The sequence below is a fragment of the Pseudomonas sp. NPDC079367 genome (assembly GCF_044542195.1).
Taxonomy (GTDB): domain Bacteria; phylum Pseudomonadota; class Gammaproteobacteria; order Pseudomonadales; family Pseudomonadaceae; genus Aquipseudomonas.
This window is the reverse complement of record NZ_JBITTW010000001.1, coordinates 57672-173014: the sequence shown is the minus strand read 5'-3', so window position 1 is coordinate 173014 and position 115343 is coordinate 57672. Positions and strand designations below refer to the sequence as shown.

Sequence of the window (115343 nt, the reverse complement as noted above, 5' to 3'; positions counted from 1 at the left end):
CGAGATTGGCCCGTGCGTCATAGATGTCCTGCATTTCGCTCAGCGACATAGGAGCGACGCGGTAGCCACGCTGACTGATAGCTACTACCAGATTTTCCGCAATCAGATGCGATAGCGCTTCACGCAGAGGGCCTACGCCTAGGTCGTAGCGCTCCTTAAGCGCAGTCATTCGCAGTTTTTCTCCGGGCTTGAACATGCCCTGAATTATGTCCCGCTTGAGCCACTCATAGCCGCTGACTGCTGAGTTTTGGCGGGGGGCGAGCGTATCCATAAACCATGCTCCTCAACGGGTTTTATCCATCATACGCAACTGCAGAAATATTTACTAAGTGGAGATGCAGTTGCCGAGTGTCGCTATTTTATAAAAGCGTAGACATTTTTATAAAATAGCTATATTTTTAGTCCGGCTGTTCTGGTAAATCTCGGGGCGGCGTACAGACAATTTTTTCGTCAGGACTCTGCCATGAATGCCTTTACCCAGCTCAAAGATCTTGTGATGCCGCTACCGACCGCCGTTAAGGGGTTTTCTCTTTCACCCTCCGCTCAGTCGCCCCGTTTGTTCGAGCTGACCTTCACTAAGGCGACGATAGAGGCTTTCTGTGTAGCAGTGGCCGAGTGGCCGGTGCAGGCGCTGGAATACAAGTCCTTCTTGCGATTTCGCTTCGCCAAAATTCTTGACGATCTCTGCGGTAACAGCCTGCGCCCGGTGCTACTCAACGCCCTAATGGATCGTGCCACCGGAGGGCTGTTAATCAAGCAGGAGGCCCTGAATGATGTGGCACAAGCTGATGATATGGTCAAATTCTCGACTGCTGTGGCCCACCTGCTGGGGCGGTCGAACTTTGATGCGATGAGCGGCCAGTTCTACGCACGCTTCGTGGTCGAGAACGTCGATAATTCGGACAGCTACCTGCGCCAACCTCACCGGGTAATGGAGTTGCACAACGATGGTACTTTCGTCGATCAGATCACCGACTACGTGCTGATGATGAAGATCGATGAGCAGAATATCGAAGGTGGCAACTCGCTGATCCTGCATCTGGACGACTGGGAGGATCGCCATGCTTTCTTCCATCATCCGCTAGCACGGCGCGTCATGCGCTGGACCGCGCCGCCGAGTAAAAGGGTCGATACGGACGTGTTCCATTCGATCTTTGATGTCGACGCCGAAGGGCGGCCGACTATTCGCTATATCGATCAATTTGTTCAGCCCAAAGACTTCGACGAGGGCAACTGGCTGACCGACCTGTCTATCTCCCTGGAGGGCAGTAAACAGAAGCTTTCCGTGCCGGTGCCAGTTGGCTGCTTCCTGCTGATTAATAACCTGTATTGGCTGCATGGCCGCGATCGTTTCACCCCTCACCCTGGGCTGCGCCGTGAACTGATGCGCCAGCGCGGTTACTTCAGTTACCCCAAACTCGGCCATCAGCAAGGCCAATAATTGCCATTAATTGAACAGGGGCTGCGCGGTTTAGCCCTTGTCGTTTGTCCACGGGGCAAAACAGATCGAGTAGAGGTGATAGCGGTGTACGATTTTGTGATCATCGGGGGCGGCATTATCGGCATGTCGACTGCCATGCAATTAATCAAGGCCTACCCAGAGTCGAAAATCTTGTTGCTCGAGAAAGAGTCCGGGCCAGCTAAGCATCAGACGGGGCACAATAGCGGGGTCATCCACGCCGGCGTCTACTACACGCCGGGTAGCTTGAAGGCGAAGTTCTGCCTGGAAGGCAACCGTGCTACCAAATCGTTCTGTAACGAGCACGGCATTATCTACGATGAGTGCGGTAAGTTGCTGGTCGCCACCAATGAGGTGGAAATGCAGCGCATGCGCGCGCTTTGGGAGCGCACTGCAGCCAATGGTCTGGAGCGCGAGTGGCTGTCTGCGGAGCAACTGAAGGAACGCGAACCGAACATCACCGGAATCGGCGGGATCTTCGTGCCCTCCAGTGGTATCGTTAACTATGCCGAGGTCACCGCTGCCATGGCTCGCGAGTTCCAGAGGCACGGTGGCGAGATTCGCTACGACAGCGAAGTCATCGGCCTGGAAGAGCGCGCCACGGAGATGCGGGTTAAAACCCAGCATGAAGAAGTCATTGCACGCTTTTTGGTGACCTGCTCGGGTCTGATGGCCGACCGCATTGTATGTCTACTGGGCTTAGATCCTGGCTTTAGCATTTGCCCGTTCCGTGGCGAATACTATTTGCTGCCTGAGCAGCACAACCGGATCGTCAATCACCTGATCTACCCGATTCCCGATCCCTCCATGCCGTTCCTCGGCGTGCACCTGACGCGAATGATCGACGGCAGTGTGACAGTCGGTCCCAATGCTGTGCTGGCACTCAAGCGTGAGGGCTATCGCAAGCGTGACATATCTTTGTCCGACACGTTCGCAATGCTCACCAATCCGGGCATTCTTAAAGTGCTCAAGGACAATCTGCGGCCCGGCCTGATCGAGATGAAAAACTCGCTGTTCAAGCGTGGTTATCTACAGCAAGTACGCAAGTACTGCCCCAGCTTAACGCTGCAGGATCTCAAGCCTTACCCGGCCGGCGTCCGCGCCCAAGCGGTTTCAGCGGACGGCAAGTTGATCGAGGACTTCCTGTTCCGCAATACCCGCCGTAGCGTCAACGTCTGCAATGCACCATCGCCGGCGGCTACCTCTGCAATTCCCATAGGCGCCTACATCATCAAGCAGATTGATGCACAGCTGCAGGGGCTACCCAGGTTTGTAAAAAACCAACATCCCGCATGAGGCAGTGCGGGGCGAATTCGGCAGTGCACTGGAACGAACAAGACTGTGCGCAAGACGACAAGCCCCGCACCGGCTCAGTCTAATAGGCTATCGGCTAGTGCACTTAACGTCCCCGAGCCAAGTCATCGTTACTGAACTCGTTACCGAATTGAAGTGTGTGATTGTGATCAAAAGCCGGATGCCTACTTATAAGGCTACTCCCAGAAACCATGCTTGTTAGTCATATTGAGAGCGCCCCATGAACCAGTCAGTATCCTCGCTGCCAGAAAAAGACATTCAGTATCAACTGCACCCCTACACCAATGCTCGCCTTCATCAGGAGCTTGGCCCGCTGATCATCGAGCGCGGGGAGGGTATCTATGTTTATGACGATCAGGGCAAGGGTTATATCGAGGCGATGGCTGGGTTGTGGAGCGCCGCGCTTGGCTTTAGCAATCAACGTCTGATCAAGGCAGCTGAGCAGCAATTCAACACCCTGCCGTTTTATCACCTGTTCAGTCACAAATCGCATCGCCCGAGTATCGAGTTAGCCGAAAAGCTGATCGAGATGGCGCCGGTGCCTATGAGTAAGGTGTTCTTCACCAACTCCGGTTCCGAGGCTAACGATACTGTAGTGAAGATGGTCTGGTACCTCAATAACGCTCTAGGCAAACCAGCCAAGAAGAAGTTCATCAGTCGGGTCAACGGCTACCACGGCATCACCGTCGCCAGCGCAAGCTTGACTGGCCTTCCAGGCAACCAGCGCGGTTTCGACCTGCCGCTTCCAGGCTTCCTGCATGTCGGCTGCCCGCACCATTATCGTTTCGCCCTTGCCGGTGAAAGTGAAGAGCATTTCGCTGACCGCCTTGCCGTCGAGCTCGAGCAGAAGATTCTCGCCGAAGGCCCGGAGACTATCGCAGCGTTCATTGGCGAGCCATTGATGGGCGCTGGCGGTGTCATAGTGCCGCCTCGTACCTACTGGGAGAAGATCCAGAAAGTTTGCCGTAAGTACGACATCCTGGTTATCGCCGATGAGGTAATCTGTGGATTTGGGCGTACCGGGCAGATGTTTGGCAGCCAGACCTTTGGTATCCAGCCGGACATCATGGTGTTATCCAAGCAACTGTCATCTTCTTATCAGCCGATAGCGGCGATTCTGATCAATGCCCCAGTATTTGAGGGCATCGCTGATCAGAGCCAAGCGCTTGGCGCGCTTGGGCATGGGTTCACCGGCAGCGGTCATCCGGTAGCTACTGCCGTGGCCTTGGAGAACCTGAAGATTATTGAAGAGGAGAGCCTGGTCGAGCATGCGGCGCAAATGGGCCAGTTGTTGCGCAGCGGCCTACAGCATTTCATCGATCATCCCTTGGTGGGCGAAATTCGCGGTTGTGGACTGATCGCTGCGGTAGAACTAGTTGGCGATCGCGTGAGCAAGGCGCCGTATCAGGCGCTAGGCACCCTCGGACGCTACATGGCCGGCAGAGCCCAGGAACACGGCATGATTACTCGCGCCATGGGTGATGCCGTGGCCTTCTGCCCGCCGTTAATCGTCAACGAACAGGAAGTCGGAATGATTGTAGAGCGCTTTGCCAGGGCGCTGGACGACACCACTCAGTGGGTTGGTTAGATCAATCCGGGGGAGGAGAGAATTGCTTTTATGTGGCTCTCCTCGGCTTAAATTCATAGCTTGGAAAATAGCTGAGCAGCACTGAATGCAGTCTGCGAAGGAGCACGCCATGCAACTCAAAGATACCCAATTGTTCCGCCAACAGGCTTATATCGACGGAACCTGGTTGGACGCGGACAGCGGCCAGACCATTCAGGTCACCAATCCGGCCACCAACGAAGTTATGGGTAGTGTGCCGAAGATGGGGGCAGCGGAAACCCGTCGAGCCATCGAAGCAGCAGATCATGCCCTGCCAGCCTGGCGTGCACTGACAGCTAAAGACCGCGCCAACAAACTGCGCCGCTGGTTTGAACTGATGATTGAAAACCAGGACGACCTGGGTCGTCTCATGACCATGGAGCAAGGTAAGCCACTTGCCGAAGCCAAGGGCGAAATTGCTTTCGCGGCGTCCTTCCTTGAGTGGTTCGCCGAAGAAGCCAAGCGCGTGTATGGCGACGTAATTCCCGGCCACCAACCGGACAAACGCCTGATCGTGATCAAACAGCCCATCGGCGTAACGGCAGCGATTACACCCTGGAACTTCCCGGCAGCCATGATCACCCGTAAAGCCGGCCCGGCCCTGGCCGCCGGTTGTACCATGGTGCTCAAGCCAGCGTCGCAAACGCCTTATTCGGCGCTGGCGTTGGCAGTGCTGGCCGAGCGTGCCGGGATCCCCAAAGGCGTGTTCAGTGTAATCACTGGCAGTGCTGGCGAAGTCGGCAGCGAACTGACTAGCAACCCGATCGTGCGCAAGTTGAGCTTTACTGGCTCCACCGAAATTGGTCGCCAGCTAATGGCCGAATGTGCCAAGGACATTAAAAAGGTGTCGCTAGAACTGGGCGGAAACGCGCCGTTCATCGTATTCGATGATGCCGACCTTGATAAGGCAGTGGAAGGCGCACTGATCTCCAAATACCGCAACAATGGCCAGACCTGCGTGTGCGCCAACCGCCTGTATATCCAAGACGGCGTATACGATGCCTTCGCCGAGAAGCTGAAAATCGCGGTAGCTAAGTTGCAGATTGGTAACGGTTTGGACGAAGGTATCACCACCGGCCCTCTGATCGATGCCAAGGCGGTGGCCAAGGTCCAGGAGCACATTGCCGACGCCATTAGCAAGGGTGCCAAGCTACTCGCTGGTGGTAAGCCGCACGCCCTCGGTGGCACTTTCTTCGAGCCGAGCATCCTCATTGACGTACCGAATAACGCCGCCGTAGCCAAGGAAGAAACCTTCGGTCCGCTGGCGCCGCTGTTCCGTTTTAAGGACGAGGCCGACGTGATCGCGATGTCCAATGACACCGAGTTCGGCCTGGCCTCGTACTTCTATGCCCGCGATATGGGGCGCGTGTTCCGTGTGGCCGAAGCCCTAGAATACGGTATGGTCGGCGTCAATACTGGGCTGATCTCCAATGAAGTTGCGCCTTTCGGTGGTATCAAGGCATCCGGCCTGGGTCGCGAAGGATCCAAGTACGGCATTGAGGATTACCTGGAGATCAAGTACCTCTGCCTGGGTGGTATCTAAGAGCCCGGCGAATAGGCACGTGATTCTCGCTCAGGCCCCACTTGGCGAGCATCATTAATCTTGGCCCGGTCTATAAAACCCGGGCATGCTACATCGGTTGTGGCGCAGACAAAGATTGACGCGGGCTATTTCTACGTCACCGTCTACTTCTCACGGCTGTTGCCGCGCAACCAGAGTCTGGAGGCCTGTATCCGCGTCGACAGCGCCCCCTGTTCGAGCTAGGTGCCTAACATTTCTAACGATTGAGCGTTGCGCGGAGTCCTACACCTAGGCTCTGCGCCTTTTTAATCCCGCCGCGCTAGATTAGGCGAAGTAATGCTGCCTTCACAGCCAGTCCTGCTGGTATGGATAAAGGTGATATCCATCACCTATGCCATGTTAGGGGCGACGGTGAACTCTCTCTAAGATGGTTTGGTGCGATGATTTAAGGCGCCCCAGCGACCGTTGATTGCATCCAATGTGCTCATTAGCTTTTCTGTTCGAGCTGGCTGTTCCTGTGCGAATAGATCCTGTGTGTACTCATCACGCTTACACAGGTCTAGCAGCAACACTTGGGCTTTGGCATAGCTGAAACCCTCTCGTTACAGCCTTTTGATTCCCTCCTGTGCCGCTGCAATGATCAAACGCGTGTCATCGGTCGGGTAGGGCAGTTGGCAAAGCAGGCCGTTGGCGTACTTACCATCATTGAATTCGCTCGGTCGCAATCAGGCGAGCATTCGGGGCTTGGATCACGATCCCTCCAGTCGTAATAGCCACTGGCAGAAATCTTCAAGCAGAGGCACATAAGGTCGTAAGAACTGCGTAGCTGGTGACCCCGTCTTCCGTGCCATGAAAGTTGACCTGACCAACCGCTATCCGTCAGTCGGTGAGGCGAAGCAACTTCCTTTATGGCATGGTGCCACAGTCCCTTATTACGGAACGTGTAGTACCCGCATTGATTTCGTAGGGCGAGCAGCAGTGCCGCGTGATGAAGTGAAAGGCTTGGTCGCTTGCCCGACCTTCTACACGTAGGATCGCTATGGCATGTCCATGTCCTGTCAGCAACAGCAACAGCAACAGCAACAGCAATTGCTTATGGCTTGGGATCGACAGTATCCTTCCACCTGCAGCAACTGACCCACATCATGATTCTCGCCCTGGTCGCTCTCAGCCTCGACCTGTTGGTGGGCGTGACCGGCATGGTCAGCCTGGCCCAGGCGGCCTTCTTCGGCATCGCCGGCTACAGCCTGGTGTTGTTCGCCCCGGAGTTCGAGGCGGTGAACTTCTGGCTGGCGCTGCTGCTGTGCCTGGGCGTCAGCGCCGCAGCTGCGCTGCTGATGGGCCTGCTGATCATCCGCACCTCGGGCATCTTCTTCATCATGGCGACCATCGCCTTCTCGCAGATGCTCTATTACCTGTTCCACGACTCGGCCTTCGCCGGCGGCTCGGACGGCATCTACCTGTTCCTCAAGCCCGAGGTGGCCATCGCCGGGGTGCATCTGCTCGACCTGGAGAACCCGCGCAGCCTGTTCTACCTGGTGCTCGGCTCCCTGGTGCTGGTCTATCTGCTGCTGCGCACCTTCCTGCGCGCGCCGTTCGGCCGGGTGCTGCTGGGCATCAAGCACAACGAGGAACGGGTCCGTTCCATGGGCTACAACCCGCTGTTCTACAAGCTGGCGGCCTTCGTCATTGCCGGCACCATCGCCGGCTACGCCGGCATGCTCTCGGCCACCCAATACGGTTTCGTCAGCCCCGACCAGGTCGGCTGGCAGCTCTCGGCCCACGCCCTGGTGATGGTCATCCTCGGTGGCATGGGCAGCCTGTTCGGCGCCATCTTCGGCGCCTTCGCCTTCGAGGGCCTGCACCATCTGTTCGCCGGCCTGACCCCGCACTGGGAGCTGCCCATGGGGCTGGTGGTCATCGCCATGGTTCTGTTGCTGCCGCGCGGTCTCGCCGGGTTGCTGCTGCAGCTCTGCGACCGGCGCACAGCCACGGCCTGCGACGCAAGTACGGTATCCACCCCCGACGCGATGAAGAAGGAGGCCGGCGTATGACCGCCCATGTTCTAGAAACCCGCGGACTGAGCAAGGCCTTCGGCGGCCTGCGTGCGGTCAACGACATTTCCCTGAGCGTGGCGCCCTGCGAGGTACACGCGATCATCGGCCCCAACGGCGCCGGCAAGAGCACCATGGTCAATCTGCTGTCCGGCCATCTTCAGCCCAGCGCCGGGCAGATCCTCTTTCACGGCCGCGACATCACCGGCTTGGCGCCCAACCGGGTGTCGCACCTGGGCATCGGCCGCAGCTTCCAGCGCACCAACATCTTTCCCAGCTTCACCTGCCTGGAAAACTGCTGGCTGGCGGCGCAGTCGCGGCTGAAGAACTCCTTTCGTTTCTTCCGCCGCTGCGAGGCCTATGTCGAGGTACGCGAGCGCGCCGAACGGGCGCTGGAGCTTTGCGGCCTGGCCGCCCACCGCGACACCCTGGCCGATGCCCTGAGTTATGGCGAGCAACGCCAACTGGAGATCGGCATGGTACTGGCCACCGAGCCGAGCTTCCTGCTGCTCGACGAACCCATGGCCGGCATGGGCAAGGACGAATCGGCGCGGGTGGTCGAACTGCTCGCCAGACTGTCGCAGCAGTACGCCATGGTCCTGGTCGAGCACGACATGGATGCGGTGTTCAGCATCGCCCACCGTCTCACCGTGATGGTCAACGGCGAGCTGCTGGCCAGTGGCCCGCTGGACCAGGTGCGCAACGATCCGGCGGTACAGCAGGCCTATCTGGGCGACGGCGAGGAGCAATTCTGATGAGCGCACAAGCCCTGGTGCAGGCCACCGGCCTGCACACCTATTACGGCAACAGTCATGTGCTGCATGGCGTCGACCTGCAGATCCAGCCGGGCGAGACCCTGGCGCTGATGGGCCGCAACGGCATGGGCAAGAGCACCACCATTCGCTCGTTGCTCGGCCTGACGCCGGCGCGCCGCGGCGAGGTGCTGATCCGCGGCGAGCGCTGCAGCGGCCGCGCCACCCACCAGATCATCCGCCGCGGTATCGGCTATGTGCCAGAGGGCCGCGGCATGTTCCCCAACCTGAGCGTGCGCGAGAGCCTGATCATGGCCGCCCGCCCGGGCCTGGACGGGCGCCGCGACTGGAACCTGGAGCGGGTGCTGGCGACCTTCCCGCGCCTGGCCGAGCGCTTCTCCCACCTGAGCGGCAACCTTTCCGGCGGCGAGCAGCAGATGGTCGCCATCGGCCGCGCGTTGCTGACCAACCCCGAACTGATGATCCTCGACGAGGCCACCGAGGGCCTGGCGCCCTTGATCCGCAAGGAGATCTGGGACGTGATCCGCCTGATCAAGGCCAGCGGTATCGCCACTCTGGTGGTGGACAAGAACGTCAACGTGCTGCTCGACCTGACCGACCGCAGCATGATCATGGTCAAGGGACGGGTGGTGTTCGACGGGCCCAGCGTCGAGCTGAAGTGCCAGCCGCAGATCCTCCAGGAACATATTGGCCTGTGACGCCGGGGAGACTGACGATGAACGAGAAGACCGACGCCCCTGCCCGAAACTGGCAGAAGCCGCTGGCGGCGTTGCTGCAAGCGACGGCGGCGCTGGCCGCAGCCGGCCTGCTGCTGTTGGACAGCGGCCTGCACGGCCCACTGGCGGCCCTGGCGCTGGCCGGCGTCGCCCTGGCCGGCCTGCTCTACCACAGGTTGCCGCCGATCCTGGTCGAGTTGCCGCCACCAGCGCCAGCGCCAGCGCCGCCACCGGCGCCTGAGCCTGAACCGCCGGTGCTGCTGGCGGCGCCTGCTCCCGAGCCGCCTTCCGACCCTGGCCTGCCGCTACGCGCACCCCTGGCGAAGTTGCTCGAGAGCATCCTGCGCACCGAGCAGGACATGCTCTTCGCCACTGAACTGGCGCGCGCGGGCGGAGAAAAGGTGCAGTTCAGCGCCGCCAGCATCCAGGCCTGCGAGGCGGCGATCCGCGAGCTGGCCGGCTACATGGGCACCATCGATCAGGTATTCGACGAACTGTCGCAACAGTCGATGCGCATCGGCGCCATCGTCGGCAGCATCCAGGACATCGCCAAGCAGACCAACCTGCTGGCGCTCAACGCGGCCATCGAGGCGGCCCGCGCCGGTGAGCATGGCCGCGGCTTCGCCGTAGTCGCCGACGAAGTGCGTCACCTGGCCCAGCGCGCCAACGAGTCCAGCGGCGAGATCCAGCAGATCGCCGGCAGCCTGCAGAAGTCGGCGCAGGAGGCGCGGACGGGAGTCGAACACATCGGCCAGTCCACCAGCACCGGCCTGGAGAAGTCCGCCGCGGCCCTGGGCGCCATGGCAGAGATGCGTGCCGGCGCCGCGGTGCGGCTGGAGACGGTCGAGCGCATCGTTCGGCGCCTGAATGAGCAGCGCACCTTGACCCAGGACATGGTCGAGCTGCTGGGTTAGCGGGCTATCGCTGAAGTGGGCACCTTGCGACCCCATCGTTGTGACGCAGTCTTCGTCAGCCGATTCGACTGGCTGTGGAATCACGATCTGCAGCAAGACCTGAACTTGGCCTACAGCCGTTTAGGCTGGAAAGCGGCCCTGGCCGCATGACTCCGCCATTGCCGTGGACGTGATGCCTTCTCGCCTGGAGTTGGCTCGCAGGGTGGGCACAACGCCCATCTTCAATAGCCGGGTAGCAGATCCGGCTACGCGTAGTCGCGCAATCACTGACGCAGCTGCGCAGCGCAGTCCCATTCTGCGTATGCCCGGAGCTGCCGACTGAATGCGGTCGCGTCACACAATTTTCCTACTGTCTAAAAGGTCTAGAAATGAGTGCACAACTGGTAATCGACAATATCAAGCTGGACGCTACCGGAGGCAAGACGATCCAACGGCTTGACCCTGTGTCCGCCAAACTGGTCAGCACTGCGGCTGCCTGCACCCTGGAAGACGCAAAACGGCTCGCGGCCTCATCCGAGCGAGCATTCCGCAAATGGTCCAAGACCGGACCGACCGAGCGGCGTCGTCTCCTGCTCGCAGCAGCGGATGTCCTCGAGGCCAAGATGTCGGAATTCTGCCGGATCATGGCTGAGGAAATTGGCGCATCGCAGCTCTGGGCGCAGTTCAACGTAGGTGCATCGGCGAATCTGCTGCGCGAGGCTGCAGCGCTCACTACTCAAATCAAGGGTGAGACGATTCCAACCGATAAGCTTGGCGCTTTCTCGTTGACGCTTCGCCAGCCGGTGGGCACCGTGCTGAGCATTGTGCCGTGGAATGGGCCGGTGATCCTGGGGGCTCGCGCTATCGCGTATCCGCTGGCGTGCGGCAATACCGTGATCTTCAAAGGCTCGGAAAACAGTCCTCGCACTCATGCCCTTGTGGCCGATGCCTTCATTGAGGCAGGCCTGCCGGCGGGTGTGCTCAATTTCCTGATTACCGCGCCCGAAGACGCATCGGCTGTCACCGAAGCGTTGGTGGCCCACGATACCGTGCGCCGGGTCAACTTCACGGGCTCCACCAAGGTCGGCCGCATGATCGCCGAAACCTGTGCGTCCCATCTCAAGCGCTGTTTGTTGGAGTTGGGTGGCAAGGCTCCTTTCGTAGTGCTGGAGGATGCCGATATCGACGGCGCAGTGAATGCCGCAGTATTCGGCTCGTTCCTGTATCAAGGGCAAATCTGCATGTCGACCGAGCGTTTCGTGGTCGATCAGCGTGTTGCCGACGAATTCGTGAGTAAGTTTTCCGAGCGAATCGGCAAACTGGAGCTTGGCGACCCCACCGCATCTCCGACCTGCGTAGTCGGACCGGTCATCGCCCAGGGCTCGGTAAAGCGGATCAACCATCTGATCGAAGATGCGCTCGGCAAAGGGGCTGTCATCGCCGCGGGCGGTATCGCCGACAGTGCCTTGATGCAGCCCACGCTAGTCGACCGCGTGACCAAGGACATGGAAATCTACGACGAGGAAACCTTTGGTCCTATTACCACGATCGTTCGTGTCGACGGGGCAGAGGAGGCGTTGGAAGTGGCCAATGACACGGCTTATGGCCTCTCATCTGCAATTTTCAGCGCCAATGTCTCCAAAGCGCTTGAGCTGGCAAGTCGGTTGGATGCAGGTTGTGTCCACATCAACGGCGCCACCGTACAAAACGAAGCGCAGGCCCCCTATGGTGGTATGAAGCAGAGTGGATACGGCCGTTTCGATGGAAGCGCTGTGATTGACGAGTTCACAGAAATCAAGTGGGTCACTGTTGAGCCATCTGATCAGCCTTATCCCTTCTGATGTTTCGGGGCCGGCGGAGCAAGTGGATTCGCCGGTTCACGCGCGTTCGCATCATTTCTCCCAGATGATCGTAAAACGCTCGGATCCACGGCCAAGCGCGTCTTGCCGCGAAAGTGTTGCACGCGTGATAACAAATTGTAGCGGTGCGCGGTCGCCGGCTTTGTGTACGAGCAGGAAAAACGCGCGCTGATCTGACAATCGCCGTGGCCGCAGCTGTTGGCTTCAATGGCTGCTGTGGCGAGTAGTGACAAAGCGGTTGAGCAAGCGGTGCACCATGAACACGACGAACAGGGTCAACAGCACCGAGACACACACCGAACTCAGCCGGTAGAGGGTCGCAAATATGATGTCGTGGCTGGGCGTAAGCGACTGGCCGAACAGGATGGCCAGGGTGGTCAAAGCGCCGAAGCCGACGCCGGGCACCCCCTTTTCCAGCATGTGCCAGCGCGCGCAGACCATGGCGGCGATCCATAGCAGCAGGGCGACCAGCGGCAGTAGGTCGTGGTGATCATAGAGCAGCAGCATGATCAGCAGGGCAATCACGCAGCCGAGCAGGGTGCCATGCGCACGGGTACGGCCGGCGAAGCGTGAGCCGTTCCAGTGCATGGGAAACAACAGCAGGATGCTGGCGACCTGAGCCGACAGCGAGTCCTGCAGATCCAGGCACTGGAATACGCTGAACGACAGCGTCGCCACCGTTGCCCCGAGCAGTGCCTCGTGGCGCCGACTGGCGCGGTCTTTGGGCGGCGGCGTGCGTGCGGGGCGCGGCTCGCAGTCGGGAAACAGGTAGAACATCAGCACGGCGATCGCTGCGGCCAGCACGATGGCCAGGCCATTGCTCCCAAGCATGGCGATGACGTCGGTGTGCGGGTAGCTGGCGAAGTTCAGCTGGATCGACAGAAATACTGCGCCGAGGGCGCCGAACAGGAAGTTCGGGCCGCTGGCCATCAGCGCGAAACGGTAGAGAAACAGCAAGAACACCAGCGGAATCATCAGCAGCGGTCGGCCGCCGAACAGACCGTAGAGCAACGCGACCTCCAGGCTGACGACCAGTCCCTGGGTGAAGAACTGGCGCATCAGGTGGGCAGTCAGGCGCGGCACCAGGCCGAGCAGTAGCATCGGATAGACGCAGAAGAAGGCACCGTACTGCAGGTCGAACAGCTTGCACAGGACAAAGGCCAGACTGCCGCCAGTGGCGATGCGCAGACACTGGCGCAGGTCGTTCTTGCCCAGTGACAAACGGGGCGCTGTGGCCCTTTCGGCAAGTGTGTGTGCCGCCGCGGAGGGTTCAGTAGACATAGTGCAACCAACTGATCAGGCGGATCTGCAGCGTAGCGGCGAGGTTCACCAGCGGGTTGTCGAAGGGCTTCAGCTGAACCGTGGCCTTAGCCCCGGTGGGCAGCAGGAACGGCAGCTCTTCATCGAGTGCCAGGTGCACGCGTTGTCGTTGCGCGTCGCGAACCCAGCGCTCGGATTGCGCGGGCGTTGCCAGCTCGCCGTTGGCATCGATCTGGCCTTCCCGGACTCCGGCGTCGAAATGACTGACCCGGGCGCTGAACAGCTCGCCTGGACGGGCGTCGAATACGACCACGGCTGGGGTGTCGACGCCGATGTAGCGCAGGGACTTCTCGCGGAAGTCGGCGATGATGTCCAGGCGGTCCTCGACCAGAGCGGCCACCGGCGTTCCTGCCGCGACGAAGGTGCCGGGGGTGAGCTGCAGGTTGCTGAGCACGCCGCCACGTTCGGCGCGAACCTCGCTGTAGTCCCGCTGCAGGTGCGCCCGGAGCAGTGCATTGCGGGCTTGGCGTAGCCGTAGATTGGCACCGTCGGCGCCGCCGCGACGGGCCTGCAGTTCACGGACTCTGGCCTGCGCCGTACGCAGTTGGGCCTGGGCCATCAGATGCTGCGCTTCGGCCGCATCGTAGGCCTGGCGCGAGACATGCTGGCGTTCGAGCAGGCGCGACAGGCGTAGGGCCTGAGCGCCCGACTCGTTCGACTTGGCTTGGGCCGCGCTGACCTCGGCACGGGCGGCGGCCAGCAGGGCATCGAGTTCAGTGTTGTCCTGGTGTGCCTGTTCGAGCGCCAACTCGGCCCGCTGCACCTCCAGCTCGAATGGCTGCGGATCGAGGCGAAACAGTAACTGGCCAGGTTGTACGTACTGGTTATTGCTCACCGCCAGCTCACTGACCTGGCCTGCGACCCGCGGCGCGACCTTCAGTACCGGTCGGGTCAACTGCGCCTGTGGTGTCAACGGCATGCTCAGGTCGGCGGTTAGGAAGTAGATGAAGCAACAGGCTAGGGCCGAGATAGCGATTTGAACCCAGCGGGCAAATCGTTGATCGGGAGTCATGAATACCTCGGTTAAGCAAAGCGTCGGGGGACGGGCGCACGCTGGAAAGTCCGGGCCGGCCCGCGAAGGCGGCAGTATATTTCCCATGCTTTCATGCAAAAATAGCCGTCTTATGCAAAGAACACTTACTAAATAGGTAACAGTCAGATGGATGTTTTTCAGGCAATGCGGGTGTTTACTCGCGTGGTGGACGCGGGCACCTTCACGGCTGCTGCACAGACGCTGGGCTTGTCCACCGCGCAGGTGTCGCGGCAGGTGTCCGAACTCGAAAGTCATCTGCAGGCACGCCTACTGCAACGTACCACCCGCCGGCTGGGGCTGACCGAGGTAGGCAGCCGTTACCTGGAGCGCTGTCGGCATATTCTCAGCGAGCTGGAAGACGCTGGCGCCGAGGCCGGTGGTGCCTACCTGATGCCCAGGGGGCGCCTGCGGGTGCACGCGATCACCGGTTTGGGCACCCATCTACTTGCACCCTTGGCCGCCCGCTATAGCGAGCTCTACCCGGAAGTGAACCTTGAGCTGACGCTCTCCCAGCGCCACCCTGACCTGCTCGAGGAGGGGCAGGATGTGGTCATTACTCTGGCCCGGGAGTTGCCCGACTCCGAACTGGTCGCTCAACTGCTCGGCACTACCTACAGCGTGGTCTGTGCGGCGCCGAGCTACCTGGGGCAGCACGGTATTCCGATGACTCTCGACGAGCTGAGCCAGCATCGCTGCCTGCGCCTGCTCGACCCGGTTTTTGGCGACAGCTGGACCTTTACCGACAACGGCGTCGAGCGGGCGATCCGTCTGGGAGAAACATTTCAGGTCAACGTCGCCGAGGCGATGGCCCAGGCGGCAGGAGAGGGTATGGGTATTTGCGTACTGCCGGACCTGATAGCGGCCAAGGCCTTCGCACAGGGCCGACTGGTACGCCTGCTGGCCGAACATCGCCTGCACGAGCGGGGTATCTATGCGCTGTACCCGTCGCGGCGCTTTCTCGATGCCAAGGTGAGAACCTGGGTGGAGTTCCTCAAGGAGCAATTACCCCTGGTATTCCGCGGTAATCGAACCCTGGTGGAAAACCCCACCTATTGGGCGTGACCCTGGGAGCAAACCGGTGTGGCCAGGGTTGATGCCCTGTCGCTTAGCGCTCTTCGATTATTACGCTAAAGGCAAAACTACCTTGCCTGGAGTTCGCTGTTTCTTGCCGGAACCACTCCTTAAGCTGATGCTCATCGAGTCATTACGAGGTGCAGCATGAAAGCAAGATACTGGATGATCGGCGTGACACTTGTCGCTCAGTGGGCAGTCGCCGACGATGCGCAGCCATACCATTATGGCCAGGCCATGGATGTCGCCAGGGTCATTTCGATCGAGATGCCTCAGGGCTGTGAGGTGGGCGAGGCGACCATGGTCTATGAGGATTCACACGGCGAGATCCATACCCTGGTGTATCTGCGCCAGGGCGAGAGCTGCGTGTATTGAGTCCGTCGCAGGACTCGGCAGTCAGCCCGATCCCTCATGGCAGGCAATGGGCTGTCAGGCACTTCGGGCGCCGTCAGTCCGCAAATAGCTCGAACATCAGTTGCCTGAGCCAGCGGTTGGCGGAGTCTCGGTGATACTTGGCGTGCCAGAACAGGTTGATATCGATTTCCGGTAGCTGCACGGGGTGGGGCAGGGCCACCAAACCGAAGGGCTGGACGCAGCACTCGGCAAAGCGCTCGGGTACCGTGGCCAGCAGATCGGTGCGCTGGAGAATATGGCCCACAGCGACGAAGTGCGGCACTTCGAGACGGATGTCCCGCTCTATCCCCAGACGCGCCATGTGTGCGTCCACTTCGCCGTGGCCGGTGGTGGCGGCGATGACCCGCACATGACCGTGAGCGCAGAAGCGCTCCAGCGTGAGCGGCTCGCTGGTGACGGGGTGGTCCTTGCGACACATGCATACGTAACGATGATGGAACAGACGGCGAGTGAAGAAGCCTGCCTGCAGGTGTGGCAGCAGGCCTACGGCGAGGTCGACGGTGCCGCTCTGCAGCGCCTCGATCAGGGATACGGAGGTGTTGCGCACGGTACTGATGCGGCAGCCTGGTGCCAGGCGGGAGAGGGCATCCATCAGGCGCGGGGTGAAGTAGATTTCACCGATATCGGTCATCGCGATGGTGAAGGTGCGTTCGCTGGTTAGCGGGTCGAAACTGTCTTGGCGACTCAGCGCCTCGCGCAGGGTATGGATGGCCAGCGACACTGGCTCAGCAAGTTGCTGGGCGTAGGGGGTAGGCTCCATACCCTGATAGGTACGCACGAACAGGTCGTCCTGCAGGGCTGTACGCAGGCGCCTGAGGGCGTTGCTCACGGTGGGCTGGGTCAGACCCAGGCTTTCCGCGGCGGTGGAGACGCGGCGGTCGATCAGCAACTGGTTGAACACCACTAGCAGGTTCAGATCCAGGTCGCGCAGGTCCATGGTCTGCCTCATAGGTTGGTAGGAATATTCAGGTTTGAAATAGTTTGTATGCAGGCTGCGGTATTTATCAATATTTCTCGTGCGCCCATGATGACTTCACTCCAACAACAACATCATGGGTACAAACATGATCACCAAGCCTGCCCTGCGTATCGGCATCATCGGCGGCGGTATTTCCGGCGTCGCCCTGGCACTGGATCTGTGCCGCCATTCCCATCTCGACGTCCAGCTCTTCGAATCCGCACCGGCCTTCGGTGAGGTGGGAGCGGGCGTTTCCTTCGGTGCTAACGCGGTGCGAGCCATTGCCGGTCTCGGCATTGCAGAGCCTTACGCCCAGGTTGCCGATCGCACCCCCGAGCCCTGGCAGGACGTGTGGTTCGAATGGCGCCGCAGCGTCGACGCCGGTTACATTGGCGCGAGCGTGGCTCCTGGCGTGGGGCAGTCTTCGGTGCACCGGGCGGATTTCCTCGACGTGCTCGCCAGCCGACTGCCGGAGGGCATTGCCCGATTCAATAAGCGCGCCGTGGGCGTGGAGCAGCACGGCGATGAGGCCTGTGTGCGCTTTACCGACGGTAGTGAATATCGCGGTGACTTGCTGATCGCCGCCGATGGCATCAAATCGGCTATTCGTGGCCATGTCCTCGAGGGTATCGGGGCCCCGCCCGCCGTGCCGCGCTTCAGTGGTACCTGCGCCTACCGTGGCATGATCGATAGCCTGCACCTGCGCGAGGCCTACCGTGCCGCTGGCGTTGACGAGCACTTGGTGGACGTGCCGCAGATGTACCTGGGCCTGGATGGCCACATCCTTACCTTTCCGGTTAAGCGGGGGCGCATCATCAACGTGGTGGCCTTCGTATCTGACCGCAGTCAGCCCGCGCCCACCTGGCCCGAGAATTCGCCCTGGGTTCGTCAGGCCAGCCAGCGTGAGATGCTCGACGCCTTCGTCGGCTGGGGCGATGCTGCGCGAATCCTGCTGGAGTGCATTCCCTCGCCAACCTACTGGGCTCTGCACGACCTCGCCGAGCTACCTGGTTATGTCCACGGCCGTGTGGCGCTGATCGGCGATGCCGCCCACGCGATGCTGCCGCACCAGGGCGCCGGGGCAGGGCAGGGGCTCGAGGACGCCTACTTCCTCGCCCGCCTGCTGGGAGATGTTCAGGTGAGTCGCGGCAACCTCGATGAGTTGCTGGCTGCCTACGACGCCTTGCGCCGCCCGCGTGCCTGCCGCGTGCAGCGTACCTCCTGGGAAGCCGGTGAACTTTACGAACTGCGTGACCCGGCAGTGGGTGATGACAAACAGGCGCTGGGAGCTACCTTGGCTAGCCGCTTCGACTGGTTGTGGAACCACGACCTCGACGCTGACGTGCGAGATGCCCGCGCTCGACTAGGTTGGACAGCCCTGAGCCACTGCGCCTAGTTGCGCGTCGTTCTACCGGAATCGGCCTCGATGCCGGTTCCGGCTCTATAACAATGACAAGAAGAGCTATGCCATGCGTGATATCGACGTTTCCGCCCTGCTTGACGGGGCCCGCTTCAATACCTTTCACGGGCGCGTGCTGTTCTGGTGCGCGCTGATCATTATCTTCGATGGCTATGATCTGGTTATCTACGGCGTGGTGCTGCCGTCGCTGATGCAAGCCTGGAACCTCTCTGCGCTGCAGGCCGGTCTGCTAGGCAGCTGCGCATTGGTGGGCATGATGCTCGGTGCACTGTTCTTCGGCCCACTGTCGGACCGGATCGGGCGCCGCAAGACCATCATGACCTGTGTGGTCCTGTTCAGCGGTTTTACCGTGATCAACGGATTCGCGCGCACTCCCGAGGAGTTTGCCATTTGCCGCTTTTTCGCCGGGCTTGGTATCGGTGGGGTGATGCCCAATGTGGTGGCGCTGATGAACGAGTACGCGCCGAAGAAAATCCGCAGCACCCTGGTGGCGATCATGTTCAGCGGTTACTCGGTGGGGGGCATGCTCTCTGCGGGTCTGGGCATGGCGTTGATGCCCAGCTGGGGCTGGCAATCGGTGTTCTTCGTGGCGGTTGTACCGCTGCTGGTGCTGCCGTTGCTGGTGCGCCAGCTGCCGGAGTCGTTGAACTTCCTGCTGCGCCAGGGGGAGGTCGAACGCGCCAAAGAGCTGCTGGCCAGGGCAGAGCCCGACTACGTGCCCAAAATGCACGACCGGCTCAATCTGGCAAAGGGGCAGGCGGGCAAGGTGGCCATCTCCCAGTTGTTCCAGGATGGTCGCGCACTGAAAACGCTGATGCTCTGGGTGGCCTTCTTCTGCTGCCTGCTGATGGTCTACGCCCTGAGTTCCTGGCTGCCGAAGCTTATGAACGCTGCCGGCTACGGCCTCAACTCCAGCCTGGCGTTCCTGCTGGTGCTGAACTTCGGCGCCATCTTCGGGGCAATCGGCGGCGGCTGGCTGGGAGATCGCATAGGCCTGGGTCGGGTACTCCTGGCGTTCTTCGCCACCGGTGCGCTGTCGCTGAGTCTATTGGCGCTGAAGTCACCGCTGCCGGTGCTCTACCTGCTGATCGGCGTGGCCGGGGCCTGCACTATCGGTACGCAGATCCTCGCCAATGCCTGCGCCGTGCAATTTTACCCCGCGCATATCCGCTCCACTGGTCTGGGCTGGGCGATGGGAATTGGCCGTATTGGCGCCATCATCGGCCCGTTGCTGGGCGGAGCTTTGCACGCCGCGCAACTGCCGTTGCAGGCGAGCTTTCTGGCGTTCGCGCTGCCGGGGCTGGTGGGCGCCGCCGCCATTATGGGTTTTCTCTGGCACCGGCCGGGTCAGGTCTGCACGCTGATGGAGAAACCTCTGGAATCGACTGCCGGCTGATCCACTGCTATCAGGAACTGAGCACCGCACCCATGTCGGGTGTGGTGCTCTGGTTGACCGCTCGCAACCGGCATATGGAACCACCATGGTCTCGGCTGCTATAGATGCCGATCCGCTGTGCGTAGTCGGATCCTAGGCTAGGCGTTGGATCATGAGAAAGCCTTGAGACTCGAAGCGGCTGCCAACTCGATGGTTAGCAGGTGCTGAGGCGCCGGTCATCACATCCATACTTTTCAATGAACGTGACGGTTGCGCTGCACGTAGCCGTACTGACAGATCTTGAGCAGATTAGCCGGATCATAATCAGGACGCCCCGTACGATGAGACCGGGCCTTGTCGAACCCCAACGCCTGAAGATCGCAGCCTGCGAAATGGGTGGGTGAAGTCCTGCACGGGATTATCAAAGCACAGAGAGTCATCGCTGCCGGCCACCAGTTCTTCACTGCCGCGAACATCGAGAGGCTGGTACATCTCGGAGCCAAGTACAGCACGAAGGCTGCAATGATCGACGATCTTCGAGACGGTCGCTGAAGACCAGTAAGACCAAGACCTCAGCGATTTCGGACGCATCTCCCGTGATGACTTTTTCAATGACGACGGAAGCGCGACCTCCTGATTTCTTGCTGGCGCAGAAACGCGCCAGCAAGCAGATGGCATGTCCGCGAGTCGAGGTCGAGCATGCGCTGGTTGCATAACTCACCCATCACCTGAGCCAAGGAAAATTTTCTCGTTCTCAAGCTATGCGCGATGGCTAAACAAGTGTGTGTTTAATGGGCGTCTAACGTCTGATTGGAAGGCTTTTCACCGAGTGTGCCCGTTGTTCGTCCAGCGAGTTGTAGTACGTATTTTGGGTAGTGCTGAGACTATTGTGACGAAGGTCAGCCTGGAGGTCCTTCATCTCTCGATATGGTGCATCAAAGGTTGCGGAGGTGTGGCGTAACCAATGCAGTGAAGCTGAACGCAACTGGTCTATTTCGTCATCGCTCCAGCCTTCCTCAGCCATACGCCCCATAGCGCGATCAAATAGCCCTTGGAGCAGCAGGCGAATATGTCGATCAGATAGCCCACCACGCCCCTTCAGGGAACTGATCAACGGTGTTTTCTCGTGGGCAGATGGCTGGGGGGAGAGCTGTAAATGCTGGCGATAGCGTATCAGGTAGTTCTGGATGTATTCGTCGCGGATGCTGATCTTGGCGGCCTTGTTGCCTTTGCCCACCACATGAAACCACCAGTTGCCCATGCTATCGCGGCGGATGTCGCCCATGGTAGGCGTCCAGTTGTCACGCCCGACCAGATCGGAGACTCGCAGGTACATGGAGAACAGAGTCGCAACGATGAACAGAGTGCGTTCGTGTGTCGGGTCGGTCGCGGCCATCTGCTCGGCAGTCTCGATCACGTAGCTCCACTGCAGCGGAGTCAGGGAACGTGACGCCACATCCAAGGTGTTGCGTTGCTTGTAGATGGATTTCTGTTTTACCGCCCGGAAGGGGTTCACCTCGGTGAGACCCTCATCAATCGCGTGTTGGAAGAAGCTGCCGCAGACTGCGAATACCTGAGCCACCGATCCCTGGGACAAGCGGTAGGGACGGGAGGGAAGGGCGGCAACGGCCTCTTCGGCAATCTTGCGTTCGCGCTTGGCCACAGTGTGACTGAAAGGTCGCCATTGCAAATTGACGATGTAGGTGTCCGTGTCGAGCTTCTTGCGACCACCCACGCGCAGGAAGCGGGACTTTACGACCGGACCTATCCAGTCGGCGGGCGGGTTGAGGCAGAACTCCATGAAGGCCTCGGCGTCCCGGCGACGCAGTTCAACAAGGGGCTTGACAGCCACCAGTAGGGACCAGAGCAGCAGCCGCTCGACGTGGGTTCGATAGGAGTTGAACGTGGCTTCGTTGCCGGCGTAGGACTTCAGAAATCCCCGAACGGCGCGATAGCCCTCGACGGCCTGGAGCTCATCGGCACAACCATGGAGGAAGTCCCGAACCGCTGGAAGCTCGCCATTGAGGTGAAGAAAGTTGAGTTCGTGGAAGCGATCAAAGGTCTCGAAAAGCGGCTGGGGATGCTGCGACATGAAGTGGTTCAACCTGGGCGAATGCGTCTATATCGGTCTTTCAGCGTAGTATAGAGCAATATCCGGGTCTGGTGATTATCGGATATTGCTTAGATTTCTCCGATCAATCCTCGCTGTCCTTCTTAAAATCTGTAACCCCATGATCCTTACAAATAATACGTTTAATAACATGCAGTTACGATTGGAGTCGGATTTTTAAATGGGAGAAATGAGTCTGCCGGGCGTCCCGCCAGAGAAGCTTATAGGCCAGGAATTTAAGCTAGCGGGGAACGCTCTATCAACCATAATACCTTCCATAGGTATAAGCCAAGCTGAAAATGCCTAGATATTTCTGCAACTCGGCAGGGCGGAAGCTTTGCGCACGAATCTTTGCGCCGCTTTCTTTCAAAAAACGCATACTGCCACCAAGCAGGATATTCCAGTGCTCACCGCCTTTGTCTGTAGAAGTAATGCTTGCATGAGCTTTCATAAGCGCTTCTTTAACAATGCTTCGTATTTGTCGCACGGAAAGACCGGGGCGCCCGTGACTAGCCTCCAAGATAGGGATTTCTTCGTTCTGCTCTGGGAACGGGGGTAGTCCTCGGCTTTTTCGATAGCGTCTCAAGTAGGGCAGGAACTCTGGAGTGACTTCAACTTTCCTTAGCAGCCGACCTGGCGCCTCTAGTATCAACCACCATCTGGCATCGTCTAGAACAAAGCAATTCATGCATGGGCAGTAGTTATCAGCATTTGCAAGGTCTGCAGCATGCAAACACATAAGAGTCGTTGCTGCTATTATAAAAAGAGCACGCTCACCAGCAGGATCACCCAGCGCATGAAATTCTAGCGCTTGCAGAACCTGACCTAATTGCTCGGAAGTTAAATATCGTTCCACAGGGTAAGTAGCGCGCATTCCTCTTCCATAGAAAGTTCGTGATGATATAGCTGGATTTATCGCTATCACATCTTCCTCGCAGAGAAAACCATAAAATGAACTACAAACGCTACGAATGAAACGCAAGGTTTCCACTTTAGGGCTGCGCGCCCCTACATCTTTAGATGCTCGAATATTGAAAGGCCGCCATGATTCATTGAAAACCGAATTACCATCGACTTGAGCGAATCTAGCGGTTGTAGAAAATCCAACCCAATTTGAAGGTGGCATCTTGCAAAAAGTAATAAAATTCGTAAACGTCTCTTTATCTAGTGTCAGTACAGTTTTTTCGGCGACAATCCAGCTCCATAGGAGCAAACGTTCAACGAATGTTCGGTAATTATTAAAGGTTCCAAGCGGGTGACTATGATATGCAAGAAAGCGGATAGCGCATTTTAAGTCCGTTTCTACATCAAGATTAGCGGAGAGACTACTGAGGAAGGCTTCGATGCAGGGGTAGCGAGCGTAGTACAGCCCGAGATCGAGAGACATACTTTCGGGACCAGCAAGGACAGGCCGAGGGTCTATGACTTTTGACATTGACGATCCCATTGGTCTAAAAGGAAGTCACGAGTACTCTTGAAAAATAGCACAGTATTTAGTCTTCTTTTTAGGCTTTTTAAACAGGCAAAAGCCTCATCAGGATTCTCCTTTTTTAACCGTTAACGAGGGGGGGCAAGGGAAACCTTGACAGCGGAGAATGCTGCATCTCACTGATATCTTGGTATTTTTTTTAATCAGTCATTTTCTACTTTTTCATCAGGCGTCACATTTATCACCAGTTCGAAGGTTGGTAGTGATCGGCCATGAACAGCCATGATTTAACATAATATACATTACACGTAACAATATATTACTGAATCAACGTGGCTACCCAAGATGTTCACATCTGGATCGTCATCTCAAAACGGCTTCCTATACAAACCACGTTTTACCCGATCCGTTCTTCTCATCACGTGCCTGCTTTTTAATGAGCTCTTCGTGCTGCGGAAATTTGCGCCGTCAATTTTGCACGATCGCCGATTTCCATATCAGCGAAATCAAACCCTGGCGAAACTGCTTCGCTGATCAAACCAAAGCCATTTGATCCTGCGAGCAATCGCGAGGCTTTCCAGGTGCCACCCGGTACATGCAATAGCAGTTGCTGGCCTGCGGAAAGATCGCTGCCCATTACCAGCGTTTGCAGTAAGCCGTGAGCGTGGATCAGGTTGTATTCGATTGCATCGCCAAGGTGCAAATGCTGCGTTTGGAGGCAGTCGCGATGATCGGCCTGATAAGTTCTGCGGTAATAGCCGCCTTCGACATGAGACTCAAGATTCAACGCAGCAATCGCATCGGTTGCGTTCGGCTGACGCTGAATCATGGCCTTCCCCGTCATATTGCCTGTGTTTTTGTTTAGCTCAACTAAACGGTCATTTAGTGTAGTTAATGTATTATCGACGATGATCGATGCATTTACCCTGCTCCATCAGAAATCTATCGTCGCCGAGAGCAGATAAGTTCTCGGCGTCGACAGGGTCAATCCCGGCTCGCTATCATCCGAGGCACCCGCCGAGCTCCAGTAGCGTTTATCCAACACATTTTCGACATTCGCCCGCAACGTAACGGTCTTTTCGTCCAATCTGAAAGCATAGCGTGTGCCTACGTCGAACCGCTCCCAAGAGTCGATTTCCTTGTCGTTCGACTGATCCAGATACTGCGAACTCGAGTAAATCCCGCGACTGGTCAGTGTCAGCCCCTGCACGTTTGGCACATCCCACTCCGCGCCAAGGTTGACGTTGTATTTGGGGGTCGCCGGTGCGCGATTGCCGTCGAATGTACCGTTGGTGGTCTGGGTCAGTTCGCTGTCGATGTACATCACACCACCGAGTAATCGCACGCCCTTGAGCGGTTCGCCAAACACGCTCAGTTCCACACCGTTGTTCTCGCGCTTGCCATTCGGGCCGAAGACTCGCGTGGTAGCGTTGGTTTCGTAGGCAGGTTGTTTGATGCGGAACACTGCTGCCGTCAGCGCATAGGCGCCCGCGTCATACTTGGCGCCGACTTCGACTTGGCGACTGATGAATGGCGGAAAGATTTCGTCTTCGTTGATCGAGGTCGATGGCGCGATCTTGCCTTGGCTCAGACCTTCCATGTAATTGGCGTAGAGCGACAGTTTGTCTGTCGCCTTGAACAGAACACCGCCCGATGGCGAGACCTTTTCCTCATCGTAGGCCGTATCGCCCTTGACGCCGTCGCTCCAGTCATCGACTTTGACCCGCTGCCAACGCGCACCCAGGGTCAGCAACAAGCGATCGTCGAAGAAGCCGAGCGTGTCGGACAAGGCCACACCGCTGAAGCGATTTTCCGTGTAGACCTTAGCGTCATTGCGGGTCGGTGTGCCGGGTCTGGCGATTTCCACCGGGTCGTAGAGATTGCTGCGCCCGGACGCGTAACGAGCGCCACCGTTTTCGAAGTCCATATAAAAGTAGTTGGCCGCCAGGTTGACTTCATGACTGACCGCACCGGTATGGAACCAGTTGCGCACTCCGGCCGTGGCCGTGCGGACGTTTTCGTCGCGGGTGAAATCTCGCGGCTGTACGCTGAAGTCACCGGCGTCGTTGCTCACCGACACCGCGTGGCGCAAAAAATCGTGATTGCTTTTACGTGCGCCGACGCCGCCATACAGCATGACCGAATCGCTGACATCAAACTCGCCGTTGACCGTGCCGAACGTGTCCCTGGTGCGCGCCTGACTCCAGGGTTGCGCATAGTTATCGCGCACATTATTGGCGTTCGGCACCTTGGCATTGGCCGCGACCTGCACGCGTTCCTGCGGTGCGTCGGTGTCGCGTTCGGTGTGGCCGATATCGGTGGAAAGTCGCAAGCGTTCACCACGAAAATCCAGGCCAAGGACTGCCATGTCGCGATCGACACTCTGATGATCCCATTCGGTATCACCGGACTGTTTAACGCCGTTGAAACGCAGACCGAATTGATTGTCTTCGCCAAAGCGCCGTCCGACATCCACTGCGCCACCGATTTGGTTGTTGGAGGCGTAATTGGTCGTCAGCGAGGTGATCGGCTTGTCGGTCGCGCGTTTCGGCACGACGTTGATCCCCCCTCCTACACTGCCCCGTGGCGAAATCCCGTTGATCAATTGGCTCGGGCCTTTGAGGATGTCGACGCGATCAGCCATTTCCATGTCGATGGTGTACGTCGGCAACACACCGTAGAGACCGTTATAGGAAACGTCACTGTTGAACAGGCTGAAGCCACGGATGGTGAATTGCTCATAGCGCCCACCGGCCGGGTTGGTTGCGCGTACCGAAGGATCGCTGCCGATCAGCTCGCCGAGCGTGCGCGCCTGCTGATTTTTCACTGTTTGGCTGGTGTAGGTGGTCATGCTGAACGGGGTTTCCATGAAATCCCTGGAGCCCAACAGCCCTTGCGAGCCACGCCGCGCCACCTGGCCTCCGGCAAACACGTCGGCATCCGCCGGGTCGTTCGCGCCAAGAATGGAGGTAGGCGCAAGTTGCAAGGTGCTGCCTTCTGCTGCGGGCACCAGCGTATAAGCCTGATCGGCAACCGGTTGCAGCTGCAAACCGGAGCCCAGCAACAACCGGCTGAACCCCTCCTCTACACCGAATTCACCGGACAACCCGTTGCTGTTGCGGCCGCTGACCAGCGCCGGATCCACCGAAAGATTGACTCCGGCGAGACCGGCGAACCGCGTCAGCGCCGCACTCAGGCTACCGGCCGGCACCTGATAACTGCGCCGGCTGCCATCGTAAGCCCAGCTCGATTGAATCAATAAGGGGCTGGCACTCAGGCTCAGCAAAAGGCTCAACTGCAACAACGGACGCAAACGACCTGGGAATACTGCGGGCATTGGAAGAAGCTCTCGATTTTGTTCACTTGCCTGGAATGACCAGCGAGGCGAAAAAAAGGGACAGGCTTCAGCCAGTTTTTTCTGCACGCGGCACCAGCGACACCCAAAATCGCGTCTGCGTGTGCACATCGACGGGCAAGCTTGCGGCCAGCAGTGACAGCACCTGGTCGGTGTCGTCGAGGCGGAAACTGCCCGTGATGCGCAGCGATTCCAGCGCCGGATCCCAGCGCAGCACGCCCGAGCGATAGCGACTCAGTTCGCGCAGGAACTCACCGAGCGGCTGGTTCTGCGCCATCAACACCCCGTCGCGCCAGCCGGGCATCAACGTGTCGAACGCCGTCACCGCCCCGGCGCCGGACGCTTGCAGGCTGACTTGCTGGCCCTGCTTCAATACCAGCGCCGGGCCGCGCAGCGGCTGCAATTGCACCGAACCGCGCAACACGCAGACCTGGCAACTGCGGGTGCTGAGGCGCACCGAGATGTCGCTGTGACTGACGATCATTCGGCCAAAAGGCGCGTTGACGATAAAGGCTGATTCGCCCGCCACATTGAGCGCCATCTCGCCACGGATCAGCGTTAACTGGCGTGCAGGCAGATCGACGTTCACTGCGCTGTCGGTGTTGAGTTGCAATGAAGAGTCCTGCGCCAACTGCACTGTTCGTCGCTCACCGGTGCTGGTGTGCAAATCGGCGCGCCAGACATCCAGCGGCAACTCACGGCCGATCAACCACGCCGCCGGCACCAGCGCCGCCACGCCCAAGGCACGCTTGAGAGCCGCGCGCCGCGCTGGGTCCGGCCGATCCAGCGTGGCCATGGTCAGCGCCGGCGGCAACCCTGCGAAACGCTGACGCAGCTGCTGGATTTTCTGCCACGCATTTTCGTGGCGACTGTTGCTGCTGCGCCAATGCTGCAACCGGGCGTGATCTTCATCGCTGGCACCGCCGGACTCGAGCAATGCCAGCCATTGCGCCGCCGCCCGCGCCACTTCGCGCGTTTCATCGCTTGGAGTAACGCGCATCACAGCTCCACCAGCAGGCAATGCTCGTAGGCCTGAGCCATGTAACGTTTGACGGTACGTTCAGAAACCTGCAAGCGCTCGGCAATCTCGCGGTAACCGAGGCCTTCGAGTTGGCTCCACAAAAACGCCCGGCGCACCGCGCGCGGCAAGCCATCGAGCAACTCATCCAGTGCCTGCAGGGTTTCCAGCAGCAGCCAGCGCTGTTCCGGCGACGGCGCGCAGTCTTCAGGCATCAGCGCCAAGGCATCAAGGTAGGCTTTTTCCAGATGGCGCCGCGTGTAGAAATTGCTCAGCAGACGTTTGCCGACGGTGAGCAAATACGCGCGCGGCTCGCGCAACTCGGCCAATGGCGGTGCGTTGCACAAGACGCGAAGAAAGGTGTCCTGGCTCAGGTCAGCCGCATCCCACGCATTGCCCATGCGCCGGCGCAACCAAGTTTCCAGCCAGCCGCGATGCTCGCGGTACAACTGCTGCAGGCTCTGCTCCGCCGGTGACGTGGATTCAATCATCTCAAGAGACCCTGCGCGAAGGTAGATTCAAATGAGACTGATTCTATTTAACTTCACCTAGGACACAAAGCCTTTTTCTGCTCAGCGCCTGAGCGTCTCGCTCGGAAGCTCTTTGAACAGCGCTCGGTAACTGCTGGAAAACCGCCCCAGATGCCAGAACGACCAGCGCATCGCCACCTCGGCAACCGTGGTTTGCGTGGGTCGCCGCCTGAGCAATTCCCGGTGCGCACTGTTCAACCGGCGCAAGCGTAACCAGTGACTTGGGGTCATTCCGGTGTAGGCCTTGAACGCCTGTTGCAACTGGCGCAGCGGTACCCCTGCGACGTGAGAAAGTTCGAGCAGATTGACCGTGTCCTCCGACGAATCAGCCGCCCACTCCCCTACTCGCTGCATGATCTTGCGTTCGTCGTTGCGCCGCAGCAATCCGCCACGGTCGAGCGTGGTTTGAGCGTTGTCAAGGATGAACAGGCAGTCCTCAAGCAGCTGCTGCGTCAGGCAACTTTTATCAAGCGGATCAATTGCTTGCGACAATTTTGTGAGAATCGAGCTTAACCAGCCGCTGAACAAAGCGTTCTGGCCGCAATTCAGCGGCGCCATGAACAAGCCTTCGAGTTTCGCCACATCCAGACCGTGGTCGCGGACGAAATCCGCTCCGAACACCACCGCGATTTCGCGGTAGTTCTCTGGAGTGATCCAGATGTTGCGGCTCTCTTCATTGAGCAGATACAGCGCGTTGTCGCTGCGATCGAAACAAAATGCCAGCGCACCCGATGGCGCACTGAAATTCTGCTCCACCCGGGTGTTCATCTGCTCTTCGTAGACCTCGACGCCCTGCAGATCGAGATAGCGAATCTGTCCGGCGAAATGCCCCGGCGACATCTGCTGGTAATGCTGAATCCAACCCGGCGTGGCGCGCACTTGTTCGGCCACATCGGCGGTGTTGAACGCTTGAACCTGGAGCGGATTGCACGTTGTCATGGGTGGACCTTGCGCACTCTTTTGGTGCGCTTGGGTGCTGCTGAAAGTGGATAGATGGAATCACAAGCCGCGCCCAAGATAGTCGCCAACGCGCCACAGGGGAAGGGGCGGAAGATGAAACCCGCCCTCCCCGGCGTCTACAAAACCAATAACGAGGTCTTTATGAACGCCCCTTTCGATCAGCTGTTCACCTGGCTGAAAGATCACAAGATTACCGAAGTCGAATGCGTGGTCAGCGACTTGACCGGCATCGCCCGCGGCAAGATTGCACCGACCAACAAGTTCCTGCATGAGCGCGGCATGCGCCTGCCGGAGAGCGTGCTGCTGCAAACGGTAACCGGGGATTTTGTCGACGACGACATCTACTACGACCTGCTCGACCCGGCTGATATCGACATGGTCTGCAAACCGGTTTCCGATGCCGTCTACGTCATACCGTGGGCGATCGAGCCGACCGCCATCGTCATCCACGACACCTTCGACAAGTTCGGCAACCCGATCGAACTGTCGCCGCGCAATGTGCTGAAGAAAGTCCTGCAGCTTTACACCGACAAGGGCTGGAAGCCGATTGTCGCGCCGGAAATGGAGTTCTACCTGACCCAGCGCTGTGAAGATCCGGACCTGCCGCTCAAAGCGCCGCTGGGTCGTTCTGGGCGTGCGGAAAGCGGTCGCCAGTCGTTCTCGATCGATGCCGCCAACGAATTCGATCCACTCTTCGAAGACGTCTACGACTGGTGCGAACTGCAAGGCCTGGACCTCGACACGCTGATCCACGAAGACGGCCCGGCGCAGATGGAAATCAACTTCCGCCATGGCGATGCACTGGACCTGGCTGACCAGATCACCGTGTTCAAACGTACCCTGCGCGAAGCGGCGCTCAAGCACAACGTCACCGCGACGTTCATGGCCAAGCCGATCGGCGACGAGCCCGGCAGTGCCATGCACCTGCACCAGAGCGTGGTCGAGATCGCCACCGGCAAGCCGATCTTTGCTGATGCCGAAGGCAACATGAGCGAGTTGTTCCGGCATCACATCGGTGGGCTGCAGAAATACATCCCGAAAGTCCTGCCGATGTTCGCGCCGAACGTCAATTCGTTCCGCCGCTTCCTGCCGGACACTTCAGCGCCGGTCAATGTCGAGTGGGGCGAAGAGAACCGCACGGTGGGCCTGCGTGTGCCGACTTCCGGGCCGGAGTCGATGCGCGTGGAGAACCGCTTGCCCGGCGCCGACGCCAATCCGTATCTGGCCATCGCCGCAAGCCTGCTGTGCGGCTACATCGGCATGGTCGAACAGATCGAACCGAGCGCGGCGGTCGAAGGCCGCGCCTACGAACGCCGCAACCTGCGTTTGCCAATCACCATCGAAGAAGCCCTGACGCAAATGGAAGAGTGCCCGAAAGTAGCCGAATACCTGGGCAGCAAATTCGTTCGCGGTTACGTCGCGGTGAAACGCGCTGAGCACGAAAACTTCAAACGCGTGATCAGCTCGTGGGAGCGTGAGTTCCTGCTGCTAAGCGTCTGACGGCCTTCTCAGAAGAAAATGGCGAAGGTGTGAGTTATTGATCGTTCCCACGCTCCTGCGTGGGAATGCATCCCGGGACGCTCTGCGTCCCATCCAGAGCCGAACGCGGAGCGTCCGTTGAGGCATCCCGACGCAGAGCGTGGGAACGATCATTACAAGAAGAGGTGTCGATATGCGTCTGTTGAAATCCGTACTCCCGGTCGCGCTGAGTGTGCTGTTCAGCGCCACAGCCCACGCCGAGCCACGGGTCAGTGTCTACAACTGGACCGACTACATTGGCGAAACCACCCTCGCCGACTTCCAGAGCAAAACCGGGATCAAGGTGATCTACGACGTCTTCGACTCCAACGAAACGCTGGAAGGCAAACTCCTCGCCGGTCGTACCGGATATGACGTGGTGGTGCCGTCCAACCACTTTCTCGCCCGTCAGGTGACGGCCGGGGCGTTTATGAAGCTCGATCGTTCGCAGTTGCCAAACTGGCAGAACTTAGACCCCAAACTGCTTGAATTACTTGAGAAAAATGATCCAGGCAATGAGCACTCGGTGCCCTATCTGTGGGGTACCAACGGCATCGGTTACAACGTCGACAAAGTCAAGCAAGTGCTCGGCATCGACCACATCGATTCCTGGGCCGTGCTGTTCGAACCCGAGAATCTGAAGAAGCTCAGCCAGTGCGGCGTGTCGATGATGGATTCGGCCGACGAGGTGTTTCCGGCCATTCTCAATTACATGGGCATGGACCCGCGCAGCGAAAACCCTGAGGACTATAAAAAGGCTGAAGCCAAGCTGCTGAGCATCCGTCCTTACATCACCTATTTCCATTCTTCCAAGTACGTGTCGGACCTGGCCAATGGCGACATTTGCGTCGCGTTCGGTTACTCCGGCGATGTTTTCCAGGCCGCCAACCGCGCCCGGGAAGCCAAAAACGGTGTGAATATCGCTTATGCGATTCCCAAGGAGGGCGCCAACCTGTGGTTCGATCTGCTGGCGATTCCCGCCGACGCCAGCAACGCCAAAGAGGCCCATGCCTTCATCAATTACCTGCTCGACCCGCAAGTGATCGCCAAGGTCAGCGCCACCGTCGGCTACGCCAACCCGAACCCTGCGGCCAAGCCATTTATGGACCAGGCACTGGTCAACAATCCTGAGGTTTATCCGCCGCAATCGGTGCTCGATAAACTCTACATTTCCTCGACTCCGCCCCAGACGATCATGCGCCTGATGACCCGGTCGTGGAGCAAAGTGAAGTCAAACAAATGAATCAGCACAGCGCACAACACGCCCGCTCCTGGTACGCCGCCTCCGCGAGGGCGAGCACGCCCTACCCTGTGCTGGACGACGATCTGATTGTCGATGTCTGTGTGATCGGCGGCGGCTTCACTGGCGTCAACACCGCCATTGAACTGGCGCAGCGCGGTTTGTCGGTGGTGCTGCTTGAGGCGCGGCGTATTGGCTGGGGCGCCAGCGGGCGTAATGGCGGTCAGCTGATTCGCGGCATTGGCCATGACGTCGAGGGTTTCGCCCGCTACGTTGGGCGCGACGGCGTGCGGTATCTGCAGCGCGCCGGCATCGATTCGGTGGACCTGGTGCGCCAGCGCATTACGGACAACGCCATCGACTGTGATCTGCGTTGGGGCTTTTGCGAACTGGCCAACACCGCCGCGCAATTCGCCGCGTTCAAGCAGGAACAGGACAGCCTCGGCGAACTCGGCTACGCCCACGCCACGTCGCTGGTAGGCCCTGAGCACATCCGTCAGCAAGTGGTCGATGCCGGTGGATACGCCGGTGGGTTGATCGACATGGGGTCGGGTCACCTCCATCCGCTGGATCTGGTGCAAGGTGAAGCGCGGCTTGCGGCTTCGCTGGGCGTGCGCGTTTTCGAGCAGAGTCCGGTGCTGGAAATTCTCCATGGCGCTACCGTCGAGGTGCGCTGCGCCACCGGTTCAGTGCGGGCCGGTAGCCTGGTGCTCGGCTGCAACGCGCATCTGGACGAACTCGAACCGAAGCTCAGTGGCAAAGTCCTGCCCGCCGGCAGTTACATCATCGCCACCGAGCCGCTGGACGAACTCCGTGCCGCACAGTTGATTCCACAGAACCTGGCGCTGTGCGATCAAAAGGTCGGGCTCGATTATTACCGGCTCTCGGCTGATCGACGTTTGCTGTTCGGCGGCGCTTGTCATTATTCCGGGCGTGATCCGGCGGACATCGCCGCCTATATGCGACCGAAGATGCTCAAAGTGTTTCCGCAACTGGCCGACGTGGGCATCGATTATCAGTGGGGCGGCAGGATCGGCATCACCGCGAACCGCTTTCCACAGGTCGGACGGCTCAAACAGCACCCGAACGTGTTCTACGCACAGGGTTACTCCGGCCATGGCCTGAATGTCACCCACTGGTGTGCAAAGTTGTTGGGCGAAGCCATCCAGGCCGGGCACAGCCAAGGCATGGATGTGTTCAGCGGCGTGCCGCACATGACCTTCCCTGGCGGCCCGGCTCTGCGTTCGCCGCTGCTGGCGCTGGGCATGTTCTGGTATCGCTTGCGCGAAATGCTCGGTTAACAGGCGCTTACACATTCCCTAAGTTAAAGCGGCTGTTGATTTGCTCTATCGCCAAGCACTTCTATATTGATGAAGTGCTTTTGCGTTCCTGACGCTCAGTGCCCGATTAATTGAGGAGGACATGGATGAAGTCGTCAGCCAGCGACGAACCGCGAGCACCCGGTCAGGCGCCGATCAAAACCCGCCGTTTCGGCATTTCGCTGGTATGGATCGTGCCGATTGTGGCGGTGCTGGTGGGCATTTCGCTGGTGATACACAACATCCTGCAGGAAGGCCCGACGATCACCGTCACCTTCAAGACCGGCGATGGCCTGACCGCCAACAAGACTGAAGTCAGGTACCGCAACGTGGTCATCGGCCATGTCTCAGAGGTCGAACTGGCCGACGATCATAAAAATGTGAACGCCACGATCAAACTGGCCAAACAGGCCGAAGCCTTCACTCGCGAGGATTCCCAGTTCTGGGTGGTGCGTCCACGCATCGGCGCTGGCGGCGTCTCGGGCATCGATACGCTGCTGTCGGGTGACTACATTGGCGCCGACATCGGTCAGGCCAGCAATCGGGCAAAAAACTTCAAAGGCCTCGAGAACCCCCCGCCGATCACCTACGGCGAACCGGGCAAGCGCTTCACTCTGCACACTGCCGACCTCGGCTCGCTGGACATCGGTTCCCCCGTCTATTACCGCAAGATTCCCGTTGGCCAGGTGGTCTCCTACGCGCTCGACCCGGACGGCAAAGGCGTCAACATCGAAGTCTTCGTGCATTCGCCCAATGATGCCTACGTCACCGAAAATACCCGGTTCTGGAACGCCAGCGGCATCGACATCAATGTTGGCGCCAACGGTTTTGCGGTAAAAACCGAGTCGCTGTCGACCTTGCTGGTGGGCGGCATCGCTTTCCGAGCGCCGGACTACAGCCCCAACGACACGCTGGCCAGCGAAGACAGGAATTTCGAACTGTTCGCCAACCAGACCGCTGCCCTCGCCCCGCCCGACGGAAAGGCGCAGTATCTGGCCCTGCGTTTTGATCAGGCCTTGCGCGGGCTCAAGGTCGATGCGCCGGTTGAGTTCCTCGGCATCGAAATCGGTCGAGTGGTGGCAGTCAACCTCGACTTCGACGAGGTCAAACGCACCTTTCCAGTCAATGTCGGCATCGTTATTTATCCGCAGCGACTCGGCCGCGCCCACGCAAAAATCCTCAAGACCTACCATGGCGACGAAAACGACGAGGCCACCGGCGCGCGCCTGATCGGCACATTCATTGAAAACGGTCTGCGCGCCCAGGCGCGCAATGGCAACCTGCTCACCGGGCAGTTGTATATCTCGCTGGATTTCTACCCCAAAGCGCCGAAGGTCGCGTTCGACCCTACCGCACGACCGGTCACTATTCCGACCGTCCCAGGGAGCCTCGAACAGTTGCAGGAAAAACTCGAAGCCATGGTCAACAAGATCAACGCACTGCCGGTGGAGCGCATCGCCAACAACCTCGACGGCAATCTGGTCGAGTTGCGCAAGGGGCTGAAGCAGTTCAACGCCAGAACCCTGCCGGGTGTACAGAGCACTCTCGCCGACGTCAGCAAGACGTTGCAGTCCGCCAATTCGACTCTCGCCGAGGATTCACCGCAACGCGAGCAACTGACCGAGACCCTCGACGAGCTCGGGCGCATGTCGCGATCGTTGCGTGAGCTGTCGGATTACCTTGGTCGCCATCCTGAGTCGCTGATTCGCGGGCGTCCCGATAACGCCGCACCGCTGGACCTCAAAGGACCGCCACGCAATTGAGCACAGGAGCTGCCTCCATGGCTTTACCGTTGAAGATCACCGTGCTCGCTGCGTTCGTGCTACTGACGTCGTGCCGCAGCGACCCGATCAGCTTTCACACGCTGACCCCGGCGCAACCGGGCGCCAGTCGCAATGGCGCCGACATCGCTATCGAAAGCATCAGCGTGCCGCCGCAGGTCGATCGCGCGCAGATTGTGATTCGCCAAGGCAACAGCGGCGTGGCCATTCTTGATACCGATTGGTGGAGCGCCACGCTTGCCGATGAATTACGCGGCGCGCTGGCCGATCAATTGAGCGGCGGCGTCGGCCAGCATCGAGCCTCCGTGCGCGTCGATGTGCAGCGTTTCGATTCGATTCCCGGCCAGTACGCCTTGATCGACGTGAAATGGCGAGTTCGCCCGCTGGGGGCGGCGGACGCGGCGATGCTTACCTGCCGTTCGGTCCTGCAGACGTCTTCAGGGCCGAGCATCGAAGACCTGGTGACTGCGCAACAGAACAACGTCAAACGTCTCGCTGCGCACATCGCGCAGACTGCCACCGGCTCGCGCTGCCCGCCGCAAAGCTGACACCGTCTATAAATCGAAGCGATCCACCGCCCGCCGCCGCTCATTGTCATCGCGCACGTCGTAGTTGGCGGTCGTCTGGATATTGCTGTGATGGGCAAGCTTCTGCGCGATCGACAGGTCGTGCTCTTCGATCACCCGGGTGATGAATGAACGACGGAAATCATGGGGCATGATCTTCACCCCGACCTGAGTACCACGCTGGCGGGCGATGTAGTAAATCGCGTGTTTGGTGATGCGCTCGCGGGTGATGTGGCTGCCCCGGCGAATGCGGTTGAACAGAAACGCATCGTCGCTCTCGCCTTCCTTGAGCTGGGAACGACGCAGCTGCAGCCAGGCGTCGAGTTTGGCAAATGCCCAGGCCGGCGCGTACTTGATCAACTGCTTGTTGCCTTTGCCGGTGACCGTCAGACTGCGTTCGCGAAAGTCGACCTGACTCAGATCCAGATCCACCGATTCCGACTTGCGCATGCCGGTGCCGTACAGCAACGCAATCACTGCTGCGTCACGCAAGCCCTGCGGGCGCGGGTCGGCAGCGCAGACTTCCATCAGTTCGTGAATCAGCGTGCGCTTGAGGTTTCGCCCCTGAGACAAGCGTGTACCGGCAATGCCTTTGACCGAACGCATCTTCAGCAGGTGATCCTGCGTGATGAGGCTCATGCGCCAGGCTTCGTTCATCACGCCGCGCACCGCGTTCACGTACAGCGACGACGTATTCGGCGCGTAACCGTCGGCACGCAAAGCGGCGACCAGCGCCACCACATCTTCCGGTTGCAGGCCGTGCCAGGGGATTTCTTCGATATCGACATCTTCGAAACCGAGGCGGTCGGCGGCGTCTTGCAGCACATAGCGCATGGTCAACTGGCTGGAAGGCGCCAGTCGAGCCAGGTAAACGGTCAGCGGATTGCTGGTGGACGGTGCGGGCTGGGTACTCGACAAATCACTCAAACGAAACGGCCTTGAAATAAAAAACGATTCAACAAAAACAATAAATGTATGAAATGGAACGCAAAAAAACGGCCTGACTCAATGACAGGGGTTGCCGCCAAAGGGCGACAACCTGACGTTCGAGGTCGTAAAAGTCAATCGGGCATTCCCCGAACGGTCGGAATGCTGCCTCCTCGGCGGTAGGCGAACTGAAACATCGCGCTCTTATCTTCAATGCAGGGAACTGCAAGCAGGAGTGCGGCATGAAGATCACGGTGTTTGGCAGTGGTTATGTCGGTCTGGTGCAGGCGGCGGTGCTGGCTGAGGTCGGTCACGAGGTCGTGTGCATGGATGTCGATGCGCAGAAGATCGAGCAGTTACGCGAGGGCCACGTCAGTATTTTCGAGCCAGGGCTGGCGAGCCTGGTACGCGAGGGCCTGGATTCGAAACGCCTGTTATTCACCACTGATGAGCGGTTCGCGGTGTTGCATGGGCGCGTGGCGTTTATCGCAGTGGGCACGCCGTCACGCGAGGACGGTTCGGCAGATCTGCGCTTTGTGCTGTCAGTCGGCGACGCTATTGCTCAACATCGTGAGCAGCCATTGATCGTGGTGGAAAAATCCACGGTGCCGGTGGGCACGGGCGATGCCTTGCGCAATTACATCGAAAAGGCCCTGATCAAGGTCGGCCGACTGCTGCAGTTCGATATCGTCTCCAACCCGGAATTCCTCAAGGAAGGCTCTGCCGTTGCCGATTGCCGGCGCCCGGACCGTATCGTCATTGGTTGCGAAGGCGCGGAAGTGCGCGAGGTGATGCGCGATCTGTACGCACCGTTCAACCGCAACCATGAGCGCATCCTGTTCATGGACCTGCGCAGCGCCGAGCTGACCAAATACGCCGCCAACTGCATGCTGGCGACCAAAATCAGCTTCATCAACCAGATCGCCGAACTTGCCGAGCACCTCGGTGCGGACATTGAAGCGGTGCGTCATGGCATCGGCGCCGATTTGCGGATCGGCTATCACTTCATCTATCCGGGTTGCGGCTACGGCGGTTCGTGTTTTCCCAAGGACATGCGCGCGCTGATTCACAGTGCCGAGCAGGCGCATTGTTCCAGTGATCTGCTGCAAGCGGTCGAGGCGATCAATCAGCGGCAGAAGCACAAGCTGTTCGAGCGCATCAAGGCGTTCTACCACGGCGACTTGCGCGGCAAGGCCTTTGCTCTGTGGGGCCTCGCGTTCAAGCCCAACACCGACGACATGCGTGACGCGCCGAGCCGGGTACTGCTCGAGGCTTTATGGGCTGCTGGCGCCAGCGTGCGTGCGTTCGATCCCGAAGCCATGCAGCAAACCCAGAGGCTTTATCCAAACGAGCCAAAACTGATGTTGATGGGGACGCCTGAATCAGTATTGGCCGGTGCCGACGCGCTGATCATCTGCACCGAATGGCAACAGTTCAAGGCGCCGGATTTCGAGCTGATCAAACAGCGTCTGAACAGCCCGGTGATTTTTGATGGCCGCAATCTGTATGACGCTGAACGCCTGGCGCGTAACGGTTTTCAGTATTTCCCGATGGGCCGCGGTGAATCGTGCAAGTTACCGATTACGTTGCGGCAGAGGCCGGCGGCTTCGGACGTGGCTTGAGCTGGCCCTGTGGTGTCCAGCTGAAGTTGTGTGTGGTGCCATGGAGGTTGACCGGTGGCGCCTGCACAGAGAGGATGGCGTTCGCCCAAGGCTTCCCGAATAAGGACATTCCCCTTCCGTGGCCATCTATTCTCCGTTCATTCGCCGATTGATGATCAGCTCGCTGACCGTGGTCATCAGTCGCGCACTGATCAGTCCGCTGCTGACCTTGTTTCTCAGCAACAAACTGGGGCTCAATCCGCAGGATGTCGGCTTGCTATTGGGCATCGCCGTGTTCAGCGCCACGTTGCTGTCGCTGTACGGCGGCTACATCATCGACAGGCTCGACAAGCGCCAGTTGCTGATCCTGACCATGCTCTCCAGCGGTATAGGCCTGTTCCTGCTAACCGTCGCGCAGAATCTGTATCTGGTCACCGTGGTGCTGATCATCAGCGAGACCGCGTCGGCGCTGTTTCTGATCGGCAGCAAGGCGATCCTCAGTGAACACCTGCCGGTGGGCCAGAGGGTCAAGGCGTTTTCGCTCAATTACACGCTGACCAATATCGGCTACGCCGTCGGCCCGATGCTCGGCGTGGTGATTGCCGGGGTGCAGCCATCCGCGCCGTTCATCGTTGCCGGCGCAATTGCCATTGGCAGTATTTTTCTGCTGTTCGGCGGGGCCAGGGATGCCCGCCCATTATCTGTCGGCAGCGCGCCGCAGAGTTTCCTCAACACCCTGGTGATCCTCAAAAACGACCGGACGATGGTGTTGTTCACCCTTGGCTGCCTGCTCAGCACATTGGTGCACGGGCGTTTCACCCTGTACCTGTCGCAATACCTGCTGGTCGCCCACACCCAGCAACAAATGCTCGACACGATGGCCGCCCTGCTGGCCTGCAACGCAATCACGGTCATCGTGCTGCAGTACCAGGTCGGGCGCTGGCTGAGTCGCGAACACCTGCGTCACTGGATTGCCGGCGGCACCGCGCTATTCATTATCGGCCTCATCGGTTTCAGCGTGGCCGACAGCCTGCTCGGCTGGTGCGTGGCCATGTTCATTTTCACTTTGGGCGAGATGATCATCTACCCGGCCGACTTCCTCTTCGTCGACACCCTCGCCCCGGAGGCACTGCGCGGCAGCTACTACGGCGCGCAAAACCTCGCGGCACTCGGCGGCGGGGCGAGCCCGGTCATCTGCGGGTTTCTGCTGATGCATACGCCTGCGCCGAGTATGTTCTTCGCCCTGAGCGCGCTGGCAGCGCTAGGCGGCTATCTTTGTTTTGTCAGCGCGCGCCGCGCTGCTTCAATTCAAAAATAGTGCACTAAAACTGCACTTATATGAATTTGTCAGCATCCACTTTGATCGGCAAACTACGCGCGTTCCTCCCCCAATGTTGGAACGCTTCGAGGGCTTTCCGGATATGCCGGACAAGTCCTTTTTTTTGCCTCGAATTTTGCAAAGGATCAGTTCTACATGCTTGCTCGCTGGTTGCCCGCCGCCATCAATACCCGCCCTACTGAATGGAGCCGTGCCGCGATCGGCATGGGCCTGGGCACGCTGTTCAGCGTGTGGATGTGCGCGCAGGTGTTCGGGCACGACGTTGCGTTTCACCTGATCGGCCCGCTCGGTGCTTCGGCGGTGCTGCTGTTCGCCGTGTCCTCCGGCGCCCTCGCCCAACCGTGGTCGATTCTCGGCGGGTACTTGTGCGCTGGAGTGGTTGCCTTGCTGGTAGCCCATGTGCTCGGTCGAACGCTGGGTAGTGCCTGCCTCGCCGCTGGCATGGCGGTGATCCTGATGTGCTGGCTGCGTTGTCTGCACCCACCGGCCGGCGCCTTGGCGCTGACACTGGTGCTGGCCGATCCGGCCACCATCGCCATGGACTGGAAAGCCATGGAACCGGTGATGCTCGGCGCCCTGTGCATGCTTGCCAGCGCGCTGGCCTACAACAACCTCACCCGCATCCGCTATCCGAAACGCGCTGCTGAACCTGCACCGCCAGTGGTCCCGGTCGACCGCCAGGCGATCACCGCCGAAGACCTGAAACTGGCGCTGGCCGACATGGAGGCTTTCATCGACGTCACCCCCGAAGACCTTGAGCGCCTGATCCACGCCAGCGAATTGCACGCCAAACGCCGCAGCATTACTGAAACCTTCCGATGATCGCCTTGTAGGAGCTGACGAGTGCAATGAGGCTGCGATCTTTTGATCTTGTTTCTTGAAATCAAAAGATCGCAGCCTCGTTGCACTCGTCAGCTCCTACGCGCACAGAAAGCAGCCCTGAGAGAAAAACGCAGATTCCCCCTGCACATATCCCCGTTGTACACGGCAAATTTGCACTGTTACGATCCGCTAACGCCCGCGCGCGGGCTTTTCGAATAAAGATAATAAAAGCAGGGAGTTACTGATGACAGCTCAGGCTTCATCCCGGCGGACCCCGTCCATGGATGCGATGCAAAACGACGTGCTGGCCGAGGTGCGCAACCATATCGGCCACCTGACCCTCAACCGCCCTGCGGGCCTCAATGCGATCACCCTCGACATGGTGCGTCTGCTGCAACAGCAGCTTGATGCCTGGGCGTCCGACGCCAATGTTCACGCCGTGGTATTGCGCGGTGCGGGTGAAAAGGCATTCTGCGCCGGCGGCGACATTCGCTCGCTGTACGACAGTTTCAAAAGCGGCGACACGCTGCACGAAGATTTCTTCGTCGAGGAATACGCCCTCGACCTGACCATTCATCACTACCGCAAACCGGTGCTGGCGTTGATGGACGGGTTCGTTCTCGGCGGCGGCATGGGTCTGGTGCAAGGCGCCGATCTGCGCGTGGTCACCGAGAAGAGCCGTCTGGCGATGCCGGAAGTGGCCATCGGTTATTTCCCCGATGTTGGCGGCAGTTACTTCCTGCCGCGCATTCCCGGCGAGCTGGGGATTTATCTGGGCGTCAGCGGCGTGCAGATCCGCGCTGCCGATGCACTGTATTGCGGCCTCGCCGACTGGTATCTGGACAGCAGCAAACTGGCCCTGCTCGACGAAAAATTCGACAACATGGAGTGGCAGGACACGCCGCTCAAGTCGCTGCAGAACCTGCTGGCCAAGCATGCCGTACAAACTTTGCCGGATGCGCCGCTCCAGGCTCTACGCCCGGCCATCGATCACTTCTTCGCCCTGCCCGACGTGCCGAGCATGATCGAGCAATTGCGCGCCGTCACCGTCGCCGACAGCCACGAATGGGCGGTCTCCACGGCGGATCTGCTGCAAACCCGCTCGCCGCTGGCCATGGCTGTGACCCTGGAAATGCTCCGTCGCGGCAGGCATTTGAGTCTGGAGCACTGCTTTGCTCTGGAGCTGCATCTGGACCGCCAGTGGTTTGCCCGTGGCGACCTGATCGAAGGCGTGCGCGCCCTGCTGATCGACAAGGACAAGTCACCGCGCTGGAACCCGCCGACCGTCGCTGAGCTGGACGCTGCGCAGGTCGCGAGTTTCTTCCATGGTTTTGATGAGAGCGGGAGCTGAGCCATGCACGATCTCGAACTGACTGAAGAACAAGTGATGATCCGCGACATGGCCCGGGACTTTGCCCGTGGCGAAATCGCGCCCCACGCACAAGCCTGGGAAAAGGCTGGCTGGATCGACGACGCCCTCGTGGCGAAGATGGGTGAGCTGGGTTTGCTCGGTATGGTCGTGCCTGAGGAATGGGGCGGTACTTATGTCGATTACGTCGCCTATGCGCTGGCCGTCGAGGAAATCTCTGCCGGCGATGGGGCCACCGGCGCGTTCATGAGCATCCACAACTCGGTCGGCTGCGGCCCGGTGCTCAACTACGGCAGCGACGAACAGAAACAGACCTGGCTGGCCGATCTGGCCAGTGGGCAAACCATTGGTTGCTTTTGCCTGACCGAACCCCAGGCCGGCTCCGAAGCGCACAACCTGCGCACCCGCGCCGAACTGCGCGAAGGCCAGTGGGTGATCAACGGCGCCAAGCAATTTGTCAGCAATGGCAAACGGGCGAAACTGGCGATCGTCTTCGCCGTGACCGACCCGGACCTGGGCAAGAAAGGGCTTTCCGCATTTCTGGTGCCGACCGATACGCCGGGCTTCATCGTCGATCGCACCGAACACAAAATGGGCATCCGTGCTTCCGACACCTGCGCGGTGACGCTGAACAACTGCAGCATCCCCGAGGCCAATCTGCTCGGCGAACGCGGCAAGGGCCTGGCGATTGCCCTGTCCAACCTTGAAGGCGGACGCATCGGCATCGCGGCGCAGGCATTAGGCATCGCGCGAGCGGCGTTTGAGGCGGCGCTGGCCTATGCGAAGGATCGCGTGCAATTCGACAAGCCGATCATCGAGCACCAGAGCATCGCCAATCTGCTGGCTGACATGCACATGCAGATCAACGCCGCGCGGTTGCTGATTCTGCATGCGGCGCGGCTGCGCACCGCTGGCAAACCGTGTTTGTCCGAGGCTTCACAAGCCAAGCTGTTCGCTTCGGAAATGGCCGAGAAGGTCTGTTCGTCGGCAATCCAGATCCATGGCGGCTATGGCTATCTGGAGGATTACCCGGTCGAGAAGTACTACCGCGATGCGCGGATTACCCAGATTTATGAAGGATCGAGCGAGATACAGCGGATGGTGATTGCGCGGGATTTGAAGAACTATCAGCTCTAAAAGCTTCACGAGCAGGCCCGCTCCCATATTGGGCGGTGGAGATCCCTGTGGGGGCGAGCCTGCTCACGAAGGCGTCAGCTTAGGCACCGCATCTATTTGCCTTGGAATACAGCCTCACGCTTGTCAATAAACGCCGCCATCCCTTCCTTCTGGTCTTGCGTCGCAAACGCGGCGTGAAACACCCGGCGCTCAAAACGCACACCCTCGGTCAGGTTGACCTCGAACGCACGATTCACACTTTCCTTGATCATCATCGCAATCGGCAGTGACTTGCCAGCGATCACCGCAGCGACCTTCAGCGCTTCATCAAGCAGCTCGTCACTCGGCACGATCCGCGCGACGATGCCGCAGCGCTCGGCTTCCACCGCGTCGATCATGCGTCCGCTCAGGCACATTTCCATGGCTTTGGCCTTGCCCACGGCGCGGGTCAGACGTTGGGTGCCGCCCATGCCCGGCAACACGCCGAGGTTGATTTCCGGCTGGCCGAATTTGGCATTGTCGCCAGCCAGAATAAAGTCGCACATCAGCGCCAGCTCACAACCGCCCCCGAGGGCGAAACCGTTGACCGCTGCGATGATCGGTTTGCGTCGGTTGGCCACGCGATCGCTGTCGCTGAACAGGTCGTCCATGTAGATCTGCGGATAGGTCAGCTCGGCCATTTCCTTGATGTCGGCGCCGGCGGCGAAGGCTTTTTTTGAACCGGTGAGGACGATGCAACCAATGTGTGCGTCCGCTTCCAGCGTATCCAGCGCGTGGTTCACTTCGCTGACCAGTTGCGCATTGAGGGCGTTCAGCGCCTGGGGCCGGTTGAGCGTGATCAGGCCGACGCGGTCACGGGTTTCCAGGAGGATGGTTTCGTAAGTCATGAATAAAATTCCTTGTCAGAGATTGCGCGAAATCACCATGCGCTGAATGTCGCTGGTGCCTTCGTAGATCTGGCAGACACGCACGTCACGGTAGATGCGCTCCAGCGGGAAGTCGTTGAGGTAACCGTAACCGCCGAGGGTTTGCAAGGCCATGGAGCAGACCTTCTCGGCCATTTCCGAGGCAAACAGCTTGGCCATCGACGCCTCGACCAGCGCCGGCTGGCCGCTGTCGCGCAAGGCGGCTGCGTAGTGCACCATCTGCCGGGCGACGGCGATTTGCGTGGCCATGTCCGCCAGGCGAAACGCCACGGCCTGGTGCTCGATGATCGGCTTGCCGAAGGTGTCACGCTCACGGGCGTAGTCACGGGCAGCTTCGAACGCAGCGCGCGCCATGCCCACAGCCTGCGCGGCGATACCGACGCGGCCACCTTCGAGGTTGGCCAAAGCGATCTTGTAGCCCTCACCCTCCTCGCCGAGGCGATTGGCGACCGGCACTTTCACGTCTTCAAAGAGGATCTGGCAGGTGTCGGAGGCGTGCTGGCCGAGTTTGTCTTCGACCCGTGCGACTTTGTAGCCGGGTGAGTCGGTCGGCACGATAAACGCGCTGATCCCGCGCTTGCCTGCGCTCGGGTCAGTCACAGCGAACACGATCACGACGCCGGCGTTCTGCCCGGAGGTGATGAATTGTTTGCAGCCGTTCAATACGTAGTGATCGCCTTCCCGTCGGGCGCGCGTCTTCAGGCTGCTGGCATCGGAACCGGCCTGCGGTTCGGTCAGGGCAAAGGCCCCGAGCATGGTGCCGCTGGCCAGCGGTTTGAGGAAGCGCTCGCGCTGATCGTCATTACCGAATTTGAGAATCGGCACGCAGCCCACTGAGTTGTGCACGCTCATGATCGTCGAGCACGCTCCGTCACCGGCGGCGATTTCTTCCAGCGCCATGGCATAAGCCAGGTAGCCAGTGTCACAACCGCCCCACTGTTCCGGCACGAGCATGCCGAAAAAGCCCAATTCGGCCATCTCGGCGATGGCGTTCTTGGGGAAACGGTGCTCACGGTCCCACTCAGCGGCGAACGGCTTGAGCCGCTCTTCGGCAAACTGCCGGGCCATGTCGCGGATCTGGGTTTGGTCATCGTTGAGGATCATGGTGAGTCCTTGAGTGTAGGAGCTGTCGAGTGCAACGAGGCTGCGATCTTTTGACCTTGATCTTGAAATTGAAATACAAGATCAAGAGATCGCAGCCTCGTTGCACTCGTCGGCTCCTACAGGGATTTGTGTGGGTCAGTAGAGGCATTCCACCGCCATGGCCGTGGCTTCGCCGCCGCCAATGCAGATAGCAGCAATCCCGTGCTGGAGCTGTTTGTGTCGCAGCGCTGCCAGCAACGTCACCAGAATACGCGCGCCCGAGGCGCCGATCGGGTGTCCGAGGGCGCAGGCGCCGCCATGCACATTGAGCTTGTCGTGAGGAATTTCAAGGTGCGCCATCGCCGCCATGCCGACCACCGCAAACGCCTCGTTCACCTCAAACAGATCAACCTGGTCCAGCGCCCAACCGGTCTTCTTCAGCAGTTTCTTGATCGCGCCAATCGGTGCGGTGGGAAACAGGCCCGGGGTGTCGGCGAACGCAGCGTGTCCGTGAATCACCGCCAGCGGTCTGAGGCCCAGTTGCTGCGCATGGGATTGGCGCATCAGCACCAGCGCCGCCGCGCCATCGGAGATTGAGCTCGAGTTGGCGGCAGTGACCGTGCCGCCCTCACGGAACGCCGGTTTCAGCGACGCGACTTTGTCGAGTTTGGCTTTAGGCGGCTGTTCATCGTGACTGATCACCACCTGCTCTTTGCCGACGGTGATGGTCAGCGGGACGATTTCGTCCTGGAAGCTGCCATCCTTGATCGCCTGCTGTGCGCGGGTGGTCGAGGCGATGGCGAACGCATCCTGCGCTTCGCGGCTGAAGTCGTTGGCCTCGGCGCAATCTTCAGCGAAGGTGCCCATCAGACGGCCCTTGTCGTAGGCGTCTTCGAGCCCGTCGAGGAACATCGAATCAAGCACGCGGCCATGGCCCATGCGATAGCCGGCGCGGGCGCGATCGAGCAGGTACGGCGAGTTGGACATGCTTTCCATGCCGCCGGCAATCACCACGTCGGCGCTGCCGGCCAACAGCATGTCGTGGGCCATGATCGTGCTCTGCATGCCCGAGCCGCACATCTTGTTGACCGTGGTGCAACGCGTTGATTTATCCAGCCCGGCACCCAGCGCAGCCTGGCGAGCCGGCGCCTGGCCGAGGCCGGCGGGCAGTACGCAACCGAACAGCACTTCATCAACTGCGTCGCTGGCGACACCGGCGCGTTCTACCGCAGCCTTGATCGCCGCCGCGCCGAGTTGCGGTGCGGTGAGACTTTTCAGTTCACCCTGAAAACCGCCCATCGGAGTGCGGACGGCGCTGACGATAACAATCGGATCGTTGGACAGAGTCATGACGGATTCCCCTTTACCTGGCTGCCATGCGCAAGGCGCCGTCGAGACGGATCACCTCGCCATTGAGCATGCTGTTTTCGATGATGTGGCGCACCAGCGCAGCGTATTCGGCGGGCTTGCCCAGGCGTGGCGGGAACGGCACGCCGGCGGCCAGCGAGTCGCGGACTTCCGGGGTCATGCCGGCCATCATCGGCGTTTCGAAGATGCCCGGTGCGATGGTCATCACGCGGATGCCGAAGCGCGCCAGCTCGCGCGCGGCCGGCAGGGTCAGGCTGGCGATCGCGCCTTTCGATGCCGAGTACGCCGCCTGGCCGATCTGGCCGTCAAATGCAGCGACCGATGCGGTGTTGATGATCACCCCACGCTCGCCGTCAGCGTTGGCTTCACTCTCGGCAATGGCCGCAGCGGCCAGGCGCAGCATGTTGAAACTGCCGATCAGGTTGACGTTGACCACCTGAGCAAAACTGCTCAGGGCGTGCGGACCGTTCTTGCCGAGAATTTTTTCGCCACGGACGATGCCCGCGCAGTTGATCAAGCCATTGAGGCTGCCAAATGCGGCGACGGTCGCCTGCACTGCGGCTTCGGCGGCGGCTTCGTTGCTGATGTCGGCGACCACGCTTTGCGCGCCGAGGCGCTGAGCCTGCGCGGCGACGGCTTCGGCGTTCATGTCGACCAGCATCACTTTGGCGCCGGCACTGACCAGCAATTCAGCGCTGGCCGCACCGAGGCCGGACGCGCCGCCGGTGACGATAAAAACCTTGTTCTCGATCTGCATGACGGTGTTTCCTTGGATTCAAGCTGAAACGTTAGGCGCCGCGGCCTCTTGAGCCTTGGCGATTTCCTGGTTGCGCAAGATAAAGCGCTGCAATTTGCCACTCGGGGTCTTGGGCAATTCGCTGACAAATTCGATTTCACGCGGGTACGAATGCGCGGCCAGACGCTTGCGCACGTGTTGGCGCAGTTCTTCGGCCAACTCCGGCGCGGCGCGGTACTGCGCGCTCAGTACGACAAAGGCTTTGACCAGTTCGGTACGTTCCGGGTCGGGCTTACCGACGACCGCCGCTTCGACCACGGCCGGGTGTTCGATCAGGGCGCTTTCCACGTCGAACGGGCCGACGCGGTAGCCGGAGGTGGTGATCACATCATCACTGCGGCCAACGAAACTGATGCTGCCGTCCGGGTTCCACTCCACGGTGTCGCCGCTCAGGTAGTAGTTGCCGACGAAGGCTTTCGTGGGCGCGCCTTCGTAGCCGCCGAACCAGCACATCGGCGACTGCGGGCGGTCGATGGCGAGGATGCCCGGCTGACCGACGCCGAGTTCGTTGAACTGCTCATCGAGCACGACGATGCGATGCCCCGGTGAAGCGAAACCAGCGGCGCCGACGTGCACCGGATGCTCGAGGCCGTGGTGGTTGCACAAGACCATGCCCAATTCGGTCTGGCCGTAATGATCGTGGATGACCACGTCAAGCTTGTCGGCGAACCAGCGAATCACTTCCGGGTTCAGCGGCTCACCGGCACTGCTGACAATGCGCAGTCTGCCTTTGATCGATGTGGCGAATGCTTCGCCACCGGCAATCAGCAGTCGGTAGGCAGTGGGCGACCCGGTGAGATTTGTAATGCCGTATTTGTTGATCACCCGGCAGGTGCTTTCGAGGGTAAACGGGCCATCGTAGAAGGTGATCGGGTGCCCCAGCGCCAACGGCCCGGTCACGCCGAAATAAATGCCATAGGCCCAACCCGGATCGGCGACGTTCCAGAAGGCATCTTCGGGGCGCAGGTCTACCGCATCGCGCGTGTAGTTTTGGAAAGCGACGATGGCTTTAAGCGGCACCGACAGCGCTTTTGCCGGGCCGGTGGTACCCGAGGTGAACATCAGCAGGAACGGGTCTTCGCCAGTCAGCAACAGCGGTTCGCAAACGTTGGAATAGTGGGCCAGCTCGGCCCAGAAACTGTAGTCACCGCGAACGATACCCTGCCCTTTGTCGCCGCCAACGGTGACGATGATCGGGCATGCGCTGACTTCATTGAGCTTGGGCCGGTTGACCGCGTCGGCCACCACGACTTTCGCCCCGGAGCTGTTCAGTCGATGTTCGAGGGCCTTGGGGCCGAACGCGGTAAACAGCGGCTGATACACCGCGCCGATACGCCAGGTGGCGAGCACGGTGATGAGTAACTCGACGTTGCGCGGCAGCAGTCCGGCAACCTTGTCGCCCTTCTGCACGCCTTGGGCGAGGAGGAAATTGGCGAACCGCGCGGCTTTGTCCTGCAAATCAGTGAAGGTGTAAGTCGCACTCGAGCCGTCGCGACCTTCCCAGAACAACGCAATGCGACCTGGCAAGGCATGGCGGTCGCAGCACTCGATGCAGGCATTGAGTGCCGCGAGCGTGCCGCTGAGCGACGTGTCGACGGTGTGCTGATAATCGAACTGTTCGGTGGCGGACAAGTAATCACGCATTGCCAGAATCCCTCGGTGTTTTTATTAGGCTGGGAACCGTAAACAACGCAGAGATAGTCGCGCTCTGCGGGGCCTGGGGCAATGGTCAAAGCCATCAAGCCGGTTGACTGGTTTGGCCAAAACCTTCAACTCAAATCGCGCTGACTTACAAGTTGTTAACTATGTGCGCTGGCGATTGACGGGGTGTATCGGTAGTTTCGTCGACCTTTCAACCCGCCATTGTTTTTATTCACTCGAGATGTATTTCATGTCGCCTTCTCCAACAATCCTTGAGACAGAGGATTTCATCTTTGAACAATCGTTATTGGCGCAGTTCAAGGATCAGCCGACGTTACGCAAAACAGCCAGAGAGCTGCTTGAAAACTATCTGCAATATTGTCTGGCATCGTCATCTTTGTCGCTGGATGTACTTTTCTATGATGATCTGCGGTCGCCTCCGGGCTCCGACCCGGTCACGTTGCTTGAGGCATTCCTTCAAGCTTTCGCCGCAGGGCGATGCCTGTTGATAAGCGCAGAAACTCTAATTGTTCCAGTCAACTCAGCCGATCGGGACAAGATCAACCTGGTCGATTTCCAATCCGCCATTGAGGATATTTGTCATACGTTGGTTGATACATTGCAAGCGCAACTGCTGAATTACTGGCAGCAACCGGCTGATAACCAAATGAGTCGTTGGCAATGGTTGTCGGAAGCATTGAAAGACGCCTGCGCGTCCAATATCAATGAAGCACTTCATCAGAAAGATGAAGCCTTTTATTTTTCATTGACGGGTTTGATCGTCACGCCGGAAAAACAACACAGAGCATTGTTCAATGAGCACTTACGGTCCTCGGCGTGTTTATTGAAATTCGACATGAAGGATGGCGAGGATGTCAGTTCGCTGATTTATCCGGCGCTGATGGTTACCGACACGTCTGGCACTGTGTTGATTCAACCCTCTGGTGCCTGGGAAAGATTCAGCACCGAGTCGGCGTGCCTGCAACACGTAGCTGAGCGCCTGCAACTGCGCTGGGAGGTTGCGTCTCTGAGCGTTCGGCGATACGAGCCGGATGCCAATATCTTTGACGAACTGGCGCGTGTTTTGATCGACCGGCAACTGCTGGACCTTCAAAGCATCCAGTTTCCGCTCGATGAAATGTTCGCCAGCGCCGAGCAACAGTTCAACAGGATCACCGACCCGCTTCGTCTGTTTGCGGGTACGAGGCATACGATCACCCACGCAGCAAGCGTGGAAAAGCATTTGCCGTCGTGGCTTGCACACGCGAATGCCGACGACCGTCGTACCTATCGACGCTTCATTTCGGCGATGGCGGCCACGCATTGGCAGTACGACGGCGCAACGTTTTTTACCCATTTGCAGTCCATCCGCGACTTCACTTATCAGGCACTCATCAAGCAGATGAGTCGCGACGGCCATGAACCGGTCAATCCCGATCACATCGAACTGCACATCAAAGTCTCTGAAGGTGTTCCTGGCGGCTGGGGAATTCAGGAAACGACGCGGCTGGGCGTTATCGATTTCGCTCTGGAGAATCTTGCCGGCCTGCCCTGGGGGCAGATGAGCGTCAAAGGCTTGCAGCAGCAAAGCGTGCCGGATTGGCTGACCCCGCAGTACGCCAAGGCGCTGATCCAGGCAGTGGACATCGGCCGCACCTACCCTGCGTATCTGAAGCAACATCTGCTCGATAACCCGAGCGAAGCGGCGTCGCGACAAAACCTGTTCAAGGTGCAGTTGCGTAACCAACTACCCCTGCAAGCCTTACAGGCAAAACTCAACGGCGAGCACGGTTTTGACGTTCATGGCGCAAACCTGATCATCGCACTGGCTGATGACCGGCAAACGGCAAACCATCTGCGAGTCAGCCCGTTGCACCAGCGCCTGGGTCCGGTGTTGAACATGTTTGTTATTGAGGGCACCGAACGCAATGCGCCGGTCGTGCTCTATCGCCCCTTCTACTCGCCTTCGTTGATTCAGTTTCCCTCGAAGAGCCATCTGCAACGCGCGATCGAATCCGACGCTGCGCTGCAAAAAAGTATTCATGACTGGTACAAAGCCTCGGTTCGTCACACTGGATTGCTGGGCGCCAACGAAATTCGCCTGCGCTGGGAAATGACCGTTTCGCCCGCCATGCATGGCGATATATTTCAGCCGCTGTATGAAGCCAACAGTCAGGCGCTGGTGGAACTGGCGGATCGGCAATCGGTGTCCAACGCTGAAAGCCGCTGGGCCAACTTCAAGACGCTGGGCTGGTTGATATTCGAATCGCTGCTGCCACTGGTCACCGGGCCTGCCGCCACTGCAGGATGGTTGCTGCAATTGGCGGTCAGCCTCAAGGATGACCTTCAAGCGCTATCGACAGCGGACGGCCAGGACAAATCATTTGCCGTTGCTAACCTGCTGCTCAATCTCGCAGCCGTCCTCATGCACGCCGGACGTATCGCCAACGGGGCTCGAAACACCGGAAATGCTCCACACCTTGACCCTGAGGTTTTCGAATTCGCCGTAGACAATTCCGGGCCCGCAGCGCCAGATATTCCGGTCGAAGAAAACCCGATGCTGCCCAGTGAGCAGCACCCGCAGGCAGACCGGGCGAGCACCGAAAACGCATGGGCCACGCCGCGGGCTTACACCGAGGGGCAGCAGGCACTGCTCGATAGCTTCGCACTGGCAAAGCCGACCGATCTGGGAGCACCAGTCGCACAAGGGCGTAACAAGGGCCTGTATCGCTACAACGACAGGTGGCACGCGCTGGTTGGCGAGCAATTCTTCCGCGTATCGATTGAAGAAGGTCCGGTACTGATCATTGATCCCGTCGACAATCTTCGACCGGGCCCATTCCTGACCACCGACGGTCAGGGGCGCTGGACGATCGATAACCGGCTGCATTTGAAGGGCGGTGCGCCTAACAAACGCGCACACGACGGATCCAATAACGAGGCGCCGGGCCCGTCGCGACGGGCGATTGCTGACAGCAGTGGATTCCCGGCCGTCATCGAAACCGAAATCGAGACCCTGCCCGAGCGTCTGTATCACTACGTCAACAAGGAAAAACTGGCGACGATCAAAGCGCTGAGCAGCTCCTTCATCAATAACTCGTCCAACGATGCTTACGGCAGGCCGCAGCGCAGTGTCGTCGGATTGTACGTGACCGACCTGGCCCCTGATTCGATGCCACGGCAGCAGCTGTCTGAAACCCTGTTTGGCAAGAACCGCCACAACGCGTCCTCTCGCGCCAACAAAATCCATGCAGTGCTGGAGCTTGATCCCACGCGGTATCCAAAGGGCAGTGTGAAACTCTACAAACTCGAGAGCCCGAAACTGTCGGATCATATCTATGTGTTGCGTGGTGCAAAGGATGAACTGAGCTTGCGCATCAAAACCACCGCATTTGGCACCGGCACAACGTCGCTGGTCAGCGTAAAGGAGCTTTGATTATTCCTCAGCCGGGCTGGATCCCGTTGGCTGGCTGAGGATCAGGCTACGGTAGTGGCCGGGGTTCGACCCCGACCACTTGCGAAACGCCTTGTAGAACGAGCTGACATCGGCGAAACCGAGGCGCGCGGCGATCTCGATGAAGCTGATCGAAGGCTCGGCGAGCCAGGTAATCGCCAGTTCCTTTCGCACACTGTCTTTCAGCCCCTGATAGGTCTGCCCTTCCTCAGCGAGACGGCGGCGCAGGGTCGAGGCGGACATGCACAATTGCCGGGCCAGCGCTTCGGTTTCCGGCCACTGCTCGGCAGGCAGGTGCCGCAGATCCTGCTTGATTCGGCTGGCCAGACTATCGGGGTCGCGATACTTGACCAGAATGTTCGCCGGCGCCTGGGCAAGGAAACGCTTCAACTCTTCGGCACTGCGCTTGATCGGCAGATCGAGGCAATCGGCGGCGAAAATCATTCGCGTGCGGGGACGTTCGAAACGCAGGTTCTGCGAAAACATCACCTGATAGTCGTCGGTGAAATCCGGTTCGGCGCAGCGCAGTTCAATCGCGAGAATCGGAATCCGCCGCCCGGCCAGCCAGCACGCCACGCCGTGAACAATCATCCAGTAAGTGAAATAAGTGAAGGCGCGGCGCGGTTCGGTGTCGTCTTCGAGCAAGACAATTTCGGCGAGGCTCTGCTGATGCACCAGTTGCGCCGGCAGTTTTTCGAGCATCAGCGAAAGAAAGCTCAGACCGGTATCCAGCGCTGCCGCCAGCGTCGGTTGCGCCATCGCGCTGCGACACAGAAACGCCAGGCTGCCGGACTTGAGCTTGCGTGGGTCCATGCCGAAGAACTCATCATCGCCGCGCCGGGCCAGCAGGCGCCAGAGCTTGGCATATTGCGAAGCCGGCACTCTGCCCGCGTCGGCTGTCAATAACGCCGGATCGATGCCGACCTTGCTCAACGCCTCATCCGTGGTTGCGCCCGGAGCACAACTCTGCAGCAGCGCTTCGCGCACCAGTTGGATGGCAATGGTGTCTTTTTCCGCCATGGACCGGGATGAACCTTGTTGTTTTTCGGTGGAGGGCATCTTACCTCAGCTGCTAGAGCCACTGCAGGACCAAAGTGGCAGTGGGCTTGCTCACGAAAACGGTGGTTCAGCTTGCTTCTTTATTGCTGACCCGACGCATTCGCGAGCAAGCCCGCTCCCACCGGGGATTTGTTGCCCAGAAGGATTTGTGATCAGAGCGAAGAACCTGTGGGAGTGGGCTTGCTCACGAAAGCGGTGATTCAGCTTGAACATTTATTGACTGACATGACGCCTTCGCGAGCCCGCTCCCACCTGGGATCGGTGTTGCCCAGAGAGACGCGCGGCACCTGTGGTAGCGGGCTTGCCAAAAAGAAGGCTTGTTCAGCTCACGTTCAGCTAAATGTCAATGAATGCCATTTGGGAATGAGTGTCATTATGTTACAACTTAGCCTCCTATCTAAATCGCCGTGGCCGTCCAATGCTCGTTCCTTTTTTGATCATGTTGCGTGAAGGCATCGAGGCCGCGCTTATCGTCGGCATCATCGCCAGTTATCTGCAGCAGACCGGCCGCGGCCAATGGATGCCAGCCGTATGGATCGGCGTCTTCCTCGCAGCCGCCCTCGCCCTGCTGGTCGGCGGTGGCCTGGAACTGGTCAGCGCCGAATTCCCGCAAAAGCAGCAGGAGCTCTTCGAAGGCGTCGTCGGTCTGGTCGCGGTGGGCATTCTCAGTTCGATGGTCTTCTGGATGCGCAAGGTCGCGCGGTCGATCAAGCATTCACTGCAAGCTTCGCTGGATCAGGCGCTGGCAGCGTCCAGGCATCAAGTAATTGCGTTGATCGCCATGGTCTTCTTCGCCGTCGCTCGCGAAGGCCTGGAAACCGTATTTTTCTTGCTCGCGGTGTTCCAGCAGAGCGAAGGCCCGGGCGCGCCGATTGGCGCCCTGCTCGGTCTGATCCTGGCGGTCATCGTCGGTTTCCTGATCTACAGCGGCAGCATGCGCCTCAATCTCTCGGCGTTCTTCAAGTGGACCGGCTTGTTCATCCTCGTGGTCGCCGCCGGCATTCTCGCCAACTCGGTGCAAGCGCTGCATGAAGCCGGGCTGTGGAATCACCTGCAGACCGTGCTGTTCGACTTCAGCGCCACGTTGCCGATGGATGGCCCGTTGGGCTCGGTGCTGGCCGGCATGTTCGGTTATCAGGATGCGCCGACCGTCAGCACCCTCGGCGCATATCTGATTTATCTGCTGCTGGCGCTGGTGATGTTCTTCATGCCCGCGCCACGCCAGGCAACGCCAACGACTTCCGTTTCCAGCCAATAAGGCCCCCCATGTCTACTACTCAAACCCCACCGGCCTTGCGTTGGGCGCTGGCCGGCTCGGTGCTGCTGATGATCGGCGCCGGCGGACTGTTCTGGTACGCCTCGAACATGGCCGCCGCCAAGCGTCAGCACAACCATGACGAAATCGTCGTCAATATCCATCCGCACAGTTGCGAGCCGAATGCCCTGACAGTGCCGGCCGGCCGTGCCAGTTTCCGCATCGTCAATCGCTCCGAGCGTGCGGTCGAGTGGGAAATTCTCGACGGCGTGCTGGTGGTCGAAGAACGGGAAAACATTGCGCCGGGCCTGAGCCAGGTGATCAACGCCAACCTGCAACCGGGCGACTACACAATCACCTGCGGTTTGCTGAGCAACCCGCGCGGGATCCTGCACGTCACACCGACGGCCGCTTCAGATGCAGCCGCCAAAGCCAAGCCGTCGATGGTGGCTTTCGTTGGGCCGCTGTCGGAATTTCGCGTGTATCTGGCCGTTCAGGGCAGCGCTTTGATCAAAGCGGTGACAGCGCTGAATCAGGCGATCGCCAGGGGCGACCTGAGTCAGGCGCAAGCGCTGTACCTGCCGGCGCGTGCCGCTTATCAGCGTCTGGCGCCGGCCGCGCAGCGCCTGGCCGAGCTGGACAATCAGATCAATGCCCGCGCCGACTATTTTGAAAAGCGTGAGCAGGATCCAGCGTTTGTCGGTTTCCACCGCCTCGAATACGCCCTTTTCCAGCAGCGCAATCTCGACGCTACCGCACCGATTGGTCAACGCCTGCTCGCTGACGTCACCACCCTCAAGCAGCAGTTGCTCGCACAGTCGCTGCCGCCAGAGCAACTGGTGAGCATCGTCGTGCGCAACCTCAACAGCCTCGCCGAGGTGCGCGCTGTCAGCGGCGAAGAAGAGCGCTACAGCCATAGCGATCTCAACGGTTTCGCCGCCAACGCGCAAACCGCGCACAAAATCGTCGACCTGTTGCGGCCGATGCTGAGCAAATCCGCCGCCGAGGTGCTGGCCACGGTCGACCAGTCGTTGAGCGACTTTGACAGCCAGCTCGACGCGCTCAAATCCGCCGACGGCTACGTCAGTTATGACGCCGTGACCGCCGTGCAACGCCAGCAGATCGCCGCCAAAGCCAAGGCTCTGGCCACGGCGCTGAATGGCATCGACCCCGCCCTCGGCCTCTCCGGCCTGTAAACAGAAGACGACCCGATGAACGATTCAGAACCCCTCAACCTGCAACGGCGCCGCGTGCTGATGGGCATGGGCGCCGCCGGTGTCGCCCTCGCCGGATCAGCCCTGAGCTGCCCGGCCATGGCCGCCGCGCCCGCGCAAGTCACCGAAGCGCCGAGCAGCGACAAGACCCAAGACCGCCACGATTTCCACGGATTGCACCAGACCGGAATCGTCACCCCCCGCCCGGCTTCCGGGATGCTGGTGGCGTTTGATGTGCTGGCCAGCGATCGCGAAGACCTCAAGCGGCTGTTCCGCACGCTGAATGAACGCATCGCATTTTTGATGAAGGGCGGCCCGGTCGCGCAAATCGATCCGAAACTGCCGCCGCCGGATTCCGGCATCCTCGGCCCGGTGGTCACCCCGGATAACCTGACCATCACTGTGTCTGTCGGCGAGTCGCTGTTTGACGAGCGCTTCGGTCTGGCAGCGGCAAAACCCAAACGCCTGCAACGCATGGTCGGCTTCCCCAACGATGCGCTCGATGCCGATTGCTGCCATGGCGACCTGAGCCTGCAGTTCTGCGCCAACACCGCCGACACCACCATTCACGCGCTGCGCGATATCGTCAAAAACCTCCCCGACCTGCTGCTGGTGCGCTGGAAACAGGAAGGCAGCGTACCGCCCCAAGCCCCGGCCAAACCCGGTGAACCTGCACAGTCGGCGCGAAATTTTCTCGGTTTTCGCGATGGCTCGGCCAACCCGGATTCCAACGACGCCAAGGCCATGGACCGTATCGTCTGGGTGCAACCGGGAAGCGACGAGCCAGCGTGGGCTGCCCATGGCAGTTATCAAGCGGTGCGCATCATCCGCAACTTCGTCGAACGCTGGGATCGCACACCGTTGCAGGAACAGGAAAGCATTTTCGGCCGGGTCAAAAGCAGCGGCGCGCCCATCGGCGGCCACAGCGAAAGTGAAGTGCCCGACTACAGCCAAGACCCGGCCGGCAAGCTGACCAAGCTCGATGCGCATATTCGCCTGGCCAACCCGCGTACCGCCGCGAGCCAAGCCAACTTGATCCTGCGCCGGCCGTTCAACTATTCAAACGGCGTCAACAAGAATGGCCAGCTCGATATGGGCCTGCTGTTCATCTGCTACCAGGCAGACCTGGAAAAAGGCTTTATCACCGTGCAGACCCGCCTCAACGGCGAGCCGCTTGAGGAATACCTCAAACCGGTCGGCGGCGGCTACTTCTTCACCCTGCCCGGCGTGACCGGCGATGACGATTTCATCGGTCGCTCGTTGTTGGCGGCCACCTCTCACAACAAAACCGCATGACACCCCACCGACACTGGAGCCGCCCCATGAAAAAAACGCCACTCGCGTTATTGCTGACCCTTGGTTTGCTCAACACCCCGCTGTCGGCGTTCGCCGCGACCGCGCCGCTGGATCTGGTGGGGCCGGTGTCGGACTACAAGATCTACGTGACCGAAAAGCTCGATGAACTGGCCAGCCACACCCAGCAGTTCACCGACGCGGTGAAAAAAGGCGACTTGGCCACCGCGCAAAAACTCTACGCGCCGACGCGGGTGTATTACGAATCGATCGAGCCGATTGCCGAGCTGTTCAGCGATCTCGATGCGTCCATCGACTCGCGCGTCGACGATCACGAGAAAGGCGTGAAGGCTGAAGATTTCACCGGGTTCCACCGGCTCGAATATTCCTTGTTCGCCGAGAAATCCACCCAGGGTCTGGAGGCATTGGCCGACGGTTTGAACAAGGACGTGCAGGATCTGCAAACGCGTGTTGCCGGCCTGACATTCCCGCCGGAGAAAGTCGTCGGCGGCGCTGCTGCGCTATTGGAAGAAGTCGCGGCGACGAAGATTTCCGGCGAGGAAGACCGCTACAGCCACACTGATCTGTACGACTTCCAGGGCAATATCGACGGCGCGAAGAAGATCGTCGACCTGTTTCGCCCCCAGATCGAGCAGCAGGACAAGGCATTCGTAGCAAAAGTCGACAAGAACTTCGCCACGGTGGACAGGATTCTGGCCAAGTACAAAACAGCGGATGGCGGCTTTGAAACCTACGACAAAGTGAAGGGCAACGACCGCAAGGCGCTGGTCGGGCCGGTGAATACGCTGGCGGAGGATTTGTCGATGATGCGGGGGAAGTTGGGGCTGAATTGACAGAACTGATTCGTCAGTAGAAAAGATCGCAGCCTTCGGCAGCTCCTGCATTGGCCGGTGTAAATCCTGTAGGAGCTGCCGAAGGCTGCGATCTTTTGCTTTTAGCGATCAAAGAATTCGATAGAGCAACCGCTCAATCCTCACCCGGCTTACGCGCTTGAGAAACTTCGCCACGCCGGCCGGATAATCCGGCAGTGTCTCCAGGGTCTGGAAACTGTCGATCCGCGTGGTATGACGAAAGATGTTTTCCAGCTCTTTCGCCCGAGGCTCCAGCCACTCGCCTTTCGGGTCTTCGATCAGCAGCGCATTTTCCAGGTCGAGGCGGAACGCCCGCGGATTGAGGTTATTGCCGGTCAGCAAGGTGTAGCGCTGATCGATCCACATGCCCTTGAGGTGATAAGTGTTGTCGCCGTCGCGCCACAGGTGCAGGTTCAACTGGCCGCTGTCGATGCTGTGTTGATGGCGTTTGGCGAATCGGCGCAGGCTGATCTCGTACAGATACGGCAGCGCGGCGATCACCTTGAACGGCTCGCTCGGCGGAATGTAGAAATCATTGGCGGTCTTGTCGCCGACCACGATGTCGATCTTCACGCCACGGGCCAGCGCACGGTTTATTTCACGAATCACGCCCAGCGGCAGGTTGAAGTAAGGCGTGCAGATGGTCAGCTGCTTTTGCGCGCTGGCAATGAGTTCGAGAATCGCCCGATTCAGCGGGTTGTTCTTGCCAACCCCGAGCAGCGGCGTGACCGACAGCCCTTCTTTGCTGGTGCTGCCGGCGCCGGTGTCGTAGGTCGCGTATTTGAGACGGCTGCGCAGGTCACCGATGTCATTGCGCAAACTGCGCGTGCTCGGCAGGTTCGGCAGGTCGAGGCGATGCACGGCTTTCGATTCGATCAGGCCATGCTTGACCAAATGATGCATCGAATCCGCCAGCTCGCGACTGCGCAGCACGTGGTAACGATCGAAGCGGTATTTGTCGAGCTTGTGCAGGTAGACGTTGTTCAGGCTGGCGCCGCTGTAGACCACCTTGTCATCGATGACGAAGCCTTTGAGGTGCAGCACGCCAAACAGCTCGCGGGTCTGCACCGGCACACCGTAGATCGGCACTTCGCTCTGATGCGAGCGGGTCATGTCCTGATACCAGGCGGCATTGCCCGGTTGTTTGCCGGCGCCGATCAGACCGCGCTGGGCACGCAACCAGTCGACCACCACGGCGATTTCCAGCTCGGGACGCTTGAGCTTGGCGGCGTGCAGGGCGTCGAGGATTTCCTGGCCGGCTTCGTCTTGCTGCAGATACAGCGCGACGATGTAGATGCGTTGCGTCGCTGCGGCGATTTGCTCGAGCAGGCAGCGTCGGAATTCGGCAGCGCTGGACAGAATGCTCACCGCCTCGGCGGTCAGCGCGAAGCTGCGCAGTTTAGGCAGCAGAGAACGTTTGAAAAGCAACGGCATAAGGCTCGCAAGGTTCGATTCCGAAGAGTTTGAGAGCTTACACCATCGTCTGCGCCGGGTCTCGTCGGTGTCCATAATGGCCCTTTCGCGGCTGTGCCTTCATCAACGCCAGCGGCGAAACCGGCGCTCCACAGAATCCGGTGCGGTGGGTGGCCAAAGAACACAAACACAAGCTGCTCGACTACCTGAGCGGGCTGTGTATCGAATATGGTGCCGAGGATCCGCAGCGGCTGGCCAGACAGTTGCTGATTCTGATTGAAGGCGCCATAACCGTAGGGCTTGTGATGGGTGATCACAGTGCCGCCGATGATGCGCAATGCATGGCGCAAAAATCATTTGGCCTGTAACGCTTAATAAGCCGGACTCGTTGTTCATACATTTAATGAATCAGGAGATTGAACATGTCGACCGCAGCTCAGGTACGTCCGCCATTGCCCCCTTTCAACCATGCGTCAGCCATCGAGAAAGTACGCCTCGCCGAAGATGGCTGGAACACCCGTGATCCGGAAAAGGTCTCGCTGGCCTACACCCTCGATACCCGATGGCGCAATCGCGCCGAGTTCGCCAACAACCGCGAAGAAGCCAAGGCGTTCCTCACGCGCAAATGGGCGAAGGAACTCGATTATCGTTTGATCAAAGAACTGTGGGCCTACTCTGATACGCGTATTGCGGTGCGTTATGCCTATGAATGGCACGACGATTCGGGCAACTGGTTCCGCTCCTACGGCAACGAGAATTGGGAGTTCGATGACAATGGCCTGATGTTCCAGCGCTATGCCTGCATCAACGACATGCCGATCAAGGAAAGCGAACGCAAGTTTCACTGGCCGCTGGGCCGCCGTCCGGATGATCATCCGGGGCTGAGCGAACTCGGCCTCTAAAGGCTACTCACCCCTGTGTAGGAGCTGCCGAAGGCTGCGATCTTTGCGCTTCCCACGCGCAGCAGCCGGAACGCTCTGCGTCCTAGAAGATCGCAGCCTTCGGCAGCTCCTGCACAGGAACGTGTCCAGACCATAATTGACGACGGCATGCTCTGGCTCGCCGCAACAGTTGGATACAGGTAACATAACCGCCCTCCCGCAGCTCCCGTTCTGCGCCCTGCCGAATAAGCCGACTCCATGCCTTTCGAACTCAGCGTTGACCTCACCACCCTGGCCATTCTGGCCGCCGTTGCCTTCCTTGCCGGTTTCATTGATGCCATTGCTGGCGGTGGTGGGCTGTTGACCACGCCGGCGCTGCTGACAGCGGGCCTGCCGCCGCATCTGGTACTGGGCACCAACAAACTGAGTTCGACCTTCGGCTCGGCGACCGCCAGTTTCACCTTCTACAAGCGCAAACTGTTTCACCCGCGCCAGTGGACCCACGCGATTGTCGGCACTTTGGTCGGCGCGCTGACCGGTGCGGTCGTTGCGCACTACCTGCCTGCCGAGTGGCTGAACAAGATGCTGCCGGTGATCGTCTTCGCTTGTGGTGTGTATCTGCTGTTTGGCGGCACGCCCAAAGCGCCGCTGGACAGCGACGCACCGATCAAGAAGAAATGGCAGTCGACCCAGGGTTTCAGCCTCGGCTTCTACGATGGCGTGGCGGGTCCAGGGACGGGCGCGTTCTGGACAGTAAGCAGTCTGCTGCTGTACCCGATCGATCTGGTCAAGGCCAGCGGCGTGGCGCGCAGCATGAACTTTGTCAGCAACATCGCGGCGCTGTCGGTGTTCATTTTCTCCGGTCAGGTCGACTGGATCATCGGCCTGTGCATGGGCCTGTCGGTGATGGTCGGGGCCTTCTTCGGCGCACGCACGGCAATCAGCGGCGGCGCCAAATTCATTCGTCCGGTGTTCATCACCGTAGTGCTTGGCCTGACCGTGCGCCTAGCCTGGCAGCACTGGTTCAGCGTGGACTAAGCGCCGGGCCACGTAGACATCGATCAGGTAACGGGCAATCGAACGCGACGCTGGCAACGGCGGCAAGTCATGTACGTTGAACCACTGGGCGTCCTCGATTTCATCTTCCTGACAGACAATTTCGCCACCGGCGTATTCAGCATGGAAGCCGAGCATCATCGAATGCGGGAACGGCCAGCACTGGCTGCCGATGTACTGGATGTTCTTCACTTCGATCTGCACCTCCTCGCGTACTTCACGAATCAGGCACTCCTCGGCCGACTCCCCCGGCTCGGCGAAACCGGCCAGCGTGCTGTAGACCCCGGTAACGAAACGCGGCGAACGCGCCAGAAGGATCTCGTCGCCACGCGTGATCAGCACGATCATGCTCGGTGAGATGCGCGGATAGTTGCGTAGATCGCACGGCTGGCAATACATCGCCCGCTCACGCGGCACTTGCGTCATGGGCTGGCCGCAGTTGCCGCAGAAGCGATGTTCGCGTGCCCAAGTACCAATCTGTGCGGCATAACCGAGCACTTTGTACACCGTGTGATCGCCCTCGAGCATGAACGCTCGCAGGCCTTTCCAACCGCAACCGGGCACCTCGCTGACACTGCGCAACTCCAGCAGGTACACCGGTTCGCCGTCGAGATGACCTATGCCATGCTCGGCGAGGACTGAGAGGTCCTGGCGCTTGAGCCATTCGCGCGGGAACAGCGCGCCGTTGTCATCGAACAGAAAGCCTTCCGGGCTGCGCGCTACGGCCCAGCCGCCGGGTTGATCGGTGTCGAGTACTGCAGTGGTCCAGCGAGAGGTCATGGTTTGGTCAATCCAGAAATTCGGGTTTCTGTTTGCTCATGTGGGCGGCCATGGCCACGCGCAAATCGGTGGATTGCAGCATGGCGGCGTTCCAGGTGGCAACGTATTCGAGACCATCGTCGATGCGGTGGTCACGCATGTAGCTGATCATTTCCTTGGTGCCGGTCACGGCAATCGGCGACTTCGCCGCGATGGCACGGGCGATGTCGAACACGCCTTCGAGCAGCGTGTCCTTGTCGCTGTAGACGCGATTGACCAGCCCCATGCTGCGCGCTTCATCGGCCCCAAAGGCGCGACCGGTGTAAGCCAGTTCACGCAGCATGCCGTCTCCGATGATCCGCGGCAACCGCTGCAACGTGCCGACGTCAGCGGCCATGCCGATATCGATTTCCTTGATCGAGAACTGCGCGTCCTCGGCGGCGTAGCGCATATCACACGCTGCGATCAGATCGATCGCTCCGCCCAGGCAATAACCCTGAATGGCAGCGAGCACCGGTTTGCGGCAATTATCCACGGCATTGAAGGACGCTTGCAGATTGAGGATCTTGCGCCGCAGCAGACGTGCATTGCGGCCTACGTCCTTGCCCAGTTCATTGGCAACGCCGGCGAGCATCATCAGATCGATACCGGAAGAGAAATGTTTGCCGTTACCGCTGAGCACCACTACGCGGACTTCATCGGTATCGTCGATCCATTGGAAAATCTCGACGATCTCGCTCCAGAACGCCGTGTTCATCGCGTTGATCTTTTCCGGGCGATTGATCTGCACATGCGCGATGTTGTCAGCCAGTTCGACGCTGAAGGCGGAGTATTGAGTCATGGCAGAAATCCTTTACCGGGGCTGAAAAATAAGGCCCGAACTATAACAAGGCAAGGGGGCGGCGGTTCGGCCAAATACGGGACTGACCGTCATGATTCCGTAGGAGCTGCCGCAGGCTCCGATCTTTCGGAACGTTGCGCTTCACAAGACCACAAGATCGCAGCCTTCGGCAGCTCCTGCACAGGTATGCCTCAGATCGAGGGTTTCAGCCCCAGCCTGTACAACGAGCCATTCTCTTCATCCGTCAGCACATACAGATATCCATCCGGGCCCTGCCGGACATCGCGGATACGCTGATTCAGCTCACCCAGCAAACGCTCCTCATGCACGACCTTGTCGCCATCGAACTGCAGGCGAATCAGCTCTTGCGTCACCAGCGCACCGATGAATGCATTGTGCTGCCAGGGTTTGAAGCGATCGGCGTCGTAGAACGCCATGCCGGTAACGCCGGGCGATTTTTCCCAGACATGATGCGGGGTCACGGTGCCTTCAGCAGTTTTACCCTGCGCTTCCGGAATCGGCTGCATCGAGTAATTGATGCCATGGGTCGCTAACGGCCAGCCATAGTTCTTGCCGCGCTCGATGATGTTCACTTCATCGCCGCCACGCGGCCCGTGCTCGTTCTCCCACAACGTGCCGGTCCACGGATTGAGCGCCGCGCCCTGCGGGTTACGCAGGCCGCAGGCCCAGATTTCCGGCCGAACGCCGGATTGGCCAACGAAAGGGTTATCGTCCGGCACCTTGCCATCGGGGAAGAGGCGTACGACCTTGCCTTGCAACTTGTCGAGATCCTGCGCAGTCGGCCGGTCGTTGTTCTCTCCCAGGGTGACAAACAGATACCCGTCGCGATCGAACACCAGACGAGAACCGAAATGGTTGCTTACCGACAGTTTCGGTTCCTGACGGAAGATCACGTTGAAGTCCTTCAGCGTCTTCAGGTCTTCGGAAAGTCGCCCGCGCCCGACCGCTGTGCCTGCCTTGCCGCCTTCTCCGCCGCCCTCGGCATAGGACAGATAAACCATGCGGTCCTGCTTGAAGTCCGGCGACAGCACCACGTCTAGCAAGCCGCCCTGCCCCTTTGCCCAGACTTGTGGCACGCCACTGATCGGCTCCGACAATTTGCCGTCCTTGCTCACCACGCGCAGATGGCCCGGGCGCTCGGTCACCAAGATGCCCGCCTGATCAGGCAGAAACGCCAGCGCCCACGGATGTTCCAGGCCTTGGGCAATGGTGGTGACTTCAAGAATGCCCTGCTCGCTTTTCAGCTCTTTGGGCGCGGCGGCGAACGCCGAAGCATTGATCAGCGCGGCGGCGCAGCAGGTGGCTAGAAGGGTTTTACGCAACATGCACGATTCCTTTTGTTCGTGTGAAGGGCCGACAGAACCGCAGTCCTGCCGTTCAACGGTTGCTGCCGGTGCTCCGGGAGGGCGGGTTGGGAATGAAGGTCGGCGGATGGCTCGGTACCGAGCGAATGGGCTGGCCATTGCCGATGCCGCGATTGTCGACGGTTGGCTGACGAGGCACGGGAACGGTATTGGGCCCGCGCAGGGGCGGATTGCTGGGCTGGGTGCCCTGCATGCTGTTGGGATTGGCCCGGCGGATCGGGCTGTTGTAGGGATTGTTGCTGTTGCCGGTGGGGCTTTGCGCCAGCACGATGTCGGCATGAACGAGACCGCCACTGAGGGCCAGGACGGCGATGCCAATCAGAAACCGGTTCATGAGCGATGCCTCTCAACGTACGTGGACTAGAGCCTTGGAGCCCACGCTACGCCGTGGGTTCGGATTTGTTAACCCTCGTGTCTCAAACAACATGTAACACGGCTTGACCGTACCGCTGAAAGCCCCGCAATGACTGGAAACTTTCTCGCCGCGCCACGGGTCACCTGATCATCACTCGGAGGACAGGTCATGGCTCGGGCAATCTGGAAAGGCGCAATCAGTTTTGGACTGGTACACATCCCCGTGGCGCTGGTTTCAGCGACGTCGTCGCAAGGCGTGGACTTCGATTGGCTCGACAGCCGCAGCATGGATCCGGTGGGCTATAAACGCATCAACAAGGTCACCGGCAAGGAAGTCACCAAAGAAAACATCGTCAAAGGTGTAGCCTACGAAAAAGGCCGGTACGTGGTGCTCAGCGAGGAGGAGATCCGCTCGGCGCACCCCGTTTCGACGCAAACCATCGACATTTTCTCTTTCGTCGACGCTGAGCAGATTCCGCTGCAGAACATCGACACGCCGTACTATCTGGCGCCGGACAAACGCGGCGGCAAGGTCTACGCATTGCTGCGCGAAACCTTGAGCAAAACCAACAAGGTCGCCCTAGCCCGCGTCGTCCTGCACACCCGGCAATATCTGGCGGCGCTGATGCCGCTCGAGTCGGCGCTGGTGCTGGTGAAACTGCGCTGGCCACAGGAGGTGCGCAGCCTTGATGAGCTGGCGCTGGGCAGCGAAGTGACCAAGCCGCAACTGGCCAAAGGCGAACTGGACATGGCCAAACGTCTGGTTGAAGACATGACGTCGGAGTGGACGCCTGAAGACTACAAGGACGAGTTCGAAGACAAGATCATGGCGCTGGTTGAGAAAAAGGCCCACGAAGGCAAGATCGAGGACGTCGAGACCGCCACTGGCGAGGAAGAACGCAAGACTGCCGATGTTATCGACTTGACGGAGCTGCTCAAGCGCAGCCTCGGCGGCAAGGCACCGGCCAAGCCCAAGGCCAAATCGACCAGTAAGGCGGCGCCGGCGAAGAAGCCCCGCAAAGCGTCTGGGGAATAAGGGTGGAGTCAGGCCGAGACGTGTTGAATGTGAACCAGCATTCGCGAGCAAGCCCCCTCCCACAGGGTTCGGAGTCGAATGCAATATTTGCATTCACCCAAATCAAGCGTGGGAGCGGGCTTGCTCGCGAAGAGGCCAGCAATGACACGGTAAACCTTCAGATCAGAATAAAGGTTGCCAGGTGGAGCCAGAACCAAACGTGTTGGATGTGAACCAGCATTCGCGAGCAAGCCCCCTCCCACAGGGTTCGGAGTCGAATGCAATATTTGCATTCACCCAAATCAAGCGTGGGAGCGGGCTTGCTCGCGAAGAGGCCAGCAATGACACGGTAAACCTTCAGATCAGAATAAAGATTGCCAACAACGCGGCAAAAATCGCCCATTTCTCCAGGTAATACCGCGTACGGTTGCGCTTCTTCAGCTCTTTGCCACGCAAACGAACTTTGTAGATTCTGGTAAACAAGCGGTTGATGGCACCGGTCTTGTCTCCTGCATCATTTGGTGCGCCCGCCGCTGACATCACCGTGCGGCTGAACCAGCGGTTGAAGGCGGCGGCCCAGCGATATTTCAGCGGTCGCTCGATATCGCAGAACAGAATGATGCGGTTCTGGTCGGTAGTGTTTTCTGCGTAATGAATAAACGTCTCGTCGAACATTACCGCTTCACCATCGCGCCAGTGATAGTTCTCACCGTCGACATTGATGTAGCAGCCAGGATCGTTTGGCGTATCCAGACCCAGGTGATAGCGATAGGAACCGGCATAGGGATCACGGTGGCGCACCAGTTTCGAGCCCGGTGGCAGTTCGGCAAACATCGCTGCTTTGATCGAGCCGATACTTTGCACCAGTTCGGTGGTGCGCGGGCACAGTTTCATCGCCGATGGGTGACTGTCGCCGTACCATTTGAGGTAGAAGCGCTTCCAGCCAGTCTTGAAGAAAGAGTTGAAACCGACATCGTCATATTGGTTCGAGCGCTTGATCTCGCCGGCACGCAGCAGGTTCTGGCCTTCCTCGCGGATCTCTTGCCAGTGCGCCTGCAACGGGCTCAGGTCGGGAAAATCAGCCGGATTCAGATACGGCTTGTTGGGCATCTTCGAAAACAGATAGAGGAAGCAGTTGATCGGCGCGAGAAACGTCGAGTGGTCACTCAATTGCCGCCCCAGCTTGTGGCGCACGCGTCCACGTAAATGGACGTAGGCAATAGAGATGACATAAACAGCGGCGATGATGAGTTTCACGGAAAAGGGTCACACGTCAAAAGTGAACAAACTGCGCGCGTGGCGGCCTGGGGCCCAGCGTCTTCTGCAGCGGTCTTGATGCACAGGGCGCGTCCTTGGCCCGCGCCGTTTCGGGCGCTCGGTGAATGGGTGGCATTTTAGCCACACTTTGTAACCGGTAGTGAACTCTCAACTGTGAAAAACTGTCTCGCGCATCTATCGTGCAATACCGGCGCCGGGGTAAAAGCAGGCGCAACGCCCGTTGCTCATTTCGAGGGAACCACCCTTCGCAGACGCTCCTCTATCGCTTATCAACAACGGGAGGAACCCCCATGATCGCCCCACAAACCGGTATGAAACCAGGTCAGCGCTATCGCATTGAAAGCGTCGAACGCGCGCCGCAATTCTCTGGCTTTTTCCTCGACGGGAAGTATTACCTGGGCCCTGAATTGCAGACCGCCGTCGGCTGGCTTGAAGGGCAGACTTTTTTTTACGATCAACTTGATCCGACCGGTGAACCGGTTTATCCGGACAGGATTGCCGGGACTATCGAGGGGCTGACGCTGGTGATGCCGGACGGTTTGCGGCTGGAGATTGAAGAAGCGCCCTATCAGGCTGAACCCGCGGCACCCGTGCGCGCGTCTCTCGCCGGACGCCTCGAGCGTCTCTCGCGCCAGCCCATACGCCCTTCGCCGCTGCTGGTCGCCGGAGCTGCGATGCTAGTGGGGGTTTGTCTGCTGACGATTTCGCGCATCAGAAATCGATAAGGACCACCGCGCGAGCAGTGGCCCAACCGTCGGTCACTGCTCGCGGGTTACCGTCAGCGCGACCACAGCGATGCGTTCGGCGCGTTCATATTCAGGCTTGAGCAATTCTTCACTGAACACGTCCGGGTCGAGTTCGCGATACGTCCATCCGAAACGCTCGCCCTTAAGCAGCGGCGCCACCGCGTCGCGGAACGGATCCTGGCCGGCCACAATCGCCACGCCGGTATACACCAGCAAAGTGCCGCCGATTTCCAGACGCGGCAAAGCTTCACGCACGATACGCACCGACAAGCCCTCGCCCAGCGCCCCGCCGCCGTGGCGATAAGCGCGTAGTTGCTCGTCGTTCATGTACGGCGGATTGGCGATGATCAGATCGAACTGGCCTTCGACGCTGGCCAGCAGATCGCTGTGATACACCGACACGTTGCTGGCCCCGGCCAACTCTGCGTTGACCGCGCTCAAGCGCAAAGCCTGAGGATTGATGTCCACCGCCAACACCTCGGCGTCCGGGCGCGATCTGGCGATGAGCACCGCCCCGGCGCCACTGCCGCAACCGATATCCACCGCGCGCCGGATCGGCGAAAAACGTTGCTGCAATTGCGCTTCGATGGCCTGGGCGAAACGGTAAGTATCCGGCCCGAAAAACACCGCATCGCTTGCCGTGGTCGGGAACGCCGAGTGGGCGAACAGGCGTTCATTAAGCGTCGACCAACGAACATGACTGCGCCACACCGCTCCATCGCGTTCGACTACGCCGGCCTGCTCCAGACTGGCCAACTCGCCTGCCCTGAACAACTCTGAGGGAAACGGCATCGACCAGCCGAATACGTCGCGCAGATCCTTCGCCAACGGCGTGGCAAAGCGCTGAAGCACGCGCTCATGGGTCAATGGTGTTGGAGTAATGAAGTGATAACCACTGGCGAGCAGGCGCTTGCCCAGCTCGAACAGCGCTCTGTCCGATGTTTCTTGTGCCGACATGAAGCCTCCTTGTTTCAACGCAAGCGAGCGCGTAATTGCATGAAGCGACGCGTCGCGAAAAGTCCGGCCGGACGCCAGTGCCGCTGCGGTTGCAACCACGGCAGCAAAATCTCCATTTGCTCGGCGGCAGGCTTGTCAGCGAGTGCGGCTTCGAGGTTCAAAAGATCGGCGTCATCGTCGAAGGCCTCTTCGACGGGGGCATCTCGGCGCACGTAGGGCCGAGGTCGGGATGCAGGGCAATCCTGGGTGATCCAGTCGCGTAACAGCTGCTTTTCATAGCCATTGAACACGCCGAACATTGCCGCATCGCTGCCGTCGATCAACCGCCAGAAACGACTTTCTTCTACAGCCTCGCCGCGCTTGATCCAGCTTTTGCGCTCCAGCGCCGAGAGAAATTCACCCATTTGCCCCGGCGTGGCCAGCCATTGGTTGATCGTGCGGTTTTCGATGCGGCAGTAATCGGAATGCATGTGCCGGCCAAAGACCGCTTTGCGCTCAAGCATGGCGATGACTTCCTGCTGCAGGTCGAATTCCTTGATCACGGCGGTGGTGCCTTTGCCCACATCATTGAGGCGGTAACCGACGGCCATGCGCCGATAGAACTCGTCGCGCCCGGCGCCCAGCGGCATCAGTCCAAGCATCGATTGCACAGCCTTGCGCGCATGGCCGGTGCTGGCGTTGTCAATGGTTACATGCAGGCGGAAATAGTGAGGGTCGATGCCCAGCTCCGCCAGCTCATAGGCACTGATCAACAAGTGCAGCGGCAGTTGCTCGTAGCCGAGGTTGAAGCCAATGACTTCAGGCAGAAACTGGCTGCCGAAGCGCCCCAGCGCCAGTTGCACTGCCCCCTGCAGGAAATATTCATCGGCGAGTCCGCTCAAATCGGAGCAATCATGCTCGGCCAGCAATTTGCGATAGATCACCACATGGTTCTGCCGTGGCACGCCCTCGCCGAGTTCTTCCAGGTAAGTGTCGAGAAGATCGTCGAGACGCGGATCCTGCCACTGCGGCAGCAGCCCGGCCAGCCAGGCGCCATCAACCTCTTTGGTCGGTGCCACATGCAAGATGAAGTACAACGCGTGGGATTTGTTGCGGAAATAGCGGCGCGGCGCGCCCTGCTGGCGTTGCTCAAGATAATCGGCGAATTCGCCCGCCACCTTGGCGCTGCGGGTTTCCGACCACTGCAGCAGCGCTTCGGCACTGCCCGGCAAGTCGTCAGGCAGCGCAGCCGCTTTGCTCAATTGCCGGCGCAGAAAATCCAGCGCGACGCGGTCAACTGTGGAGTCTTCCGCCAACAATCGGTCATAGAGCCGGCGCTCGGTATCCGCCGGCGTGGATGTTTTACCCGAAGACTTCCTGGTCGGGATTTCGATCAGCGACATGACTCATTCCCCTGCGTTATTGGCATTGCCTATAAACGAAAGAGTGATTGGTGCTGATAAAAATTCCTTTTTTGTGTGAGGCGATCGCTCAGTGGCGTGCGTAATTTTCTAACCCAATGCAGTGTCAAGAAACATCATCACACCGAAACCGAGCATCAGCCCGAGCGTCGCAGGCGTCTCATGGCCGTTGCGGTGAGTTTCCGGAATCACTTCATGGGACACCACGAAGATCATCGCGCCCGCAGCCAGGCCCATCGCCACCGGAAAGCCCAACGCGAAACTGTTGGTGATACCCAGGCCAATAATCGCGCCCAACGGCTCCATCAATCCCGAAGCGGCGGCAATCAACGCTGCACGCCCGGCCGAAATGCCGGTGACCCGCAGCGCCAACGCCACAGCCAGGCCTTCGGGAATGTCCTGAATAGCGATGGCAGTGGTCAGCGGCAGACCGATCTTCATGTCGCCGGTGGCGAAGCTGACGCCGATCGCCATGCCTTCCGGCAGGTTGTGCAGGGTAATGGCAAGCACAAACAGCCAGACCCGGTTGAAACGCTTTGCCTCCGGCCCGCGCCGCCCGCTCTGTTCATGTTCGTGAGGGACGAAACGGTCAAGGCCGACCATCAGCGCCACGCCCAGGGCCATGCCGGCAACAACGACAGCAGCGGCAAGCATGGGGCTGCTCAGCGCCTCTTTCGCCGCCGCGATGCCCGGCAGGATCAGGGAAAAGGAACTGGCCGCCAACATCATCCCCGCCGCAAACCCGAGCATGCTGTCCTGGGTTCGCGAAGTGATCGCGCGCAAAGCCAGTGCCAATAAGGCACCGACTGCCGTAGCGGCGAAACCCGACAGCCCGCCGAGCGTCGCGAGGCGCAAGGTGTCGCGCCCCGTACTCACCAGGCCGGTGTAGCCGCTGATCAGCAACAACACGGTTACACCGACCAGGGTCAGCCAGAAAATGCGCCCTCCCCAGCCCGTGCGCGACAGGTTCACAAACCATGCTCGCACGGGAGCTGCGAACGAAGATGACGGTAGCGCCATGAAAACTCCTCAGGTTCAAGTGGCCGGTGCGAACGGCGTGGTTTCATCCAGCTGTGCCAGCGGCACATCGCTGCCACCCGGCGTGAGAATCACCTTGCGGCATTCTTCCTGTTTTTTATTGAAGATCTTGTAACCTTCGGCGGCCTGCTCCAGCGACAGCCTGTGAGTGATGATCGCTTCGGGCTGCAACTTGCCGGTCTCGATGTAACCGAGCAACTCCGGCAGAAAGCGCTGCACATGAGTCTGGCCCATTTTGAAGGTGAGCCCCTTGTCAAAGGCATCACCGAACATGAAGCCATGGATGAAGCCGGCATAAACGCCCGGAACGCTGACCACACCGCCGCGCCGTACGGCCGCAATGCACTGGCGCAAGGCTTTACCGCTGCTGCCTTCGAGCTTGAGTGTAGCCATCACCGTTTCGGTGGTGCTGCCCTTGGCTTCAAGGCCCACGGCATCGACCACCGCATCGACGCCACGATGGCCCGCGGTCTGGCTGACGATGGTGTCGGCCGGGTCATCGTCCTCATCGAAGTTGATTGGAATCACCCCGTAAGTGCGCTGGGCATAATCGAGACGGTACTGGTGATGATCGACCATAAAGATCTGCTCGGCGCCGAGCATTCGGGCGCAGGCAGCGGTCAGCAAACCGACCGGCCCGGCGCCATAGATCGCCAGACTCGAACCCTGGACGACGCCAGCGTTGATCACAGCTTGCCAGGCGGTGGGCAGGATGTCGGAGAGAAACAACACTTTTTCGTCCGAGAGCGTGCCCGGCACCTTGAACGGGCCGGTGTTGGCTTTCGGCACGCGTACCAGTTCCGCCTGGCCGCCGGGAATCCCGCCGTAGAGACGGCTATAGCCGAACAGCGCTGCCGGTGGCGGAATCATTTTCTTGTTCAGCGCCGCGCCGGGGCCTTCGTTGGTCGTCTCGCAAGCGGCGTAAAGCTCTTGCTGACAGAAGAAGCAATCGCCACAGGCGATCACGAAGGGAATCACCACACGGTCGCCGCGCTGCACGGCGGTGACGGCGGGTCCGGTTTCTTCGACGATGCCCATGAACTCATGGCCGAAAATATCGCCGTGTTCGACGGTGGGTATTTTGCCCCGATACAGGTGCAAGTCCGACCCGCAAATGGCGGTGGCGGTGACCCGCAGGATGATATCGTCGGCGGCTTCAAGTTTCGGGTCCGGTACGGTTTCAACACGCACATCATGGACGCCGTGGTAGGTCATTGCTCGCATGGCTTGATCCTCACTCGATTGAACGAAATGGCTGCTGCTCCACTTTCCGAAGTGAAAAGGGCCGAGTGAGTTCATTCGGGTTTTCAAGATTTTGATCAGCGGATACTCCGCGTCCGTCTGAGCAGCCGAGGCAGCTGCCTGTTTGCCTGCCATATAACTGCCGTCTGAGTTATGCGACAATGCGCGCCAATGTCCAACAAGAACCCCGTACTCGTCGCTCAGCAGCTTGCCTTCAACGGCCCCAGTTGCGGTCGGCTTATGCGCGTTGGCTCAACTCAAGCACAGACTGGGGGGAGCTGGAAAAGCTCCGGATTGGTACTCAAATCTGTACCAGGCACCAAAGACCAGCTCTAACCCATTGATAGGTAAGGTAATTGATCTCCACAGCTAACATCACGATGCAGTTTGGCGCCAAGCCGCTGTTCGAAAACGTTTCGGTCAAATTCGGCGCAGGCAATCGCTACGGCCTGATCGGTGCCAACGGTTGCGGCAAGTCGACCTTCATGAAAATCCTCGGCGGCGATCTCGATCCGTCCGGCGGTCAGGTCATGCTCGAGCCGAACGTGCGTCTGGGTAAGCTGCGCCAGGATCAGTTCGCCTACGAAGAATTCACCGTGATCGACACCGTGATCATGGGTCACGAAGAGCTGTGGAAGGTCAAGGCCGAGCGCGATCGCATCTACTCGCTGGCAGAAATGTCCGAAGAAGACGGCATGGCTGTTGCGGAGCTGGAAACCGAATTCGCCGAGATGGACGGTTACACCGCCGAATCCCGTGCCGGCGAGCTGTTGCTGGGTCTGGGCATTCCGCTGGAGCAGCATTTCGGCCCGATGAGCGAAGTCTCGCCAGGCTGGAAACTGCGCGTGTTGCTGGCGCAGGCACTGTTCTCCGATCCGGAAGTGTTGTTGCTCGACGAACCGACCAACCACCTGGACATCAACACCATTCGCTGGCTGGAAAACATCCTGACTCAGCGTAACAGCCTGATGATCATCATCTCCCACGACCGTCACTTCCTGAACAGCGTGTGCACGCACATGGCTGACCTGGATTACGGCGAGCTGCGTCTGTTCCCGGGCAACTACGACGAATACATGACCGTGGCGACCCAGTCCCGCGAGCAACTGCTGTCGGACAACGCCAAGAAGAAAGCGCAGATTTCCGAGCTGCAATCGTTCGTCAGCCGCTTCTCGGCCAACGCCTCGAAAGCCAAGCAGGCCACCTCCCGCGCCAAGGCGATCGACAAGATCCAGCTGGCCGAGGTCAAGCCTTCGAGCCGCGTCAGCCCGTTCATTCGTTTCGAGCAGAACAAAAAGCTGCACCGTCAGGCAGTCATGGTCGAGAAAATGGCCAAGGGTTTCGACGGCAAGCCACTGTTCAAGGATTTCAGCTTCCAGGTTGAAGCAGGCGAGCGCGTCGCGATCATCGGCCCGAACGGTATCGGCAAAACCACCTTGCTGCGCACTCTGGTGAACGAACTGACCCCGGACGCCGGTAGCGTGAAATGGACCGATGCCGCTGAGCTGGGCTACTACGCTCAGGACCACGCCCACGACTTCGAAGACGACGTCACCCTGTTCGACTGGATGGGTCAGTGGACTCAGGGCGAGCAGATGATTCGTGGCACCCTGGGCCGCATGCTGTTCTCCAACGACGAGATCCTCAAGTCGGTCAAGGTCATCTCCGGTGGTGAGCAAGGTCGCATGCTGTTCGGCAAGCTGATTCTGCAAAAGCCGAACGTGCTGATCATGGACGAGCCGACCAACCACCTGGACATGGAATCGATCGAAGCGCTGAACCTGGCGCTGGAAAACTACCCGGGCACGTTGATCTTCGTCAGCCACGACCGTGAGTTCGTATCGTCCCTGGCCACCCGCATCATCGAGCTGAGCCCGAACGGCGTGACCGACTTCAGCGGCACTTATGACGACTACCTGCGTAGCCAGGGCGTCGTTTTCTAAGAGCAGCCGCGAGTTTCAAGCGGCAAGCTGCAAGTTGAAAGCCCTGTCCATGTGACGGGGCTTTTTGCATTCGGCGTTTGGGAATTGTGGGTGCGCAGATATTCGCGAGCAGGCTCGCACGTTGATCGTTCCCACGCTCCGCGTGGGAATGCAGCCCGGGACGCTCCGCGTCCCAACCACAGACGCGGAGCGTCCATGGCGGCGTTACCACGCAGAGCGTGGGAACGATCATTAAGGTGAAGTAGTTAGCCTGCTTTCATTTATCTCAGCCCCGCGCCATGATGTCGGCAACTCTCCCACCGCCGCCCGCGAACGAGTGCTCATGTCTGCGCAGCCACTGCCACCACAAAGCTCCCTGGCGATCACCCTGCAGATCGTCTCCATCGTTTTCTACACTTTCATCGCCTTCCTCTGCATCGGTTTGCCGATCGCCGTGTTGCCCGGTTATGTCCACGAGCAACTGGGTTTCAGCGCGATCATTGCCGGCCTGGTCATCGGTTCGCAGTATCTGGCCACCCTGCTCAGCCGGCCAATGGCCGGGCGCATGTCGGACACGCTTGGGACCAAACGGGCGATCATTTATGGCTTGTGGGGGATTGTGCTCAGTGGCGCGCTGACGTTGTTGTCGACCTTGCTGCAAAGCTTTGCGCTGACCAGCCTGTTGATCCTGATCGCCGGGCGCCTGCTGCTCGGTATAGCCCAAGGCTTGATCGGCGTCGGCACCATCAGTTGGTGCATGGGCCAGGTCGGTGTCGAGCACACGGCCAAATCCATCGGCTGGAACGGTATCGCCTCCTACGGCGCGATTGCCATTGGCGCGCCGCTGGGCGTGGTGATGGTCGCTGAATACGGCTTTGTCAGTCTTGGCATCGTGCTGTCGGCGTTGGCGGCAGGTGCGTTGTGGTTAATCCGCAACAAGCCCTCGGTGCCCGTGATCCGTGGCGAGCGCCTGTCGTTCTGGGCGGTGTTCGGCAAGATTGCGCCGTACGGCACCAGCCTGACACTCGCCTCGATCGGCTACGGCACGCTGACCACGTTCATCACCCTTTATTACCTCAACCGAGGCTGGACTGGCGCGGCGTACTGCCTGACGGTATTTGGCGTGTGCTTCATTCTGTCGCGGCTGCTGTTTATTTCGGCGATTGCCCGCTTTGGCGGGTTTGCCTCGGCTATCGTCTGCATGACGGTGGAAACCGTCGGCCTTGTGCTGCTGTGGCTGGCGCCTTCCACCGCGTATGCGTTGATTGGTGCAGGGCTGGCGGGTTTCGGGCTGTCGTTGGTTTACCCGGCGCTGGGGGTTGAAGCAATCAAGCAAGTGCCGAGTTCGAGTCGCGGGTCAGGCTTGGGGGCATATGCCGTATTCTTCGATCTGGCCCTGGCGATTGCCGGGCCGTTGATGGGCGCGGTGGCATTGAATCTGGGCTATTCGTGGATTTTTTTCAGCGCAGCACTGTTATCCGTGACCGGACTGGGCCTGACCTTGCTGCTCAAGCGCCGGGCGATGCCCTGACTCTGGACACCGCTAACTGAGCACATCGACCCAATCCTTTTTGTTCGCAGCAACCGATCATCAGCGCCATCCCAATTGCCGCCGGCTCTGACCATGATCAACTGCGCCCCCTCGCGCCTCACCCTGCTTGCACTGTTCTGCAGCCTCAGCGCTAGCGCCTGCGCCGATGGTTTTTTCGACGATGCGAAAAGCGATGTGCTGCTGCGCAACTTTTACCTGAACAACGATTACCGTTCGCCAACGCCTGCCGGGGAAAATTACAAACAGGAGTGGGCCCAGGGTTTTATCGGCAATTTCTCATCCGGTTTCACAAAAGGCACGGTCGGCTTTGGCATCGACGCCCACGCCTTCGTCGGTTTGAAACTCGACGGCGGCAAGGGCCACTCAGGTACCGGCCTGCTACCGGTCGACAGCGATGGCCGCAGCGAAGATGACTATTCCAGCGCAGGCGGCGCCTTCAAGCTGAAAGTCTCGCGCACTACCCTGACCTTCGGCGAAATGACTGTGGAGACCCCGGTCTTCGACACGTCCGACAAACGCCTGCAACCGGAATACGCTACAGGCTTTCTGCTCAACAGCACCGAGTTCGAAAACGTCAATCTGGTTGGCGGGCACTTTACTGCGTTCAAGAATCAGGACAGTTCCTCCGGTAAAGACGATTTCTACGGTTACGGCGCCAGCACCGAAGCGGGCGGGATCAGCTTCGTCGGCGCCGACCTGTTCAGCAGCAACCCGGTCGGCGGCGCGCTCTACGCCTCCGAGTTGAGCGACACCTGGCACCAGTACTACGGCAACCTGCACTTCAAACAGTCCGGCGTGCTGCTCGACGCTAACCTCTACCACACCCGCGACACCGGCCGCGCATTGGCTGGCGAGATCGATAACACTGCCTTCAGCCTCTCCGGTAAATACAGCTTCGGCGCCCACGCGGTGATGCTTGGCTGGCAACGCATCAATGGCGACACGCCGTTCGATTTCGTCGGTGGCGACTCGATCTACCTGGCCAACTCAATCAAATACGCCGACTTCAACGGCGCCAACGAACGCTCATGGCAGGCCCGCTACGACCTCGACCTCGGCGCCTTCGGCCTTCCCGGGCTGAACTTCATGACCCGCTACGTCCGTGGCAGCCACATCGACGGCAGCCATGCGCCCAGGGGCGGTGCGTACAACCCGTTCGACGCCGACAGCGGCGGCTATCAACCGCAACAGGGTGATGGCGGCAAGCATTGGGAACGCGACATCGACTTGAAATACGTCGTCCAGTCCGGCGCCGCAAAAGACTTGTCGGTGCAACTCTCCCACGTCACCCACCGCGCCAACGAAGCCCAGGCCGGCGATGACATTGACCGGATTTACGTGGTCATCCAGTACCCGCTGGGTTTCTGAATGACCCGCTCAGCCGTTACTGAAAACAGGATGTCAACTGTGGGAGCGGGCTTGCTCGCGAAGGCTGTGCGTCAGCCTACATCTGAGTCGCTGACCCGACACTTTCGCGAGCAAGGCCGCTCCCGCACTTGACCTGGGCCAGACACAAATTCTGCGACCTCTGCCAGATACCTGTGGGAGCGGGCTTGCTCGCGAAGGCTGTGCGTCAGCCTACATCTGAGTCGCTGACCCGACACTTTCGCGAGCAAGGCCGCTCCCACATTTGATCTGGGCCGGACACAAATTCTGCGACCTCTGCCAGATCCATGTGGAATCGGAGAGCGCCGGAGGAAAAAACTGGCGGAAGACAGCCGGAGTCGAACCTGCCCGGGAACGGATGCCGTCCCCAACCGGGTTTGAAGCCCGGCCGCGCCACCGGGCGCGATTGTCTTCCTCAATTCAGGGCGCGTCGGCATTGGCCAGCGCGTTGTCGGGGCGGATCTGGCGAGATTCGCCGATGCGGCGGGTCAGGCCGAGTCGGTCGAAGTACTCCAGATACTGAATGCAACGTTTGCGTCCCAAGCCTAGCGCATCACGGAAGGTTGTCACCTCGATCGCTGGATTTTCTTCAGCGAGTTTCAGCAGCAGCGCTGCCATTTGCCGCAGGACGATGTCGCTGATGAACAGGTCGCGCACCACTTGGTGCACCAGGCCCAACCGCGCGAGCTTGCGCAGCAGAAGGCGGACGCTCGCGTCATCTTCACCGAGCATTTTCGCGGCGTCGCGCACCCACGGGGGGTCGAAACCGGCCTGGTCGAACAATGGCTGTAAAGCCTGCCAGAGGGTTTCATCGTCGACGTTCAGGCGCACCTGATGATCGGGCAGGTGCAGCCAGGGCCCGCTGGCCAGGATCGAACCGGCGTCGAGCAGCTCGTCGAGCAGACTGATGAAGGTCGAGCGTTCTAGTGCCAGCGCGCTGAAGCGCCGTAGCCGGTCGCGGTCCGGGCCCATCTGGTCGGGTTCCTGCTCGTGGAATCGCGCCAGTTGCTCGAGCAAGTTGAATTTCAACTGGCCCCAGCGCTGAACATTAAACAGCAGCGGGCCTTGGCGGGTGTCGATCAGGCGGATATTTGCTGCCAGTGCCCACTGCGCACGTGGGCGGTTGAACTGGCGTTCGAGACGTTGCGGGGCGAGGCCGCCGGGGCTGTGGTTGAGCAGCGCTGGCAGGGCCTGTTCGAGGCTGACGCTGAGGGCGAGGGTTTGCAATTGCGCGAGGCGTTCCGGGCTGCGGCGCTGGCGGGCCGGGGCGAACGGGTCGAGAACGACGCCGCCGCCAAGGGTGCGTTGGGCGCTGGAGTCTCGCAGGATCAGCCGATCGCCTTTTACCGCGTGCACCGGTGCGTTGGTCAGCAGTTGCGCGAACATGCGCTCGCCGGGACTCAGACGCGAACCTTGCAGTAAAGCGACGCGAGCGATGACGTCTTGTGTGCCGAGGTGCAGGTGGACCGGGTGAAAATGTTCGAAGGTGCGTTCGCCGGGCAATAGCTGAAAGTCGATGTCAACGCGCTGCGCCGGTGCGTGCAGCCAGTCCGCCAGCAGCCAGTGGCCTCGATGGATCTGCGCCAGTTCCAGGCGCTCCGCGCTGAGGTTCAACGCCACGCGCTGGCCGGCGCAGGCCTGTTGTGCAGCCTGGTTCTGCGCGTGCAGTCCACGAATGCGCACCGTTCTGCCGGCAGGCGCCAAAACCAGCTTGTCACCGACCGCAACCGTGCCCGAAAGCGCCGTGCCGGTGACCACAATCCCCGTCCCGGCCACACTGAACGCCCGATCAATTGCCAGACGAAACCCACCTTCGCAACTGCGCGCCTGCACCTCGTTTTGCGCCTGCAGCAAGGCCGCGCGCAACTCATCAACGCCCCGCCCGTTCACGCTCGAAACGGTGAAAATCAGCGCATCAGCAAACGGCCCGGGCGCAAGCAGATCCAGCACCTGACGCTGCACCTCTTCCACCCTGCCCGCTGCGGCCCGGTCGCATTTGGTGATCGCCACCAACGCGCGGGGAATGCCAAGCAATTGGACGATTGCCAGGTGCTCGCGGGTCTGCGGCATGACGCCGTCGTCGGCCGCAACCACCAGCAACACCAGATCGATGCCCTGCGCGCCGGCGAGCATATTGTGGGTGAATTTCTCGTGACCGGGTACGTCGATGAAGCCGGTCAGCCCGGCACCCGCTGCCAGTTCGGCGTAGAGGTAACCGAGGTCGATGGTCATGCCGCGTTCGCGTTCCTGCGGCCGGCGGTCGCCAGTTTGCCCGGTCAGCGCCTGCAGCAGCGAGGTCTTGCCGTGGTCGATGTGCCCCGCCGTGCCAACGATCACGGGTCGACCTGCAATTGCGGCAACTGCGCCAGCCACGCCGGCTCATCGTCGAGCTGACGCAGATCCAGCCACAGCGCGTCGTCGGCGATTCGCCCGAGCACCGGAACCGGCAGACCGCGCAACGCCTTTTCGAGATTGAGCAGATGGCGCCCGCGCCAACGCTTGGACACCTGCGGTCGACAGCACAGCGCTGCACTCGGCAGACGCGCCACCGGTTGGCTGCCGCTACCGATCATGCCCAGGGCCTCGACTGCGCTGACCTGCCAGACCTCCCCCACCACGTCGGCAAGCAAAGGGGACAAACGCACAGCCTGAGCATGAATCTCGGTTTGCGAACGGGTCAGCAGGCGCAGGCTCGGCAGACGCTCGGCGAGGCGGTCCGGATCACGGTACAAACCAAGAACCGCTTCCAGCGCGGCCAGGGTCAACTTGTCGACGCGCAGCGCGCGTTTCAACGGATTCTTCTTGATCTTCGCGATCAATTCTTTGCGCCCGACAATCAACCCGGCCTGCGGCCCTCCAAGCAATTTGTCGCCGCTGAAGGTGACAATATCGGCGCCATCAAGCAATGCCTGGCGCACCGTCGGTTCCGCCGGCAGCCCCCATCGGGTCAGGTCGAGCAGGCTGCCGCTGCCCAGATCCTCCAGTAACGGCAAGCCATGGGTGTGCGCCAACTCGGCCAGTGCAGCGGTCGGCACTCGTGCGGTGAAGCCCTCGATGCTGTAGTTGCTGGCATGCACGCGCATGATCAAACCGCTACGCGGGCCGATCGCCGCCTCGTAATCGCGGGCATGGGTGCGGTTGGTGGTGCCGACTTCGTGCAAGCGCACGCCGGCACGCGCCATGATGTCGGGGATGCGGAACGCGCCGCCGATCTCGATCAGCTCACCGCGCGAGATGATGCCTTCCTTGCGTGCGCCCAGGCTGTTGAGGGTCAGCAGCACGGCAGCGGCATTGTTGTTGACCACGGTCACGGCTTCGGCGCCGGTCAGTTCGCGGATCATGCCCTCGATGAGGTCGTCGCGATCACCGCGCTTGCCGCTGGCCAGATCGAATTCCAGATTCAGCGGATAACGTGCAGCCATTTGCACCGCTTCGATGGCTTCTTCGGGCAACAACGCGCGGCCGAGATTGGTGTGCAGCACCGTGCCGGTCAGATTGAATACCCGGCGCACCTGGCTGCGTTGCTGTTGCGCCAAGCGCTCGCCGACGCGCCCGGCGAGCACTTCAGCGCCGATTTCAATGGCCGACAACTGCCCGTTCAACACGCCAGGCCTCAGCTCATCGAGCAACTGGCGCAGTCCCGTCAGCAACGAATCCCGACCGTAACGCTCGGCCAACGGCGCGCACGCCGGATGACGCAACAACCCATCAATAGACGGTAACCGCAGGGCAACGCTGGAAGACATCAAACACTCCTGTTTTGACCGGAAAGGCCCCTTCGGGAGCAAGCCCCCTCCCACAGGTATTCAGCAGTGTAGACGCACTGTGGGAGCGAGCCTGCTCGCGAAAGTGGCAAGTCAGTCAAAGATGATGGCCTGAAACGGCCGCTTCGGGAGCAAGCCCCCTCCCACATTTTTCGGCAGTGATGAAGTCCGGTGGGAGCGGGCTTGCTCGCGAAAGTGGCAGGTCAGTCAAAGATGATGGCCTGGAACGGCCACTTCGGGAGCAAGCCCCCTCCCACATTTTTCGGCAGTGATGAAGTCCGGTGGGAGCGGGCTTGCTCGCGAAGGCGGTGGGTCAGCCACTGAAGATGTGTCTGGAAAGGCCCCTTCGGGAGCAAGCCCCTTCCCACGGGTGCTCCAGCAGTGTAGACGTTGTGCTCATTCGTCTCCCGGCGCCAGCAACAGATTCGGTGCCAGACGCTGATAACCATCCTGAGCCAGACGCATGTCCAGCAGCAAACTGCCGAGGTCCGCCGACAGCGCCTCGGCCTCGGCATCGTTCTCCAGATACAGCAATTTCAAGTAGCTGTTACAGCTCGGGCAGACTTCGGCGCGCAGCGGCGCCTGTTCGGCGCTGTGCCGATCATCTTCCTGGCTGAGATACTCAAGGCCTTTGCTCTGCTCGCAATACACGCACTTGACCCGCACCACATGCCATTCGCAGGCACACAGTGAGCACACCAGATAACGCAATCCGTTGTGCTTGCCGCGATGGCGGATCACCCCGGCCATGGCCGGCGAACCACAGGCCGGGCATTGGCTGAGGCTGTCGCCGGGTTTGAGTTGCAACTGCGGCACGCTGAGCAGCCAGTGGCTCCAGGCGGTTTGCAGCGCCGCGCCGAGAAACGGCACCAGCGCCGCCGGCACCAGCGAATACTGACCGCTGACCAGCGCCACCGCCCACGCGCGCAATTGACCGGAACGGGCGGCGCGCAGACTGTCCAGCGCGTCGATGACCGCTGGCTGATCCGCAGGCGCATAGCGCTGCAGCAAGGCCACCAGCCATGGCTGCCAGACCTCTTCACGCACCAAGGTGTCTGCCGCAAATGGCGGCAGACCGTGCTGTTGACAGGCTTCGAAGCGCTGCGTATCGAACGCTGCCGTTAGCGGCGGATCGTCGAAGACCTGTTGCTGCGCCCGGCACACACCAGCGATCAGCCGCAGATAATCCGCCAGCCCACTGCCCTCGGCCAGACGCTCCAGGCGCTCGGCACGCAGGGCAAACAGGTTACGCGGTGGCAGGTACAGAAACGGCGGCGAACTGGCCGCCGCTTCGATTTCCCCAGGTTCCAGAATGCTTGGCAAAAGTCAGCCCTTTTTCGTCAGCGGTCGCTCGGACCGGTCCCGAGGCCGTTCGTCGCGGGTCACCTCGCGGTACCACAATTCATGGTGTTTCTTCGCCCACGGCCGGCTGACCCAGCCATGCAACATGGCGTCGACCGAACCCTTGATCCACAAACCAGCGTAGATGTGCACGATGATGCTCAGCACCAGCACGAACCCGGCCAAGGCATGCAGGAGCATGGCCCAGCGGATCGCGGTGATGCCGAAATACGCGCTGAACCACGCACGCCAGATCACCAGCCCGGTGAACAGCAACCCGAGCATGCACAGCAGTAAAGTCCAGAACAGCAGCTTTTGCCCGGCGTTGTACTTACCCACCGGCGGCACGCTTTCTTCGTCGTTGACCATGACCCGATTGATCCGCCGCAGCCATTGGCGGTCGTTGGCGATGAAGAAATTGGTGCGCCAGAAGCTGAACACCAGCCCGAGGAACAGCACGAACATGGCGATGCCCATGTACGGGTGCAGGATCCGCGTCCAGGTACCGCCGCCGAACAGGTGACTCAGCCAGAACAGCGACGGATGAAACAACGCCAGCCCCGACAGCCCGGCCATGAAAAACAGGATCGCCACCAGCCAGTGATTGGTGCGCTGGTTGGCGCTGTAACGCAGGATTGTCTTGTGACTCATGGCCGCTCCTCCCCGCGTGGATCGAAGGTGTGCACCGCCGGGTCGACAACGTGCACCGAAGTGTCGGGCGCCGTCGGCTGTTCATCTTCTTCGACACGATTCGGCCCGACGCGCACATAGTGGAAGAACCCGGCAATCACCGCCGCGCCCATCGCCAGCAGCGCCAAGGGTTTGCTGACGCCTTTCCACAAATCCACCAGCGGACTGATCGCCGGGTGATCGGGCAAACCGGCATACAGTTTCGGCGTGTCGGCGTGGTGCAAGACGTACATGACGTGGGTGCCACCGACGCCTTGCGGGTCATACAGGCCGGCGTTGTCAAAGCCACGGCTTTTCAGATCGACGATGCGTTCGGCGGCGTGCTCTTTCATGTCTTCCTTGGTGCCGAAAACGATGGCGCCGGTCGGGCAGGTTTTCACGCAGGCCGGCTCCAGCCCCACCGCGACGCGATCGGAACACAGTGTGCATTTGTAGGCTTTGTGATCCTTTTGCGAGATGCGCGGAATGTTGAACGGGCAACCGGTGATGCAATAGCCACAACCAATGCAGTGGTCCTGATCGAAATCGACGATGCCGTTGGCGTGCTGAATGATCGCCCCGGGGCTCGGGCACGCGGCCAGACAACCGGGCTCGGCGCAGTGCATGCAGCCGTCCTTGCGGATCAGCCATTCAAGGTTGCCGGCGTCGGTTTCATGCTCGGTGAAGCGCATCAGCGTCCACGAATCCGCCGTCAGGTCCTGCGGATTGTCGTAGGTGCCGTGGTTGTGGCCGACCTCGTCGCGCAGCTCGTTCCATTCCGAGCAGGCGACCTGGCAGGCCTTGCAGCCGATACATTTGGTGGTGTCGATCAGCTTGGCGACGCCTTGCTGAGTCCTCACCGACGGCGGCACCGTGGTGGTGGCCGAGCGGGCAATGATGTCTTGGCTGGCCATTTACAGTTTCTCCACGTTGACCAGGAATGACTTGGATTCCGGGGTCTGGGTGTTGCCATCGCCGAGGAACGGCACCAGGGTGTTGGTCAGGTAACCGTGACGCGTCAGGCCGGTAAAACCCCAGTGCAACGGGATGCCGATCTGATGCACGACCTGGCCGTTGACCTGCAGCGGCCGGATGCGTTTGGTCACTACCGCCACCGCTTCGATGAAGCCGCGCTTGCAACTGACGCGCACGCGATCACCGGCAGCGATGCCCTTCTCGTTCGCCAGTACTTCGCCGATTTCGACGAACTGCTCGGGTTGGGCAATCGCGTTCAACTTGCAGTGCTTGCTCCAGAAGTGGAAATGCTCGGTGAGCCGATAGCTGGTGCCGGCGTACGGGAAGTCCTTGGCTTCGCCGAGCGTTTCCCAGACCGAATCGAAGATCCGCGCCGCCGGGTTGCTGGTGGCTTGCTTGTTCTGCGGGTGCAACGGGTTGATGCCGATCGGCGTTTCGAACGGCTCGTAGTGCTCGGGGAATGGCCCTTCGTTCATCTTGTCGACGGCGAAGAGCCGCGCCACGCCTTCGGGGTTCATGATGAACGGATTCATCCCGGCTTCCGGCGGCACGTCGACCTTGTAATCCGGCACATCGGTGCCGGTCCAGGTCTTGCCGTTCCACCACACCAGACGCTTTTTCGCATCCCACGGTTTGCCCGCCGGGTCCGACGAGGCGCGGTTGTAGAGAATCCGCCGATTGGCCGGCCACGCCCATGCCCAGCCCTGATGCTGATGCATGCCGAACGGGTCGGCGTTATCGCGCCGGGCCATCTGGTTACCGGCCTCGGTCCAGCTGCCAGCGAAAATCCAGCAACCGGACGCGGTGCTGCCGTCATCCTTGAGCAACCCGAAGCCGGCCAGCTGAGTGCCCGCCTTGACCGTGACGCCACTGGCGTCGGTGAAATCGCTGACGGCGGTGCCGTTGATTTCCCGCGCCAGTTCCTCCGGCGAAGGCTCGTCAGGGATCTTGTACGGCCACGACAGTTTCAGCAGTGGGTCAGGAAACTTGCCGCCTTCGGTTTGATAGCGCTGGCGCAAGCGCAGGAACAATTCGCTCATGATGCGAATGTCAGTCTGCGCCTCGCCCGGGCCGTCGGCGCCCTTCCAGTGCCATTGCAGCCAGCGGCTGCTGTTGACCAGCGAGCCGTCCTCTTCGGCAAAACACGTAGTGGGCAGACGGATGACTTCGGTCTGGATTTCGGCGGTTTTCACGTCGTTGTAGGGCCCGACGTTTTGCCAGAACTCCGAGGTTTCCGTAGCGAGCGGATCCATGACCACCAGCCACTTGAGCTTGGCCAAAGCGCCCATCACGCGGTTCTTGTCCGGCAATGCGGCGATCGGATTGAAGCCTTGGCAGAAGTAGCCGTTGACCTTGCCCTGGCTCATCAGGTCGAACATTTTCAGCACGTCGTAGTTGGGAATGTCGAGCTTCGGCAAATGGTCGAACAGCCAGTTGTTGTCGGCGGTGGCGTTGGCGCCGTACCAGGATTTCATCAGGCTGACGTGGAATTTGCTGTAGTTCTGCCAGTACGACAGCTGCCCCGGCCTTAGCGGCACCTGCGTGCGCTTGTAGATGAACTGGCCGTAATCCTGCTCGCTGTCGCTGGGCAGCGTGAGGTAGCCAGGCAAGGCATTGGACAGCAGACCGAGGTCGGTCAGGCCCTGGATGTTCGAGTGCCCGCGCAAGGCGTTGACTCCGCCGCCGGGCATGCCGACGTTGCCCAGCAGCAATTGCACCATCGCCGCGCTGCGGATGATCTGCGCACCGATCGAGTGTTGCGTCCAGCCGAGGGCATAGAGAATCGTCATGGTCTTGCCCGGTGTAGAGCAGGTAGCGATTTCTTCCCAGATTTTCTGCATCGCGTCGACCGGCATGCCGCAGATCTGGCTGGCCAGGTCGATGTTGTAGCGGCTGTAATGCTGCTTCATCAACTGATAGACGCAGCGCGGGTCTTGCAGGGTCGGGTCGACCCGCACGAAACCGTCCTCGGCAAATTCGTAGCCCCAGCCGGACTTGTCGGTGTAGCTGCGTTTCTGCGCGTCATAACCGCTGAACAGGCCGTCTTCGAAGCCATAGCCGGCTTTGACGATGAACGACACATCGGTGTAATTGCGCACGTATTCGTGCTGGATCTTGTCCTCGGTCAGCAGGTAATTGATCAAACCGCCCATGAAGGCGATGTCGGTGCCGGTGCGGATCGGCGCGTAATAGTCGGCCACCGAGGCGGTCCGGGTAAAGCGCGGATCGACCACGATCAGCCGCGCGGCGTTGTGCGCCTTGGCCTCGGTCACCCATTTGAAGCCGCACGGATGCGCTTCTGCTGCGTTGCCGCCCATCACCAGGATCAGATTCGCGTTGGCGATATCGGTCCAGGTGTTGGTCATGGCACCACGGCCGTACGTCGGGGCAAGACTTGCCACCGTCGGGCCGTGTCAGACACGCGCCTGGTTATCGAACCCCAGCAGGCCGAGGCTGCGAATCACTTTCTGGGTGATGTAGCCGGCTTCGTTGGATGCCGCCGATGCCGCGAGGAAACCGGTGGTCAGCCAGCGATTCACCGTTTGCCCGTTGGCATTTTTCTCGATGAAGTTGGCGTCGCGGTCGGCCTTCATCAGGTCGGCGATGCGATCAAGGGCTTCGTCCCAGCCGATGCGCGTCCATTCATTGCTGCCGGGCTTGCGCACCTGTGGGTACTGCAAGCGGCCGGGGCTGTGAATGAAGTCGAGCAGGCCCGCGCCTTTCGGGCACAGCGTGCCGCGATTGACCGGGTGGTCGGCGTCGCCTTCGATATGAATGATGTTTTGCGCCACGTTCTTGCCGGCATCGCCCTGGCTGTACATGATCAAACCGCAACCGACCGAGCAATACGGGCAGGTGTTGCGGGTTTCACGGGTGTGGGCGAGCTTGAAGTGGCGCACCTGCTCGGCGAAGGCCGCCGTCGGGGCCATGCCCAACGCGCCCAGGCTTGAGCCTGCAAGGCCTAGACCTGCGACCTTGAAGAACTGACGACGGCTGAGATCCATCGTGCACTCCTGATCAGGTGGAACCCGGTACTTGCGCCGGGCTTTATCTGGACAACCACGGTTGCAGCGCGACGGCGCTGGCTTTTTCACTGTAGACAAAGACCTTGCCGATTGTGTGAAAACCGACCGTCGGGTGTTTCATCTGCAATCTCGAGGTATTGATCGTTCCCACGCTCTGCGTGGGAATGCCTCAAGGGACGCTCCGCGTTCCACTGGGACGCAGAGCGTCCCGGGCTGCATTCCCACGCGGAGCGTGGGAACGATCAGTCAGATCGCTATTGCGAGCAGGCTCACTCCTACAGGGAACGAGTTGCGCATAGAATGTCCGGCAGAACCAACTCCGCCTTGACGAGACCGCGCATGACTTTCGATTTTGATCAGTTGTTCGACCGCCACCAGACTGGCAGCACCAAGTGGAGCCGCTACCCAGCCGATGTGTTGCCGATGTGGGTCGCTGACATGGATTTTGCCGCGCCACCGGTCATCGTCGAAGCCTTGCAGCAGCGCCTGCTGCATCCACTGCTCGGTTACAGCGTGGCGCAGGACAACCTGCGCGAAGCCATCGTCGCCGACCTGTGGAACAAATACGCGTGGCGTGTCCAGCCGCGGGAGCTGATTTTCCTGCCGGGCGTGGAGTCGGGCTTCAACATGGCCCTCAAGGCTTTGGTCCAGGCGCAGCAGAATGTCGTCGTGCAAGTGCCGAACTACCCGCCACTGCGTCATGCGCCGGGGCATTGGGGCCTGAACAAGGTCGAACTGGAATTCAACGCCCAGGCCGATGGCACCTACGCCACGCCACTGGACGCACTGCGCGAGTCGCTGAAAGGCGGCGGCGCCCTGCTGTTGAGCAACCCGCACAACCCGATCGGCAAGGTCTTCGATCGCGAAGAATTGCAGGCAGTGGCGGATATCTGCGCAGCGCAGGACGCGTGGATCATCTCCGACGAGATTCACGCCGAACTGTGCTTCGACGGCCGCGTGCACATTCCCACCGCATCGCTGAGCCCCGAGATTTCCAAACGTACGATCACGCTGATGTCGGCGAGCAAGGCCTACAACATCGCCGGTCTCAAGACCTCATTCATGATCATTCAGGACGCCGCCCTGCGCGAACGCGTCAACCACGCCCGCTGCGGCATGGTCGACAGCGTCAATCCGCTGGGCATGGAAGCCACTCGCGTCGCCTACAGCGAAGCCGGCCCGTGGCTCGCCGAACTGAAAACCTACCTGCAGGCCAACCGCGACTGGCTGGTGGACGCCGTGCGCACGCGCCTGCCGGGCGTGAGCATTAACGTGCCGCAGGGCACTTATCTGGCGTGGCTCGATTGCACGGCGCTGGACCTGCCCGATCCGCAGCGGTTCTTCCTTGAGCAGGGCAAGGTCGGCCTGAGTGCCGGGCTGGATTTTGGCGACCGGCATCAGCAGTTTGTGCGATTGAACTTCGGTTGCCCGCGGGCGCTGCTCGAAGAAGGCATTGCGCGGATGGAGCGGGCTTTGGCTAAACGCAACAGCTGACATACCACTGGCACAATCAGGTCATGTGGCAGCGGGCTTGCTCGCGAATGCGGTATTCCAGTCAACATCATCGTTGAATGACAGACCGCCTTCGCGAGCAAGCCCGCGCCCACATTGGGTGTGAGCATTTTCTGAAAAATCCATCGCAAATCCGATCGAACTCACGGCAAAGCCACCGGGTCAACCCGGAACACTGGCCTTGAAATCAGGAGACCCTGCGATGACTGACTATCCAAAACCACCCTTCCCGAAACAAGCCCAACCGGTGCCTGGCTCGCAGCGCAAGATGGAACCGTACCCAGACTGCGGCGAGCAAAGCTACGTCGGGTCCGGCCGCCTCGCCGGCAAGATTGCGCTGATCACTGGCGCTGACAGCGGCATCGGTCGCGCCGTCGCAATTGCCTTCGCCCGTGAAGGCGCCGACGTTGCCGTGGCTTACCTGAACGAACACGAAGACGCCAAGGAAACCGCGCGTTGGGTCGAGCAGGCCGGGCGTCAGTGCCTGCTGCTGCCGGGCGATATCGCCGAAAAAGCCCAGTGCCAGGCGCTGGTTGACAAGACCGTCGAGCGCTTTGGCCGCATTGATGTGCTGGTCAACAACGCCGCGTTCCAGATGACCCACGAAAACTTCGAAGAAATCCCCGACGACGAATGGGTGATGACGTTCGACGTCAACATCACCGCCATGTTCAGGATCTGTCAGGCGGCGATCAAGCACATGGGGCCCGGCTCATCGATCATCAACACCAGTTCGGTCAACTCGGACATGCCCAAACCGACCCTGCTGGCCTACGCCACCACCAAAGGTGCGATCGCCAACTTCACCGGTGGTCTGGCGCAGATGCTCGGGCCGAAGGAAATTCGCGTCAACAGCGTCGCACCCGGCCCAATCTGGACGCCGCTGATCGTCTCGACCATGCCCGACGAAGAAGTGCAGAACTTCGGCGGCAGCACCCCGCTCGGCCGTCCTGGCCAACCGGTGGAAGTGGCGCCGATTTACGTGCTGCTGGCCTCCGACGAAGCCAGCTACATCACCGGTCAGCGCTACGGCGTGACCGGCGGCAAACCGATGCTGTAACCGTGCAGCAGAAAAACTGAACCCCAGCGGCATGGCATCCCTCCATACCAGTAAGCGCCTACGGGCCAACAGGAACAGGAGGTTGTCATGTCCGCCCCCCTCGTCAGACTCTTCACCCAACCCAACTTCGCCTGGACCGATATCCGCCGCGAGGAAGAAACCCATCCCCGCCACTACCTCGCCCATTTGCTGCTGCTCGCGCTGATTCCCGCCGTGTGCCTGTTCATCGGCACCGCCTACGTCGGCTGGAGCCTCGCGGTGGGTGAAAACGTGCGTTTGAGCACCGCCAGCGCGCTGCAGTTGAGCGTGCTGCTGTACGTGACGATTGTCGCGGGTGTTGCGGTCATGGGCGGTTTCGTTCGCTGGATGTCGCGTTCATTCGATGCGCGGCCGACGCTGAATCAATGCATCGGTTTTGCCGCTTACACGGTGACCCCGTTCTTCATTGCCGGGATTGCCGGGTTGTACCCGAGCCGCTGGCTGGCGATTCTAGTGCTCGGCGCGGCGTCAATCTATTCGACATTCCTGCTGTTCGTCGGCCTGCCGACTTTCATGCATGAACGCAAGGAGCAAGGCCTGCTGTATTCGGCGTGCGTATGGGGCGTTGGTTTGCTGGTGCTGGTGACCATGCTCGTCTCGATGATTCTGCTGTGGTTCAACGTGCTCATCCCCGAGTACCTTCGTACGACCGTGAGCTGACCCGATGCGACTGTTCTTGAACATTCACTGCAGTGAGCGCTCATGAGTTTCGGCGTGTGGGTTGCGGTGCTCGGCGCCGTGCTGCTGACGTTGGCCCTGACGTCCTCGTGGCTGCGCTGGATGCCGGTGACCACTTCAGCGGTATGCCTGCTGTTGGGCATTGCCATCGGACCCAGTGGCCTCGATTTGTTGAAATTGTCACTGGAAGAATCGTCGTTGTGGATGGAGCACCTGACGGAAGTGGCGGTGCTCTTTTCCTTGTTTGTCTGTGGTCTGAAGCTGCGCTTGCCGCTGGGCAACAAGACCTGGCGCATTGCCTTTGGCCTGGCGGGGCCGGTGATGATCCTGAGCATCATCGGCGTATGTCTGCTGCTGCATTGGGGCCTGCAATTGGAGTGGGGGCCTTCGCTGCTGATCGGCGCGATGCTGGCGCCAACCGATCCGGTGCTGGCGGCGCTGGTGCAGGTCAATGATGCGCAGGACGTCGACAGCGTGCGCTTCGGCCTCTCCGGTGAAGCCGGGCTCAACGACGGTGTGGCCTTCCCCTTTGTATTTCTCGGCTTATTGCTGCTGCACACCGACGGCAGTTTCAGCGAGTTGCAACAGTGGTTTTTAAACGATTTGCTCTGGGCAGTGCCGGCAGGTCTGTTGGTCGGTTACGCAATGGGCCGTGGCATCGGCCGCATCGCCTTGTCGCTGCGCATTCACAACGAAGACAGCACCCTGGGCCCCAACGATTACCTGACCCTCGCACTGATCGCGCTTTCCTACGTGGTGGCCGATGCCATCGGCGGCTACGGCTTCCTCGCGGTGTTTGCCGCCGGCCTCGGTCTGCGTCAGGAGGAAGTGAAGTCCACCGGGATCACCCAAGCGCCTGCCGAGCATCTGGTGCAGCCGGTGGTGGGCCATCAGAACGTCGAACCCGAAAACGCTGTGCATGGCGACACCGAGCAGCTGGAAGACAGCCAGGTCGCGGCGGGCATCATGATGGGAGACATGCTGGCTTTTGGCAGTCTGGTCGAGCGGGCGATGGAAGTGTTTCTGGTGACCCTGCTCGGCGTCGTCCTGATTGCCCACTGGGATTGGCGGGCGCTGTGGATCAGCGCGGTGCTGTTTTGTCTGATCCGGCCGCTGAGCGTTGCGTTGATGCCCTGGGGCAATCTGCTCAGCGGGCCGCAGCGTTTATTGATCGGCTGGTTCGGCATTCGTGGCATCGGCAGCCTGTTTTATCTATTCTTCGCGCTGAACCATGGCCTGGATTCCGACGTGGCCAAGGTCTGCACCGACCTCACCCTTTCAGTGGTAGCGCTGAGCATTCTGCTGCATGGCATCAGCACCCAGCCGATGCTGGCACGCTATGAAAGCTTGAAGGAACGAAAAAGCTGATTCATCAACCGCAACGCCTCGCTTGAAATCATCGAAGATTTTTCTGAAAAAAAATGGATCGCCGGGTGCGACTCAAGGGTCACAACTTTAACCGCGCCAATCATCCAGCGCGGCCCGGCAGGTTCGGTTCCCCTGCGGTGAACAGCCTATTAAACGGAACCCCGACACAAACAAGGTTACGGTCATGAACGAATGCTCGACTCCTGCGCAAATCAAGGCTTGCAGAGCACTGGCTCTGGAACGCAATCGTCAACTGTTCGAAGAAGCCCACGAACTGAACCGAGCGGCCAACGCGCTGCTGGAACAGACGCCTACCGACTTCGAACGCTTTGAGCAATACCGGGCACTGCGCAAGAAAGCCGATGCGAAATTTGAAGATGCGATTGATCATCTGTGTGTGCTGAATGAGGATTTTCCGCCGATTCCGGCGGCAGTGCAGAATGCTGTGAGTTCGCGGCGCGAGCTTGAAACCGCATAGCAGGTTACCAGCCCCCTCACTCTGGCCAGTGAGGGGAAAACTGATTGAAATGCAAGACTTTTCCCCGCCGACCAATCTCTTTACGGATTGGTCACCTGTATAAACACCGAATAAACCCCCAACATCACCCAGAACGTGGCGAAGATCCAAGGCGTGCGCACCGAAAACAGCAGCGACTTGCGATAACCCTTGTGGCTCGATTCCATTTCGCTGAACAGCGGTGATTCGTCATACGCCGCACCCATCACCGGCTCACTGTGCAGCAACTGGCTCTGTTTGAAGTGCCAGTGGTCGATGATGTCGTAGGCCGCACGAATCCCTGGCCAGGCGTTCAGTGAACTGAGCACGCCAAGCAGCGCCAGAAAAGGCGGCACGACAAGTGTGAACATCTTGCCCCATTCGGGGTTGAGGTTGGCCATGCACGAGGCGAAAGCGATCACCAGAAACGACTGCGCCGCCAGATAGGCGTCGGTGCGGTTGGCGAGGATGCTGGTTTCGTACTGGATCTCCCGGCGATAGAAGTCCAGCCGTTCCTTGGGTGAGCCAAACATCTTGGCGTCGTGTTCGGCCAAGGCTTCTTCAGCAGCGCTTGGCTGGGTCAATATGCGAGGCAAGAGACGTGCCCTCCAAAAATGATCAAGACATTTTGGAAAGGCACGCACCCAGACTAGTTCAGCCGGATCGACCAGCGCGTCACGTCATCGACTGGGCGATGATCTGCGCCAGATTCAACTGGGTGAACGGTTTCGGCAGGCGCGGCAGTTCGGCGGCGAAGCCTTCAAGGCGTTCGGCGTAACCGGTCGCGAGGATGATCGGCAGATCCGGCTTGAGCAGGCGTATGGCATGGGCCAGTTGCGCGCCGCTCATGTGCGGCATGGCCATGTCGGTGATCACCAGATCGATCACTTCGCCCTGATCGAACAGTGCCAGCGCCTTGGCGCCGGAAGTCGCACCGATGACACGATGGCCGAGGTCTTCGAGCAGCAGACTGGTGCTGGTCAGCACCAGCGAATCGTCATCGACCACCAGCACACTGAGCCTGGGCACTTTAATTGGCGCCGCGTTGCTGTACATCGGGCGACTGACCGCTCGCTCAAGCGCCACCGGAATCCACAGCTGCGCCGCTGTGCCGTGGCCCTTCTCGCTCTTGAGAATAAAGCGCCCGCCCAACTGCTCAATATAGCCATGCACCATTGACAAGCCCAGTCCGGTGCCTTTGCCCAGGCCCTTGGTGGTAAAGAACGGATCGCGGGCGCAGGCCAGCGTGGCTTCGTCCATGCCTTCGCCGGTGTCGCTCAGGCTCAGGCACACGTAACGCCCCGCCGGCAATGTCGAATGGCTAAGTTCCAGAACCACTTCGGCTTGCGCCTGAATAATCACCGTGCCGCCCTCGGGCATGGCGTCGCGGGCATTGGTGGCCAGATTGAGGATTGCCAGTTCCAGCTGATTGCTGTCGGCCAGCACTGGCTGCAGATCTTCGGGAAAGCGCGTTTCGATACGAATCCCCGGCCCCAGCGAACTGCGCAGCAGCCCAGTGATGCCTTGCACCAGTTGCGGGATGTCCACCGATTCGGTTTTCAGTTCCTGACGCCGGGCGAAGGCCAGCATGCGCTGGGTCAGCGAAACACCGCGCAAAGCGCCTTGGGTGGCGTTTTCCAGTAGACGGGCGATTTTCGGCGCGTCGCCAATGCGCTTCTGCACGATTTCGAGATTGCCGAGGATCACTGTCAGCAGGTTATTGAAATCATGGGCAACGCCGCCGCTTAGCTGCCCGATTGCCTGCATCTTCTGCGCCTGGAACAACGCCTCACGGGTTTTTTCCAGGGCTTGCTGCGCCTCGTACGCCTCGGTCACGTCGCGGGTGATCTTGGCAAAGCCGAGCAGCGTGCCGGTGTCACCGCGAATCGCATCGACCACCACGTGCGCCAGAAAGCGCGTGCCGTCCTTGCGCATCCGCCAGCTGCGGTTCTCGAACCGGCCTTCGCGGATGGCAATCGCCAGCGAACGCTGCGGCTCGCCAAGTTCGCGGTCTTCGGGGGTATAGAAAATCGAAAAATGCTGGCCGATGATTTCTTCCGGCAAGTAACCCTTGATGCGCTGGGCGCCCTGGTTCCAGTTGCTGACGCAGCCCTCGGGGCTGAGCATGTAAATGGCGTAGTCGGTGACGCCCTGCACCAGCAGGCGGAACTGCTGTTCGCTTTGCTTGAGGGTTTCCTCGGCCATCTTGCGGTCGGTGAGGTCGCGGGTAATCTTGGCGAAACCGAGCAGATTGCCGTCGGGGTCCATGATCGGGTCGATCACTACGTGCGACCAGAAATGCGTGCCGTCCTTGCGTACCCGCCATCCCTCACCTTCGAAGCGCCCTTCGCGGATCGCTGTGTCGAGCGCCCGTTGCGGCATGCCGTTGGCGCGGTCTTCAGGGGTATAGAAGCGGGAAAAGTGCTCGCCGATGATTTCCGCTTCTTCATAACCTTTGAAACGCTTGGCGCCGGAGTTCCAGCTGGTGATGGTACCGTCGGGGTCGATCATGTAGATCGCGTAGTCGACAACCGCATCGATCAGCAGCCGGAAACGGCTGTCTTCGATCGCTGCGGTTCTGTTGTTTTCACTCATCACACTCACCAGCCACTGTCATGGGCTGAAGTATGCGTGAATCCGCCGATTTGAAAAGTGCCGGCGCGCTTTTGATCGCCCACCAGCGCGGCAGCAGCTGCTGGATGCGGCTTTCGGCAAAGCGGTCGTCGATCAGCATCACCGTGCCACGATCCTCGCGGGTACGGATCACCCGGCCGGCGGCCTGTACGACTTTTTGCATCCCCGGGTACAGATAGGTGTAGTCGTAGCCGGCACCAAAAATCGCCGCCATGCGCCGCTTCATCTGCTCGTTGACCGGGTTGAGCTGTGCCAGCCCCAGCGTGGCAATGAAGGCACCGATCAGCCGTGCGCCGGGCAAATCGATGCCCTCCCCAAACGCGCCGCCCAGCACCGCAAAGCCGACGCCCTGGCTGTCGGCGCTGAACTGCTCGAGAAACGCCTGCCGCGCCCCCTCGGCCATGCCCCGCGACTGCAGCCATTGAGTGATGTGCGGGTGGCGCTCGGCCAATAACGTCGCGACCTGTTGCAGGTAATCGAAACTGCTGAAGAACGCCAGATAGTTGCCCGGGCGCTCGCTGAACTGGCGGGCGATCAGCTCGACAATGGGCCCCAGCGACGCCTGGCGATGATTGAAGCGGGTGGAGATCTGGCTGACGATGCGCACCTGCAACTGCTCGGCGCTGAACGGCGATTCGACGTCGATGCACACCGTGTCGGCGGGCGTGCCCAGCAGGTCGGCGTAATAGTTGCGCGGGGTGAGCGTGGCCGAGAACAGCACACTGCTGCGCGCCGCGGTCAGGCGCGGGCCGATGAACGCCGCCGGCACCACGTTGCGCAGGCACAGTTGCGACAGTGGACGCTTGCGGTCGAGGTCGCGTTTGCTGATATCGAACAGGTAATGCTCGTCGTACAGCTCGGCGACCCGGGCAAATTGCAGCAGGTCGAAATAGAAACTCTGCAGACCGCTGTCGAGGCCTTGCGGATGCTCGTTGAGGTAATCGCCAATGGCCGCGCAACACAGCGATATGGCTTGCAGGAGTTTGTCCGGCGCCTTGTCGTACGCCTGATATGCCGCCAGTTGCGGCGCATGCAGCGCGTTCCATTCGCGGTTGACCCGTTGCAGGGAACTCTTCAGCGCTGCGGGTGCGGTTTTGCGCACGCTGGCGAGCGTGAATTGATCAAGGCTGGCGCTGTACATCTGCCGGCCGCGCTCCACGAGGTTGTGCGCCTCGTCGGCGAGCACCGCGACTCTCCACTGATTGAGCTGGGCCAGGCCGAACAACAGCGCGCTGAAGTCGAAGTAATAGTTGTAGTCGGCAACCACCACGTCGGCCCAGCGAGCCATTTCCTGACTCAGATAATAAGGACACACACTGTGTTGCGCGGCGACCTCACGCATCGCAGCCTGATCCAGAAGGTTGATCAGGCTGGCGGCTTCGCGGGCGGCCGGCAAGCGATCGTAAAAACCCTGGGCCAGCGGACAGGATTCGCCATGACAGGCCTTGTCCGGGTGTTCGCAGGCCTTGTCGCGGGCAACCATTTCCATCACCCGCAGCGGCAAGTCCGGCGCTTGCCTGAACAACACCTGGCTGGCATCCAGCGCCAGTTTGCGCCCCGGGGTCTTGGCGGTGAGAAAGAACACCTTGTCCAGTTGCTGCGGCGCCAAGGCCTTGAGCATTGGGAACAGCGTACCGAGGGTTTTGCCAATGCCGGTTGGCGCCTGGGCCATCAGACAGCGGCCGGTGCTGACGGCTTTGAACACTGATTCGGCCAGATGCCGCTGGCCCGGGCGAAAATCCGCATGCGGAAACGCCAGTCGCTGCGCAGCCAGATTGCGCGCCTCGCGGTGGGCCATTTCCTGCTCGGCCCATTGCAGGAACACGCCGCACTGCTGCGTGAAAAACGCCTGGAGTGACTCGGCACTGTGGGATTCGACCAGGCAGGTTTCCTTTTCGCTGACGATGTCGAAATACACCAGCGCCAGATTGATCTGCTCCAGTTGCAGTTTCTCGCACATCAACCAGCCATAGATCTTCGCCTGCGCCCAGTGCAACTGGCGATGATTAGCCGGCTGCTTGCTCAAGTCGCCGCGATAGGTTTTGACTTCTTCCAGGCAGTTTTGCGTCGGGTCGTAGCCGTCCGCCCTGCCCTTGACCCGCAGTTGACCGAACTCGCCTTGCAGCGCCACTTCGCTCTGGTATTGCTCGCTGCGCCGCGAGGCCACCGTGCGATGGCCGACGATGCCTTCCAGCGCGGTCGGTGACGGGGTGAAGCGCAGGTCGAGGTCGCCGGTCTTGGCGGTGAACTCGCACAGTGCACGCACGGCAACGCTGTAACTCAAGCGCTCTGCTCCACCCACTGCACGTAACACACCGCCACCGGCATCTGGTGCTCATGGCAGAACTCCAGCCAGCGCAATTGATTGTCCTGCAAGCGGTCGCCGGGGCCTTTGACTTCGATCATCCGGTAGGTCTTGTGCTGCGGCCAGAACTGGACCAGGTCCGGCATGCCGGCGCGGTTGGCCTTGATGTCGAGCAGCAATCGGTTGAACCAGTGTTTCAGGTGTTGGGCGGGCAGACAGGCCAGCGCCTGCTCCAGCAAGTCTTCGTTGAGCGCGCCCCAGAACACGAACGGCGACTGGATGCCCCACTTGTCGACGAAGCGCTGGCGAATCGTCTCGGCGTAGCGGCCGTCATCGAGTTCGCCCAGGCAGCCCTGAAACAGCTCGGCGCGGCGCTCGAGGAAGTCTTCGCTGAGCAGATCGACCGGGCCGCGCTGGAACGGGTGAAAGAACGCACCCGGCAACGGCGCGAAGATCGCCGGCCAGCACAACAGGCCGAACAGCGAATTGATCAGGCTGTTCTCGACGTAATGCACCGGGCCGTCATCGGCATGCAAGTGCGCTTGCACATGAAATTCCACCGACCGCGCCGGATCGATGCGCGGCAAGTGCAAGTCGAGGCGCTCGACCTCTCTGGCCTTGGCACGCTTGAGCGGCGGGCCACCGAGTTTACGCCGCAGCCGCGGGACGATGCGCTGCAAGCCTTGCTGCTCGGCCGCGCTTTGCGGAGCCTGTTCGGCCAGCGTGCCGAGTTCCAGCGCCAATGCGTATTCGCCGCAGCGTTCGAGCACGCGGATCATGCGCAATCGCGCGCCCGGATAAGCACAGTCACGATAAACGCTCAGAGCCAGCGCGAAATCGCCGATGCGCTCGCCATACTGGCCGATCTGGAACAATGCCTTGGCTTGCCGGCGGCGCAGCCACGGGTTGTCCAATTGCACGGCGTTGATCTGTGCGGCGATCGCCTCCAGCGGTTCACCGGCCTCGAAGCGCAACTGGCACTGATGCAGGAACAGGCAGGCATCGACGTCTTCGCGGCTGCGCAGGCCGCGGGAGTCAGCGCAGAATTCGACTTTTTCATAAGTGAAGATGCCAAGGTCGGCCAGCACGAACTCCGACCAGTCCTGATAGAGATTGCCGAAGAACATCAGGCGCAGACGATCACACAAATCCATCAGGGTCAGGCTGAATAGCCGGTCAGCCAGTTGCGGCGCCCAGTTGCGCAGGGTTTGCGCCTCGGTGAATTGCTCGGCGAGCAAGGGCAGCCATTCATCCTTGCGCCCTTTCGGCTGCGTTATGAAGGCGCCAAAGGCTTGCACCAGTTCGGCCTTGAGCAGCACATCGAACAGCTCGGCCAGTGTCAGCGCGGCGTGCTCGTCGAGCCAGCCTTGATCGAGCAACGGCTGCGCCGCCGCAGCGATGTCGCCAATTTCCAGGTAATTGAGTTTGCTCGCGCGAAAATGAATGCCCTTGCGCATGACCATGCGTACCAGCAGTCCCTGCGAGGCTTGCGGCAGCGCATTGAAGTCGCGAATGAAGCCATGCTCGCTCTCGCTCATCAGATCGGCATAGCGAAGTCCAAGCCAATCAAGCACTTGCTGGAAGTTGTTGAGGTAATAGAACGGATCGTCGAGAGGGTTGGAGGTCACGGGAATTCAAAGCCACGGCAAGCGAACACTGGTTATGCGTACAGATAGCAGCTCAACCCTGCCCGGCGCAAACGGAAAAAGATCAATGGCATTTTTTCGCGCCGTCATCGAACTTTTCCGCCGAGGCTGGCACCAACCGCGTTACAGGGCCGACAATGCCCGCAATCACATTCAAGCAAGGAGTCAGAGGTGGGTATGAAAATCAAGATGCTGGGTATTCCTGTAGCGGTTGCAGCCCTGTTGGCGCTGGGCGGCTGTTCGACCCAGACCGTGGTGACGCTGCAGAACGGCACCCAGTACCTGACCGAGGACATGCCGAAGACCGAGACCGAAGATGGTTTCTATGAGTTCGAGGATATTTCCGGAGCCAAGGTCAAGGTTCGCGCTGATGAAGTCGCGACCGTGCGCAAGGAAGACTGATCCACGCCGATCGTTCCCACGCGGAGCGTGGGAACGATCATGCCGTGTGATGTTCGCGAGCAGGCTCGCTTGTATGTTTAGGCTTGAAGGGGCCGGCACAGGCCCCGCATCAACCTCAGGCGATAACGACCCCGGCGGCGCTCAAACTCCCCAGCGCCACGCCGACCAAGGTCACCGAATCGGCACCAAACGTCAGCACGGTGTCGTGCCCGACCGCTGAGGCATGGGCGCGCAAATCATCCCCCGGCAACACACCCTGCACGCCGAGAAACACCAGTTTGTCATCGGCCGTATAGCCAACCACCCGGTCCTGGCCGAACGCGCCGCTGAACAGAAAAGTATCCGCCCCGCCGCCCGATTCCAGCAGGTCGTTGCCAGCGCCACCGACAAACACGTCATTGCCCGCGCCGCCGAGCAAATGATCATTGCCCTCAAGGCCAAACAGCCAATCGCCGTCCGCATGCGCCTTGAGCGTGTCGGCACCGGCCGTGCCTTTAACACTCGATTCGTAAGCGGTCAGGTTACCGCCGACGTTCAAACCCGTCGCAGTGACGCTGTGCAGCACGTCGTCCTTGAATACGCCCCAGAGAAAACCCGGCTCTTTGGTCACGATGCTGCCGATGTCGCGGGTGATGCTGATCCCGCCGTTGGCATCGCGGATGTACAGATTGCCGGCGCCGTCGTTGGCAAAATCCAAGTTCTTCACCGTTTGCTGCAAGTCGAGGGTGTTGCTGCCCTGCCCGCCAAGGATGACGTTGTAGCCGCCGCTGTCACGGAAGTTGTCGTTGCCGGCGCGTCCCTCCAGGTAGTCATTGCCGCTGCCGCCCTGGATCAGGTCGTTGCCGTCACTGCCGATGATGAAGGTGCTGCCCTTGTGGGTTTCGGCGTTGCGGTTGAGCGCCTGCACCCACGTGTTGGTCCGCGTCGGGTCGGACAGGTTGGCGACAATGATTGTCGAGTCGCGGCTGGTCAGGTCATAGAACTTCGACTCGAGCACGCGGGTCATGCCGTCGCCATAGCCCGTGGGCAGGTGCGAAATCCACGTCGGAATATTCAGGATCGAAAACGGCAGCACGTTCCAGGCGCTCGAGGCGTAGTGATCGTTGAAGCTGACGATGTTATCGGTGGTCGAGGCATGCGGCGCGTCGTGGACGCCTACCGAAGCGCTGCTGAAAGTAGACCCGTCGAGGGCACGAAACACCGGGTCGTTTTCGTAACCGATATTCAGCACCTTGTCACCACTGCTTTGGGTGGGCGAGGCGTAGGCGATGTAATTGGAGTCAGCAAAGAACCCACCCCACTTGTCACCGCTCAAGTCGGCCATGCTGTTTACCGCCAGGCCGCCGAGGCTGTGGCCGCTGACCAGCACGTCGTTGCCGCTGAGGCCATTGGACCGGGCGAATGCGACCACATCGTCGAGCAGATTGCCGAAGGCTTCGCCGACGTAGTTTTTTGCGTAATCGGCCGGGCCGAAGGCTGCAAGCAGGTCACTGATCACGTCGCCAATCGAATCGCCGATGAGGATTTCACGCGGACCACTGGTGCCGCGAAAGGCTATACCCAGTTCGGTGAGGTGGCCCTGAGCGTCATACTTGCCGAGGACTTCCACTTGCGCGCTGGTGTAGCCGGCCTTCTCGCCGAAGAAGGTCCCACGTGCGTCGGTTTTACCGTCGTAGCCCAATTGCGCGGCGCTGATCGGCGTCCAGCCAGCCTTTTGCACGGCTTCCAGGGCGAGTTTTTCCGAGTCGGGATTCCACGGAATCCCGGGGATCACCCCTTGCGAATCGGTGCCGCCAATCAGCGCGGTGACCAGCGTCCCCGGCAGGCCGAGGCCGAAGCCGTTGTGCTGGTAACCGGCAGCGAAGCCGTTATCGAGGTTGTGATAGGAATACAGCGTGATCGCCATGGCATCGCTGAACATCGCCATGGAATCGGCGGTGCCGAAGTTCTTGTAGTCGTATACACCCATTGCCATTGCCTCTCTTGTTGTTGGAATTGTCAGAGATAGCTCACAGCCAGAGCGCAAGGCTCCGGAGCATTTCATTACATCTCGTGATGACCCTCAAATATCATGTGCACGTCGGCCCTGTGGGAGCGGGCTTGCTCGCGAAAGCGAAGTGTCAGACGGCACCTTCTTGACCTGACACACCACTTTCGCGAGCAAGCCCGCTCCCACATTTGGATCTTCTGCACATTTGGATTGTTGTACTCGCACAGTCCCACGTGCAGTGCTCCTTATTTTTGGAAAAACCGGCAGCCCGTGACGCGCTGCCGGTTACGCTCAGAACTGCCAGTCGAATCGGCGGTGCCGAAGTTCTTGTAGTCGTATGCACCCATTGCCATTGCCTCTCTTGTTGTTGGAATTGTCAGAGATAGCTCACAGCCAGAGCGCAAGGCTCCGGAGCATTTCATTACATCTCGTGATGACCCTCAAATATCATGTGTACGCCGGCCCTGTGGGAGCGGGCTTGCTCGCGAAAGCGAAGTGTCAGACGGCACCTTCTCGACTGACACACCGCTTTCGCGAGCAAGCCCGCTCCCACATTTGGATCTTCTGCACATTTGGATTGTTGTACTCGCACAGTCCCACGTGCAGTGCTCCTTATTCTTGGAAAAACCGGCAGCCCGTGACGCGCTGCCGGTTACGCTCAGAACTGCCAGTCGAGGGTCAGACCAACGCCGTGATCCTTCTCGTTCGAGCCGATCAGACCGTTGTAATCGAGGTTGACCCGCACGTCGCGATTGAGCGCCAGCCCGGCGCGCACGCCGACCACAGCGGCGTCGCGATCCATCGACACACTCTGCACGGTGAAGGCGCTGTTGCCGTTGGCGAAGGCCAGATGGCTGTCGGCATCGACGCTGCTCAGGTTGTGCTGCCAGCCGAGGCTAGCGCCCAGTTCCAGCTGATGCTTATCCGATACGGCGAAGCTGCGCTTGGCGCGTACGCCGAGAGTCGAGAGCACCACGTCGCGGTTGTCTTCGCCGCCCTTCAGCGCGGCCGCGTCACCCTTCTCGGTGAAGCTGTCGGTGTTGAGGTGTACGTAGGACAGATTGGCGAATGGCTCCAGGTTCATCGGTTGCAGGCCCAGATCGTACGCGGCCTCGGTGAACAGTTGCGCGGTGGTCGCGTCACGTTTGGTTTTCTGTTTGCCGCTCACGTCGCCGAACTGCAGATCACGTTTCACGTCGATGCGATGCCAGCTGTAGGCGCCGCCGACGGTCAGGCGCAACGCGTCGATTTCATGCCCCAGATACGCACCCAAGTGGTAGCTGTCGACCGACGCCTGGGAATGCGTGCCGCTGCCCATGCTCAACGAGCTGTCGCTGTAACCGGTGACGAAACCGAGACGGGTATCTTCAGCGATCAGACCGTCGACACCGGCCAGCAGCCCACCGATCGAGCTGTTGGAATCGGCATTGTCATGCCCGCCGTCGCTCTCGCCCCACGATCCGAGCACCTTGACCCAGACGTTGCTGCGCTCGTCCGTCGGCGCATCGGCATTGAACAGATCACGCTCACGCAGGCGCTCGCCAACGGCTTCGCGCAGGTAGCGGCTGTCGTTGATCAGCAGCGTGCCGATAGCCGGGTGAATCTCGCCGGACAACTGTTGGAAGGCCTGCTGCGCCGACGCCGCGTTGGGCGACAGCAACAGGGTCTCGAACAGCGCATTGCCCGCGCCCAAACGCTCGGCGGCCGCACCAACGGCGCGCTGGTTCGGCGTCAGACCGACACTGGCGAACGACGCTGCGTTGCGCCCGACCGCCAGTTGAATGCCGCCCGCCGAGTAATCGAGGGTGCCACCAAGGAACGCGTAATCCGGCAAGACCTGACCGAAGCGCCCGTCAATGCCACCCGCTGCCTGCAGGATGTTGTAGCGGGTGCCGAGCAGGCTTTGCACTTCGCCGGTGCTGAGCAAGGTCGGGCTGTTTTCCAGCGACAGGCTCACCGTGGCGCCGTCGATGAACGCTTTGCCGCCCGCGACGATCTGATCGCTGCGGGTTGGCGACAGCTCCACGGCGTAGGTCGAACCGGGGGCGAAGGTCACGTCACCCGCCACATTCAGCGTGCCGATGGAATTGCCCGGCGCCACCGTACCGCCGCTGTTCACCGCCAACGCGCCGATGCGGCCATTGCCGCCGAGGATGCCGCCGTTGTTGACAGTGACCGCCGATTGCAGCGAACCGTTGATGGCCAGTCGACCCTGATTGACCAGCGTCGGGCCGCTGTAAGTGTTGTTGCCGGTCAGCACCAGCGTGCCGATGCCCTGCTTGGTCAGACCGCCGTGACCACCGATGTCGTTGCGCCAGGTGTCGAGGCCGCACGTGATGTCGCTGCACACGCGCTCGGTCGGTTTGCCCTGATCGATGATCGCGCCGATGCCCGGCAGATCGGCGACGAACTGGCCGGAGCCGTACGCGCCCTGCACTCGGAATTGCTCGGGGATGTCCTGCTCGGTAACGAACATCGCCGGGCCTTCGATGGCCTTGCGCAGGTTGATCATCCCCCAGCCGTACAAGGCGTCGATGCCCGGCGCGCCAAGGTCGGTGGCGGTGGTGCGCAACACGCTGGCGACCTGGTCGCCGCTCATGTACGGGAAGCGCTCCATCAGCACCGCGATGGAACCGGCGACGTGCGGCGCCGCCATCGAGGTGCCGTTGTAGTTGGCATAGCTGGTGGTCAGGTTGCCGGCGTTGGTGCCTTCGATGATCGAGCTGTAGATCCTGGTGCCCGGCGCGGAGACGCAGTAACTCGCGGTGTAGCCGCAACGCGAGGAGAACGTGCTGATCACGTACGGATTGGCGCTGGCCGTGTCCGGGTTCTGCTGTAATGCGGCGACGGTGATCCAGTTCGGCGCGATGTCCGGGACGAAATAGCCGAGGCCGGCGATGGCGTCAGGGTTATTAAGGTTGTAATCGTTGCCGGCAGCGAAAATGGTGACGATGCCGCTGCGTGCGGCGGCAATCGCACCGTCATAGGCGCCGCCGGGTTTGGTGCCAAGCAAGGTGCGGATTTCGTTGAACTGCAACTGCGCGTCGTTGACGGTGAAGTGCGGATACGCCGGATCGCGGCCGCCGAGGTCGAAGCGATCGGTAATGCCGATGCCCCAGCTGTTGTTGATGATCCGCGCACCGCTGGCGATCAGCGCATCCCAACCGGCCTTGTACACCGCGCCGTCGTTGCCACGCACGATGCCGTCTTCAGGCCCTGGGTCGCCATTGTCGGCGCTGATGATCTGCGCGCCAAATGCGACGCCGTGCATCACCCCGCCGTCGCGACTGCCCGCCGCGATGCCGCCAACGTGGGTGCCGTGGGCGCCAAGCTTGCCGTTGGAGCCGACCGAGGGTGAACCGTCATACACAAACGCGTCGCCGGCCTTCACCGGGATATACGGGTCGGTGTATTCGCGGATTCCGCTGGTGACCAGGGTGACGACTTTGTGACTGCCAGAGAACTCCGGGTGGGCGGCGTAGACCGGCTGATCGAAAATTCCCAGTTTCACGCCTTTGCCGGTATAGCCGGCGGCGTAAGCGTAATCCGCGCCGATCGCGCCCAGGCCCCAGTCCGCCTTGAACTCATTGCTGCGCCAACTTGACGGATCGCCGCTGCGGCCGTTTTCCACGTAAGGCGCTGCCTGCGCCATCGCACTGGCACAGAGCATCGCGACTGTCAGGGTTTTCAGGGCAAAGCGGCCACCCGATTGCGCGGGGGTATTGTTGTTATCCATCCACGACCTTCCTTAGTGATGTTGCGAAAAAAACCTGTGTCAGAACTGCCAGTTCAGGCTCAGCCCAACGCCATGCAGCTTCTCGCGGCTGGCGAGTTGGCCGTTGTAATCAAGGTTGACCCGCACGTCTTTGCTCAGGGCCAGACTGGCCTGCACGCCGACCAGCGCCGCATCGCGTACCAGTGCCGAGCTCTCCACCGCGTACGGCGTGCCGCCAGTGGCAAAGCGCAAATGTTGCTGCGATTCGATATCGCTGAGGCTGTGCTGCCAGCCGAGACGGGCATTGACGTCCAGTGCTTGTTGGTTCGTAAGGTTGAAGGTTTTGCTCGCCCGCACGCCCAAGGTGCTCAACACCACGTCGCGCCTGTCTCCCGAGCTTTTCAGCGCAGCGGCATCGCCCTTTTCGGTAAAGCCTTCGGTGTCCAGATGCAGGTAAGTCAAATTGGCGAACGGTTCCAGCGCCAGAGGTTGCAGCGGCAAGCGATACGCCGCCTCGCCAAACACCTGAGTGGTGGTCGCATCAAGTTTGGCTTTCTGCTTGGCGCTGACGACGTCGTATTGCAGATCGCGCTTCACATCGCCGCGATGCCAGCTGTACGCCGCGCCGGTGCTCAAGCGCCACGCGCCGAGGTCGTGCCCGGCGTAAGCGCCGAGGTGATAGCTGTCGACTGTCGCCGAAGAATGCGTGCCCGAGCCCATGCTCAAGGAGCTGTCGCTGTAGCCGGTGACCAGCCCGATGCGAGTCTGCTCGTCGAGCGTGCCGTCGACACCCGCCAGCAGACCGCCGATCGAGGTGGTGTAACCTGCGGTGTCGTGGCCCGAATCGGTGCTGCCCCACGCGCCAAGTGCTTTGATCCAGCCGTTGCTGCGAGTCGCCGATTCATCGTGCAGCCGCTCGCCGACCGCATCACGCAACTGGCGGCTGTCGTTGATCAACATCGACCCCAGTGCCGGATAAATCTCCCCGCTCAGTTGCTGGAAGGCTTGCTGCGCCGAGGCTTGAGTCGGTGCACGAAGCACACTTTCGTAAACCGAATTGCCGGCGCCCAGACCTTCGACTGCCGCCGCCACCGAACGCTGGTTCGGCGTTTGCCCGACGCTGGCGAAGCTGGTCGCGGTGCGCTGGATATTCAGCTGAATGCCGGTTGCGGCGTAATCGAGGGTACCGCCGATGAACAGGTAGTTCGGCACGACCGCAGCAAACTGCCCCTGCACGCCGCCCGCCGCTTGCAGGATGTTGTACTGGCGACCGAGCAGGCTTTGCGCTTCGGCGCTGCTGAGCAGGGTCGGGCTGTTTTCCAGCGCCAGGCTGACGCTGGCGCCGCTGACGGTTGCCACGCCGCCAGCAACGATGCGGTCGCTGCTGGTGGGCGATAGCTCGACGGCGTAAGTCGAGCCCGGGGCAAGTGTCACATCACCAGCGACGTTCAAGGTGCCGATGGAATTGCCCGGTGCAACCCGGCCGCCGCGGTTGGCGGTCAGCGCGGCGATGCGTCCGGAGCCGCCGAGGGTGCCGCTGTCGTTGACGGTGACCGCTGAGGTCAGCGAACCGTTGACCGTCAGCAGACCGCCGTTGACGGTGGTCGGGCCGCGATAGGTGTTTGCGCCGCTGAGCAGCAATTGCCCGGCGCCGGACTTGATCAGGCTGCCCTGATACACCCGGTTCGCCGCTGCCGCATCACGCAGCATGCCGACCGCGTAGTCGGTCTGGTCCTGCTGACTGGTGCCGGTCGGAACGCCGTTCTGCCAGCCTTTGTCCTGCAGGGTTTGCTGCCAGGCGGTGTGCTCGGCGAGGTCTTCGCGCTGGCGCTGGAGCAGCGCCTTGTCGGAGATGTCGTTGCTCCAGACATCGCGCTGCCCTGCCCCCAGATTGGCATCGAACGCACCGAGCAATTGCCCCGGCCCGCGCATCGCTCGGTTGAGGTTGGCGACGCCCCAGCCGACGCGCTCGTTCGGCGCATCGGTGACCGAGCCGTCGAGCTGGGTGGCGGTGGTCAGTAACACTTCCAGCGCCTGCTGATTGTTCATGTACGGATAGCGTTCCATTACCAGCGCCAACGCGCCCGTCGCGTGCGGCGCCGCCATTGAGGTGCCGGATTTGATCGCGTAGCCGCCGCCGGGAATGGTGCTGTCAATCTTCGCCCCCGGTGTGGTGATGCACCAATACTTGGCGATGCCGCACTGGTTGTACTTTTGCTGATTGCCCTGATCAAGCCCGGACACCGCCAGCCAGTGGCCTTCCAGATCCGGCTGGAAGTACGGCAGCGCCGAGCGCACGCTGGCGTTCGGGTAACCGCTGTTGCCGGCGCTGAACACATTGATCACGCCGCGCCGCGACACATCGGCGGCGGCGTCAAGCCAAGTGCCTTTGTTCCAGTGCTGAGCGTAGGCGGCGTGCAGATCCGCCAAGGTCCGATAGCTGACATCCGGCGGCTGACTGCCCCAGCTGTTGTTGATTGCCCGCACGCCAGCGTCGGTCAGGCTGTCGTAGACCGCTTTGAAATAACGCGGATCAGGACTGGGGCCGAAGAGGAAACTGTCGTTCCTGTTGGTGTTGCCGACGTAGATTTGCGCGTTGTAAGCCACGCCGTGCATGCCGCTGCCGTCACGCGCAGCGCCCATGGTGCCGACCACGTGGGTGCCGTGCGAATCGTTGTTGGGGTTGAGCGTGCCGTCGACGTTGAACGGTGAGCCATCAACATAGCTGCCGCTGGCGGAGACCGGGTGATAGCGCGCGGCGGAGAACTCCGGGTGGGCGGCATCGAAACCGGAATCGAGCGCGCCGATTGTCACGCCCTTGCCGGTGATGCCGACAGCGTAGGCCTGATCCGCCTGCATGCGTTGCAGGCCCCAGTCACGCAGGAACTCGGCGCTGCGCCAACTGGCCGGATTGCCGGGCTGGCCGGATTCGAGGTATTGCGCCTGCGCGGCCGAGGTCACCAGCAACAGCGTGCCGAGCGAAATCGGTTTGATGCGTACGTCCATGGTCATCACTCTCGTTTTTTGTTTTATGCCGGTTCAATGGCGGTTTCGCCCGTTCCCCCTCGGTCAGGGTGAGGGCCGTTGCGCGACCACAAATGCCTCATCCACCCGCGCCAGATCCTGCTCATTCAGGGTTCCGGCGTAGTAATGCAATTTGGTCCACGCCATCAGGTAGTCATAGCGCGCCCGGGCTAGGTCGCGGCGGGTGGTGAACAGTTGCTGCTCGGCATTCAACGCGTCGAGGTTGGTGCGTTCACCGCCCAGAATGCTTTGCCTTGTCGAGACCACCAGCGCCTCGGCGGACTTCAACGCCTTCTGGTAAGCGCGCAATTTGCTCACCCCGGAAAGACAAGCGCTGAACTGTCGGCGCAGTTCGATCAAGGTTTCGCGGGTCTTGCCATCCAGTTCGTATTCGGCCTGTTCCATGGTGCGACTGGCCTGGCGCGTCGAAGCCGACACCCCGCCGCCGGCGTACAGCGGCACGCTGACTTCCAGGCCGATGGTGTTGGTTTCGTAGCGCTGGTTGTAGGTGTTGCCGCTCTCGGACTCGTTATCGCGCATCGAGGCGTAGGCACTGACTTTCGGCAGATGCCCGGCGCGGTTGCGCTCGACTTCATAGCGCGCCACTTCCACGGCCTGACGCTGCGAAGCGAGGTTCGGGTTGTTGCTGATCGCCAGTTCATGCCAGGTGTCGAAGTTGGCCGGTTGCAGGGTGAAGGTCTGAAATTGCTGACCAAGCGGCGCCAGGTCGCCGATGTCGACCGCCGGCACGCCGACCAGCGCCCCCAGTTCGCGCAAGGCAGCGTCCTGTTCATTGCGCGCTTCGATTTCCTCGGCAGTCGCCAGCTCATAGCGTGACTCGGCTTCGAGAATATCGGTGCGCGTGCCCTCGCCCTGCTTGAACATGTGTTCGTTCTGCTGGAACTGTTGCTCGTAGGCCTTCTTCTTCGCCTGGGCAATGTCGATCTGGTCCTGGGCGAACAAGGCTTTGGTGTAGTTGTCCAGCACGCGCACCAACAGTTCCTGACTCTTGCCGCGAAAGGCTTCGTCGGCAAACAACGACTGCGCCACACCTTTGCGATAGGCCGCGTAAGCCTCGTAATCGAGCAGCGGTTGCTGGACCGTCAGCGCCGAGCCGTAACTGTTGTAGTTGCGCTCATCGGTGCGGTTGCGCGCACGATCATCCAGAGACGTAGCCTTGGACGAGTTGCGACCCTTGTTGTAGCTGTAGCCGATCCGAGGCAACAGCCCGGCGCGTCCAATCACGCGGTTTTCAAGGCCGGCATCACGTTCCTTGATTGCGCCGAGAAACACCGGATCATTGCGCAACGCCTGTTCGTAAATCTCGAACGGCCCCATGGCGGCGACTGCCGAGTGACTCGCGAGCAGCAGCACCACGGCCCCCAACATTGAAAGCTTAGTCATACAGCCGAACATCCTTATTCCTCGGTCAACGCAGAACCGGCGCGATCGAGCAGCGGTTTGAACAGGTAGTTGAGGAGTGACCGCTCCCCCGTGCGCACGAACATCTCCGCCGGCATGCCGGGCTTGATCACCAGCCCGTTGAGCTTTTCCATCGCCTGATCGCTGACGCTGCTGCGCAACACGTAATACGGCACGCCGCTTTTCTCATCGATCATCTGGTCAGCGGCAATCAGGCTGACTTCGCCGGGCACGCGCGGGGTTTTGCTCTGGTTGAACGCGGTAAAAAGAATGTCCACCGGCAGATGCGTGCCGACCTTGTCGATCAGGTTGACCGGCAAGTGCCCTTCCACTTCCAGCGTGGTGCCTTGGGGAACGATCTCCAGCAGGGTTTCGCCCTGGCGCACGACGGCGCCCTCGGTGTGCACACTGAGGTTGACCGCTACGCCATCGGCCGTGGCGAGGATTTCGCTGTGTTGCAGGTCGAAACCGGCGGAGGTCAGTTGCTCGGACAGGGTCACGCTTTTCAGTTGCGCGTCGGCCAGTTGCGTGCGCACTTCCTTCTGGTATTCCTCGCCGTGCTGCTGCAGCTTGAGGCGCGACTCAAGAATGCCCTGCTCCACGCGCCCGCTTTCGCCAGTGTTTTCTGCCAATTGCTGCTGCACCTGCGACAGTTGCCGCTGGTAATCCATCAAGCGGTTGCGCGGGATGTAGCCGTTGTCAGCCAGCGGTTGCAGGTTGCGCAGTTGTTGCTGCAAGGAACTGGCCTGGGCATTGAGGTCACTGCGCGCGCGGCGCATGCCAGCCAGTTGCGCAGTGGCGCCTTCGATATTGGTGCGCAGTGCCGCTTGTTCACGGGAAAACGCTTCGCGGCGGCTGCTGAACAGCTGACGCTGGCCTTCCAGCACCAGCGCCAGACGCGGGTCAGCATCATTGCTCAACTCGGCGGGAAAGCTTACTTGCTTGAGGTTGTCGCGTTCGGCCTGCCAGCGCGCGAGGCTGGCCCAGGCCATCCGGTATTGCGCCTGCAGCGACTGCACGTCGGCGGCGACCTGCGTCTGGTCGAGGCGGAACAGCGGCTGGCCCTGCTTCACGGTCTGGCCTTCGCGCACCAGAATCCGGCTGACCACGCCGCTGCTCATCGATTGCACGGCCTTGCGCTTGCCCGAGACCACCACGGTGCCCTGCACCGCGATGCCCTGATCCAGCGGCGCCAGTGCCGCCCAGGTGAAGAAACTGCCAGCGCCGACGATGGCCAGAATCCAGCCCATGCGCACGAAGTATTTCGCGTCGCGTTCCGGACGTTCAGCGACGTAGGCATGTTCCATGCTCGCTTCGTTTTGCGTGTTCATGCTGGCCCTGCTCATACGCCCGAATTCCTTGTCGAGGGCTGATATTGCCTGCTCATACTGAGCCCGCCCGGTGCCTGTGCAGCTTTCTCGCGCTGCTGTTCGTGCTGGCCGGAAAGTGCCTTGAGCACATCCTGACTCGGGCCGAATGCCTGCAAGCGCCCATCGTTGAGCACCAGCAGTTTGTCCGCCTGAGCCAATACCGAAGAGCGATGCGTGACCAGGATCACCGTGGTGCCCTGAGCCTTGAGTTGCGCAATAGCACTGGCCAGTGCGGCTTCACCGACGGTGTCGAGGTTGGAATTGGGTTCATCCAGCACCACCAGGCTTGGCGTGCCGTACAGCGCGCGGGCCAGGGCCACACGTTGCTTCTGGCCACCGGACAAGCCGCTGCCGTCCTCGCCCAGTTGCGTGTCATACCCCAGCGGCAGACGCAGGATCATCTCGTGGACGCCGGCCTGCTGCGCGGCAGTGACGACTTTTTGCGAATCGGCTTCGCTGAAACGCGCAATGTTTTCGGCGATGGTGCCGCTGAACAACTCGATGTCTTGCGGCAGGTAGCCAATGTAGGGACCGAGCTGATCACGATTCCAGCGGTGGATATCAGCGCCATCCAGACGCACCGTGCCGCCCAGAACGGGCCACACGCCGACCAGCACCCGGGCCAGCGTCGATTTGCCCGAGCCTGAGGCGCCGAGCACGCCAAGCACTTCGCCGGCACCTAGACTGAAATTGACCAGGTGCAGCGTCGCCGCACGTTGCCCCGGCGGGCCGGCGCTGACTTGCTCGAAAGTGATCTGACCTTTCGGTGCCGGCAGCGCCATCGCTTCGTCGCTGGGTGGAAAGGCCTGCAACAGCGCATCAAGGCGCTGATAAGCCAGCTTCGCCCCGCTCCACTGTTTCCACACGGCGATCAACTGGTCGATCGGGCTCAGTACGCGGCCCATCAGGATCGAACCGGCGATCATCATGCCGGCGGTCATGTCGCCCTTGATCACCAGCAGCGCGCCCAGCCCAAGCACCAACGATTGCAGGCACAAACGCAGCGTCTTGCTCAGGGAACTGATCACCGCGCCAGTATCGCTGGCCTGGTTCTGCAAGCCGAGAAAGCGCGAATGCACGCCAAACCAGCGTGTGCGCAGCGAGCCGAGCATGCCCATCGCCTGAATGGTTTCGGCGTTGTGCAAATGGCTGGTGGCCAATTGGCTGGACTGCTGGGAAAACCCGGCGGCCTCGCCCAGCGGCTTTTTGGTCATGTATTCGTTGAGGCATGCGAGCGCGATCAACAGCAACGCCCCCGCCGTCGCCAGCACCCCGAGCCAAACGTTGAACAAGTAGATGACAAACAGATAGACCGGGAACCATGGCGCATCGAAGAAGGCGAACAGCGCCGGGCCGGTGACGAACTGGCGGATGTGGGTCAGGTCGCCCAGCGCTTGCCCGGCGTTGCCCTCGCCCTTGAACAGGTTGCGTTCAAACGCGGCTTGATAGACGCGCAGATTGAAGCGTCGCTCCAGCTGGCTGCCGATGCGGATTACGATGAAGCTGCGGATCACTTCCAGCAGCCCGATGAAGGCAAAGAATCCGACCACCATCAACGACAGCATCGCCAGGGTGGTTTCGTTCTGCGACGACAGCACCCGGTCATAAACTTGCAGCATGTAGATCGACGGTACCAGCATCAACACGTTGATCAGCGCGGTGAAACAACCAACGCTGATCAGGATGCTTTTATAGTCGCCCAGTGCCTTGATTAACGGAGCGGCAGGAGACTTCGCCATCTTCATTGATTCTTCCTGAGTTCATAGTCTCGTCATTGCCGAACGAGCATTCCATTGAATATTGCGCTTGCCTGCAAAGAGGATGAGCAAGTAGCGCTTACAATTTCATAACAAGTAAATGGGCCCCGCGCATATAACCCGCAGGCAGTGCCATATATCAACTACCTGCAACTTTCCATTCGTTGCTTAGTGTTCGACACGCTCCAGCAAAATGAGCAAATGCGGACTCAATCTGCTTGTATACAAGCCTTCACGCTGGCGGCTGAAGAAAGCGATTCTCGAACCTTCCTTGCCGGTGATGGCAATACCATCGGGCTCGGGAAACCAGCCGATCGGCGCTTCGCTCAACCACGCGCCCAGGCACTCGGCGCCTGCACCCAAAGTCTGGTTCGGCGCGAGATCGACCAGGCATGTGTTCGACGGCTTGTCTTGCAGCGTTCGCGCTTCATGCGTGTCGTTGTGACCGGTCAATGTGGCCTGCCAGCGCCCGGCGAATACCGAGGGTTCTTCGAGTCTGAGGCTGCTTGCCATGCTTGTCGCTCCGCTCATCATCAGCGTGACTGCCATCAGCCATGCCATCGTAGTGTCAGTAAAAACGTATCCACGCATAGGAAATTTCACTTCCGCTCGTAGCCTTGCCCGGCGATCAGGCCGATGCAAGCGAAGAAAGCGACGCACGCGGCGCCGCTTTCCCTTTACATCACGCGACGATGTCGCTGGTCGCTGCCTGGCCAACGGTGCTGACGATGAAGTCCGCCACGCCATGCCCGGAGAAATCCACCGACAACAGGCTGTTGCCGCCCGACGACGTCAACACTGCATCGCCAGCGGAACCGCTGAAGCTATTGACGAAGTGCAGGCCAGCGCCGTTGGTGATGCCGGTCAGATCGATTTTGTCGAGACCGCTGACGAAATCGAGAATCTGATCGATCGCACCCGGCTTGGAATCCGAACTGGCCGCGAACACAAAGGTGTCCGAACCGGCACCGCCCCACAGTTTGTCGGCACCGCCTGCGCCGTAGAGGATGTCGTTACCGGCACCGCCCTTCAGCTCGTTGGCCACGCTGTTGCCGATCAACAGATCACTGCCCGAACCGCCAATCGCGTTCTCGATGACTGCGCCCTTGGCAATCGATACGTTGCCGACCATACCGCCCACGTCGGAGAACGAAGCGCCATTGAGGTTGATCTTCTGGTTTTGGGTGAAACCGGAGAAATCCAGGGTGTCCTTGCCGCCGGCGTCCCACACCGAGAAGACCACTTTGTCGCTCGATGATGAAGCGCTGAGGAAATCACGGCCGGTATTGGAGTTGAAGCCGTAGGTGGTGTCGCCGGTGCGGGTCGTGGTGTTGGCGCCGTAGAGTTTCTGGATCGCCGCGATGTCATCCATCAGCGGGCCGGACGAATAAGCTTCGATGCCGCCCTTGCTGAAGTTCTGGTTGGTGTTGCTCTCGCTCCAGTAACTCATGACGCTGTAGCCACGAGTGTCCTGGCCGTAAGTTGCGTCGTTGTAGGTCGGGTTGCCATTGCCTGCGTTGTAGTCGCCAGGGTGAGCAAGGCCCAGGGTATGGCCGATTTCGTGGGTCAGGGTCTGACGACCGTAGTTGTTCAGATCCGGGTTCTTGTTCTGGGTATAACCGCTGTTGATCAGGTACCACGAAGTACCGTCATAACCAGCGCCGGTGCCCGGCAGATAGGCAAACGCCGCAGCGCCGTCCTGGCCACCGCTGTAGTTGCCGAAGGTCATGTGCCCGTCGCCACCCGAGGCTCGCTCGGTGAAGGTGACATTGGCAACGTCGGCCCAGGATTGCATGGCGAGCTTGGCCTGGGTTTGCTGCTGCGCGCTGAACTGACTGAATCCGCTGATCCCGTGCTTGTTCATTGTGCTGTTCGAGGCCGACGTCAGGAACGTATAGGTCAGCTCGATCGTGCCGCTGCCGTCCTTGTCCTGGTAGGCAGCACCATCACGCAGCAATTGCGTAGCCGCCTGGTCGACGGTATACGAGGGTTTGCCATTGACTGTGAGGTTACCGCCACGGTCGTACTGATGGCTGAAGCTATTGATCTGGTTGTAAGCCGAGCTGAAGGCGGCCAGCTGGAAAGCCTGTTCGGCGCTATCAATAGCGTTGGTTTTAACTTTCGACATAAACACACTTCCTTGTTTAGCAATGGAACAGTTTTTGTCCGACAGGACGATCTTTGGCGAGATCGTCCTATCACTCGCCCAATGAAGGCGTAACGAACCTGACACAATTTGAAATCTGTCGTAAAGGATTTTTTTGCGATCCAATTTGGCGGTGTCAGGAAACTGCCGTAAACAAAGCGTGCGGCGAGGAAAGAATGTTTTTAGTTGGTGGGATAGCAGGATTTGCCTGAAGATTTTCTATTTAAATATTAAATATCAGTAAGTTTTGATTTGTCGGGCAAGTCACACTTTCAAGCTGCGGTGCCAGTGCTTTGATATCAACTCCATGACTTTATTCGGACTGTAGGAGCTGACGAGTGCAACGAGGCTGCGATCTTTTGACTTTGACCTTTTTAAGATCAAGATCAAGAGATCGCAGCCTCGTTGCACTCGTCAGCTCCTACAGAGGACGGAGGTTCAGCTACCGGTACGAATCTTGTTCCACACCCGCGTACGAATCCGGTCGATATTCAACGGCATCGCCTCCAGCGCAAACAGCTTGCCCATCATTTCCGGGCTCGGGTAAACCTTGGTGTCATTCTTGATCGCCGGGTCGATCAGTTTGTCGGCTTGTTCGTTGCCATTGGCGTAATGCACGTAATTGGTGATGCCGGCCATGACGTCCGGGCGCAGCAGGTAGTTCATGAAGGCGTAGCCGGCCTTTTCGTCCGGTGCGTCGACGGGCATGGCGACCATGTCGAACCAGATCGCAGCGCCCTCCTTGGGAATCGCATAACCGATCTCGACGCCGTTCCTGGCTTCCCTGGCGCGGTTTTCGGCCTGGAGGATGTCGCCGGAAAAACCAACCGCGACGCAGATGTCGCCGTTGGCCAGGTCGCTGGTGTATTTCGAGGAATGAAAATAGCTGACGTACGGACGCACTTTCATCAGCAGCGCTTCGGCTTTCTTGTAGTCGTCGGGATTCTTGCTGTGGTGTGGCAGGCCGAGGTAGTTGAGCGCCGCCGGTAGCAGTTCCGGGCCGTTGTCGAGGATCGCCACGCCGCACTTCT

General features: G+C 60.2%; 86 protein-coding genes, 1 tRNA gene and 4 pseudogenes (2 of these 91 cut by a window edge). 43 read left to right on the top strand and 48 right to left on the bottom strand.

From position 1 onward, the window contains the following. Positions 1–271: the 5' end (the start) of a DNA-binding transcriptional regulator CsiR gene (csiR, locus tag ACIGDJ_RS00675; RefSeq protein WP_023048102.1), read on the bottom strand. Its footprint begins 449 nt before the window's first position; only the first 271 of its 720 coding nucleotides appear in the window; the start codon lies at positions 269–271; its stop codon lies off the left edge, out of view. A 192-nt stretch (positions 272–463) separates the two neighbouring features. Here csiR and glaH point away from each other — a divergent pair, with 192 nt between their 5' ends. From glaH to ACIGDJ_RS00625, 10 genes and pseudogenes are all read left to right on the top strand, one after another. Beyond that, the gene (gene glaH / locus ACIGDJ_RS00670) at positions 464–1441 is read left to right on the top strand and encodes a glutarate dioxygenase GlaH (protein WP_023628647.1); all 978 of its coding nucleotides are present in this window, start codon (positions 464–466) and stop codon (positions 1439–1441) included. Positions 1442–1525: 84 nt separating this feature from the next. Then, complete coding sequence (lhgO, locus tag ACIGDJ_RS00665; RefSeq protein ID WP_023048104.1) at positions 1526–2755, top strand: L-2-hydroxyglutarate oxidase; 1230 nt, start codon at positions 1526–1528, stop codon at positions 2753–2755. A 238-nt stretch (positions 2756–2993) separates the two neighbouring features. Further along, a complete protein-coding gene (locus ACIGDJ_RS00660; protein ID WP_023048105.1) occupies positions 2994–4361 on the top strand; it encodes an aspartate aminotransferase family protein in 1368 nt (455 codons plus the stop codon). A gap of 109 nt (positions 4362–4470) precedes the next feature. Then, positions 4471–5922: an NADP-dependent succinate-semialdehyde dehydrogenase gene (gene gabD, locus ACIGDJ_RS00655; RefSeq protein WP_024075423.1), complete on the top strand. Its 1452-nt coding sequence runs from the start codon at positions 4471–4473 to the stop codon at positions 5920–5922. 786 nt (positions 5923–6708) lie between these two features. After that, positions 6709–7020: pseudogene (locus ACIGDJ_RS00650) on the top strand (endonuclease); the annotation flags it as partial. Beyond that, entirely contained in the window at positions 7002–7955 is a 954-nt protein-coding gene (locus ACIGDJ_RS00645) for a branched-chain amino acid ABC transporter permease (RefSeq protein ID WP_024075422.1), read from the top strand. The pseudogene ACIGDJ_RS00650 and the gene ACIGDJ_RS00645, both read left to right, overlap by 19 nt. Further along, positions 7952–8710: an ABC transporter ATP-binding protein gene (locus ACIGDJ_RS00640; RefSeq protein WP_023048108.1), complete on the top strand. Its 759-nt coding sequence runs from the start codon at positions 7952–7954 to the stop codon at positions 8708–8710. The genes ACIGDJ_RS00645 and ACIGDJ_RS00640 overlap by 4 nt, the downstream gene beginning before the upstream one ends. Continuing rightward, a complete protein-coding gene (locus ACIGDJ_RS00635; RefSeq protein ID WP_024075421.1) occupies positions 8710–9426 on the top strand; it encodes an ABC transporter ATP-binding protein in 717 nt (238 codons plus the stop codon). Before ACIGDJ_RS00640 ends, ACIGDJ_RS00635 begins: the two co-directional genes overlap by 1 nt. A gap of 539 nt (positions 9427–9965) precedes the next feature. After that, positions 9966–10358, top strand: a pseudogene (locus ACIGDJ_RS00630) (methyl-accepting chemotaxis protein); the annotation flags it as partial. A 368-nt stretch (positions 10359–10726) separates the two neighbouring features. Beyond that, positions 10727–12178 carry an aldehyde dehydrogenase gene (locus ACIGDJ_RS00625; protein ID WP_023630205.1) on the top strand — a complete coding sequence of 484 codons (1452 nt, stop codon included), beginning with the start codon at positions 10727–10729 and terminating at the stop codon, positions 12176–12178. A gap of 222 nt (positions 12179–12400) precedes the next feature. On the opposite strand, the gene ACIGDJ_RS00620 is transcribed toward ACIGDJ_RS00625, so the two are convergent. Together ACIGDJ_RS00620 and ACIGDJ_RS00615 are read right to left on the bottom strand one after the other, a co-directional pair. Then, complete coding sequence (locus ACIGDJ_RS00620; RefSeq protein WP_073663304.1) at positions 12401–13411, bottom strand: DUF2955 domain-containing protein; 1011 nt, start codon at positions 13409–13411, stop codon at positions 12401–12403. A 55-nt stretch (positions 13412–13466) separates the two neighbouring features. Then, complete coding sequence (locus tag ACIGDJ_RS00615) at positions 13467–14528, bottom strand: HlyD family secretion protein (RefSeq protein ID WP_023663266.1); 1062 nt, start codon at positions 14526–14528, stop codon at positions 13467–13469. A gap of 147 nt (positions 14529–14675) precedes the next feature. Here ACIGDJ_RS00615 and ACIGDJ_RS00610 point away from each other — a divergent pair, with 147 nt between their 5' ends. Then, positions 14676–15611, top strand: coding sequence for a LysR family transcriptional regulator (locus ACIGDJ_RS00610; RefSeq protein WP_023629250.1), 936 nt, complete (start codon positions 14676–14678; stop codon positions 15609–15611). A gap of 156 nt (positions 15612–15767) precedes the next feature. Beyond that, positions 15768–15995 carry a DUF2790 domain-containing protein gene (locus tag ACIGDJ_RS00605; protein ID WP_023629249.1) on the top strand — a complete coding sequence of 76 codons (228 nt, stop codon included), beginning with the start codon at positions 15768–15770 and terminating at the stop codon, positions 15993–15995. 73 nt (positions 15996–16068) lie between these two features. On the opposite strand, the gene ACIGDJ_RS00600 is transcribed toward ACIGDJ_RS00605, so the two are convergent. Beyond that, entirely contained in the window at positions 16069–16971 is a 903-nt protein-coding gene (locus ACIGDJ_RS00600) for a LysR family transcriptional regulator (RefSeq protein WP_023629248.1), read from the bottom strand. Positions 16972–17098: 127 nt separating this feature from the next. Between ACIGDJ_RS00600 and salA the strand changes: the two genes are divergently transcribed. Both salA and ACIGDJ_RS00590 read left to right on the top strand, forming a co-directional pair. Next, a complete protein-coding gene (gene salA / locus ACIGDJ_RS00595; RefSeq protein WP_024075419.1) occupies positions 17099–18388 on the top strand; it encodes a salicylate 1-monooxygenase in 1290 nt (429 codons plus the stop codon). A 73-nt stretch (positions 18389–18461) separates the two neighbouring features. Next, entirely contained in the window at positions 18462–19808 is a 1347-nt protein-coding gene (locus ACIGDJ_RS00590; protein ID WP_023629719.1) for an aromatic acid/H+ symport family MFS transporter, read from the top strand. Between the two features lie 778 nt (positions 19809–20586). Here ACIGDJ_RS00590 and ACIGDJ_RS00585 read toward each other — a convergent pair. From ACIGDJ_RS00585 to ACIGDJ_RS00555, 7 genes and pseudogenes are all read right to left on the bottom strand, one after another. Next, on the bottom strand, positions 20587–21879 hold the full coding sequence (locus tag ACIGDJ_RS00585; RefSeq protein WP_028688854.1) for an integrase: 1293 nt from the start codon (positions 21877–21879) through the stop codon (positions 20587–20589). Positions 21880–22156: 277 nt separating this feature from the next. Then, complete coding sequence (locus ACIGDJ_RS00580; RefSeq protein WP_223194055.1) at positions 22157–23332, bottom strand: integrase; 1176 nt, start codon at positions 23330–23332, stop codon at positions 22157–22159. A 375-nt stretch (positions 23333–23707) separates the two neighbouring features. Further along, positions 23708–24155: pseudogene (locus tag ACIGDJ_RS00575) on the bottom strand (cupin domain-containing protein). Between the two features lie 105 nt (positions 24156–24260). Beyond that, positions 24261–26663 carry a TonB-dependent siderophore receptor gene (locus ACIGDJ_RS00570; RefSeq protein ID WP_397478130.1) on the bottom strand — a complete coding sequence of 801 codons (2403 nt, stop codon included), beginning with the start codon at positions 26661–26663 and terminating at the stop codon, positions 24261–24263. A gap of 67 nt (positions 26664–26730) precedes the next feature. Beyond that, positions 26731–27681, bottom strand: a complete 951-nt coding sequence (locus ACIGDJ_RS00565; protein ID WP_397478129.1) for a FecR domain-containing protein — start codon at positions 27679–27681, stop codon at positions 26731–26733. Continuing rightward, complete coding sequence (locus tag ACIGDJ_RS00560) at positions 27681–28190, bottom strand: sigma-70 family RNA polymerase sigma factor (protein ID WP_313001195.1); 510 nt, start codon at positions 28188–28190, stop codon at positions 27681–27683. The genes ACIGDJ_RS00565 and ACIGDJ_RS00560 overlap by 1 nt, the downstream gene beginning before the upstream one ends. A gap of 81 nt (positions 28191–28271) precedes the next feature. Next, entirely contained in the window at positions 28272–29168 is an 897-nt protein-coding gene (locus ACIGDJ_RS00555; RefSeq protein WP_101160218.1) for a helix-turn-helix domain-containing protein, read from the bottom strand. Between the two features lie 162 nt (positions 29169–29330). Between ACIGDJ_RS00555 and ACIGDJ_RS00550 the strand changes: the two genes are divergently transcribed. The 5 genes from ACIGDJ_RS00550 to ACIGDJ_RS00530 all read left to right on the top strand — a co-directional run bounded on the left by ACIGDJ_RS00550 (position 29331) and on the right by ACIGDJ_RS00530 (position 35595). Then, positions 29331–30689 carry a glutamine synthetase family protein gene (locus ACIGDJ_RS00550; protein ID WP_313001198.1) on the top strand — a complete coding sequence of 453 codons (1359 nt, stop codon included), beginning with the start codon at positions 29331–29333 and terminating at the stop codon, positions 30687–30689. Positions 30690–30861: 172 nt separating this feature from the next. Next, positions 30862–31950, top strand: a complete 1089-nt coding sequence (locus ACIGDJ_RS00545; protein WP_397478128.1) for a polyamine ABC transporter substrate-binding protein — start codon at positions 30862–30864, stop codon at positions 31948–31950. Then, entirely contained in the window at positions 31947–33248 is a 1302-nt protein-coding gene (locus ACIGDJ_RS00540) for an NAD(P)/FAD-dependent oxidoreductase (protein WP_397478127.1), read from the top strand. The genes ACIGDJ_RS00545 and ACIGDJ_RS00540 overlap by 4 nt, the downstream gene beginning before the upstream one ends. 125 nt (positions 33249–33373) lie before the next feature. Next, on the top strand, positions 33374–35029 hold the full coding sequence (locus ACIGDJ_RS00535) for an intermembrane transport protein PqiB (protein WP_397478126.1): 1656 nt from the start codon (positions 33374–33376) through the stop codon (positions 35027–35029). Between the two features lie 17 nt (positions 35030–35046). Continuing rightward, a complete protein-coding gene (locus ACIGDJ_RS00530; RefSeq protein WP_101160233.1) occupies positions 35047–35595 on the top strand; it encodes a membrane integrity-associated transporter subunit PqiC in 549 nt (182 codons plus the stop codon). A 6-nt stretch (positions 35596–35601) separates the two neighbouring features. Here the strand turns inward: ACIGDJ_RS00530 and xerC are convergent, their stop codons facing one another. After that, the gene (gene xerC / locus ACIGDJ_RS00525) at positions 35602–36540 is read right to left on the bottom strand and encodes a tyrosine-type recombinase/integrase (RefSeq protein WP_313001209.1); all 939 of its coding nucleotides are present in this window, start codon (positions 36538–36540) and stop codon (positions 35602–35604) included. A gap of 242 nt (positions 36541–36782) precedes the next feature. Here xerC and ACIGDJ_RS00520 point away from each other — a divergent pair, with 242 nt between their 5' ends. The 5 genes from ACIGDJ_RS00520 to ACIGDJ_RS00500 all read left to right on the top strand — a co-directional run bounded on the left by ACIGDJ_RS00520 (position 36783) and on the right by ACIGDJ_RS00500 (position 42808). Beyond that, positions 36783–38162 carry a UDP-glucose dehydrogenase family protein gene (locus ACIGDJ_RS00520; protein WP_397478125.1) on the top strand — a complete coding sequence of 460 codons (1380 nt, stop codon included), beginning with the start codon at positions 36783–36785 and terminating at the stop codon, positions 38160–38162. A gap of 118 nt (positions 38163–38280) precedes the next feature. Beyond that, positions 38281–39459 carry an MFS transporter gene (locus ACIGDJ_RS00515; protein WP_397478124.1) on the top strand — a complete coding sequence of 393 codons (1179 nt, stop codon included), beginning with the start codon at positions 38281–38283 and terminating at the stop codon, positions 39457–39459. A gap of 156 nt (positions 39460–39615) precedes the next feature. Continuing rightward, positions 39616–40302, top strand: coding sequence for an HPP family protein (locus ACIGDJ_RS00510; RefSeq protein ID WP_101160243.1), 687 nt, complete (start codon positions 39616–39618; stop codon positions 40300–40302). A gap of 244 nt (positions 40303–40546) precedes the next feature. Then, positions 40547–41653, top strand: coding sequence for an enoyl-CoA hydratase/isomerase family protein (locus ACIGDJ_RS00505; protein WP_101160246.1), 1107 nt, complete (start codon positions 40547–40549; stop codon positions 41651–41653). A 3-nt stretch (positions 41654–41656) separates the two neighbouring features. Then, positions 41657–42808: an acyl-CoA dehydrogenase family protein gene (locus ACIGDJ_RS00500; protein ID WP_101160249.1), complete on the top strand. Its 1152-nt coding sequence runs from the start codon at positions 41657–41659 to the stop codon at positions 42806–42808. A 92-nt stretch (positions 42809–42900) separates the two neighbouring features. Here ACIGDJ_RS00500 and ACIGDJ_RS00495 read toward each other — a convergent pair whose 3' ends face one another. From ACIGDJ_RS00495 to ACIGDJ_RS00475, 5 genes are all read right to left on the bottom strand, one after another. Next, on the bottom strand, positions 42901–43674 hold the full coding sequence (locus tag ACIGDJ_RS00495) for an enoyl-CoA hydratase (protein WP_101160251.1): 774 nt from the start codon (positions 43672–43674) through the stop codon (positions 42901–42903). A 15-nt stretch (positions 43675–43689) separates the two neighbouring features. Then, positions 43690–44817 carry an acyl-CoA dehydrogenase gene (locus ACIGDJ_RS00490; RefSeq protein ID WP_313001224.1) on the bottom strand — a complete coding sequence of 376 codons (1128 nt, stop codon included), beginning with the start codon at positions 44815–44817 and terminating at the stop codon, positions 43690–43692. Between the two features lie 135 nt (positions 44818–44952). After that, positions 44953–46146, bottom strand: coding sequence for an acetyl-CoA C-acyltransferase (locus ACIGDJ_RS00485; RefSeq protein WP_397478123.1), 1194 nt, complete (start codon positions 46144–46146; stop codon positions 44953–44955). Between the two features lie 13 nt (positions 46147–46159). Continuing rightward, the gene (locus tag ACIGDJ_RS00480) at positions 46160–46921 is read right to left on the bottom strand and encodes an SDR family NAD(P)-dependent oxidoreductase (protein ID WP_101160259.1); all 762 of its coding nucleotides are present in this window, start codon (positions 46919–46921) and stop codon (positions 46160–46162) included. A gap of 18 nt (positions 46922–46939) precedes the next feature. Then, positions 46940–48604, bottom strand: coding sequence for an AMP-binding protein (locus tag ACIGDJ_RS00475; RefSeq protein WP_101160262.1), 1665 nt, complete (start codon positions 48602–48604; stop codon positions 46940–46942). A gap of 112 nt (positions 48605–48716) precedes the next feature. Here ACIGDJ_RS00475 and ACIGDJ_RS00470 point away from each other — a divergent pair, with 112 nt between their 5' ends. Then, positions 48717–52037: a dermonecrotic toxin domain-containing protein gene (locus ACIGDJ_RS00470; RefSeq protein WP_397478122.1), complete on the top strand. Its 3321-nt coding sequence runs from the start codon at positions 48717–48719 to the stop codon at positions 52035–52037. Here the strand turns inward: ACIGDJ_RS00470 and ACIGDJ_RS00465 are convergent, their stop codons facing one another. Further along, positions 52038–53075, bottom strand: a complete 1038-nt coding sequence (locus ACIGDJ_RS00465) for an AraC family transcriptional regulator (RefSeq protein WP_101160267.1) — start codon at positions 53073–53075, stop codon at positions 52038–52040. A gap of 457 nt (positions 53076–53532) precedes the next feature. Between ACIGDJ_RS00465 and efeU the strand changes: the two genes are divergently transcribed. From efeU to efeO (ACIGDJ_RS00445), 4 genes are read left to right on the top strand one after another with little or no spacing between them, the layout of a single operon-like run. After that, positions 53533–54372 (top strand): iron uptake transporter permease EfeU, encoded by an 840-nt coding sequence (gene efeU, locus ACIGDJ_RS00460; protein ID WP_397478121.1) that lies wholly within the window; start codon positions 53533–53535, stop codon positions 54370–54372. A gap of 8 nt (positions 54373–54380) precedes the next feature. Beyond that, positions 54381–55565 (top strand): iron uptake system protein EfeO, encoded by a 1185-nt coding sequence (gene efeO, locus ACIGDJ_RS00455; RefSeq protein WP_101160272.1) that lies wholly within the window; start codon positions 54381–54383, stop codon positions 55563–55565. Between the two features lie 15 nt (positions 55566–55580). Continuing rightward, entirely contained in the window at positions 55581–56879 is a 1299-nt protein-coding gene (gene efeB / locus ACIGDJ_RS00450) for an iron uptake transporter deferrochelatase/peroxidase subunit (RefSeq protein ID WP_397478120.1), read from the top strand. 26 nt (positions 56880–56905) lie between these two features. Further along, positions 56906–57730 carry an iron uptake system protein EfeO gene (efeO, locus tag ACIGDJ_RS00445; protein ID WP_101160293.1) on the top strand — a complete coding sequence of 275 codons (825 nt, stop codon included), beginning with the start codon at positions 56906–56908 and terminating at the stop codon, positions 57728–57730. A 108-nt stretch (positions 57731–57838) separates the two neighbouring features. Here the strand turns inward: efeO (ACIGDJ_RS00445) and pssA are convergent, their stop codons facing one another. Next, entirely contained in the window at positions 57839–59182 is a 1344-nt protein-coding gene (gene pssA, locus ACIGDJ_RS00440; protein ID WP_313001256.1) for a CDP-diacylglycerol--serine O-phosphatidyltransferase, read from the bottom strand. Positions 59183–59265: 83 nt separating this feature from the next. Here pssA and ACIGDJ_RS00435 point away from each other — a divergent pair. The 3 genes and pseudogenes from ACIGDJ_RS00435 to ACIGDJ_RS00425 form a co-directional block, all read left to right on the top strand. Then, a pseudogene (locus tag ACIGDJ_RS00435) lies at positions 59266–59529 on the top strand (TetR family transcriptional regulator); the annotation flags it as partial. A gap of 54 nt (positions 59530–59583) precedes the next feature. Next, positions 59584–60063: a nuclear transport factor 2 family protein gene (locus ACIGDJ_RS00430; protein WP_101160298.1), complete on the top strand. Its 480-nt coding sequence runs from the start codon at positions 59584–59586 to the stop codon at positions 60061–60063. Positions 60064–60300: 237 nt separating this feature from the next. Beyond that, complete coding sequence (locus ACIGDJ_RS00425; protein WP_397478119.1) at positions 60301–61080, top strand: TSUP family transporter; 780 nt, start codon at positions 60301–60303, stop codon at positions 61078–61080. Here ACIGDJ_RS00425 and nudC read toward each other — a convergent pair. The 4 genes from nudC to ACIGDJ_RS00405 all read right to left on the bottom strand — a co-directional run bounded on the left by nudC (position 61048) and on the right by ACIGDJ_RS00405 (position 64417). Further along, positions 61048–61878, bottom strand: coding sequence for an NAD(+) diphosphatase (nudC, locus tag ACIGDJ_RS00420; RefSeq protein WP_397478118.1), 831 nt, complete (start codon positions 61876–61878; stop codon positions 61048–61050). The genes ACIGDJ_RS00425 and nudC overlap by 33 nt on opposite strands. A 7-nt stretch (positions 61879–61885) precedes the next feature. After that, entirely contained in the window at positions 61886–62698 is an 813-nt protein-coding gene (locus ACIGDJ_RS00415; protein WP_101160306.1) for a crotonase/enoyl-CoA hydratase family protein, read from the bottom strand. A 191-nt stretch (positions 62699–62889) separates the two neighbouring features. Then, positions 62890–64044: a PQQ-dependent sugar dehydrogenase gene (locus ACIGDJ_RS00410; protein ID WP_397478117.1), complete on the bottom strand. Its 1155-nt coding sequence runs from the start codon at positions 64042–64044 to the stop codon at positions 62890–62892. Between the two features lie 52 nt (positions 64045–64096). Next, positions 64097–64417, bottom strand: coding sequence for a hypothetical protein (locus tag ACIGDJ_RS00405; RefSeq protein WP_101160311.1), 321 nt, complete (start codon positions 64415–64417; stop codon positions 64097–64099). A gap of 189 nt (positions 64418–64606) precedes the next feature. Between ACIGDJ_RS00405 and ACIGDJ_RS00400 the strand changes: the two genes are divergently transcribed. Next, positions 64607–65473: a Ku protein gene (locus tag ACIGDJ_RS00400; RefSeq protein ID WP_101160313.1), complete on the top strand. Its 867-nt coding sequence runs from the start codon at positions 64607–64609 to the stop codon at positions 65471–65473. Positions 65474–65809: 336 nt separating this feature from the next. Here ACIGDJ_RS00400 and lpxO read toward each other — a convergent pair whose 3' ends face one another. Further along, entirely contained in the window at positions 65810–66709 is a 900-nt protein-coding gene (gene lpxO, locus ACIGDJ_RS00395; protein ID WP_101160316.1) for a lipid A hydroxylase LpxO, read from the bottom strand. A gap of 311 nt (positions 66710–67020) precedes the next feature. On the opposite strand from lpxO, the gene ACIGDJ_RS00390 reads away from it, so the two are divergent. Continuing rightward, complete coding sequence (locus tag ACIGDJ_RS00390) at positions 67021–67455, top strand: short chain dehydrogenase (protein WP_101160319.1); 435 nt, start codon at positions 67021–67023, stop codon at positions 67453–67455. A 33-nt stretch (positions 67456–67488) separates the two neighbouring features. Here the strand turns inward: ACIGDJ_RS00390 and ACIGDJ_RS00385 are convergent, their stop codons facing one another. The 4 genes from ACIGDJ_RS00385 to ACIGDJ_RS00370 form a co-directional block, all read right to left on the bottom strand. Further along, positions 67489–68433, bottom strand: a complete 945-nt coding sequence (locus ACIGDJ_RS00385) for a class I SAM-dependent methyltransferase (protein ID WP_313001277.1) — start codon at positions 68431–68433, stop codon at positions 67489–67491. 14 nt (positions 68434–68447) lie between these two features. Further along, positions 68448–69815, bottom strand: a complete 1368-nt coding sequence (locus ACIGDJ_RS00380; protein WP_397478116.1) for an iron-containing redox enzyme family protein — start codon at positions 69813–69815, stop codon at positions 68448–68450. A gap of 108 nt (positions 69816–69923) precedes the next feature. Then, positions 69924–70853 (bottom strand): ZIP family metal transporter, encoded by a 930-nt coding sequence (locus tag ACIGDJ_RS00375; RefSeq protein WP_101160326.1) that lies wholly within the window; start codon positions 70851–70853, stop codon positions 69924–69926. 15 nt (positions 70854–70868) lie between these two features. Continuing rightward, positions 70869–72095, bottom strand: coding sequence for a zinc-dependent alcohol dehydrogenase (locus ACIGDJ_RS00370; protein WP_101160499.1), 1227 nt, complete (start codon positions 72093–72095; stop codon positions 70869–70871). 374 nt (positions 72096–72469) lie between these two features. Here ACIGDJ_RS00370 and ACIGDJ_RS00365 point away from each other — a divergent pair, with 374 nt between their 5' ends. The 3 genes from ACIGDJ_RS00365 to ACIGDJ_RS00355 all read left to right on the top strand — a co-directional run bounded on the left by ACIGDJ_RS00365 (position 72470) and on the right by ACIGDJ_RS00355 (position 76955). Continuing rightward, a complete protein-coding gene (locus ACIGDJ_RS00365) occupies positions 72470–74056 on the top strand; it encodes an ABC-F family ATPase (protein ID WP_016774693.1) in 1587 nt (528 codons plus the stop codon). A gap of 322 nt (positions 74057–74378) precedes the next feature. After that, positions 74379–75566 carry an MFS transporter gene (locus ACIGDJ_RS00360; protein ID WP_101160332.1) on the top strand — a complete coding sequence of 396 codons (1188 nt, stop codon included), beginning with the start codon at positions 74379–74381 and terminating at the stop codon, positions 75564–75566. Between the two features lie 93 nt (positions 75567–75659). Continuing rightward, on the top strand, positions 75660–76955 hold the full coding sequence (locus ACIGDJ_RS00355; RefSeq protein ID WP_397478114.1) for an OprD family porin: 1296 nt from the start codon (positions 75660–75662) through the stop codon (positions 76953–76955). 337 nt (positions 76956–77292) lie between these two features. Here ACIGDJ_RS00355 and ACIGDJ_RS00350 read toward each other — a convergent pair. The 7 genes from ACIGDJ_RS00350 to fdnG form a co-directional block, all read right to left on the bottom strand. Then, positions 77293–77388: transfer RNA gene (locus tag ACIGDJ_RS00350), tRNA-Sec, on the bottom strand. Positions 77389–77393: 5 nt separating this feature from the next. Continuing rightward, positions 77394–79310 carry a selenocysteine-specific translation elongation factor gene (gene selB, locus ACIGDJ_RS00345; protein WP_397478113.1) on the bottom strand — a complete coding sequence of 639 codons (1917 nt, stop codon included), beginning with the start codon at positions 79308–79310 and terminating at the stop codon, positions 77394–77396. Beyond that, a complete protein-coding gene (selA, locus tag ACIGDJ_RS00340) occupies positions 79307–80719 on the bottom strand; it encodes an L-seryl-tRNA(Sec) selenium transferase (protein WP_101160340.1) in 1413 nt (470 codons plus the stop codon). The genes selB and selA overlap by 4 nt, the downstream gene beginning before the upstream one ends. A 414-nt stretch (positions 80720–81133) precedes the next feature. Next, positions 81134–82060, bottom strand: coding sequence for a formate dehydrogenase accessory protein FdhE (fdhE, locus tag ACIGDJ_RS00335; RefSeq protein WP_101160343.1), 927 nt, complete (start codon positions 82058–82060; stop codon positions 81134–81136). Positions 82061–82063: 3 nt separating this feature from the next. Next, entirely contained in the window at positions 82064–82729 is a 666-nt protein-coding gene (locus tag ACIGDJ_RS00330) for a formate dehydrogenase subunit gamma (protein WP_397478112.1), read from the bottom strand. Further along, positions 82726–83661, bottom strand: a complete 936-nt coding sequence (fdxH, locus tag ACIGDJ_RS00325; RefSeq protein ID WP_397478111.1) for a formate dehydrogenase subunit beta — start codon at positions 83659–83661, stop codon at positions 82726–82728. Before fdxH ends, ACIGDJ_RS00330 begins: the two co-directional genes overlap by 4 nt. Then, the gene (gene fdnG / locus ACIGDJ_RS00320; RefSeq protein ID WP_397478110.1) at positions 83662–86727 is read right to left on the bottom strand and encodes a formate dehydrogenase-N subunit alpha; all 3066 of its coding nucleotides are present in this window, start codon (positions 86725–86727) and stop codon (positions 83662–83664) included. 360 nt (positions 86728–87087) lie between these two features. Between fdnG and ACIGDJ_RS00315 the strand changes: the two genes are divergently transcribed. The 5 genes from ACIGDJ_RS00315 (at position 87088) to ACIGDJ_RS00295 (ending at position 91883) form a co-directional block, all read left to right on the top strand. Beyond that, complete coding sequence (locus ACIGDJ_RS00315; protein WP_101160354.1) at positions 87088–88242, top strand: MalY/PatB family protein; 1155 nt, start codon at positions 87088–87090, stop codon at positions 88240–88242. 220 nt (positions 88243–88462) lie between these two features. Next, positions 88463–89320 carry a glucose 1-dehydrogenase gene (locus tag ACIGDJ_RS00310; protein WP_101160356.1) on the top strand — a complete coding sequence of 286 codons (858 nt, stop codon included), beginning with the start codon at positions 88463–88465 and terminating at the stop codon, positions 89318–89320. Positions 89321–89407: 87 nt separating this feature from the next. Further along, a complete protein-coding gene (locus ACIGDJ_RS00305) occupies positions 89408–90019 on the top strand; it encodes a Yip1 family protein (protein ID WP_101160358.1) in 612 nt (203 codons plus the stop codon). A 42-nt stretch (positions 90020–90061) separates the two neighbouring features. After that, a complete protein-coding gene (locus tag ACIGDJ_RS00300) occupies positions 90062–91405 on the top strand; it encodes a cation:proton antiporter (protein ID WP_397478109.1) in 1344 nt (447 codons plus the stop codon). Between the two features lie 184 nt (positions 91406–91589). Continuing rightward, positions 91590–91883: a hypothetical protein gene (locus ACIGDJ_RS00295; protein WP_101160363.1), complete on the top strand. Its 294-nt coding sequence runs from the start codon at positions 91590–91592 to the stop codon at positions 91881–91883. Between the two features lie 80 nt (positions 91884–91963). On the opposite strand, the gene ACIGDJ_RS00290 is transcribed toward ACIGDJ_RS00295, so the two are convergent. The 4 genes from ACIGDJ_RS00290 to ACIGDJ_RS00275 all read right to left on the bottom strand — a co-directional run bounded on the left by ACIGDJ_RS00290 (position 91964) and on the right by ACIGDJ_RS00275 (position 98468). Further along, positions 91964–92497 carry a hypothetical protein gene (locus tag ACIGDJ_RS00290; RefSeq protein ID WP_101160366.1) on the bottom strand — a complete coding sequence of 178 codons (534 nt, stop codon included), beginning with the start codon at positions 92495–92497 and terminating at the stop codon, positions 91964–91966. 79 nt (positions 92498–92576) lie between these two features. Continuing rightward, a complete protein-coding gene (locus ACIGDJ_RS00285; RefSeq protein WP_101160369.1) occupies positions 92577–94496 on the bottom strand; it encodes a PAS domain-containing sensor histidine kinase in 1920 nt (639 codons plus the stop codon). After that, entirely contained in the window at positions 94489–96819 is a 2331-nt protein-coding gene (locus ACIGDJ_RS00280; RefSeq protein WP_397478108.1) for a helicase C-terminal domain-containing protein, read from the bottom strand. The genes ACIGDJ_RS00285 and ACIGDJ_RS00280 overlap by 8 nt, the downstream gene beginning before the upstream one ends. Then, positions 96816–98468, bottom strand: a complete 1653-nt coding sequence (locus ACIGDJ_RS00275) for a VRR-NUC domain-containing protein (RefSeq protein ID WP_397478107.1) — start codon at positions 98466–98468, stop codon at positions 96816–96818. Before ACIGDJ_RS00275 ends, ACIGDJ_RS00280 begins: the two co-directional genes overlap by 4 nt. Positions 98469–98663: 195 nt before the next feature. On the opposite strand from ACIGDJ_RS00275, the gene ACIGDJ_RS00270 reads away from it, so the two are divergent. After that, positions 98664–98888: a YgdI/YgdR family lipoprotein gene (locus tag ACIGDJ_RS00270; protein ID WP_016774830.1), complete on the top strand. Its 225-nt coding sequence runs from the start codon at positions 98664–98666 to the stop codon at positions 98886–98888. Positions 98889–99003: 115 nt separating this feature from the next. Here ACIGDJ_RS00270 and ACIGDJ_RS00265 read toward each other — a convergent pair whose 3' ends face one another. The 9 genes from ACIGDJ_RS00265 to ACIGDJ_RS00225 form a co-directional block, all read right to left on the bottom strand. After that, the gene (locus tag ACIGDJ_RS00265; protein WP_397504512.1) at positions 99004–100857 is read right to left on the bottom strand and encodes a polyurethanase; all 1854 of its coding nucleotides are present in this window, start codon (positions 100855–100857) and stop codon (positions 99004–99006) included. 679 nt (positions 100858–101536) lie between these two features. After that, complete coding sequence (locus ACIGDJ_RS00260) at positions 101537–104614, bottom strand: autotransporter domain-containing protein (protein WP_397478106.1); 3078 nt, start codon at positions 104612–104614, stop codon at positions 101537–101539. Between the two features lie 39 nt (positions 104615–104653). Next, a complete protein-coding gene (locus ACIGDJ_RS00255; RefSeq protein ID WP_397478105.1) occupies positions 104654–107599 on the bottom strand; it encodes an autotransporter domain-containing protein in 2946 nt (981 codons plus the stop codon). A gap of 63 nt (positions 107600–107662) precedes the next feature. Continuing rightward, positions 107663–109033 (bottom strand): TolC family outer membrane protein, encoded by a 1371-nt coding sequence (locus ACIGDJ_RS00250; RefSeq protein WP_101160381.1) that lies wholly within the window; start codon positions 109031–109033, stop codon positions 107663–107665. A gap of 2 nt (positions 109034–109035) precedes the next feature. Continuing rightward, positions 109036–110385 (bottom strand): HlyD family type I secretion periplasmic adaptor subunit, encoded by a 1350-nt coding sequence (locus tag ACIGDJ_RS00245; protein ID WP_397478104.1) that lies wholly within the window; start codon positions 110383–110385, stop codon positions 109036–109038. Continuing rightward, positions 110382–112154, bottom strand: coding sequence for a type I secretion system permease/ATPase (locus ACIGDJ_RS00240; protein ID WP_313001354.1), 1773 nt, complete (start codon positions 112152–112154; stop codon positions 110382–110384). Before ACIGDJ_RS00240 ends, ACIGDJ_RS00245 begins: the two co-directional genes overlap by 4 nt. A gap of 180 nt (positions 112155–112334) precedes the next feature. Beyond that, complete coding sequence (locus ACIGDJ_RS00235) at positions 112335–112757, bottom strand: AprI/Inh family metalloprotease inhibitor (RefSeq protein ID WP_157830919.1); 423 nt, start codon at positions 112755–112757, stop codon at positions 112335–112337. Positions 112758–112848: 91 nt separating this feature from the next. After that, entirely contained in the window at positions 112849–114294 is a 1446-nt protein-coding gene (locus ACIGDJ_RS00230) for a serralysin family metalloprotease (RefSeq protein WP_397478103.1), read from the bottom strand. Between the two features lie 456 nt (positions 114295–114750). Beyond that, a protein-coding gene (locus ACIGDJ_RS00225; RefSeq protein WP_397478102.1) for a polyamine ABC transporter substrate-binding protein crosses the window boundary here: on the bottom strand, positions 114751–115343 show its 3' portion. It continues 493 nt past the right edge of the window; only the last 593 of its 1086 coding nucleotides appear in the window; its start codon lies beyond the right edge, outside the window; the stop codon is at positions 114751–114753.

Bases quoted from the DNA above. Each gene is read 5' to 3' on its own strand.
- ACIGDJ_RS00555 (WP_101160218.1), bottom strand. From the start codon at position 29,168: ATGACAACGTGCAATCCGCTCCAGGTTCAAGCGTTCAACACCGCCGAT.
- ACIGDJ_RS00535 (WP_397478126.1), top strand. From the start codon at position 33,374: ATGAAGTCGTCAGCCAGCGACGAACCGCGAGCACCCGGTCAGGCGCCG.
- ACIGDJ_RS00600 (WP_023629248.1), bottom strand. From the start codon at position 16,971: ATGGACCTGCGCGACCTGGATCTGAACCTGCTAGTGGTGTTCAACCAG.
- nudC (WP_397478118.1), bottom strand. From the start codon at position 61,878: ATGACCTCTCGCTGGACCACTGCAGTACTCGACACCGATCAACCCGGC.
- ACIGDJ_RS00255 (WP_397478105.1), bottom strand. From the start codon at position 107,599: ATGGACGTACGCATCAAACCGATTTCGCTCGGCACGCTGTTGCTGGTG.
- ACIGDJ_RS00495 (WP_101160251.1), bottom strand. From the start codon at position 43,674: ATGACTTACGAAACCATCCTCCTGGAAACCCGTGACCGCGTCGGCCTG.
- ACIGDJ_RS00480 (WP_101160259.1), bottom strand. From the start codon at position 46,921: ATGCAGATCGAGAACAAGGTTTTTATCGTCACCGGCGGCGCGTCCGGC.
- ACIGDJ_RS00295 (WP_101160363.1), top strand. From the start codon at position 91,590: ATGAACGAATGCTCGACTCCTGCGCAAATCAAGGCTTGCAGAGCACTG.
- ACIGDJ_RS00260 (WP_397478106.1), bottom strand. From the start codon at position 104,614: ATGGATAACAACAATACCCCCGCGCAATCGGGTGGCCGCTTTGCCCTG.
- ACIGDJ_RS00230 (WP_397478103.1), bottom strand. From the start codon at position 114,294: ATGTCGAAAGTTAAAACCAACGCTATTGATAGCGCCGAACAGGCTTTC.
- ACIGDJ_RS00300 (WP_397478109.1), top strand. From the start codon at position 90,062: ATGAGTTTCGGCGTGTGGGTTGCGGTGCTCGGCGCCGTGCTGCTGACG.
- ACIGDJ_RS00355 (WP_397478114.1), top strand. From the start codon at position 75,660: ATGATCAACTGCGCCCCCTCGCGCCTCACCCTGCTTGCACTGTTCTGC.
- ACIGDJ_RS00250 (WP_101160381.1), bottom strand. From the start codon at position 109,033: ATGTTCGGCTGTATGACTAAGCTTTCAATGTTGGGGGCCGTGGTGCTG.
- ACIGDJ_RS00615 (WP_023663266.1), bottom strand. From the start codon at position 14,528: ATGACTCCCGATCAACGATTTGCCCGCTGGGTTCAAATCGCTATCTCG.
- ACIGDJ_RS00370 (WP_101160499.1), bottom strand. From the start codon at position 72,095: ATGCGAGCAATGACCTACCACGGCGTCCATGATGTGCGTGTTGAAACC.
- ACIGDJ_RS00235 (WP_157830919.1), bottom strand. From the start codon at position 112,757: ATGCGTGGATACGTTTTTACTGACACTACGATGGCATGGCTGATGGCA.
- ACIGDJ_RS00330 (WP_397478112.1), bottom strand. From the start codon at position 82,729: ATGAGTCACAAGACAATCCTGCGTTACAGCGCCAACCAGCGCACCAAT.
- efeO (WP_101160293.1), top strand. From the start codon at position 56,906: ATGAAAAAAACGCCACTCGCGTTATTGCTGACCCTTGGTTTGCTCAAC.
- ACIGDJ_RS00610 (WP_023629250.1), top strand. From the start codon at position 14,676: ATGGATGTTTTTCAGGCAATGCGGGTGTTTACTCGCGTGGTGGACGCG.
- ACIGDJ_RS00425 (WP_397478119.1), top strand. From the start codon at position 60,301: ATGCCTTTCGAACTCAGCGTTGACCTCACCACCCTGGCCATTCTGGCC.
- ACIGDJ_RS00565 (WP_397478129.1), bottom strand. From the start codon at position 27,681: ATGCGCGTTACTCCAAGCGATGAAACGCGCGAAGTGGCGCGGGCGGCG.
- ACIGDJ_RS00635 (WP_024075421.1), top strand. From the start codon at position 8,710: ATGAGCGCACAAGCCCTGGTGCAGGCCACCGGCCTGCACACCTATTAC.
- ACIGDJ_RS00430 (WP_101160298.1), top strand. From the start codon at position 59,584: ATGTCGACCGCAGCTCAGGTACGTCCGCCATTGCCCCCTTTCAACCAT.
- ACIGDJ_RS00410 (WP_397478117.1), bottom strand. From the start codon at position 64,044: ATGTTGCGTAAAACCCTTCTAGCCACCTGCTGCGCCGCCGCGCTGATC.
- ACIGDJ_RS00540 (WP_397478127.1), top strand. From the start codon at position 31,947: ATGAATCAGCACAGCGCACAACACGCCCGCTCCTGGTACGCCGCCTCC.
- efeO (WP_101160272.1), top strand. From the start codon at position 54,381: ATGTCTACTACTCAAACCCCACCGGCCTTGCGTTGGGCGCTGGCCGGC.
- ACIGDJ_RS00490 (WP_313001224.1), bottom strand. From the start codon at position 44,817: ATGATCCTCAACGATGACCAAACCCAGATCCGCGACATGGCCCGGCAG.
- ACIGDJ_RS00400 (WP_101160313.1), top strand. From the start codon at position 64,607: ATGGCTCGGGCAATCTGGAAAGGCGCAATCAGTTTTGGACTGGTACAC.
- ACIGDJ_RS00485 (WP_397478123.1), bottom strand. From the start codon at position 46,146: ATGACTCTGTCCAACGATCCGATTGTTATCGTCAGCGCCGTCCGCACT.
- ACIGDJ_RS00585 (WP_028688854.1), bottom strand. From the start codon at position 21,879: ATGTCGCAGCATCCCCAGCCGCTTTTCGAGACCTTTGATCGCTTCCAC.
- fdxH (WP_397478111.1), bottom strand. From the start codon at position 83,661: ATGGCCAGCCAAGACATCATTGCCCGCTCGGCCACCACCACGGTGCCG.
- ACIGDJ_RS00545 (WP_397478128.1), top strand. From the start codon at position 30,862: ATGCGTCTGTTGAAATCCGTACTCCCGGTCGCGCTGAGTGTGCTGTTC.
- salA (WP_024075419.1), top strand. From the start codon at position 17,099: ATGATCACCAAGCCTGCCCTGCGTATCGGCATCATCGGCGGCGGTATT.
- selA (WP_101160340.1), bottom strand. From the start codon at position 80,719: ATGTCTTCCAGCGTTGCCCTGCGGTTACCGTCTATTGATGGGTTGTTG.
- efeB (WP_397478120.1), top strand. From the start codon at position 55,581: ATGAACGATTCAGAACCCCTCAACCTGCAACGGCGCCGCGTGCTGATG.
- ACIGDJ_RS00550 (WP_313001198.1), top strand. From the start codon at position 29,331: ATGAACGCCCCTTTCGATCAGCTGTTCACCTGGCTGAAAGATCACAAG.
- ACIGDJ_RS00590 (WP_023629719.1), top strand. From the start codon at position 18,462: ATGCGTGATATCGACGTTTCCGCCCTGCTTGACGGGGCCCGCTTCAAT.
- ACIGDJ_RS00520 (WP_397478125.1), top strand. From the start codon at position 36,783: ATGAAGATCACGGTGTTTGGCAGTGGTTATGTCGGTCTGGTGCAGGCG.
- efeU (WP_397478121.1), top strand. From the start codon at position 53,533: ATGCTCGTTCCTTTTTTGATCATGTTGCGTGAAGGCATCGAGGCCGCG.
- ACIGDJ_RS00625 (WP_023630205.1), top strand. From the start codon at position 10,727: ATGAGTGCACAACTGGTAATCGACAATATCAAGCTGGACGCTACCGGA.
- ACIGDJ_RS00660 (WP_023048105.1), top strand. From the start codon at position 2,994: ATGAACCAGTCAGTATCCTCGCTGCCAGAAAAAGACATTCAGTATCAA.
- ACIGDJ_RS00360 (WP_101160332.1), top strand. From the start codon at position 74,379: ATGTCTGCGCAGCCACTGCCACCACAAAGCTCCCTGGCGATCACCCTG.
- glaH (WP_023628647.1), top strand. From the start codon at position 464: ATGAATGCCTTTACCCAGCTCAAAGATCTTGTGATGCCGCTACCGACC.
- gabD (WP_024075423.1), top strand. From the start codon at position 4,471: ATGCAACTCAAAGATACCCAATTGTTCCGCCAACAGGCTTATATCGAC.
- ACIGDJ_RS00315 (WP_101160354.1), top strand. From the start codon at position 87,088: ATGACTTTCGATTTTGATCAGTTGTTCGACCGCCACCAGACTGGCAGC.
- ACIGDJ_RS00560 (WP_313001195.1), bottom strand. From the start codon at position 28,190: ATGATTGAATCCACGTCACCGGCGGAGCAGAGCCTGCAGCAGTTGTAC.
- ACIGDJ_RS00465 (WP_101160267.1), bottom strand. From the start codon at position 53,075: ATGGCGGAAAAAGACACCATTGCCATCCAACTGGTGCGCGAAGCGCTG.
- ACIGDJ_RS00265 (WP_397504512.1), bottom strand. From the start codon at position 100,857: ATGGGTGTATACGACTACAAGAACTTCGGCACCGCCGATTCCATGGCG.
- ACIGDJ_RS00580 (WP_223194055.1), bottom strand. From the start codon at position 23,332: ATGTCAAAAGTCATAGACCCTCGGCCTGTCCTTGCTGGTCCCGAAAGT.
- ACIGDJ_RS00505 (WP_101160246.1), top strand. From the start codon at position 40,547: ATGACAGCTCAGGCTTCATCCCGGCGGACCCCGTCCATGGATGCGATG.
- ACIGDJ_RS00380 (WP_397478116.1), bottom strand. From the start codon at position 69,815: ATGTCGCTGATCGAAATCCCGACCAGGAAGTCTTCGGGTAAAACATCC.
- ACIGDJ_RS00305 (WP_101160358.1), top strand. From the start codon at position 89,408: ATGTCCGCCCCCCTCGTCAGACTCTTCACCCAACCCAACTTCGCCTGG.
- ACIGDJ_RS00240 (WP_313001354.1), bottom strand. From the start codon at position 112,154: ATGAAGATGGCGAAGTCTCCTGCCGCTCCGTTAATCAAGGCACTGGGC.
- ACIGDJ_RS00500 (WP_101160249.1), top strand. From the start codon at position 41,657: ATGCACGATCTCGAACTGACTGAAGAACAAGTGATGATCCGCGACATG.
- ACIGDJ_RS00415 (WP_101160306.1), bottom strand. From the start codon at position 62,698: ATGACTCAATACTCCGCCTTCAGCGTCGAACTGGCTGACAACATCGCG.
- ACIGDJ_RS00405 (WP_101160311.1), bottom strand. From the start codon at position 64,417: ATGAACCGGTTTCTGATTGGCATCGCCGTCCTGGCCCTCAGTGGCGGT.
- ACIGDJ_RS00510 (WP_101160243.1), top strand. From the start codon at position 39,616: ATGCTTGCTCGCTGGTTGCCCGCCGCCATCAATACCCGCCCTACTGAA.
- ACIGDJ_RS00530 (WP_101160233.1), top strand. From the start codon at position 35,047: ATGGCTTTACCGTTGAAGATCACCGTGCTCGCTGCGTTCGTGCTACTG.
- ACIGDJ_RS00640 (WP_023048108.1), top strand. From the start codon at position 7,952: ATGACCGCCCATGTTCTAGAAACCCGCGGACTGAGCAAGGCCTTCGGC.
- ACIGDJ_RS00245 (WP_397478104.1), bottom strand. From the start codon at position 110,385: ATGAGCAGGGCCAGCATGAACACGCAAAACGAAGCGAGCATGGAACAT.
- ACIGDJ_RS00375 (WP_101160326.1), bottom strand. From the start codon at position 70,853: ATGGCGCTACCGTCATCTTCGTTCGCAGCTCCCGTGCGAGCATGGTTT.
- ACIGDJ_RS00270 (WP_016774830.1), top strand. From the start codon at position 98,664: ATGAAAATCAAGATGCTGGGTATTCCTGTAGCGGTTGCAGCCCTGTTG.
- pssA (WP_313001256.1), bottom strand. From the start codon at position 59,182: ATGCCGTTGCTTTTCAAACGTTCTCTGCTGCCTAAACTGCGCAGCTTC.
- ACIGDJ_RS00570 (WP_397478130.1), bottom strand. From the start codon at position 26,663: ATGCCCGCAGTATTCCCAGGTCGTTTGCGTCCGTTGTTGCAGTTGAGC.
- ACIGDJ_RS00285 (WP_101160369.1), bottom strand. From the start codon at position 94,496: ATGAGTGAAAACAACAGAACCGCAGCGATCGAAGACAGCCGTTTCCGG.
- ACIGDJ_RS00385 (WP_313001277.1), bottom strand. From the start codon at position 68,433: ATGTCGGCACAAGAAACATCGGACAGAGCGCTGTTCGAGCTGGGCAAG.
- ACIGDJ_RS00310 (WP_101160356.1), top strand. From the start codon at position 88,463: ATGACTGACTATCCAAAACCACCCTTCCCGAAACAAGCCCAACCGGTG.
- ACIGDJ_RS00605 (WP_023629249.1), top strand. From the start codon at position 15,768: ATGAAAGCAAGATACTGGATGATCGGCGTGACACTTGTCGCTCAGTGG.
- ACIGDJ_RS00475 (WP_101160262.1), bottom strand. From the start codon at position 48,604: ATGCGTGATTACTTGTCCGCCACCGAACAGTTCGATTATCAGCACACC.
- ACIGDJ_RS00390 (WP_101160319.1), top strand. From the start codon at position 67,021: ATGATCGCCCCACAAACCGGTATGAAACCAGGTCAGCGCTATCGCATT.